Source organism: Plantibacter sp. Mn2098 (assembly GCF_049319745.1).
Lineage (GTDB): Bacteria > Actinomycetota > Actinomycetes > Actinomycetales > Microbacteriaceae > Plantibacter.
This window is the reverse complement of the sequence record NZ_JBMOUH010000001.1, coordinates 57354-172696: the sequence shown is the minus strand read 5'-3', so window position 1 is coordinate 172696 and position 115343 is coordinate 57354. Positions and strand designations below refer to the sequence as shown.

Sequence of the window (115343 nt, the reverse complement as noted above, 5' to 3'; positions counted from 1 at the left end):
CCATCGCCGATGCCGCGGCTTCGGCGTCCCGTCTCGCGATCGCTTCGTAGATCTCCCGATGGCCGTCGATCGAGATGCGGCGACCCGTGCGGGTGGCGTGGGAGAGTGACCGTGTCGCGTTCGTCCAATCACTCGTCATGGTCGAGAGCGTCACGAACAACGGATTCTGCGCCGCGTGCGCGAGCAGCAGGTGGAATTCGCGGTCGAGGCGCAACGACTCCTCGGCGTTCAGGTTCTCGTTCGACTGCGCGAGCACGTCTTCGAGCTGCAACAGATTCGATGCCGCCGCGCGTTGAGCGGCGAATGAGGCGATGCGGGGCTCAACGAGATCGCGCAGCTCGGTGGCGTTCGTCAACTCGACATCCGTCGCCGAGAGCCCCACGTTCAGGGCGCTGACACCAGCCGCCGGCGCCGCCACCGTGCTCCCGCTCCCCCGTTTGCGTTCGATCAGATTCTTGGACTCCAACTCGAACATCGCCTGACGCAGCGACGCCCGCGACACGTTCATGGAGGCGGCGAGGTCGCGCTCGGAGGGAAGCCGCTCCCCCGGCGCCAGCTGACCCGTGGTGATCAACCGCTCCAGATGCGCGGCGAGCTCGGCGCTCAGCGTCCTGGTGCGTTTCGCGAGCGGGGGGATCACGGCGGTGCCGGCGACCGATCCGGCAGAGCCGGTAGAGCCGGTGGATCCGGTGGATCCGGTGGATCCAGTCGAGCCGGTGGATCCGGTGGATCCGGCCAAATCGGCACGGCCGGCGGAGCCGGTGGATTCAGTGGAAGCGCTCATGCACGCCGCTTTCAATCAGTCGGACTTCACGAAGATGGTTCATTGGTTAGACCAATTTGTATCAGACTTCTGCACCTTCGCGCGACCTCAGTTTCGGGCCGATTGCCCGCTTTTCTGCCTGTTTCCGGCGTGTAACAGACCAATGACGTTTGCGTTTAACGCGTGAACTCGCTCGCGTTCGGCACGTACTGTGATCACCAGTCCGGTGGTCAGACCAATTCTGACACCGCATCGGAAGCACCACACCGCGACGAACGCACCACACCAGATCCTCCGACATCGTCACCCAGGGACTCATGAGCGCATCACTCACCGCCGCACCGGCCACTGCATCCGCAGCTGCATCGGCAGCCGCGCCGGCCACCGCATCGGCAACCGCATCGGCAACTGCACCGGTCGCCCCGTTGCACTCCGGCGACCGCCTGAGCTCGAAGGGCGCCTACCTGCCGTCGCAGCCGGGCACGGTCCTCTGGGGTCGGCTGCCGGCTCCGACGGACCCGGCCGTGCTCCAGATCGACGCGGGAGAGACGATCGTCGTCGACACCGTCAGCCACGAGGGGATGATGCCCGACCAGGGTTCCGATCCGCTGCGCTACTTCGGCTCCCACGGCGTCGCCGCCTCCGACGTGCTCGACGATGCGATCGCGATCGCTCACGGCGTGACCAGGGGGACGGACGACGGCCCGCACATCGTCACGGGGCCCATCCACGTCCGAGGCGCGCTGCCGGGCGATCTCCTCGCGATCCGGATCGACGCGCTCGACATGCGGGCCCCGTACGGCGTCATCAGCACGAGGCACGGACACGGTGTGCTCAACGGCCTGAACGGGACCGGCGGCACCTACAGCGCCTTCACGACGGTCGACCCTCGTGCGGGCGGATGGACGGGATCGCTCCCCCTGAACCCCGGATCGCCCGAGACCGTGACGTTTCCCCTCGCACCGTTCCTCGGCATCATCGGGGTGACCGCGGATCAGCGCACCCGACTGCACTCGGTGCCGCCCGGCCCGTTCGGCGGCAATCTCGACATCGCTCCGCTGACCGCGGGAAGCACGCTCTACCTGCCCGTCCAGGTCGCAGGAGCGGGGCTCTACCTCGGCGATCCGCACTACGCCCAGGGTGACGGAGAGGTCGCACTGACCGCACTCGAAGCCCCGTTGCGGGCGACGCTCACGATCGACCTCATTCCGGCGAGCGCCGCACGCGCCGAACTCGGCGCGGTCGTCGGCCCGTTCGCCGCAGCCCACGGCTTCGTCATCCCGACCGGTCTCAGTGAGAGCCTCGACCTGGCGATGCGACGTTGCACGGCGAACGCGGTCGAGCTGGTCGTCGCCCTGTTCGGGATGGACCGCAAGCTCGCCTACCTGTACCTGAGTGCCGCCGCGGACTTCTCCGTGTCGCAGGCGGTCGACGTGGTCAAGGGCGTGCACGGACGGGTCCGGATCTCCGACTTCCCGAACGCCGGTGTGACGGCGCTCGCGCGACAGATCGTGGAGGCGGCACGATGACGGGCGCACCGGTCTCGTCGGACGGCACGCCGGCCGGCCTCATGGAGGCCTTCTGGGAGTACGACCGAGCGTTGCTGGCCAACGACGTCACGGCCCTCGACGCACGCTTCACCGATGCCGACACGACACTTCGCGGCGACGGGACGGCCACGCTCGTCGGACACGCCGCCATCGCGCGCTTCCGGGCCAGCCGATCCACGGTCCCCACCCGAACGGTGCAGCTCGTGCACGTCCGCGTCATCGACCCGACTGCAGCACTCGTGGTCGCCGAGGTCGCGTCCCGCACGGGCGCCGCCGGCCTGCAGACGCAACTCTGGCGACGACGCGACGACGCGTGGACGATCGACGCGGCGCACGTGACCGCACCCCAGCAGCCGATCGACCGATCGGTCTGGCGCATCGTCGGCACACCGCTCGTCGCCCCGACCGGCTCAGGAGCGCTGGACGGCGAGACCGTCGCCGTCAAGGATCTGTTCGCGGTCGAGGGGCAGCGGATCGGAGCCGGTGTGCCCGAGTTCGCGGCCTCCGCTCCGCCGGAGGCCACAACGGCGCCGGCGGTCGGGGTGCTCCTGTCCCACGGGGCGGAGGTGACCGGCATCGCTCAGACCGATCAGTTCGCGTACAGCATCGCCGGCACCAACTCCCGATACGGGACTCCGGACAACGTCGCAGCTCCGGGCCGCATCCCGGGCGGATCCACAAGTGGTCCGTCCGTCGCAGTGGCGAGGGGATGGGCAAGCATCGGACTCGGCACCGACACCGCCGGTTCGATCCGCGTGCCGGCAGCGCATCAGGGCCTCTGGGGCATCAGGACCACACACGGCATCGTCGACCGCAGCGGTGTGCTCGCGCTCGCGCCGAGCTTCGACACGGTGGGTTGGATCACCCGCGACGTCGAGACGCTGGCACGCGTCGCCGACGTCCTCGTCCCGGAGACTGCGACCGGTGATTCCTCCGGCACCACGGCTCCACAGCTCGTGATCGTCGACACCCTCACCGATCTCGCGAGCACCGGCGTCCGCGATGCCTTCATCGCAACCGCCGATGCGCTCGGAGCCGTCTCCGTGCCGTTGACCTGCGGCGACGGAACGCCCGTGACGGCTGCGCTTCTGGAGGAATGGTTCCACGCGTTCCGCACGGTCCAGGCGTTCGAGGCGTGGTCGGTGCACGGCGACTGGATCGACGCGCACCCCGGCGCGCTGGACGCCGATGTCGCCGGCCGGTTCGCCGACGCATCCGCCATCAGCCGGGCCGAGCACGATGCGGCGCGCACGATCATCGACGCCGCGAGGTCGACCATCAGATCGTTCCTCTCCGGACGCATCCTGCTCCTGCCGTCGACCGCCGCACCGGCTGCGGCGCTCGACGCCTCGCCGGAGCAGATCGACCACGACCGCGGAGGGACCCTTCGGCTGACCTGCCTCGCATCGATCGCCGGTGTGCCAGCGGTCTCCGCCCCACTCGACTCCGTCGACGGACTGCCATCGGGTGTGTGCTTCATCGGCGCCCCGAACACGGACGTCGCGCTCATCGCCTCGACCAGACGACTGACGGACCGCCTCGGCCCATGACCTCACCCATCCGCTACACCCCATCAGCACCACCCGAACCACCCCTGCACCAGCTGCCCGGCCGACCACCCCGACCCCCACGGAGACCCCAATGGATCGCACCACCAGCACCAGCACTAGCCCCAGCACCGCCACCAGCACCGCACCCCGCTCCCCCCGGATGCCCGCATCCGTCCGACGCCGCGCCATCGCCGCAGCGGCCATCGCCGTCGTCGCGGCCACCGCGCTGAGCGCCTGCTCCTCCGGCGCGTCCGCGGACACCGCCGGTGGACCGGCGCCCGTGAAGCTCGTCCTCGGCTGGTACGCCAACTCGGAGAGCGGCGGCTACTACGCGGCGGACACCGAAGGCCTGTACACCGACCACAAGCTCGCCGTCTCGATCCAGCAGGGAGGCCCGAACGTGTCCGGCACGACGATCGTCGCCTCCGGTCGCGCGGACATCGGCATCGCCGACGCCCCGAGCATCGCCCTGGCGCAGCAGGAAGGCATCCCGATCGTCGCCGTCGCTGCGCTCTACCAGACGAACCCCGTCGGCGTGATGGTGCATGCCGACAGCGGCATGACCTCCTTCGACGACATGCAGAACCACACCTGGGTCGTCCAGACGGGTAACACCGCCGCCGACTACATGGCCAAGGAGAAGGGCCTGACGTTCACCACGCAGGCGTACCAGGGATCGATCGCCAACTTCCTCGCCGACGACTCGCTCGTGCAGCAGGGCTGGTCGACGAATGAGGTCTACCAGGCCAAGAAGGCCGGCGTGGACACCACGTTCTTCAGCTACGCGTCCGCCGGATACAACCCCTACAACGACGTGATCTTCACCTCGAAGAAGTTCCTGTCGGAGCACCCGGACACGGTGAAGGGCTTCCTCGCCGCGTCCATGCAGGGCTGGTCGGACTACATGGGCAAGACGGATGTCGCGACGTCGACGAACGCCGCGCTCCTGAAAGCGAACAGCGAACAGACGTCCGATTCCCTCTGGTACGCGTGGGACAAGCAGCGGACCTTCCTCACCGATGGCGACGGCGGAGCCCAGCTCGGCGCCATGAGCTCCGAACGATGGACGACCCTCGTCGATCAGCTCACGAAGCTCGGTGTGCTCACGAAGAAGATCAACCCCGCCGACCTGTTCGACGCGACGCTGCTGCCGAAGGTCGCCGCGCCGACGGATCTGCCCGCCGCGCCGGCCGGATCGTACTGATCCGATCGTGCTGACCTGAACGGTCGGCACGGCCAACCGCTCCGATGCTGCGTCGCCCGCCCCCGACGGCGCAGCATCGGTCACCACCGCAACACCACGGCAACACCACCGCGACACCACCGCGACACCTCCACCCGCAGGACAACGATCGGAGCCTCCGATGACCGCCATCACCGACCCCACGACCGATGCACCGCTCACAACAGCAGCGGTCGCCCGGATCCCCGCGGACCCCACCGCCGGGCGTGCGCCTCGCTCGAACACCCCCGTGATCGAGTTCCGTCAGGTGCAGAAGACGTACGACAACGGGTTCCAAGCCGTCGCGCCGTTCGATCTCAGCGTCGCCGCCGGTGAGATCGTCACGATCGTCGGCCCCTCCGGTTGCGGCAAGACGACCGTCATCCGCATGGCCGCCGGCCTCAGTTCCGTGAGCGGAGGCGAGCTCGTCCGGACCACCGAACAGCTCGCGTACGTCTTCCAGGACCCGACCCTCCTGGCCTGGCGATCGGTCAGAAGCAACGTGGAGCTCGTCGCCAAGCTCAAGGGCGTCGACAAGGCGACGAGATCGGCCGCGGCGACCGCCGCCATCGAAGCCGTCGGCCTCGGCGCATTCGAACGCTCCCTGCCCAGGCAACTGTCCGGCGGCATGAAGATGCGCGTCTCGCTCGCTCGCGCCATCACGAGCGCTCCCGAGCTCATGATGATGGACGAGCCGTTCGCTGCGCTCGACGAGTTCACCCGGGCCAACATGCAGATGGAACTCCTGCGACTCTGGCGGCTGAACGCGTTCGGCGCGATGTTCATCACCCACTCGATCAGCGAGGCGGTCACGCTCGGACATCGGATCGTGGTGATGGCCGCGCGCCCGGGCAGGATCGCCAGGGTCATCGACTCGCCCAGTCCACCCACCCTGGATGACGCACCTCGCGACCTCGACGCCCTCGCGGCGACGGCCGCCGTCGTATCCGAACTGCTCTCGGAGGCATGATCATGACCATCATCTCGAACCGGGCGGGAAGCGGCGCCCCGCACACGACCGGCGTTGCGGCGAGCGCATCGAACACGAGCGCATCGGACGCGAACACACCGAACGCGAGCACACCGGAAGCGGGCACACCGCGACGCCCCGATCCCCGTCAGGTCCAGAAGCGGCCGACCCGCCAGCGCACGCGCGGCGAGTTCTGGCGTCGCTACGTGCTCCCGCCCATCGCCGCCGCCGTGCTCGGCGTCATCCTCTGGCAGCTCGTCATCGTCGTCTACGGGTTGCCCTCCTACCTCCTCCCCGGGCCGGTCGACGTGCTGAACGCCGTGGTCACCGGGGCCGTCCCGATGCTGCCGTCGGCATTCGTGACCTTCCAGGAGGCGCTCCTCGGGTTTGTGCTCGCCGCCGTCAGCGGTTTCCTGGCCGCACTCGTGATGGCGAGGTGGGCCGTCGCCGAACGCGGGCTGTACCCGTACCTCGTGCTCCTCCAGACCATTCCGATCGTGGCCGTCGCGCCCCTCTTCGTCGTCTGGTTCGGCTCTGGCATGACCACGAACGTCTTCGTCGCAGCCATGATCGCCGTGTTCCCCGTCGCCGCGAACACCCTGCAGGGCTTGAAGTCGACCGATCGGAACCTCGTCCAGCTGTACCGGATGGCGGGAGCCCCGCCTCGTGTCCAGCTCTTCTCCCTGCGGGTGCCCGCCGCGCTCCCGCAGATCCTGACCGGCCTGCGCATCGCAAGCGGGTCGAGTGTCATCGGTGCGATCGTCGGCGAGTTCGTCGCGGGCATCGGCGGTGGACAGGGCGGCCTGGGCTACGTCATCACCCTGAACGCGACGCAGCTGAGGACGCCGGAACTCTTCGTCGCGGTCCTGCTCGCGAGTGTCGTCTCGCTCGTCCTCTTCGGAGCGGTTGCAACGATCGAGAGCCTGCTGCTCAAGCGGTGGCACGAGTCGGCCATGCCGGCCGAAGAGTAGCGCCAGACGGAGATCCAGCCGCAGTCCAGCTCAAGATCCAGACCCAGCCCCGCTCCCAGCCCTAGCCCTAGCCCTAGCCCCAGCCTGTTCAGCCATCCGGAAGGCCACGATGACGCACCTCCTCGCCCACCTCACCACGGCAGACGTCGCAGCGATCGACAAACGCGATGCCGTGGTCGTGCAACCTATCGGCGCGGTCGAGCAACACGGTCCGCACCTGCCGCTCATCACCGACGCGCTGGTCGCGGAACTGATGACCGAACGCGCGATCGCGCTCCTCCCGAACGACGGCAACGTGTGGCAACTGCCGACGCTGCACTACGGGAAGTCGACCGAGCACCTCGGCCGCCCTGGCACGATCACGATGTCGGCCCAGACCCTCATGTCGACCTGCCTCGATCTCGGCCGATCACTCGCCGCCTCCGGGTTCCGCAAGCTGGTCTTCGTGAACGGCCACGGCGGTCAGCCGGGATTGCTCGACGTCGTCGCTCGCGACATCCGCGTCGAGACCGGGCTCGAAGTGTTCCCGACCATGCCGGGTCGATTCGGCCTGCCGGACGGCATCGACACGGTCGACGAGCACTACGGCATCCACGGCGGTCAGATCGAGACGTCCGTCGTGTGGGCCCTCGCACCGGAACTCGTGCACATGGAACTCGCGATCGACGACGGTGCGATCCTCGGCGACCTCTACGCCTCCAGCAGGCACCTGAGTCTCGAAGGGGCGGTCCCGACCGCGTGGGTGACCGACGACGTCTCCCTCTCGGGCGTGCTCGGCAACGCACCGGCCGCAACACTCGAGGACGGCCGACGGATCGTCGCGCACCAGGCTCAATCCCTCGCGGAGGCGTTCCTCGAGATCAAGGCGTTCTCCTTCCCCACACTCGGCGCACCGACGGCATCGGCCGTGCTCCGATGAACGCACCACAACGACGCGCTTGGGCCCTGTCTCCCGACCATGTCGACCTGCGCGGTCCGGCGGGCGCCCCGGCAAGCGGTCTGGCAGGTGCCCCGGCAGGTGCGTCTCAGCGCACCGGCATCCACCTCGACGCACGCCCCCAGCGACTGACCCTGGACCCCGACCGGACGGCGATCATCGTGATCGACATGCAGAACGATTTCTGCACCAGAGGAGGCTGGCTGGATTCGATCGGCGTCGACACGACGGCAGCCGCGGCCGCGATTCCGCACCTGGTGCGACTCCTCCCCCTCCTCCGCACAGCGGGCGTCCCGGTCGTCTGGCTCAACTGGGGCAATCGCGCGGACCTCGCCAATCTGCCGCCGAACGTCACCCACGTCTACGATCCGGACGGCTCCGGTGGGGGCATCGGCGATCGCGTCGCCGCGAGCGACGCCGTCCTCCGTGCCGGCAGCTGGGGTGCGGCGATCGTCGACGGCCTCGACGTCGCGGACGACGACCTGCACGTCGACAAGTTCAGGATGAGCGGATTCTTCGACACCCCGCTCGACAGCATCCTCCGGCAGTTGCGTGTGGACACCGTGCTGTTCGCCGGTGTGAACGCCGACCAGTGCGTGCTTGCGACGCTCACCGATGCCGCGTGTCTCGGCTACGACGTCGTGCTCGTCGAGGAGGCGTCTGCGACGACGTCACCTGCGTTCTGTCTCGACGCCACGCTCTACAACGTCCGTCAATGCTTCGGGTTCACCACGACTCCCGATGCCGTCGCCGCCGCGTTCGATGCGTCTGCGCCGCTGATCGACGTACCCACTGACTGTCTGACCCTACCGACCGACCCCCACTGACCGACCCCGTACCCAGGAGCACGACCATGACTGAAGCACCCATCCTCAAGCACATCGACGACCTCACCACACACCGCATCGCTCCCGGCGACACGGTCAAGCTCGCGCACCTCACCGGACCCTCCGAGGGCTCTCCGACGAGTGTGTTCTTCGAGATCTGGGACCCGCAGGGTGTGCAGCCGGACAACAGCCACCCCGATTCCGTGGAGATCTTCATCTTCCTGAACGGCGTGGGCCGTGCGGTGAGCGACGAACACACCGTCGATGTGCGAGCCGGCGACGTCCTCGTCCTCCCGAGCGGATCGGTCCACCACATCGAGAACACCTCGACGACCGAACGGCTCTATGCCGTGACGATCATGGCGAACGATCTCGGCTCCATGGAGAAGGGTTTCGAAGACCTCGTGACGACCGGGACCCCCGAGGTGCTCGACGCGGCCGACAAGGCGGCCATCTTCACGGGACTGGCCGCAATCGCCGGGCGCTGAGTCGCGAGGCATCGAGTCGCGTAGTCGTCGAGTCGCATAGTCGTCGAGCACCGAGTCGCCGGGCACCGAGTCCTCGGGAGTCCGGCTCCCCGGTCGCGGGCACGACCCGCTCCTCGAAGTCGATGTGGTGCCCCTGCAACCACATCATCGATGCGCCGCCGTCCTTCGCAGCGGCCCGGAACTTCCCCGGCAGGATCGCATCGCGAAGGACACGCATGATCGGACCGGCGGCCTTGTCACTCGACGACCGGTGTCCGTTCTCGACGATCTTCTCCACCCGTTCACGCCGCAACGACTCGTAGGTGGTGAACGCGGAGGCCGTGGACGGGCAGTCCCGCAGACATTTCGCGAGGATCACCGCGTCCTCGAGCGACATCGATGCCCCCTGCCCGGCAGCAGGCGAGGTCGCGTGGGCGGCGTCCCCGATGATGATCATGCGTGACCCGTCGTGCCACCGCCGCACGACCGGCATGTCGTAGGTCGTGAACCCGTGGATGGGCCCTGGGGTGGCATCGATGATCCGTGCGGCCGGACCGGTGTCGCCGTCCATCAGTTCGTGCAGCCACCGTCGCCAGTCGGCATCGGTCATGCCGGACAGCACACCCTTCGCCGGCTCCTGCTTCATCGGCGGGTTCGCGAACCAAACGGCGCCGCCGTCGTCGGTGTTCATCCAGGCGAAGAAGGCGCGTGTGCCGAACTGCATCCGGAAGTCGTGCGGATCGGCCGGCACCGAGAAGTCCGGGATGTATTCGCCGGCGTTCAGCACGGGGACGTACCGCGGAGCCGGGGCCGCCGGGTCGATGATCCGACGGACCGTCGAGTGGATACCGTCCGCCCCGACCAACAGGTCGCCGGTCGCTTCCGTACCGTCCTCGAAACGGGCCACCACACCGGTGTCCGTGTTCCGGGCGCTCGCGAGACGCTTGTTGTGGTGAACGGTCACACCGTGATGCCGCGCCATCTCCGCCAGAGCGGTGAACAGCTCGGCCCGGGGAACCATCCGCGAGCTGAGGCCGTCCGGGCGGCGGAACGCCATCGGCATCCGTCCGAGCTCCTTGCCTCGCCCGTTGATGAAACTCATGGTCTCGACCGGGTAGCCGAGTTCTTCGACCCAGTGGCCGACGCCGATCGAGCGGAGCGCATCCAGTCCGTTGGCTTGGAAGTTGAGCCACGACCCGCGCTGTGGCGCATCGGCCGGCTGCGCCTCGAACAGTTCGACCTCCAGGCCGATCTTCGTCAGCGCCACGGCGAGCGTCGGTCCGGCGATGCCCCCTCCGATGATGAGTACCTTGGTCATTCTGGTCCACTCCTGTAATCTCTTGATTGTCAAACAATCATGAGCGGGAGATAGCTTGAATGTCAAGCGACTTGAGTGAGCGGGTCGATTCCGTCGGCCGCGTGGTGCAGGGATATCAGGCAGCCGTCGACGATTTCGACCGGGAATGCGCACGCCTCCTCGGCGTGAACTCCACCGATCTGCGATGCCTGGAGGCGCTGATCACCGAGCCGGACGTCGAGTTCACGCCTCGCCTCATCGCCGACCGACTCAATCTGACCACCGGGAGCGTCACCACGATGCTCGACCGTCTTGAGCGGGCCGGATACGTGACCAGGGAGCGCCACCCCCAGGATCGACGGAAGGTCATCGTCCGCGCGACGGCGGAAGCCGCGCAACGCTCCTGGGCGATGGTCGGGCCGATGATCGAGGAGAGCTACACGGACGTGACCGCCCATTTCACGGATGACGAGTTGGGCATCGTGGAACAGTTCTTGATCCGGGCGACCGCGCTCCAGGAGAAGCACGCGCAACGGCTGAAAGCGATGGACGTGCTCAGCTCAGACGCACTCAGCTGAGACGCACTCAGCTGAGACGCGCTCGGTTCAGATGCGCCCGGCTGAGCCGCTCCGCGGACGTGGCATCGCCTCAGGACGCGGGCGTCGCCTCCGGGAACGTCCACGTGCCGTCGAGGATCTCGGGGCGAGGGCGGTACAGGCGGACGACGTAGCTCCAGCCTTCGGGGGTCGGGATCGTGTTCGGGGCGTCGCCGTCACCGAAGTGCACCACGACCGAACCGTCCGCTTCCCGTGCCGCCGTCACACTGTTGACCGTGTAGGCGTCGCGGTCGTTCAGTTCGAAGAAGCCGTCGGCGTTGTACACCGACACCGACCAGAAGCCGTCGACCGGGACGTCGCGCACGACGAGTTCGTACCCGGTGGTGCTGCCCGTCGGCGCAGCGCCGATGTAGGTCGCTTCGACGCTCGGCAGTCCGCCCCAGCCGGCAGCGGTGCCGAGCAGGTGGCGGATCGGTTCGACGCCCGCTGGACGCCCGAATGCGCGATCGTAGTTGGTGAGGCCGCCGGCCAGCACGAGCACCGCGTCGCGGGTGCGGGTGAAACTCGTCTCCTCGTAGTCGGGCATCTCGAACTCGCGGGCGGAGGCGGCATCGAGCTGGAAGCCGTCCTGGATCGCCGCGACCTCGGCGAGATCGACATCATCGGTCGGGTCCACGAGGATGCGTACGGCCAGGGCCACGTACGGCGTGGTGTGCTCGTCGACCGTCAGGGTGTATTCGCCCGCGTCGTGGTAGATCGCGTTGATGTAGTGGTCCTCGTTGACGACCATCACCGACAGGTAGCGGTCGCCGTGGTCGGGGATCGTGAAGCTGGCGCCCTGGGAGATGTCGACGATCGCCATGCTGTAGAGCGTGTCGCGGTTCATCCGGATGACGGTCTGCTTGTCGATCGCGGCGGGGAGCCTGCTGTGGAAGAAGCGGTTCACGCCGCCGCTTTCGCGTTGCAGATCGGCGAACATCCGATCGGTCTCGGCGCGGACGAAGTTGTCGGTGTTGACAGGAATGCTCACGGCGCAAGTCTGGCACGTCGGCCGCGTGCGGAACAGTATTTCCGTGCTGCGGGTGGGTCGCCGACGTGCTGGCGCAGACGCTCCTGATCGCGCATCGGCAGTCCACAGATCGACAGTAGCCGCCGAGCACTCCTGCAGGGGCGACCCGGCCCCAGCCGGACTGGGTCGCCCCGGATCTCGCTGTCAGTCCAGCCAGTGGGACGGCATCTCCAGATCCTTCGGTAGCGACGTCAGAGCGGTGCCGCGCGCAGCGTTGAGCTGTGGTTGCGTGACGTACAGCGCCAAGGACAGGGCTGCACCGTCAAGACGCGCATCTCGCAGATCTGCGCCGAGAAGGTCAGCGCCAGACAGGTCGCAACCGCGCAGATCCGCGCCGATGAGGTACGCGCCACGGAGATCCGCACCACACAGTCGCAGCGAGCGGAGGTCCTTGCCCATCAGGTCTGCGTCGGGGTGGAGCGCGGTGTCGTGGTGGATGGCAGCGTCATGGCTCCCGGAACCGCGGTCGTTCCCGGCACGGTGGTCGCTCCCGGCATCGCGGCCATTTCCGGCACGATCGTCGTCCCCCGCACCGTACCCGGCGCGCACCTCCTCGCTGACGTCGATGAGCACCTCCCGCACTCGGGCACGCACCTCCTGCACGTCGACAGCGAGAAGGCCCGTCACGTCTCCTCCGACGACGAGTTCGATCATCGTGCTGAGTTCTTGCGCGCGAAGCTCTGCGTCAGGGTCGAAGGTCCGCGTCCGGGCTTCGGCCAGGTACCAGAGCATCTCGTGGAGTTGTCTGGCGGCGGCGAATGCGGCGAACATCGCGGCCTTGCTGTCCGGATCAGCTCGCCAGCTCATCCCGCTGAAGAGGTTCTGGGAGACGTTCTGACCTGCACCGAAGCAGTCGAAGACGGTGCATCCGCGGAAGCCTCTCGGACGCAGCGTTTCGTGGATCGTGCAGGAGAAGTCGGCGGCCAGGTTGTGACACGGTGAGCCGGCGGGTTTGTCGATGGGGAAGTCCGCCGATCGGCTGAATCCGAAGGCCGTGCAGCACAACGCGAAGCAATTACTGCAGTCGGCGCGCAGCGATTTCCGGTCGAAGGAGGGTGAAGCAGGGTCGAACGAATGCGTTCCAGACATGAGGATGTGATCTTCCAGGAGTGAGTTCAAAGTGCGGCCGGGATGCGAGGGAACTCCAGCAGGAGTTCCCTTCCAGGGCACGCGAAATCACCACCGCACGAAGGAGCGGCGAACGGGTGTCGCTGCTGTGACGCTGGGTCACCAGGAAGAAAGAAGTATCACTGCGTTCAGAATAGCCGCTCGCACACGGCGGACGAGAGCCGATGCGCTCACACGGGATCCTGGGAAGCAACACGATCGCATTGACTTCAGAACGTATTCGGAAATAGCGTGTGCGTATGCCTGCCGCCCCGCTCCACCAGAAGTCGTTCCACTCGTCGGATCTCAGTCGACACTCCGGAATGGTTTTTGCGGCGGCCGAGGATCACCCCGTCCAGGTCACGCGTCGTGATGGCGATGCACTCGTCCTGATGTCGCAGCGGGAGGCAGACGCTCGGGAATCGCTCCTCCAACTCGCGGCGCAACTCATTGCTGCGGCAACCAGCGAGAGCGGCACGCTCGCCGAGAGCATGGCGGAGCGGCTCACCTGGATGTTGGCGTTGAGCACCGAAGATCAGGAGCGGTGTGCAGCTGATCTCCTCCGCGCCGCGCGAGCATCGTTTGCGACGAATCAGGCCCATCTGGCCATCGCAGAGCTGACCGCCTGGCGAGAAACGGCCATCGCAAACGCAGCCGGTCTCGGTACTGGACGAGTCGACTGGATCGACACCGGCATCGTGGTCGAGCGCCCATAGCCCCATGGCCAAAGCCGAAGAGGTTCCGAGGCCGGTCAAGAAGACCGAGTACAGCGTCCGTTTCGCGTCGACCCATGCGCAACGTGGCTGGAGAGATCTCTGCGCCACGATTCGAGGACCGCTCGCGGACGCGTGGGACTTCCTCACCCGAACCCCGTGCACCATGACCCCGACGAACTATCGACTGCGAGGCACTCTCGGCACGGTGCATCGCGGCGGTTTTGCACACGATCGGTGGCAGCACAAACCCACCTTGAAGGGCGACGCCAGAATCTGGTTCTACGTCGTCGACCGGACCGTGTTCCTCGAACAGGTCCACACACGGCATCCTGACCAGACCAAGTGATTCAGGCTGCCCAGCACGAGCACAGCGAACAGGATGCTGGATGACTTAGCGTGCCGAGTATGGCAACAGGACGTCGGATCGGTGTGCTCGTGACGGCGGGGATGCTTGCCGCAGCCGTGCTCAGTGGGTGCACAACAGCTCCGAGCACAGCCGAGACCCACGCGCACGCAGGGACCAGATCGCACACCGACATGCCCCCGTCGAGCGGGAGAGGAACCTCGATGGCCGCCGTCGCTGACGAATCCGTCCCGTCGACAGGATGCGGCACCGGTGCATCTGCAGCGCCAGGTCAGACACCAAGAACTGACCCGACGCCACAACCAGGCCAAGCCGTCACAGACACCATCAGGTCCGGCGGAGAGAAGCGCAGCTACGTCCTCCACCTCCCCGACGACTACCGGAACGATGCTCCGACACCCCTGATCCTCGCCTTCCATGCACGCGGCGGAGACGGGGCGGGAATGGCGAAATACACCGGATTCTCCGCGTCCGACGCCGTCGTCGCGTATCCGAACGGGCTGTCATCGCAGGGCGGACGTTCCTGGGAGAGCGCGCCGTACGCGTCGGGCACCAACGATGTCGCCTTCGTGTCCGACCTCATCACACACCTGCAATCGACGCTGTGCATCGATCCCGATCGGATCTACGCCGCCGGCAAGTCCAACGGCGGCGGCTTCACCGCACTGCTCGCGTGCACGCTCCCCCATCGGATCGCCGCGTTCGGCATCGTGTCCGGCGCCTTCTACGAAACAGACTCTGCGCGCTGCACCAGCCGCACGCCATCACCGATCGTCGACTTCCACGGCACCGCGGACCCGGTGATCCACTACACCGGCGGCACGAGTCATGGCACCCGGTACCAGGGGATCTCCGCATGGCTGGCGGGACGAGCCGTGGTCGATGGCTGCTCGTCGGATCCGCAGGCCGGCCCACTGTCGGCTCAGCTCGGCGACGACGTCACCCGACAGGCCTGGACCGACTGTCAGGGCCGAGGTGCGCTGGTGCACTACCGCGTCGATGGCGGCGGCCACACCTGGCCAGGAGCCGCATCCGCGAGCGGGCCGGGGAAAACGACCCAGACCATCTCGGCGACGAGCATCATGCTCGACTTCTTCGCGTCACATCCGTTGCAGCTCAGCTCGAACGGGCAGCCCTCGACGCCCTGATTGGCAGGACGGCGCTGCGCTGCACTTGCACTGCACACGCGTTGTCCCGAGTCGCTGACGAGCACCCTGCGACGCGGGACGGCGGCCTACCGCGCCGCGAAATTCGCGGACAACTCGGACAGGTGCGCCCGACTCAGTGTGCGGGCGAGCTCCGCATCGTGCGCGACGATCGCCTCGATGAGGCCCGCGTGGCCCGCATCGTCACTCTCCGCCGGGGCCGGGTTGGCCCGCAGCATCGCGATCATCGCCTGACGGATCCTGGGCACGAAGGTGTCGAAAAGTTCGAGCAGCACACTGTTGTGGGCGGCGGCGAGAACCGCACGATGGAACGCCGTGTCGGTGTCGACATAGTCCTCGATCACACCACGGGCACCCTCCCGCGCAGCCAGGGTCTGCCGCAGAAGACGGATGTCCGCAGGGGTCCTGCGCTGCGCTGCCAGATACGCAGCCTCGCTCTCCACCGCCGTCCGAGCCTCGATCACGAGGGTGACCTCCGCGAGCCGCAGCACGTCATCCCAACTCTGGTCGACGTCCACGGCCGTCACATACACGCCGGCACCCTGCCTGGCCGCGAGCACACCTTTGCCGGCGAGCTCGCGAACGGCCTCGCGCACGGTTGACCTGCCGACCCCCAACTGCGCGGCAAGCGTCGTCTCACCCGGCAGGCGATGGCCGAGCGGCCAGTCCCCGGCCTGGATCCGGCGCAACAATTCTTCCGCGACCCGGGTCGCGAGTGGCATCTGCGGAACTTGCGAAATCATCTTGACCTGTCTACTTGTCTGAGGAGTTGCGTATACTCACGATATTCCATTGAACCGGAATGCCCACACAGACAACCGTGCAGACGCACACAGACATCTGCACAGACATCGATGCAGAAGTCCATACTCACGAGGAACACCATGCAAAACAGAGCTGGGCTCTGGGTGCTGACCGCCACCCACGCAGCAACCGACTTCTACACCGGCACCGTCGCGGCGCTCCTTCCGTTCCTCATCCTCGAACGCCACTACGACTACGCGGCGGTCGCCGGAATCACCCTGGCGGCAACGAGCTTCTCCAGTATCGCGCAGCCAGTGTTCGGGTACCTCACCGACCGGTTCCGCTTGCGATGGCTGGTGCTCGCCGGTCTCCTCACGGCCGGCATCGGCATCGCGGTGAGCGGACTGTTCACCGAGAGCTACGCCGCCACCTGGATCGCCATCGCGATCTCCGGCATCGGCGTCGCCGCATATCACCCGGCCGGCACCGTGCTCGCCCGCGAATACGGCGGCGGGACGAGCCGATCGATGTCCGTCTTCTCCGTCGGCGGCAACGTCGGCGTCGCGCTGGCACCGGCAGCGGTGCTGCTCACCGTCGGCGTGTGGGGGCTCTCCGCCACACCGTGGTTGATGGTCCCGGCCGCTGCGCTCGGTGTCGCGTATCTGCTTCGCCCGCGCACGGTCGTGGAGGCAGGGGCGATGACAGCGGCGATGACAGCAGCGACGACAGCAGGAGCCACGCCAGCGGCAGCAGCAACGCCAGCACCAGCAGCCACGAACCCGGCGCGGCTCCGCGACGATTGGCGCGGATTCGGCGTGATGGGACTCGCGCTCGCCTGCTGGTCGGTCGCGTACGTGGGGACGAGTTCGTTCATCGCGCTGTACCAGATCCAACGATTCGGTGTTTCGACGGCCGAGGCGTCGATCGCCCTCACCGTGTTCCCGGCCGCGGGTGCGATCGGCACGCTCGTCGGCGGGTTCATCGCCGATCGATTCGGACGCCTGCGGGTGATCCGCGGCGGCTACGCGCTCGCCGTCCTCGCAACGGCCGTGATCGTGTTCGCACCGTCCCCGATCGTCGCGATCATCGGCACCGGCATCCTGGGAGTGACCCTGTTCCTGCCGTTCTCGCCGCAGATCACGCTCTCGCACACGTACCTGCCCAACCACATCGGGCTCGCCAGCGGCGTCACGCTCGGGCTGTCGCTCTCCCTCGGCGGACTGCTCGCACCCCTGCTGGGCACCCTCGCGGACGCGACCAACCTGCAGACCGCGTTCGTCGCGATGACGGCGCTCCTCGTCGCGGCGCTCATCGTGACGCTCCTCCTCCGCGACCCGGCGGCCCGTCCCGTCCCGAAGCGACTCGCGACGGCGACGCGCAACTGAGGTTCGCACACCGCTGACTACCATTGCGACATGAGTGACGTGAACCTCGTACGGCCGGCGGTGGCAAGCGACGTCGACGGGATCGCCGCCGTCCACGTGCAGGGGTGGCGCGAGACCTACGGGAGCATCCTTCCCGCAGCCGCGCTCGCGGGGCTCGATGTGCAGGCGTATGCGGACCGGTGGTCGCAGATCATCGAGGCAGGCGCCACCGGGGTGTGGGTCGCGACCGCTGGCGACGACATCGTCGGATGGGCCTCATCGAGCACCGGTCGCGATGAGGTCCGTCCGCACGACCTCGAACTCGAAGGCATCTACGTGCTCGCATCCCACCACGGCAGCGGTGCAGGACAACAGCTCCTCGATGCCGCCGTCGGCGGGCTGGGCGCCTACCTGTGGATGGCGGCGGCGAACCGACGGGCACAGTCGTTCTACCGTCGCAACGGGTTCGTCCCCGATGGCGTCGAGCACGTGCGGACGCTGCTCGGCACCCCGGTGGACGTCATCCGTCTGACGCGCGGCGGCGACGAGCGGCACGCCTGAGCGACGGCGAGCGCCGCGGGTGCTCGCAGCCCCGCTACAGCACCTTGTGCATCACATGGATGCCGACGAGTCCGTGCACGGGGTGGTCGAAGCCCTCGGGAACGGTGGCGAGGATGCGGAACCCCATCGATGTCCACAGGGCGACGGCTGCCGTGTTCGTCTCGACGACGGAGTTGAACTGCATGCTCCGGTATCCCGCTGCCCTCGCCCACTCGACGGCGTGGGCCGCGAGAGCGCGTCCGACACCGCGTCCGCTACTGGCCGGGTTGATCATAAACGCGCCGTTCGCGACGTGCGAGCCCCGACCGGCCTGGTTCGGGATCACCTTCGCCGTGCCGAGCACATCGGTCCCGCCGGTCCCCTCGACTGCGACGAACGTCGCGCCGGGGCGCTCTCGCATCCAGATCGCGCGTGCCTCGTCGGACGTGAGGTCCTGCGGCAACGCGTACGTCTCTCCGGCGGCGACGATGGTGGAGAAGAACGGCCAGATCAACGGCCAGTCCTCCGCAACGGCTTCCCGGATGGTCACACCGACGGGCGTCGCGATGTTGGCTGTGTCGCGGTTGGTGATGTCACGGTTGGCGGTGTCACCGCTGGTGGTGTCACGGCTGGCTGCATCACGGTTGGCTGGCATCGGTTCCGATCCTGACTCCTGCTGGGGCGACACCCGCCGGCGGGATGTCGCGATGTTCTGAGCCATTCGATCGTAGACGCGTCGTTCGTGTAGTCGCCGGACGATGAACCGCGACCGGACGCGATCTCCGACTATCGGACACCTGTCTGCGATCGCTAACGTGGGTGGGGTCGGATGATACGCGGGAGGGTGCGGATGCTCGGCAGAATCGGTGCACGGGGACGGTTCACGGCGATCATCGCGGTTGCAGCAGGCGGGATCGCGGCGGCGGGGATCGGTGGTCTCGGCGCCGCTCCGGCGCTGGCTGCACCTGCACCGGCTGCACCTGTACTGGCCGCCCCTGCACCTGCCGCACCAGCACCGCGCGCACAAGCGCCGGCCTGCCCGGACCCCGGCGACATGCCCAACCCCAACAACGGGTTCCCCGCGTTCACCGACAACGCGGTCTCCGTGTTCGTCGGCGGCGACTTCTTCGCCGAGCCGAACGCCGCGGAGTCCGAAGGCCTGCATGTCGTCGTCGGGTCTGCGGAATTCTCGCGGCCGTCACTGTTCAACATCGGTTCGGTCGGTGTCGGCTCCGGCATCGTCCCGACTCCGGGCAGCGTCATGCTGGCTGTCGGTGCGGACATGACCGTCGTCCCGCCGGCGAGCGTCTCCGTCGGCGCCAACGTCACGGACGCCAGCGGAACCCTCGCCGGTGGCGCCGTCAACGTCGGCGGCACGCTCACGAGCATCGACGACGTCGTCACCAACAACGCCGGCGTCACGACCGGCATGGGTGCTGCGGCGATCGCACCGTGGGTCGACTTCCCCACCACGGCGATGCAGCCGGTGTCGACGACGTTTGCAGCGGCGACGCCGACCGGGACCACCTCGGTCAGCGGCAACTCGGTCGCCTTCGTCGGCGATGGCACGGCCGCGCTGCAACAGTTCACGATCGCCGCCGCCGACCTCCCTGCGACACCGGAGCTGTTCTTCACGGGCATCCCGGCGGACGCATCGATCGCCGTCACCGTGACGGGTGGACCCGTGTCGATCGCCCCCGACTACTTCTCCCTGAACGGCACACGGGCCGACGATCTCACTGCTCCCGCGTTCGGCCAGCTCGCCTCGCACCTGCTGTGGAACTTCACGGGCAGCACCTCGGTCACGATCGGCGGCAGCAGCCAGTTCCTGGGATCCATCCTCGGCCCGGCGATCGATCTCACGACCACGGCCAGCACCAACGGTCGGATCTACGTCGGCGGCGACTTCCATCTGCAGGGTTCCGGCGCCGAGCACCACAACTATCCGTGGACGGCGCAGTTCCCGTGCGATCCGACGACATCGGCCATCGAGGTGGGCAGTGTCACCGTCTCCAAGACGCTGACCCCGGGCTCCGGGATCGACAGGCTGCACTTCACCGGAACGTTCCTCTGCCGTGAGGCGCCGCCGCACCCCGCGCTGTACATCATGCGATGGGGCGTGACCGCTGGGGAGTCCCAGACGCTCTCCGGTCTGCCGATCGGGTCGACGTGCCAGATCCTCGAGAACACCAACAAGGTCACCGTTGACAACGGCGACGGCACGTTCTCCCCCGCCGATCTCGGGTCACTCGCCTGGGCGGACCCGGTCGTCACCGTCGACGGGACGGCGTCGAATTCGTTCACGGTCGACGACGCGACAGCCGTCGAGGTGCAGGTGACGAACACCCTGCTCGGCACGTTCACGGTCACGAAGCAGGTGTCCGGTCCGGCCGGCGGCTACCTCGGCACTGGCACGTTCGATGTGGACTGGACCTGCGACGCCGACGGGTTCGTGGACGGCGCGCCCGTCACCGGACCTGCTCCCGGATCGACCTCCGGAACGATCTCCGTCGCAGCCGGTGCGACGGGAAGCCCGACCACGGGTGATCCGACAGCGACGCTGTCCTTCCCCGTCGGCACGACGTGTGTGCTGACCGAACAGCCGGACACCCGGCCGGGTGATCTCGCCGGCGGGTTCGGCTGGACCGGTTCGGTCGTCAGCCCGTCGACCGTGACCATCGGCGCGGATTCGATCGGGACGACGGCGGTGACCGTCACCAACAGCTTCGCGAGCATCGTCGGCGGATTCACCGCGTCGAAGTCCATCACCGGCACCGGTGCCGCGGCTGTCCCGGCCGGCACCGTGTTCACGCTGCGATACACGTATCAGGGCCAGGGAGGCGGGGTCGCCGGTTCGCTCGCGCTGCCGGCCGACGGCAGTGTCGTGGCAGGTCCGCAGAACATCCCGGACGGGACCGTCGTGACGTTCACGGAGGTGTCGATCCCCCACATCGACGGCGTCGCCTGGGGCACCCCTGAGGTGACGGTCGACGGGGTCGTCGCGTCCACGGCGACGGTGCATGCCGGATCGACGATCGTGGTGAGTCTGCGGAACACCGCGACCACGGTGCCGCCGACCGTGCCACCCACCGTGCCGCCCGTGAGTCCGCCGACCGGCACGGGAACGCTCTCATCCACCGGGGTGGACGTCTGGCAGCTGACCTCGCTCGCGGGTGCCGGTGTGTTGGCGGGTCTGTTGGTGCTGCTGGTCGCGCGTCGGCGACGGATCATCGGTTGAGCGAGGCATCGTCGCCGTCGCGCCTGCTCGGCGGCATACGAGGCGTGTGGATCGGCGGGTTCCTCATCGGCACCACGACCCATGTCGCCGATCTCGTCCTCGCGGGGACGAACGTCTACGACGGATTCCCGATCGCGATCCGCCTGTTCTGGGTGTCGCTCACGCTGTTGGATCCGCTCGTCGCCGCACTCCTGTGGTTCCGGTTGCGTGCGGGCGTCGTCCTCGGCGTCGCGGTGATCCTGGCGGACATCGCGATCAACTGGAGCGTCTTCTCCACCATCGGTGGACTCTCGCTCTTCGGGGTGGTGACGCAGAGCCTGTTCGCGGCGTTCGTGGTGATGACCGCACGGCCGCTCTGGGGATCGTCGCGGGTCGCTGTCGCATCACCCGAACATCCCGCCTGAGCAGGGAATCGCAGCCGTAACATCGTCGCCATCGCCACTGGAAACTGTTCAGCGGCGGTGACCACGTTGCGACAGAACCCTGAAGGAGCACCCCGTGTCCGACGCCTGCTGTGCCGGTGCGCCCACCAGCCGCGCCCACCTCAATTCCACCATCGCCTCCGTCGGCGAGGCCATCACACCCGCGAACCATGTCGGCGATCAGTCGCAAAGTGCGACGGCGGATCTGCTGGTGGTCGGCCGGATCGCCACCGGTGACCCAGAAGCCCCCACCGCTGAGGCGATGGCCGTTTCGGGCGGCCGGATCATCGGCATCGGTTCGTTCGCAGACGTCGACGGGCTCACCGGCCCCGGGACGAGAACCGTGGCGCCGGACGGCGTTGTGATCCCCGGGCTGATCGAACCCCATGCGCACATCTGGGTGTCGCTCCTGACACTCGACTGGACCGACGTCTCGCACGTTGTCTGCCCGCGCTTCGACGACGTCGTCGCCGCGTTGAAGCTCGCCGCCGCGAAGACGCAGCCCGGACAGTACGTGCTCGCGAAGCTCTTCGACCCGAGCCTCTACCCGGGTGAACCGCCGCTGACCCGCGACATCCTCGACCGGGTCTCGACCGATCGACCGGTCGTCGTCCTGAACGCCTCCATGCACTTCGCGTACGGCAACAGTGCAGCGCTGGAGGCCGCCGGCATCAGCGATCGCACCCCGGAGCCGACCGGTGGTGTGCTGCAGAAGATCGACGGCCGCCTCACGGGTGCGGTCGGTGAAGCGCCCGCCGTCTCGCTCCTGTTGGCGAACCTGCCCCGCCCCGACGCCGCGGACATCGGCAACGGCATCCGACAGATCCTGACCGAGTTCGCCTCGCAGGGCGTCACCTCGATGCGCGAGGGCATGACCGGAACGATCGCCGGCGTCAGCGAGATCGCGATGCTGCACCAGCTCAACGGTGCACAGCGGCTGCCGGTGCGGGTGTCGACGGCGCAGTTCTCGACACTCGCCGGTCACACCACTCCCGCCGACGTCGCCGCAGCATGGAAAGCCGCAGGAGTGACGCCGTTCAGCGGTGACGAGATGGTGCGTGCCGATGCCTGGAAGCTCGTGGCGGACGGTTCCAACCAGGGCCGCTCCGGATACTTCTCCCAGCCGTACCTCGGCGAGAACACCGGCGGTCACGCGAACTGGACGCCTGAGTCCCTGCGCGAGGTGATGCGGGCCGGACTCGACGACGGCTGGCAGCTGATGATCCACACCAACGGCGATGCGGCGGTCGAATTCGCACTGCAGGCCGCCGAGGAGCTCCTGCCGGGGACGGCGACGGGCCTGCGCCACCGCTTCGAACACGCCTCGGTCACGACCGACGATCAGCTCGCCCGGATGGCGGCGGCCGGCATCTCGCCGAGCTTCCTGATGGACCACGTCTACTACTGGGGCGCGGCGTTCCGCGACACGATCCTCGGACCGGAGCGCGCTGCACGGTTGGATCGCGTCGCATCCGCGTACCGTGCAGGGCTCCGTCCCAGCCTCCACTCCGACTACAACGTGACCAAGGTCCAGCCCTTGCACAGTGCGAAAACCGCCGTGCTGCGAAGACTCGAAGCGGATGGGACGGTGCTCGGGCCGGACGAGTGCGCTACCCCTGAGCAGGCGCTCGCGGCCATCACGACCCACGCCGCCTGGCAGATCCACGCCGACGATCGGGGTGCGCTCCGGGTGGGCATGCGTGCCGATTTCGCGGTCGTCGACGCCGACCCGTGGACGAGCGATCCGGCCGGCTGGGACGGCATCACGGTCCACGAGACGTACATCGACGGGACCGCTGCGTTCTCGAGCTGAGGCGCTCGCGCCCTGCGCCCCGCGTCAAACCCAGCGCCCCACATCAACCCTGCGCTCCCCTGCCGCTACACGCGCACGCCCACGCCCTTGCACGCCCACGCCCTTGCACGCCCACGCCCTGCACGCGCACGCCCTGCACGCCCCATCCCCCACGCCCTCACGCCCCACGCAGAAAGACCTCCCATGAACACCACGACCGACGTCGCCAGAACGACATCACGTTTCGCCGTCCCGCTCCTCGGCGTGCTCGCGGCCATCCAGGGCTCAGCGCCCAACATCGCGGCGACCGCACTCGTCGGGGCGAGCCGAGGACTCGACATGGTCGGCGGCGACCAGGCGCTCGCAGCGTCCATGCAGACCCTCGCGATCGCCGCCTCCGTCATCACCACCGGGCTGCTCGCCGACCGGATCGGTCGTCGGCGGATGCTCGTCATCGCGCTCGTCCTCGGCATCGCCGGCCAGCTCATCGTGGCGGCGGCGCCCAGTGCACTCGTGTACGTGATCGGCCAGTCGGTCTCCGGCATCGGTCTGGGAGCCGTCTACGCGGCGGCGTTCGCGTACATCCAGGTGCTCGCGGCCCCAGGGAAGCTGCCGTCCGCGGTGGCGACGTTCGCCGCCGTGTCCGGGGCGGCATCGGTCGTGTTCACCTTCACCGGCGGCATGCTCGCGAGCGTCGACTGGCGTCTCGCGTTCGTGCTGGTGCCCGTGCTGTCGGCCCTCAGCATCCTCGCGGTGCTCACGCTGCTGCCCGTTGTGCCGCCGACCGTGTCGGAGAAGCGCGATGTCTGGGGCCAGGTGCTCCTCATCGCCGGCATGGTGGTGTTCCTGTTCGGGGTGTCGCAGCTCGCGTCCTCGCTGACGAGTCCCGTCACCTGGGGCATCATGGCTGCCGGTGCGATCCTGCTCGGCGGGTTCGTGTGGTCGCAGACGCGTGTGGCGCATCCGTTCTTCCCGGTGTCGCTGTTCCGCAAGCCGCTGTTCCTTGCCGCGTTGTGCGCCGGATTCGTGTTCAATTTCGGGGTGTCGGCGTCGTTCCTGCAACTCACGAACCTGTGGCAGTACGTCCTCGGGCTGGCGCCGAGCGCCGTCGCCCTGTGGCAGCTGCCGATCTCGGTGACGTCCATCATCGGGGCGATCATGTTCGGTCGGCTGATGACCAGAGGGATGAGTGCGCAGACCTCGTTGCTGCTCGGTGGCCTGTTGTCAGCTGCCGGGTTCGTGGCGGCTGCACTCGCTCGCGATGCGGACACACCACTCGCGTTCGTGCCGGCCGGCATCCTCATCTCCCTCGGTGTCACCGCCGCGGCGCTCCCCTACGGGACGCTCGTGCTGAGTGAGGCGCCGGCGGAGTTCTATGGGCCGGTAACGAGTTCGCGGACGACGTTCGGTCAGTTGTTCTATTCGCTCGGGACCGCCTTGTCGACGGTCGTCGTCACGCAGCTCACGATCGCGGGAATCACGTCGAGACTGCACGCGACCGGGATGTCCGATGCTGCAGTGACGACGGCGCTGCAGAGCGTCGGAGCCTACGCGAAGGACGGGACGCATCCGGAATCGCAGGTCATCCAAGCGGCGACCGCAGCGTACCGGGACGGGTTCGGGGTGCTGATGATCGGCATCGCGGTCGTCGCAGTCGTGATGAGTGTCGTCGGGTGGCGGTTGATCGTGCGGGCGAACCGGGGGCAGGTGCGTGACGCTGCCTGATGGCGCCCTGACGCCGGCGGCCTTCAACCAGGCCCGGAGGGTACCCTCCGGGCCGGAAACGCCTGATTTTCTGGTCCTTTTGCGCCGTATTCGGCGGTGCCGCCGCCGCTAGTCTGAGGCTGTCCGAAGCAGCAGGGGCCGTCCCGAGTGGGGTGATCCGGCTGTTCATCATGCATCGGCCGCCGAGGGTGAGCGATCTGCACTGCATTGCTCTGCACTGCTCTGCACTGCACTGCTCTTCTCTGCGCTGAGCAGCATCGCCGAAGGAATCCGATGACCGCTTCCGCAGTAGCGACCCCGACGACACCACAACGCGCCGGTGCGATCCTGAGTGTGCTGATCCTCGCGGCAGTGGTCTGCAAACTCAACATCGCCGCCGGTCCGGTTGCGCTCCCGGCGATCGGTGCAGCGTTCGAATCGCCTCAGGCGCTGCTGAACCTCGTCGCCGTCGGTGCGCCGCTCGGACTCGCGATGTCGGTGCTCTACTTCGGTGCGCTCGGCGACAGATACGGACGCAAGCAGGTGCTGACGATCGGTCTGATCGTGATCATCATCGGCAGCGTGTGCTCGGCGTTCGCTCCGACCATCGAACTCCTCATCGCCGCACGCGTGTTCACCGGGCTGGCAGCCGGCATGGTCTTCCCCACGACGCTCGCACTCATCACCGCGTTGTGGGCCGATGGTCCTGGGCGGACGAAAGCCATCGCACTGTGGGCGTCGATCGCCGGGATGGCGTCCGTCGCCGGTGCCGTCGTCGCGGGGGTTGTGCTCGCATTCCTGCCGTGGAATGCCGCGTTCCTGTTCAGCATTCCGCTTGCGCTCGTCGCCGTGTTCATCATCGTCGCCGCGGTCCCGTCGCACATCGCGGAGTCGAACGAAGCCGTCGATCACCTCGGTGGCGCTCTCTCGACCCTCGGCATCGCGGCGATCGTGCTCAGCATCAGTCTCGGATTCGCGCCCGGTGGTGCGGGGGTCGGGATCGCGTTGCTCGTCGCCGCTGTTGTGCTGCTCGGGCTGTTCGCGTGGCGACAGGTGAAGGCGACGAATCCGTTGTACGACTTCGCTGTGGCTCGGCAACGGATGTTCTGGGCGCCGGCGGTGGGCGGGCTGATCGCGTTCGGGGCGTTGTCCGGTGGGGTGTTCATCGGGACGCAGTTCATGCAGAACGTGCTCGCGTATTCGCCGTTGCAGTCAGGGCTGGCCGGTCTGCCGGCAGCGGTCGGTCTGGTGATCGCGGCGCCGTTCGCTGCACGGGTGCTCGGTGCGGCCGGAACCCGGACGGCGATGCTCGTCGGGTACGGGTTCCTGCTCGTCGCCTACCTGACGATGCTGTTGTGGCGTGAGGACACCGCGTACTGGCTGATCGCTGTCGGATTCCTGCTCATCGGTATCGCCGTCTCGTTCGTGAGTACCGCGGCGTCGCGTGCGCTCACCAGTTCCACACCGGTGAATCGGGTCGGGATGGCATCGGGGACCAACGATCTGATGAGTGATCTCGGTGGGTCGATCGTGCAGTCGTTGCTCGGTGCGGTGCTGGCGGCGGGCTTCGCGACGGCGATCAGTCAGATCGCGACGCAGAGTGCGCAGGCTGCTCAGGTGACCGGTGACATGATGTCGGCTCTGCAGTCGTCGTTCGCTTCTGCGGCGCATGTTGCGAGTCTGCATCCCGACCTCGCCGATGGGATCCTGGAGGCGTCGCGACAGAGCCTCGTCTACGGATCGTTCTCCGGGTATCTGATCGGGGCGGGTCTTATTGTGATCGGGTTCTTCGCGGTGTTGTTCGGTGTGCCGTCGAAGGCGAACGAGGAGCGGTCGGCGAAGGCTCCAGGGGCGGGCTCGCTGGGTTCTGAGTCCTCGGCGGCTGCGGCGGAACGCGCTTCCGCGGAGTAGAGCGTTGGCTGGGCGGTCCGGCCGTGGGTCCGGGGTGTGCGGTTCCGGACACTTCGACAAGCTCAGTGACCGGATTCTCGCGTCTGGCAGAGGTCGGTCCCTGAGCCTGTCGAAGGGACTGCGGTTTCGGGCACTTCGACAAGCTCAGTGACCGGGTTCTCGCGTCTGGGGAGGTCGGTCCCTGAGCCTGTCGAAGGGCAGGGGCGGACGACGCCCAGTTAGCCCGGGCGTTCCAGTCGTACCCGTCCGCCACGCTTGGGTGTGCGGGTACGGTCGAGGTGTGCGGGTGGGATGAACCACGGGGACCCGTCCCTGACCCGGATGCCCCATCCGTCGGCGTGGACGCGGTGGTGATGGTGGGTGCAGAGCATCACCCCATTGCCGAGATCTGTTCGGCCACCGGCCGACCACCAAGTGATGTGGTGGGCTTGCGTGTATGCGGGCGGGTGTGGGCATCCGGTCCAGGCGCACCCGCCGTCCCGCTCGGTCAGCGCCAACCGTTGCGCCGGGGAGAACAACCGCCGGGACCTCCCGAGGTCGAGGATCTGTGATGGGCCGTTGAGGACCGCGGGGAGGAGGTTCGCGTCTCCGGAGAGGCGCCTCACGGTGCTGGCACTGACCGGTTCCGTGATCCCGTCGATGGTGGCGTGGCCGAGCCCGGCCTGCAGCTCGTCGAGATCCATCCGCACGACGATGCTCACCGGGGCGAGAGTCGTGGACGCTTCCGCGCACCCGGCCGTGTGCCGGCACACGTCGATCAACGCGTCCAGGCGGAGCTGCTCGATCGTTCGTGGATCCGGCATGTCATCGGCGGGGGCCGGGGCGTCGTGGTCAGTTTGTTCGTCGTCCTCCGGGATCTGTTCGACGAATGCGGGGGTGCGCAGGTTCTTGCCGACGATCGCGTCCAGGGCGCCACGCACCCACATCGCGGACTCTGGATCCAACACTGCGGTGAGCTTCGTCATCCCATCCGGTTGCTCGATGATCGTCAATGATCGGCGCGACTTCAACACGTGTTCGCGGGGTTCGGTGCCGTCCTCGTCCAGGATCGTCCGACCCAGCACTGCCGCTCGACGCGCCGTTGTGACGTGCACACCCGCGCAATGCTCCACCAGTGCTTCCTCGATCGACGCGACTTTCGCCGGTTCCGACACCTTCGCGCCGAGTCGGAGCTCCCGCACGATCGCGGCCGCAGCATCGACCGTCAACGCCACCGGGGCACCCGCCCCGAACCCGATGCCGTCCCCGACGACACGGCCACTGTCACCAGCGGGATCCGAGTACTCATCCACCGGCGCAGACAGATGCGAACCTGGGCGGATCGCGACCGCGACTTTCGGGAACTCACACTCCTGCACCACCCCGAGGAATGAGCGTTTCGGGACGATCGCGGAACCGACATCAACCAGGGTGGCGGCGCGGGCGGTGGTGACCCGCCACCGGTCCGCGAACAACACCACCGTGGAAGCTGCTCCGAGCCGTTTCGCGAGCCCGTCCCCACCACGCTCCTTCCCCGACCGGGCCGCCACCGTCCCGGCCGCAGCGGCTTGCAGCGCGTCGAGGGTGTGTTGCAGTTCGCCGAGGCGATCCACCACCCGGATCAGCCCGGCATCGGTCATCGTGTCCAACTGCACCGCGGCACGACCGCTGGAGGACAACACGTCATCCGGGACGGCTGCGTTGGCGTTGGCGGCGAATGCGGGGACCGCGCCAGCCCATGCCGACTGCAGTTCGTCCAGTGCTGTGATGACGTCCTCGAACACCGGCGGCTCGGAGAAACCGGCCGGGGGTGAAGGTGGGGAGGAGATCGACATGGGATAAGCGTCGCAGGGACCACTGACACTGCAACAGGTGGGGAATATGATGCTGATCTGGGGTTTATGGGCGACAGATGTGGGGTGAAACCGGGTACCAGGGGCGACGGGTGACGGGCAGACGGGGTGGACCCTTCGACAAGCTCAGGGACCGGCGGTGGGCGGACCGGGGACGGTGGGCAGCGGGGCGGACCCTTCGACAGGCCCAGGGACCGGGCGCGGCGACACGCTAAGGGACCGGGGCCGCGCAGGCTACTGGTGCGGACGGGACGACCGCGCACGCAGGAACTCGTCCGTCTCATCGGCCTCTGGGGCCGTCGCCGGACCACTCTTGGTGACGGCCAACGCCGCTGCGGCGTTCGCACGACGCGTGGCATCGACGATCGTGTCCCCGCGCAACCACGCAGCGATGAACACCCCCGCATGCGCGTCACCTGCACCATTCGTATCGATCGCCACCACCTCGAATGACGCAACCGTCTCGATGGGCTCGGCGATCACCGACCCGACCGACCCTGCCGAATCGACCGACCCCGCCGACCCGACCGACCCCGCTGACCCGACCGACCCCGCCGAATCGGCGGACCCTGCCGCCACCGTCGCCACCCGGCATCCGCGAGCCCCGTCCCGGAGGAGCACGGTCGCCCCCGGCCGCAACAGTGCTGCGAGCGAGTGGATCGCGACATCGAGATCATCGACACCGGTGAGGATGCGCGCCTCCCTCGCGTTGCAGCTCAACACATCCGCCCGCGCGAACAACGGCTGGAGCAGCTCGCGCGGAAGCGTGTCGACGAGCGGCGACGGATCGACGAACACTTTCACACCAGGCTGCAACGTCGGCAGCCAGTCCCGGAGCGCATCGGCCGTGACCGTCGTCGCCAGGCTGTATCCGGTGACGTAGACGACGTCGCCGACAGCCGGGTCCGACTCGATGAGATCGGCGAGGGACAGCTGACCTTCAGCGCCGACGGTGCTCAGGAAGGTGCGTTCGGCCGTTGCATCGACGGCCGCGACACAGAATCCGCTATCGCTGTCGGCGACCGGCGGAAGCAGCACCTCCACCCCGGACTGCACAAGCGAGTCGCGAACGATGTCACCGAAGGGGCCCGTGCCGAATCGTCCGGCGAACACCACCTCGCCTCCGTCACGTCGGGCGGCGACCATGGTGTTGAGTCCGCCACCCGGCTGGATGTCGGAGTCGCTCGCCACGATGTCGCCACCCGGCGTCGGGATCGCTTCCACGGTCATGCTGATGTCCACGATCACACTGCCGGTGTGGATGAGTCTGTTCCTGGGCATAGTCAGGCCCCCTTCGTCTGGGATTCGGTGCCGGCTGGAGTGCCGGCTGGGGTGCCGGCTGGGGTGCCGGCTGGGGTGCTGGCTGGGGTGCCGGCTGGGCTGCTGGTTTCGGCGCGCGATGCGGTGCCGGGCTCGGTGCGCCGAGCCCCGCCGAGGACGAAGTACGCGACGGAGGACGCGACGAGCGTCGCGACCCAGGCGAGACCGTTCTGTCCGATCCAGCTGCCGGCGAGCGGCCCGGCGATGACGGCCTTGCCGTCGGCTCCGGTCACCGAGAGGAATAGCGCACCGACGACGATCCCGAACAGCCACGTCCCCGTCGCACGCCATTCAACGCCTCCGGTGTACCAGTAGCGGCTGCGAGAACTCAGGTCGAGCAGCGCATCGGGGTCGTAGCTGCGGCGCTTGATCATGTCGACGAGGAACACGCCAAGCCAGGCCGTCAACGGGATCGCGAGGAGGCTGATGAATCCGATGAACACCCCGAGGAAGTTGTCTGCGACGAACACGAAGAGCAACGATCCGATGAGGCCGATGAGCAGGTCCGATCCGACCGCGTAGATGCGCTTCACCTTGATGCCGAGGGTCAGGATCGTGAGTCCGGAGGAGTAGACGGACAGGTTGTTGGAGAGGAGGAGTCCGCCGAACGCTGCGATCAGGTACGGCACCGCCATCCAGGTGGGCAGCAACGATCTGATGGCTGCGACCGGGTCGCTCGCCGAAGCGAGGGTGTTGTCACCGGTGGCGAGCAGCGCACCCAAGGCGATGAGCGCAACGAGCGGGATCCCGGCGCCGGCCGCGCTCGTGAGGATGAGGCTGAGGTTCCGCACGGCCGTGTGCTGGTATCGGGAGATGTCCGCACCGGAGTTCGCCCACGCGAGCCCGGTCCCCGCTGCGACGACACCGATCCCGACGAGCACGGCGCTCAGCGGTGCCGGTGCGGCGCTGACGACGGCCGTCCAGTTCACGGTGACGGCGAGGAAGACCATCACCACGATGTTGAGGCCGCCGAAGATCCAGGTCGCCCACTTCTGCACGAGCAGGAGCATCGAGTGCCCGAGGCCTGACACGAGCAGCGTCAGGACGATGAACAGCACGATGGCGCCGACCGCGACGACGGGGGTGTCGGTGGCGATCCCGTTGCCGAACCCGGCGAACGCGACCAGGGAGACGAGCACGTAGCACGCGGTCGTCGCGTTCACGGTCTCCCAGCCCCAGCGGGAGATCATCGCGACGACGGTCGGTCCGATGTTCCCCCGTGCACCGAACGTCGCCCGAGACAGCGTGAGCGTCGGCGCCCCTCCCCTGCGCCCGGCGATGGAGATGACGCCGACGATCGCGAAGGACCCGCAGGCTCCGATGATCGCGACGATGAGCGACTGCCAGATGTTCAGCAGCTGGAACGCGACCAGGGAGGCGCCGAGGGGCAGTCCGAGGATGGAGATGTTGGCTGCGAACCAGACCCAGAAGAGCTCGCCGGGTTTCCCGGTCCGCTCGTGTGTCGGGACGGGCTCGATGCCCCGGGCTTCGACCTGCAGCAGGCCTCTCAGCCCGGAGCCGGCGTCCGGGGCAGGGGCATCGGTCGTTTCGTGTGAAGACGTCATCGTCGGTCTCTATCTATTGGGGTTGGGTGGAGGTGGAGGTGGAGTTTGGGATGGCCGTAGCGGCGGCGAATCGTGCACGAATAGCCAGGAGCCCTCGCGCGGTCGGTTCGAAGTCGAGGCCGTTCTGCTGTTTCACGAGTTCGATCGCCTCCGCAGGCAGTGCCTCGAGCCCGGCGACCGATCCGGTGATCGCTCCGACGATCGTCGCGATCGTGTCGGTGTCGCCTCCGACGTTCGCGGAGAGGAGCATCGCCTCCCATGGATCGGCCACGACTGCGCTGATGGCGAGTGCGGCGACGACCGACTCGTGCGATGCGAACGACGTGCCGATGACATCGCCGATCACGTCCGCGTAGTCGCTCGGATCCTGGGTTCCGAGGTAATCGATGGCCCAGCGGGAACGCCGTGCGATGCGAGGGCCGCCGACGGGGATCCCCTGTGATGCGCCGAGTTCGGCCGCACGGAGCCCGGCGTCGATCGCTGCGTGCAGGGTCGCACCGCTGATCCCGGCACTGACGGCGCCGGCGACGGCAGCGGCGGCGGCGATCCCCACGGAGGTGTTGTGCGTGATCGCACTCGCTTGGACGACTCGCTCGATCAGTGCGTCCAGATCGTCGGCGGGGAAGGCGATCCCCACGGGGGCGATGCGCATGGCGGCGCCGTTCGTGGTCCCGCCGCGGCCGGAGACCTCTGGCGACGCGCCGCCCTTGATGAGTTCGATCGCTGCTTTGGTCGACGGGCCGAGCAGATCGAGCGAGCCTTTGGCGCGCATCGCGTCCTCCCAGTCGCTGAGGGCCGATGCGAACCGCATCGGGTCCAGGTCGACGTCGTCGAGCAGCAACCGGGCGAGGAGCACGACCTGCTCGGTGTCGTCGGTGATCGAACCAGCCTGCATGCCGGCCGCGATGAGCTGGTGCGGACCGGCGTCCACAAATCCGCTGATGGTTCCGTAGTCGGCGCGGATCTGCGCCGGGGTGAGATCTTGGGTGGGCATGCCGAGGGCGTCGCCGATGGCGAGACCGTAGAGGGCGCCGAGGGCGCGGGAGTGCTGAGGTGCTGCAGACACTGGTGGGACCTTGTTTCGTTGGGGCGTGCGTTGGGGCGTGTGTTGGGGCGTGTGTTGGGGCGGGCGTTGCAGGGTGCGTTGAAGAGTGCGGCGACCGTTCGTCTGCGAGTGATCGATGGTTCGCCGAAGGGCTCGTCGGCACGATCTGACGGCTTTGCCGTGGGTGGCTCGGCTCGGCCTGACGGATCGGTTCGTCGAGGTGGTTCGCGGTTTGTGGGTGTGCGGGTGTGGCGTTTTCCGGGTGGGTCGCGGAATCAGAACTTGAGGTGGAAGCGGAATCGCACCGGGTCGAGCACACTGACGAGCTTCTCGACGAATGCACCGCGGGAGTCCCGGTTCACGTTGGTGGAGTGCAGGTAGGGTGTGCCGGCCGGCTGCCCGAACAGCGCGGCATCGGCGCTGTTGAGCGGAGCGACCTGCACCCACTGCTCGCCCGAGGCGACCCGGAGCCCTGCGCTCTGCAGGGTGCGGGTGAGCGAACCGTCGATGAGACCGTTCACCGGGATGTCCGCAAGCTCGCCGATCGCCGGGACGATGCTGCGCTCGATCGACACGACCGGTCCGTCGATGAGGCGCCGGAGACGATCGACGGCGATGAAGTGGATGCCGGACGTGCCGAGCGTGGCGGCGAGCTCCGGGTCGACGATCGCCTCGATCCGCAGGTTCTCGGTCGTCACACGCGCCCCGGCGGACAGGAGCGCCTTCGCCCACCCGTCCGCGTCGTCGAGATTCGCGCCGTCGAAGGTGACGAAGGATCCGCTGCCCGTGCGCGTGTCGATGAGATCGCGTTGCGCGAGCTCACTGAGCGCCCGTCGGATCGTGCCGCGGCTGACCGAGAAGACCTGCGCCAACTCGTTCTCGCCCGCCAGACGGGAGCCGTCCTTCAACTCGCCGGATCGGATGGCCTCGGCGATCTCGTCCGCGACGGTCTCGTGTTTGAGGCGATCGCCGACGACTCCGCCGAGCGGTTCGTTCCGTGACGCGTTCCCTGCAGTGGTTGCCATGCGTCGATCATGCCACCTGTCCACTACTTGTACAACCCCTGTTTATAAACCTGTCAATTCCCGCAGACGGCTGCCCAACCAGGCTCGGCGAGCGGGAACAGGCAGGCGGGCGGGAACCGGCAGGCTGGCGAACAGGCAGCGGCCGAGCGGGCGGAAGCAGCCGAGCAGGATTCAAGAAGCGTCCCGACCCGACGCGGCCTACAGTTTCCCTAGGCCACCAATGGCCACCACCCATCGACGAGGAGAATGACATGGCCGAGAAGACCACGGGACTGTCCGCAGACGAGCGTGCAGCCGTCAAGCAACGCGCCGCAGAGCTGCGCGCCGAGGAGAAGGCGGGCAAGACCCGCGAAGCCGGCGAGCAAGCGGTCCGCGAAGCGATCGCCGCGCTGCCGGACGACGACCGCGTGCTCGCCGAGGGAATCGACCGGATCGTCTCGGAGGTGGCACCGCACCTGGTCCGGAAGACCTGGTACGGATTCCCGTCCTACGCCGATGCCAACGGCAAGATCGTGGTGTTCTTCAAGCCCGCCTCGAAGTTCGCCTCCCGGTACGCGACGCTCGGGTTCGAGGAGTCGGCGAAGCTCGATGACGGCGAGCTGTGGGTCACCTCGTTCGCGGTGCTCGCCATCACCGAGCAGACGGAACCGATCATCGCCGACCACATCCGCAAGGCCGCCGGCTGATCGGTTCCGATGGCGTTGTCAGCCCATCGATTCCGCCATGACTGACGCGAGGTTCTGAACCGACCCGGGGCCTTCGGCCGACACTCAACGGTCGATCGACGAGAAGTCCCCGGCCGACAACACGCCGTGATCGAGCACCGCTTCGTAGATCAGAATGCTCGGCAGGCGTGACCCGTCCGGACGACGTCCGCCGGTCGCCCGCTTGATCGCGAGGATCGTTGCCTGTGCCTCCGCGGTTATCCGGGACCCGATCGTCTCAAGATGCTGCAGATCGGGTTGGCGGGCGGGGTCGTCAACGAACCAGATGTCGATCGTCCATGGCTCGTCATCGATGTCGGCGCAGTGCACATGCAGGTAGATGCCGTCCGGATACAACGGGTCGGTATTCCACCTGCCGAGGTCGTTGCGCAGTGTGACCTCACGCACATCGTCACGAATCGACAAGCAAGCGGCGAGCTCGGCGACGGCGGTCCGAACGTCCGACCCGAGCGCCGAAACGGTCACGGTCACGTCGATGTCCCGCGCAACCATGACCCCGAGTGCTGCGCTCCCGACGAGCGTCGCTGATCCGATTCGAGCGAGCGCCTCATCGATCCCGAGCCGTTCACGAAGCACTCCAGCCCGTCTCTGCAGTCGAGCCTGCTCAGCATCCCATTCAACCGTCACGCACTCGACGTTAGCGTCAAGTCCCCGCCCCTTCGACGACCTCGCGGCCATCACCCGCATGCGGCTACGCCCACACACGACCACGATCGCATTGGACCTCCGCGGGGGGTCAAATTGCATTGACACGCCGACCCGGCTGCGACCCGGCAATATGGTGAATCGAATCCCTCACGTGCCCCGGAGATCGACGCTGTGCGCGAGCGGCGGGCCCGAGAGCCCGACCGAGGAAAGTGGGACCCATGATCGATTCCGTGGACAGTCGACAGCGACGCGCGCCCGGCAGACGGTTCAGCACCCTGCTGCTCGCCACCGCCGCCATCGTCGTCGGGGCGGTCGCCGCGACCGCAGCACCTGCGACCGCAGCACCCGCGGCAGCCGCGGCCGACCCGGCGGCCGTCACCGCCGAGGACGCAGTCCACATCGGCAACAAGATCGGGTACGGCGGAACGGGCCTGTTCCAGGTCTGGTCGACGATTCCGGCGACCGGCGAGCCAGACCTCTGGGCGTACTGCATCGAGCACGACGTGTCCGCGAAGACGAACGTCGACGGACACGTCGGCGACGCGGGCAGCTACCTGGGCAGCAACTACTTCACCGACCCGGTGATCCAGGGCAAGGTGCGCTGGGTGCTCGCCCACAGCTACCCGGCACTCAACCTGACGGACTTCGGTGCCGCCGCCGGCGCTCCCGGCATCTCGCGGAACGACGCGATCGAAGCCACTCAGTACGCGATCTGGCGCTACACCGATCTGACCTGGGACGCCGCCTGGAACTTCGAGACCCCTGACTCCGCGACCGCCTACTGGCACCTCGTGAACGGCGCCAACGCGAGCAACGGCCTGCCCCAGTCGACGGTCACCGCGTCCGTCACCGCACCGAGTGCACCGCAGCGGGCCGGGACCCTGGTCGGTCCGTTCGTGGTGCACACGGACCAGAGCACGGTCGGCGTCTCGGTGACGCCGTCGGTATCCTTCACCGACGCCGACGGCGATTCGATCGATGCGGATGCGGTCGTCGACGGTCAGGCGCTCTACCTCGACCTGCGCGGCGCGAACTCCGCTGGCGATGCGACGGTCACGGTGACCGCAACGGGATCCGGAGCCACCGGCAACGTCATCTCCGTCCCCAAGACGGCCGGCACCACTCCGACGGCGGGCGACCACGCCCAGTCGCTCATCCTCGTCGCGCCGAGCACGGCGACAACGACGGCCACCGCGACGACGCAGTGGTCTGTGCAGGCGCCAGCGGGCGTGCCGTCGATCGGGACCTCCCTCGTGGATGCAGCTGACGGCGATCGGGTGCTCCCCGCATCCGGCGGCACCGTCATCGACACGGTCCGCTACCAGAACCTCACGCCCGGTGTGGGCTACACCGTCAGCGGTGAGCTCATCCGGAAGTCGAACGGCGCCGGCACGGGGATCATCGGCTCGACGGCATTCGTCCCGACCGAAGCCAACGGGTCGATCGAGGTCAGGTTCGTCGTTCCCGCCGGATACGCCGGGCAGTCGCTCGTCGCCTTCGAACGGCTGTTCGTGAACGACCAGGAGGGCGGCGGCGATCCCGTCGCCGTGCACGAGGACATCACCGACGCGGCGCAGACGGTCACCGTCCAGCAGCAGGCGGGCGCCCCGGTCGCGCCAGGTGCCAACGCACCCCAGGGCTCGGCGTCGACGCCGAAGGCGCTCGCCACGACCGGATCGGCTCCCGTCGCCACCATCGTGCCGATCGCGTTCCTCATCCTCGCCGCCGGGGCTGCGCTCACCCTCGTGAGGCGCCGCGCGTAGTCGGCGGACTCCGTCGAACGCGGTGGCGGTGATGCAGCTGATGCGTCACCGCCACCGCGTTCGTCGTTACGGAGCCGTCGGGTCGTCGATCTCCCAATACGGTTCCTCGCCGACATCCCACGGGTCGAAGACGCCCTCGACCACCGAAACGGTCCGCGGCAGGTCAGGTCCGAAGCTGTCACCGTCGCACGCGGTCAGCCGCAGGACGTACAGGCCGTAGGCGAAGAACCGGAGGCGTCGAACCGCCGTCCCGGTTTCCGCGTTCAACGGGATCACGGCCGACTGGCCGTTGTCCGAGTCGAGACACACCGTGCCACCCGGCGGTCCCGTCACCGTGAACTGCAGGCCCCCGTCCATCGCCGCCCTGAGCGTGATGGGCTCGTACTCCGAGAACCCGGCGATCCCGAGCGGACGGACGGTGAACGGGACCGCTGTCGCCGCGGATGCGACGCCGGCCGTGATCGTCCACACCGATGCCGTGTAGTTCCCGGCCGGCAGCAGCAGCGAACGCAGATCGAACGTCCACTGCCCCGCGTCTGTCGGCTGCGTCCGGTAGATGTCCGATCCGACACGGAGCGCGACATCGGTTCCCGCTGGTGCAGCTCCGGCGAGCATCGGCGCCAGATAGGAGGCCGATTGGACGGTGGTCACAACGACCGGTGCCCCCGCCTCACCACCGACCGGTGTGATGACCGTTCCCGGTGTCTCCGGCGGGCGCGGGGCTGGACGGTCCGGCATCTGACCGGTGCCGTCGTCCGCGAGGACGTCGATCGTCGGCACCGTCGATTCGTCCACGGGCCGGATGGTGGGTCCTGTCCGCGGAATCTGCGGCTCCGCGGGTGGCACCGGCAGGGGCGTCCGGGGTGCTGTCGCACCGACGGTCCTGTTGTCGTCGACCGGACCGCTGCTCGACACCGGGATCACCGGCGAAGCGCCTGACCTCGGCAGCAGCGCCGGCGTCAACACACCCACACCGACACCGAGCGCCAGGACTCCGGCCAGGACGGCGGCGGAGCCCGTGAGCCCGAGTGCGGCGACCGCGGTCGGTGGAGCCGCCGCCGTCCACAGCGCACTCGCCGTCGGGATCACCACACCGAGCGCGGCGAGCGGCCCGACCGACCTGCCGGCCTTGCGTTCATCGCGATACGCCGAGCGGAGCTCTCGGTCGACCGCCCGGCAGTGCTCGCACTGGTGCAGGTGACGTTTGAGGCCGACCGCATCGGAAGCCGTCCCGCTGACGATGTACGCCGGCAACGACGCCGCCGCATGCGCACGGTCCGCCCGCAACTCCGCAGGAACCTGTTCGAGGAGCCATCTGGTCCGCAGCCCGGTCCGAGCTCGTCGGTACAGGACGGACACCGCGTTCGGCCGGATCCCCAGCTCCGCGGCGATGGCAGGACGCTTCGCATCGTCCACGTCGACGAGCCAGAGGACCCGCTGCCACCGCTCGGGCAAGGCCCGGAACGCCGTGAGGACCACGGTGGCGTCGTACTCCTGCTCCATGCGCTGCAACCCGTCGTGCTCGACGACGCCGTCGACCTCCGGTTCGTAGGCGATGCGCGATCCCTCCCGGTACCAGCGTGCGGACGTGTTCCGCATCACCGCGAACAGGTAGGGACGGAAGCTCTCCGTCGGCCCCTTCCCGCGCGTGCGGATCTGGTCGTAGACGGCGAGGAACGATTCGGACACGAGGTCGTCGGCCTGCGACGGCACCAACCGGGCTGCGACGCGGCGGGCGACCCCGACGTGCCGCTTCCAGAGGATCTCGTACGCGTGATCGTCGCCGCCGCGCATCGCCGTGACCAGCTCGTCATCGGTGAGGGCGTCCTCGTCCACGCCGAAGCTGCTCCTGCCGACCGATGATTCGATGCTCGACACGGCCACGTCCTCCTTCAACGACGGATAACCCCCACTGGAAGGTGTCGTACCCGGCCGAAAAGTGTCGCCGGTATCTCGATTTTGCCTCGAAACGGGGTCCGACTCGATCATCGCGACACTTTTTCGCGATGGCCTGCTCTCACCAGGTGAGGACTCAACCGGAGTCCGGCCCGGTCGATCTGCCGGGTGCTGAGAGGAGGAGCACGATGCCGCACCGGATTCCGGTCCCAGGGACGAGGGCCAGGGTCGCCGTCGTCGACGAGTCGGTGCTCCAACGGCACCGGTCCGAGCAGTTGCTCACCGACGCGTTGCGCGTGGACATCGTCCACAGCGGTGCGACGCTCCCGGAACTCGCGGCAAGACTGCAGCGCACCGATCGTGCGCACTGGCCGCATGTGCTCGTGCTCGGGGCGCCGTCGGAGTTCGGTCAGGAGCACACGCTCCGAACGGTCGGCGCGTTCCGCAACCTCGGCATCCGGGTGCTCGTCCTCGCGGCGCCGCGCTCCCGTGAGCTCACCCAGGGGCTCCTCGAACACGGGCTCGACGCTCTGGTCTCCACGACGGACAGCGAGCGGACGTTCCTCGACGCGGTCGAAACCGTCCTGACCGGCGGCATCGCGATCACACCACGTGCGCAGGAGATGAGCGAGGCGCCGGATCGACGGCCGAAGCTGAGCGATCAGGAGCATCGCGTGTTCCTCCTGTACACCTCCGGGCTCGCGATCGCGGAGGTGGCGTCCGAGATCGGGGTGCGTCCGGACACCGCGCGGAAGTACCTCAGCCGTGTGCGGGCGAAGTACACGAGTGCCGGGTATCGGGCGCGCACCAAACTCGAACTCGCACGCATCGCCTGGGACCAGGGTCTCAGGCGCCGTCCGTCCGATGCCGGAGGTGTCGGTGCAGGCGCAGCGCACCTGCCGCAACTGCTCCATCACTGAATGCCGCTCAGCACAAGAGAGCGATCTCGCTATCGGTTCCGGATCTTGCAGAGTTGCTGAGCGATCTTCAAGTCACGATCGTGTTCTTCGATGGTGGTTTCCTCCGTAACGGAGACGGGCTCGTCCAGCCCGCCGTCGGTAGCACGCATCCAGTACGCCCAGCAGGTTCCGGTTCCGCCTACCGGGCGCCCGTGCTTCGACGTGAAGCGGACGCCGAGGGGCTGAGTGCCGTCAAACAGCGTTGCCGTTTCTCTCAACCAGGCTGCCAGGAGTGTCGTGACCGCCCGGTCGTCACCGGTGACGTGGGCGATGGTGAGCCCGCCGGCAATGCCGAGTCCGGCAAGCTCGTCTTCAAGCTGGTGGGACAGTGCCGCGAGAGTGTGAGTCGACATGATGTCCACCCACCAACCGTCCGGGTAATCGACGCGATAGACCGTTCGACCGTCGCGCCATGCTCTTGGCAGCCAACGTGCCCGCATCGTCCCGGCTTGGTCCCAATCGTCCACAATCATCGCCCAGTAGCGATCAAGCGGAATCCCCATCGAATCCGCGTCCTTTTGCAACGCACGGCGAGTCCCGTTGATCTCTGTGCGGTACGGAGCAAGAAGTTCCAAGAATGAGGTGAGCCGGTCATCAGTCGAATACAGCGTCCGCCCTATGGTGTCGAAGCGGCTCCATCCGGATGTGTCGAGTGTTCCGTCCAACTCGGCTTCTCTGCATTTGGGAGCGATGGGCCCGTACGAGCTACGCGCGACGCGATAGTTCCCCGGTCCTGGGCCAGCGACGAGTTCGCAACCGGTACTCGCGCAGAGCACCATCAGCCCGAGAAGGAGTCATCGAGGATCGCTTGCGCAGCCTTCCCGGCTTCTTTGAACCGGTCCTCTCGGATCGCTGTGACAGGAGTGTCGTATTCCAACCAGGGGTTGGCTCCGATGAACCATGCCCTGGCGACATGCTCGCCTTCAGCCTCAGCGAGCCTCGTCCACTGCTCGTAGGCGAACAACAGGCGTCTCATCGCCTCGTTCTTGGGCGCGGGGCCGTCCACTTTCGCCCAACGGTACGGGAGCTTCGGGTCCTTGCTACCGGCAAGAGAAGCGACGAGTGTGCCGCCGAGGGATCCGTTGAGGCGGCGCGTGATCTCGCGAATATCGAGCTTGAGTGTCTGCGTATGAGCTGCAGCGACACGGGTCGTGTTCGTCATGGTGGCCTCCGATCGCCGTTGGTGGTCCGTCAAGACTACTCTGAATCCACCAGAAAGCCACCACCATTACACCGATTGCGGTGAAGAGCCAGCCTCGTCCTCTACGCCAGCGTGAAGTCCGCGAAGTCGAACCCAGGCGAGACCAGACAGCTCGCGAGGGCGTCCTCCTCCGCCGGCAACGTCCGCTGCCATACGGTCGGCTCCACCGTCGCCTGAGCGACCTCACCGCCCGCGATATCCGGCCCGAGGACGACGGACTCCCCCGGAACAGGCGCCTCCCCCGAACCGCCGTGCTGGAGGGTGATCCGGCCGGGCCCGTGCCAGAGCCAGATCTCGGTCGAACGCACACGATGCCACGCCGACGACTCCCCCGGCGGCAGGAAGAAGTGGATGAGCGTCGCCGCCGGCCGCACGACCGAGCCGCCGTCGCCGTCGTCCGGGCCGCTGTCGTCCGAGCCGCTGTCGACGGTCACCGCATCGGGCGACGTCCACGTGCGGCGATACCAGCCGCCCTCAGGATGCGGTTCGAGTGACAGCGCTGCAGCCGTCGGCGACCGACGAACCCGCTCGATGAGTTCGCCGTCGACGGTCCGTCGGTCGAACACCTCCGCATCGCCGAGTTCTGCATCGCCCGGCTCCGCACCGTCCAATTCCACACCGTCACTCATCGTCCCGCCTCCCAGCGCACGTCACCGGCGATGATCGTGGTCGTCACGTGCCCGTCGCCACCCTCGACGAGACTCGCGAGCACATCGCGCGCCGTCGTCGCCTCGTGATCGAACACCGCGAAATCGGCCAACGCGCCCGGCTGCAGCGCACCGAGCCGATGACTGCCGGTGTCGAGCCCCATCGCCACCGCCCCGCCGAGCGTCGCCGCTGCGAACAGCCGGCGGTGGAGATCGTCCCCGTTGTAGCCCTGACGGCGGGCGATGGCGGCGAGCGCCGCAACGTCGCCGGAGAGGTCCAAGGAGGGCGTGGACGAGAGCGAATCGGTGCCGACGGCGATCGCGTTCCCCTCTCGCAGGTAGTCGGCCACGGGCGCCTCATCGAGTCCGATGACGGCGTTCGATCGCGGACACAGGGCGACGACCGTCCCCGTCCGTCGCAGGATCTCCCGGTCCGCCGCATCCGTGTAGATGCCGTGCGCAACATGGCTCGTGGGTCCCAGCGCACCGATCGATTCCGCGTACGGGACGGGCCGCAGCTTGCTGCCACCGCGTCGCAGCAGCTGGAAGTCGGCGAAGCCCCAGTCCCGCCACTGGTCGGCGAGCGCCCCGGTCCCGTTCTGGGTGTACTCGGCCTCCCAGGCGGACTCGGCGAGGTGCATGTGACGGCGCACTCCGCGTTCGTGGGCGAGCTTGCCGAGGTCCCGGATCACATCGGTGTCGAGGGAGTACGGGGCGTGCGGCGACAGGCCGAGCCAACGTGACTGCGCCTGCTCCAGGAGCGCTTCGGTCTCGCTGCGTCCTCGGGCGCTCCATTCATCGGTGAGCCAGCTCATCAACTCCCAGTACGCGATGCCGTGCACACGCCCGTCCTCGAGCACGCGCAACGCTTCGGCATCGGTCACGATGTCGCTGATCGCGGTGGTGCCCGTCGAGATCGCGATGCGCAGGCCGTCGGCCGCCGATGCCGCCCAGTCGTGCGGCTGCTCGTACAGGTCCTGGAACGCGTGCGACCAGTCCTCGAAGCCCTCGTAGACGCCCTGCCCGACCTCGGCCATGCAGGTGTATTGCAGGTGCGAGTGCGCGTTGACGAGCCCGGGCGTGAGGATGCCCTGGCGCTCGGTTTCGAGCACCTCGCCGCCGGCGCCTTGGGCTTCGCGCGCGTCGTGGAGGACCTCGGCGGCGTCTCCGATGGCGACGATGCGGTCCCCTACGACGGCGACCGCTCCGTGGCGGACCGGTTCGCCGACGACGGGGACCACCCAGTCGGCGACGATCACCTGGGTCGTGGTGTGCTGACGGGTCACGGTGTCCACAGTGGCGGCATCCATCCGGTGATACTGGCCGCCGAGGCGGCGATGGCGAGCAGGGCGAAGAAGACGATGACGGCGATGTCCGCAGGGCCGAACGCCAGCTGCCGCAACCAGGTGCGCTTCTGGGTTCCGAACCCGCGCAGGTCGAGCGCGTCCACGACGTCCTCGGCTTCGATGAACGAGTTCATCGCGACCGGGATGATGAGCGGACGCAGCTGCACGATGCGGCGGATGGGATTGCGGGTGGGCGGCGGTTCGTAACCGCGCAGCCGCTGGGCGGCGATGGTCTCGCGCAGGCTGGCCGCGGTGGTCGGCAGGAACTTGAAGGTGAGGTCGATGCCGTAGGCGAACCGCGCGGGCACCCCGAGCCGCGCGAACGCGACGGCGAGGTCGCCCGGCCGGATGGAGAACGCGAGCGGGAAGCCCGTCGCCGCGATCGCCAGGAACCGCAGGAACAGGTTGAACGCGAACGAGAGCGAGCCGCCCGTGACGTCCACGTTGATGAGCGGGATCGTGAAGAGCGTCGCGGAGGTGTCGATCTCCCCCGCCGACTTCGCCCCGGCGATGATGCCGTTCACACCGGCCATGATGGACACGAACACGAGCACGAACGTCCAGTTGCCTCGGACGGCGCGCCACGGGATCCTGGCCGCCGCGTAGTACCAGAACGCGATGGCGACGAGCACGAGCATCACGCGCCAATCGCGCACCTGGGCCGCGGCCACGACGAACGCGATCGGCACGAGGATGAGCACCCTCGGGTCGCGTCTCGCCAGGAAGGAGCCGTCGCCCAGGTACCGCGGTGACGCTTCCATCTAACGCCCGGAGAGGTTCTGCAGAGGCTTCCACGCTTGATCGAGCGCCGGTGCGATGATGACGGAGGCGACCACGGTCGTGAGCAGCGCCGGCAGGTACTCGGCGAAGAACCAGTACTCGGCCGTGTTGCCGAGCAGGATGTCCGACGCGGTGAAGAGCATGCCGATGACCACGGCGACGAGCGAGATGCCGGCGACGCGCGTGAGCTGCGCACCGGTCTTCTTCGGCTCCTTCAGGTAGTGGGCGATGAGGCCGGCGACGAGACCGGTGAGGCCGTTCGCGAGGCTCCAGTTCCAGTAGGTGAGGAAGCCCGCGCCCTGGATCTGGTCGACGATCGCATTGCCGATGGCGCCCGTGAAGAAACCGGCGATGGGCCCGAAGCGCACCCCGACGAACGGGATGAGGGCGATCGCCGGTCGGATCGCGACGTTGCCGGTTCCGGGGATGATGAAGCTGAAGATGCCGAGTGCGCCGTAGAGCGCCGCGCCGATGGCACCGAACACGATCGTGCGGGAGGTGACGGCCCAGGGGCTGCGCCTGACACCGGCTGCGGTGGTGACTGCTGCTGACATGAGCGGTCCTTTCGGGTGTTGTCGGGTGGATCTGCGGGGCGTTGCGGGGGGGGTGTTGCGGGTGGAGTTACGAGTGGAGTTGCGGTGGCTCGGATCAGGGCGCTGGTGTGCCGGCGGTCGAGCCGATGACGCGGGCCAGGTCGAACACGGACGGCACCTCATCACCGACCCCGACCGTCGAGCGGAGCGCTCGCACGTACTCCGTCTCCCGCAGGAGATCCGTCCAGAGCCCCGTGGTGTGCACGATCTCGGCCGGGGTGCCGTCGGCGGCGATCCGCCCGTCGTCGACGACGACGATGCGGTCCGCGCGTTCCAGCGCCAGATCGGTGTCGTGGGTGATGAAGTAGACGCTGTCGATACCGTCGATGCCCCAGATCGCATCCAGGAAGTGGCTCGACGAGCGCAGGTCCTGGCCGGCGGTCGGCTCGTCGAGGATGAGCGTCGTTGGTCCGAGCGTCAGCGCGAGCGCGACGGCGAGGCGTCGCTGCTGTCCGAAGGAGAGGGTGCGCGGTGAGCGTTCCAGGATCCCGGGCAGCTCGTCGAGCGCCACCGCGGCGAGCGCATCGAGCGCGATCGCGGCGGACTCCTCGGCCGACTTGCCGAGGTTCCTGGGTCCGAATTCGAGCTCGGCGCGGACCGTGTTGCTGAACAGCGCCTGGCCCGGGTTCTGGAACAGGTAGCCGCAGATGGCGACGAGTTCCTTCGCGCTGAGGTCGCCGACCGTCCGACCGTCGAGTGTGACGGACCCTGCGGTCGCCTCGACCAGGCCGACGGCTGCGCGCAGCAACGTCGACTTGCCGGCTCCGTTGCGGCCGAGCACGGCGACTCGTTCGCCCCTCGCGAGGTCCAGATCGACGCCCCGCAGGATCGTGGTGTCGTCGTAGCCGAGGTCGGCGCCGCGGAAGGAGAGCCTGGGCTCGTCATCACGCGATGCGGCGGCATCCGTTTGCCTGCGCCGACCCCGGTCGGCGTGCTCCGGCAGTGTCTGGTGCTTGTCGACGAGCGTCTGGAACGGCAGCTTGATCGTGGCCGGTGATGCGGCATCGAGGAACCCGGTGAGGCCGCCCTCGAACGCGACGGCGCCCTCCTCGAGGTAGAGCACCCGGTCCGGTTCGAACGCGACGATCTCATCCACCCGGTGCTCGACCACGATGGCCGCGCCACCGCCGCGCACGTACTCGTGCACGGCGCTCAGCAGGCGGTGGGCGGCATCCGGATCGAGATTGGCGAGCGGCTCGTCCACCACAACGACCCGCGGTTCGAGGATGAGGATGCCGGCGAACGCGACGAGTTGCAGTTGGCCGCCGGAGAGTTCGTGCGTCGAGCTCGACAGCAGGTGGTCGATACCGAGCCGCACCGCGATCTCCTCGGCACGCCGACGGATCTCGTCCGGTGCGACGCCCCGGTTCTCCAGACCGAACGCGAGCTCGGCGAGCACGGTCGTGCCGACGACCTGCTTCATCGGATCCTGGAGGAGGGTGCCGACGGTCTCCGAGATCTCCCGGATGCTGAGCCCGGTCGAATCCGCGCCGTCGATCAGCACCGTGCCGCTGAGGTCCGCGCGGTAGGCCCGCGGGACGAGGCCGTTGATCACGCGCAGGAGGGTGCTCTTGCCGCAGCCGGACGGGCCGGCGACGAGCACGATCTCCCCCGGCGCGATGCTGAGGGACGCCCCGCTCAGGGAGGGCGCCTCGGCGTTGCGGTAGGTGACGCCGACGTCGATCAGCTCGATGATCGCGTTCACGGCTGTGCCTCTGCAGCCGGTTGTCCCGCTGCCGCTGGATGTCCCGCTGCGGCCGGTTGTCCTGCTGCGGCTGGTTGTCCCTCGGACAGGAACCGGAGCTGCGCCTCGCTGGCGTCATCGACGCGCGAGCCGAAGTGGTCCAGCTTCACGCGCGCCACCCGGTCGTCGACGCTCGCGGGCAGCAGGTGCACCGCGTGTGCGAGGGTCGAACCCTCGCGAGCGAGGAAGTCGATCGCGGCCGTCTGCACCCCGAAGGACAGGTCCATGATCTCGATCGGGTTGCCCTCGCCGACGGTGCAGTTGATGCAGCCGCCGTCGTCGAGGACGAGGATGCTGCGGCCGTTCGGCAGCTCGAACTGCTCCAGGTCCGGCGCGACCGTGCGTCGCCGCGCCCCGGCGGCGATGACGGCGTCGATCGCGATCTCCTGGTCGACGCCTCCTGAGACGGCGACCGCGGCCCCGTCGGGTAGCGCGAGCAGGTGTTCGACGTCGATGGTGTGCGCGATCCCGGTCGCCGAGATCAGCAGATCCGCGTGCCGTGCTGCCCGCGCCAACGGTTCGACCGAGTAGCTGGCGAACCTCGCCTCAAGTGCCTTCACCGGGTCGACCTCGGCGATCGTCACACGTGCGCCGAGTGCGAGGGCGTGCCGTGCGACACCGCGGCCGACGTAACCGAAGCCGGCGACGACGACGCTGCGACCGCCGAGCGGAGCCCCCAGGACGTCGAGCATCGTGAACAGGGTGGACTGACCCGTCCCGTAGCCGTTGTCGAAGAGGGTCTTGCAGCGGGCGTCGTTCGCGGCGAGCACGGGGATCCGGAGGTCGCCTGTGCGCTCCATCACCCGAAGCGGGCGCAGACCGCTTGTGGTCTCCTCGGTAGCGCCGATCATCGTCTCCAGCACCCCGGGTCGCTCGCTGTGCGCGAGGCGGGTGACCGAGGAGCCGTCGTCCACGAGGATGTCCGGTCGGAGGTCCAGCAGGTCGAGGGCGAATCGATGGTCCGTCTCGGCCGATGCGTCCTCACGGGCGAACACGGCGATCCCGGCGTGGTCGAGTGCAGCGGCCGTATCGTCCCTGGCGCTCGACGCGTCGCACATCACGGCGACGTCTGCCCCGGCGCGGGCCAGAGCGAGGGCGAGGTTCGCGGTCTTCGGCTCCAACACCAGGACGAGGCCGATGCGTTTGCCACGGACGCTGCCGCTTGCTCGCAGCTCTTCGCCGAGGGTGCGCGTGATCGGCATAAAGCGCGAGGCCCACTCGATCTTCTCCTGGCCTTCGCGCCACAGCTCGGGGCGGGCGATGTCGCTCATCGGGCCAGCTCCTCGGCGAGGACGCGTTCCGCTTCGGCGAATGCGCTCGTGGTGTCCGACGCCGCCGGGTCGGGTGACGGCGAAGACGGCTGCGAGGCCCACGCGACGAGCGCTGCGAGGGCGAACGCCGTCGTCAGATCCGTAGTGGTGTTCACGAGGGTCCGGTCCGCCCGATCCGGCTGGTCGAGGAGGAACACCTCGCGTCCGTGCCGGAACCCGTCGATCCCCTCCCGTGCCGGAACCGGCTCACCGGTGGCGAAGGCGGTCCGGTCGACGGCAGAGCCGGTCCGTGCAGCATCGACGAGGATCAGAGGATGCGGGGCATCCGGGATCACGGATGCCGGAGCGACTGCCTCGTGCCCTTCACCCGTGGCGAAGACGACCGCCGTGCCGTGGCCGATCCCGTCCGCCGGGAAGCCGTCGATCCTGGTGGATCTGGCTCCGATCAGGACGAGCGCGGATTGCAGGCGGGCGGCGACGGATCCAGCCCCGACGACGAGCGTTTCGGTGCTCGCGAGCAGCAGGTTCGTGCGGCGTGCGAAGTGTCGCAGCATCACCTCGGTCCACGCCGATGCTTCTGCCGCCGCAATCGATGCCGAGCCGGCGATGGCGGAACGCACCTCGTCGAGGTCGGCCAACGGCCCACCGATCGCCTCGCCGTCGATGTGGGCGTCGAGCCGCTCCAACGCATCGGCGAGCGCGGCGGCCAGGACCGGATCGGCCACGGCCACGGTCGTCCCGTGCAGGGCGCCGGTCGATGCTGCTCTGCGGACGACGCGCTGCGTCACCGGGAAGAAGCGCGTACCGACGGCGGACACCGGTCCACCACTCATCACGCCCACTTTCCGCGTCCACCCACGCCAGACCACCTGGATCGATTCCAGTGGACTGATTATCACAATTCAGTGCAGCCCCCGCCGCAGTATTACTGGCCGTTACGCAGGGCGTGTGCGTCTCACTAAACTGACGGGTTGTCAGCACGCTTGAGGAGTTCCGGACATGCCAGAGACAACCATCCGCCAGTCGTTCGGGACCGCCGAGTACCCCGCACTCGCGACGATCTGGCGGAACGCGGTCGATGCGACACACGACTTCCTCGCGGAACACGACCGCGACGAGATCGAAGCGCACCTGCAATCGGATTACTTCCCCGCCGTCACCCTGTCCGTCGCCGAACGCGGGGGTCGGCCGGTCGGATTCTCGGGGGTCCTCGACGGCAACCTGGAGATGCTCTTCGTCGACGCCTCTGAACGCGGCGGCGGGATCGGCACCGCACTCCTGACCCAGGCGACACGAGAACACGGCGTGACCACGGTCGACGTCAACGAACAGAACGAGTCGGCTGCCGGCTTCTACCTCCACCACGGGTTCGAGATCGTCGGCCGGAGTGAGACCGATGAAGCCGGGCGCCCGTACCCACTGCTCCACCTGCGCCTCAACTGATCCTGACGCAACCGGCAGCACCGAAATCTCCGCTTCAAGTCTCCTCTAAAGACAAACAAAAACGTCCCTATGTCCGATAATGGCGACTAAACTCGTCCATATACCGGACGAAAGGATGGCCATGACGCTCGATCTGAACCCCAAAGTACGCGTTGCCGCAGCGACCATCGGCGAGGACTTCGCCGGTTGGCGAAAGATCCTCGGGTTGACCGCAGCGCAGGTCGCCGAGCGCGCAGACATCACTCGGGATACCCTCCGCAAACTCGAACACGGCGACCCGTCGGTGAGCTTCTCGGCCGTGTTGCGCGTCGCGCGCGCCCTCGGAATACTCGACACCCTGACTGACGCACTGGAGCCGCTCAACACCGACCTCGGACGTGCTCGCGCAGGCCTCCTGAACCGCAAGCGCGTGCGATGAACCACCACGAAAGCTTGGAAGTCCACGTCGACCTCGATGGCGAGACGCTTTTCGTCGGCAACGCACAGTTCCATCGCAGCCGGGGTGCGCTCACCTCGACGACGTTCCAGTACGACATGACCTTCATGGCGCACCCGCTCGCGTATCCCGTGGACCCTGCACTCCAACTGGTATCGGGCACCCAGTACACCTCCGGCCTACCGGGAGCGTTCGCTGATTCTGCTCCAGACCGGTGGGGCCGCAATCTGATCAAGAAGCGTGAGCGCGCTGTCGCCCGGACGGAATCACGCCGCCCCCAAGATCTCGATGATGTTGATTTTCTCGCGAGCGTCAGCGACATCACTCGCCAGGGAGCGCTGAGGTTCCGCCCAGACCCCTCATCTCCGTTCGTCGATGCAGGGCACGTCGTACCGATACTCGTGCAGCTTCCCGAGCTCCTCCACGCAGCCGATGTCGCCGCTCGCGATGACAACGACTACGAAGCGGTGAAGACACTGCTCGATGCCGGAACCGGTTCACTGGGCGGGGCACGTCCGAAAGCTGCCGTGCTCGGCGATGACGGCCGACAGCTCATCGCGAAATTTCCGCATCCCGAGGACAGGTGGGACGTCATGGCGTGGGAGGCGACCGCGCTCGACCTCGCCACCGCAGCGGGCGCGACAACAGCCACCCACCGTCTGATCAAGATCGCAGGCCGACATCTCCTGCTCCTCGACCGTTTTGACCGAGGAAGCACCCCCGTAGGTTCACCGGACACTCGCCGCGTTGGATACATGAGCACGATGACACTCCTCGAACAACACGACGGCGACACGGGCGACTATGTCGACATCGCAGAACGTCTCGAAGAAGTCAGCACCCGGCCCCGCGCCGATCTCCTCCAGCTGTTCCAACGCGTCGCCGTCAACGTCGGACTCAACAACACCGACGACCACCTGCGAAACCACGGGCTCTTGCGCGGTCGAACCGGGTGGACGCTCAGCCCGGCATTCGACGTCAACCCGAACCCGGATCAGGGGGTGCGCCAAACACTGATCGCCGGCGCCGATACGGCAGAGGACGAAGGAGACGGGCTCCTCGCGCTCGCGCGCGTCTGCCGACTCGACGCGGCTCAGGCGAGGGCCACCCTCACGCACATCGCGGATGCCCTCGCCGACTGGAGAGCTGTCGCCAGCAAGAACGGTGTCCCTGCGTCAGAGCTCACGCAGTTCGAGCAGTCGTTCGACACGGGAATCAACATCCTGCGCTCCACCGCCGCGAGGTGAGCGGTCCCGACCGGACAATGACCGCGGGATCAGTCCGCGACGAGCTGGATCGGCGTCCAGGCACTCGCCGGACACCCGCAGGAACCGCCGATGAACAGCTCGGTTTCGAAGGTCGTGAGACCGGGAGCCAGGTCACCGCTCGCGAGCTGACGGATCGCCTCGTCCGCCATGGCCGTGACCGGCTGGGCGATCGTGGTCAGCGGAGGCCACGCGTACGCCCCCTCCGTGGTGCCGTCGAACGAGACGATCGCCAGATCATCGGGCACACGCAATCCGAGCCGATGCACCGCCGCCAGGATTCCGATCGCGATCTGATCCGACGCAGCGAAGATCGCCCGCGGACGTGAGGCCTCCTCCGAGAACCCCTCACCCACCGCGAACCCACCGCCATAGGAGAAGGGGGTGAGGAAGCGGGCGCCGAGCGGCAGGCCGGCCGCACTCAGCGCATCCGCCCAACCCTGCTCACGCTGGTCAGCACCGAACTCTCCGCCGGCGAACGCGATATCGGCGTACCCGTGGGAGATGAGGTGCTCGACAGCTCGACGCGCACCGCTGCGCAGATCCACCCCGATCCCAGGCGTCGTCGCCGAACCGCCGTACTGGTTCATGAGCACCACTGGGATGTCCAGGAGGTCGACGGCCGCCTGCTCCGCCGGAGCCAGCAGGTCCGCGATGATCAACCCGCTGATCTGTCGGGCGGCGAGATCGGCGATCTGATTCGCCAGCGGCACCCGCTGGCGATCCGAGTTGACGATGAGGAGCGAACGCTCCCAGCGCAGCGTCGCCCGATCCAGCGAGTGGCACAACTGTGCGAAGAACGGACTCCGACTGTCGACGACGATCATCCCGAAGGTGTCGGTCGACCCCTTCGACAGTGCACGCGCAGCAGCATTGGGCCGATACCCGAGCACCCGAACCGCCTCGAGGACGCGCTCACGAGTCTTCTCGGACACGGCCTTCGGGCCGTTGTTGAGCACGTAGCTCACGACCGCGGTGCTCACGGAGCTGTAGCGGGCGACGTCGGCGCGAGTCACCTTTCGGGGTTTCGCAGTCTCGCTCATCGTGTTCCGATGGTAGCGCGAGAGCCGTCGCCCGCTCAGCAGGTCGTCGACGCCGGGCTAAACGGTCGGCTCGCCCATGTCCGGGATGGACAGCCGCTCGCCGCCGCGACGCGCGGATTCGTGGGCGATGACTCCCGGCAGGGTGAAGCGCGCAGCGGTCCATGCGTTGACCGGCGGCAGCGAGCCGGTGGTGACGGCGCGCACGAAGTCGTCGACGAGGAAGTGGTGGCTCCCCTCGTGTCCGTTGTGCAGGCCCTGCAGTTCGGCCGGGATGCGCGTCCGGTCGTGGATCGGCGCGTATCCGGACACGAACGCGTCACGCAGCGCCGGTGACACGTGCGCGAGCGACGGGTCGTCAGCATCCAACGACGGGTGGGTGTCGATCTGCTCGGAGACATCGTCGACGCCGTCTCGCGTCTGCCAGAACGACGCCGTCGTCATCTGCTCGAAGGTGCCGTCGGTGCCGAACCAGCGGAACCGCGACTCACGGCGGTGCGAGGGGAAGCCGACGCGCCGGAATTCGTTGATGCGCATCGACCCGCCCGCCGCGAGCTCGAACAGCGCGGTCGAGTTCGAGAAGTCGTTGTCGAACTGGCTCACCGAACGGTCGAAGACCCCATCGCCGCGGTCGTCGACGACACCGATGGCGGACACGGCGGTCGCGTGCGTCGGCCAGGCTCCGAGAACGCCGCCGATGGAGTGCGTCGGGTACAGCAGCGGCGGGTAGCTCGCCGTGGACTTCCAGTTCTCGCCACCGCTGTAGCGGTAGGCGTCGTAGAAGCCGAGGTCCATGTCGTGGACGTAGTCGCCCTCCGCGTAGAACAGCCGACCGAAGGCGCCAGCCGCGAGCTTCTCCCTGGCGAACACGGTCGCAGGGTTGTAGTAGCTCGTCTCCCCCATCATGTACGTGAGCCCGGTCTCCCGAACGGCGTCGATGATCGCCGCGATCTCCTCGACGGAGATGGCCATCGGCACGGCCGAGTAGACGTGCTTGCCCGCGCGCAGCGCCTTGACGACGAGCGGTCCGTGCGTCCACCGCTGGGTGAAGATGGCGACCGCGTCGACGGGCGACGCGAGCATCTCCTCGAAGCTGTCCATCGTCCCGGCCAGCCCGGCCGAGGTGGCGAGCTCCGTCGCGCGCTCGGCGATCGTGTCCGTGACATACACCGCGGAGACGTCCGGGTGATGGTTGAACAGCGTCGCGAACTGGCCTGCGAATTGACCAGCGCCAACCATGCCCACTGAGAACGTCATACCGAATTTCCTTCCTCTCCACGCCGCCGAAGTGCTCACGTGCCACGGGTAGCCTGACAGAGAGAATCTACGCGTGTCAACTCATTGCAGATGCTTGTTCTTGAGGCGCATTGTGGAACAATGTGGCGCGCAATCTACGCGAGTAACTTGCGTGCTGAAAGGCCAGCCGGCCGCACGGATGAGCCATGTGACCTCGTCGACTCTCGGCGCGCGATCGGGCGACTGCTGCGGCTCCGACGTGAAGCTGTTGCGTCGACGATCATCGCCCCGGCGCTTCACGTGGAGGTTTTGTTCACGCCGATCGATAGGGTTGACCCATGGCAGTGACGGCTCGTGATGTGGCAGCACGTGCGAACACGTCCACGGCGGTCGTCAGCTACGTGTTGAACAACGGGCCACGCCCGGTCGCCGCCGCCACACGACTCCGGGTGCTGGAGGCGGCCAAGGACCTCGGCTACCTGCCGAATCGCATCGCGAAGGCGCTCCGGACCTCCCGCACCGGCCTCGTCGGAGTGGTCTTCCCGGACGCCACGTCTCCGTATTTCTCCGCCCTCGCAAAGGATGTCGAATCCGAGTTGCAGCGCGTCGGGAAGCTCACGCTCTTCTCCAACTCCGAGACCGAAAGCGCTCACGAGGAGGACGTCATTGCAGCGTTCCGGGCGGTACAGGTCGACGGCATCATCTCCGTCTCGTCCGAATTCATCGCCACCGGGGACGCCAGCAGCGATGTCGTCTACGTCTTCAATGCGCCGCCGGGCCTGGCGCCGACGGTATCGGCGGATGACGACAAAGCCGTCCGCATCGCATACGAGCATCTCCTCTCACACGGACATTCCGACATCGGCTTCGTCGGCGGCCCACAGGACGCGGGGCCCGTCGGGCTGCGCGCCGCAGCCTGGCGAGCCCTTCGCGGCGACGGCGCCGAGCCGTTCCGCAGCGCCTACTCGTTCGAGTCGGCTTGGGCGCTCGGCAACGGGTTGGCAGCGGGTTCGTCGTTGCCGAGCGCACTGCTCGTCGCGACCGACGAACAGGCCATCGGCATCCTCGCCGCGGCCCACGAGCGCGGCATCCGCATCCCCGACGACCTCGCGCTCATCAGCCTGGACGGCTCGCCCATCACCCGGTTCACCGCCCCTGCTCTGACGGTGATGGAACAGCCGACGCGACCGATGGCCCAGGCGGCAGTGCAGGCGCTCCTCGGGAACGCCCACCCAGAAATGATCCCGGCGCGCCTCGTCATCCGGCGCAGCTGCGGCTGCGCCTGACGTCACTGCAACGGCAGGCAACCTCGCGCAGCGCTGAGTGACGGCAGGCGACGGCGCGCGTCGGATCGCCCTCCGAATCGAAACATCCGAGGCTTGCCTTTGTGCGATCTAATCGAGTAGAGTCCAAAATCTATTCGTTTAGACAACCGATCGATGGAGATGCACGACATGGCCGCAGGCGCACCGCTCTTGGTTCTGGGATCCGTGAATCAGGATGAAACCGCCTACGTTCGCAGGCTTCCTGCGCCCGGAGAAACGGTGCTCGGCGAAGGACACCGCGCCACCCTCGGGGGCAAAGGGGCGAACCAGGCGATCGCGGCCGCCAAGCTGAGCGCGACGGTCCGCTTCGTCGGGACGGTCGGCGATGACGTCGCCGGTCGTCGCGCGGTCGACTCCTTCCACGAGTTCGACGTCGACGTCCGCGCCCTGGCGACCAGGGCTGACGTCCAGACCGGTCGCGCATTCATCACGGTGGACGCCGTCGGCGAGAACTCCATCGTCGTCATCCCCGGCGCCAACGCGATCATCGCGCGTGACGACGTCACCGACCAGGTGCGGTCCGCTCTGGGCGACGGCTCCGCTCGCGCGATGATCGGGTTGACCCAAGGCGAGCTCCCAGCCGCCGCGATCGAGGAGTTCTCGCGAGTCTGCGAAACCTCCGGACTCAGATTCGTCCTGAACCTCGCTCCGCTCATCCATGTGAGCCGTGACGCACTCGCCGCCGCTGATCCGCTGATCCTCAACCGCACGGAAGCCTCGGAGCTCGCAGACAGGCTCGGCACCGACGACCTCTCGCGCATCGAGAACATCCACGGTGCGGGACAGATCGCCGCACTGCTCGGCACAGCCGTCGCACGGTCCGTGGTCATCACCCTCGGCGCAGAAGGCGCAGTCGCATCGGATGGCGAGACCCACTGGTATCAGCCGTCACCACACACGGACAGCGTGATCGATACGACGGGCGCCGGCGATGCGTTCGTCGGAGCGCTGTGCGCGGAACTCGCCGGCGGAGCGACGCTCACCGCAGCGGTCACCCACGGCATCGCCGCGGGAACGTTCGCCGTCTCGGGCAAAGGCACAACCGATTCCTACGCGACCCGCGAACAGCTCCGCCCCATCTTGGACAGGATGCCCGACCGCATCCTGCTCCAGCCATCGTCGGCAGTCGTCTGACGCCGTCGCACCACCCAACCGTTCCACCACGACCCTTACGAAGGAGTAAGCACATGACCCAACCGACCAGATTCGCGACGTTCCTGAAGGGCTATGGGCGCCTGACGATCTTCATGATCCCCATCGGCATCGCCTTGAACTTCGTCGGCGGACAGATCGCGTCATTGACGAAACTCCCCGTCTATCTGGACTCCATCGGCACCATCCTCGTCGGAGCCCTCTGCGGCAGCATCCCCGGCGCCATCGTCGGTCTGATCTCCAACCTGATCAACGCCATCACCATCCCGACCCTCGTGCCCTACGCGACACTCTCGATCATCTTCGGCCTGCTCGCCGGCCAGTTCTCGCGGTGGGGCTGGTTCAGGTCCTTCTGGAAGACCGTGCTCGCCGCCGTCCCGCTGTCGATCGTCGGCGGGTGGCTGGGTGCACTGATCACGATCTGGGTCTACGGCGGCCTCGGCGGTTCAGGGGGCGCGGACCTCATCGTCGCCGCCCTCGCCGCGACCGGCTTGTCCGTCCCCGTCGCCAACTTCATCGCTTACGTCCCGATCGACTTCCTCGACAAGATCGTCACGGTCATCATCGTCTACCTGCTCCTCAAACGACTCCCAACCAGGCTGCTCACCAAACTCCCGCTGGGTTCGATCTACCTGCGCACCGGCCGCCGACCGAAGCGGACAACTGCCACCGCCACCGAGACGACAGCGCCATGACTCTGCTGAACTCGCACGGAAGCGCCTCAGGGCAGACCGCGAACTTCGACGAATTGGCCGCCCGCTTCCGCGCCACGGTCGATCGTGGAAATCCGGTCAAGAACACCGATCCGATCGCCTTCCTCGCTGTACTCACGGCAGCAGCAGTCGTCGCCGGCGTGCTCGGCACCTGGGAGTCGGCCCTCGTCGTCAGCACCGTGCTCTTCGTCATCGCCGCCCTCGCGGGGGTCGCCCGCGGCTACCTGTCCACCTGGCTGAAGATCGTCGCCTTCGTCGGGGTGCTGTTGTTCCTCACCCGAGCGGCGTTCGCTCCTGGGACGCACGTGCTGTTCCAATTCGTTGCGATCAAGGTCACCGCGGAGAGCATCGCAGCCGGGCTCGACTTCTCACTGACGGTCATGGCCGTCTGTGGAGCGGTCGTGCTGATGTTCACGGCGATGCCGATGACCGATCTGCTGCTCGCGCTCGAGCAGGCCGGGATGACCCCTCGCGCCACCTACGTCGTCCTCGCCTCGTTCCAGGCCATCACCGACCTCGCCCAGAGCTCCAGGGTCGTGATGGATGCCCAGCGCGCACGCGGAGTGGAGACGCAGGGCGGTCCGATCACCAGGATGCGCGCATTCCTTCCGGTGCTCGCACCCGTGTTCCTGACCGCGATCGCCTCCACCGAGGAGCGCGCGGTGGCTCTGGACGCGCGGGCGTTCAACGCGACGGCGAAGCACACACATCTCAGACGGCTCCGGCCGATGCGTTTCGGCGACATCGCCCTCATCTCGATCGCCGCACTCGCGATCGTCGTCGTCCTCGTCGGAAAGGTCTCCTCATGGTGGTAGCCGCACTCGAACACGTCACGTTCACCTACGACAGCGCAGACGAACCCTCACTCGTGGACGTCGACCTCACCATCCGCCCCGGAATCCTCTACGGAGTCGTCGGAGCGAACGCGAGCGGCAAGAGCACCCTGTGCGCCCTGATCCGCGGATTGATCCCCACCTTCCACGGAGGAGATCTGGATGGCGAGGTGACGGTGTTGGGACAGCGTCTCGACGAGTGGAGCGCCGGCGATCTGTCGGTGCGGATCGGCTACGTGTTCCAGAACCCATTCACCCAGATCTCCGGGGTGAAGGACACGGTCTTCGAAGAGATCGGCATGGGGATGGAAAACCTCGGCCGGCCCGTGGAGGAGATCATCGCCGCCGTCGCCGACGTGGTCCGCACCGTCGGCATCGAGCAGTTGATCGGGAAGGACCCGAATCAACTGTCCGGCGGGCAACGGCAGAAGGTTGCCTTCGCCTCGGTGCTGGTGATGGATCCCGACGTCATCGTCATCGACGAGCCGACATCCCAGCTGGACCCGGAGTCCTCCGACGCCATCTTCTCCATCATCGACGGATTGAAAGCGCGTGGGAAGACGGTGCTGCTCGCCGAGCACAAGATCGATCTCCTCGCCCGCTACGCCGACGAGATCATCGTCCTGCAGGACGGGCGCCTCAGAGCGGTCGGTCCGGCACGAGAGATCCTCACCTCCCCGGAGCTGCCCGGCTGGGGCGTCCCCCGACCAGAGGTGACCGAACTCGCCCTCCTCCTCGAGCAGACGGGGCGACGCCTTCCTGGGCTGCCGCTCACCCGAGAGGAAGCCGCCCGGTCGCTGACAGAACGAAAGGCCCAACGATGAGCATCGATGTCCAGAACGTCGTTTTCAGGTATCCGGACGGCACCACCGCACTCGAAGACGTCAGCCTGAGCTTCGGGGCCGGAGAACGCGTCGCCGTCGTCGGTCAGAACGGAGCGGGCAAGACCACGCTCGCCAAGCTCATGAACGGCCTGCTCACTCCGACCGAAGGCCGGGTCGTGGTGAATGGAGTATCGACGGCGGACCAGACCACGGCGATGACCGCCCGAACCGTCGGGTACGTGTTCCAGAATCCCGACGATCAGATCTTCGCGTCGACCGTCGAGGACGAGCTCGAGTACATGCCCCGCTACTTCAAGTGGAACGAGGAGAAGACGAGCGCCAAGCTCGGCCGCGCCGTCGAGTTGACCGGGATCGAGGAGTACCTCGACGTGAACCCGAGCGATCTGCCGTTCGCGATCAAGAAGTTCGTCGCCATCGCCACGGTCATCGTCAACGATTGCGACTACGTCATTCTCGACGAACCGACGGCGGGCCTCGATGCGATCGGCACCGAGCGTCTTGTGGACCTCGTCCGCGAACTCTCGGATTCGGGCGTCGGCGTCATCACCATCACGCATGACATGCGCTTCGTCGCCGATGCCTTCCCCCGGGTCGTCGTGATGGCCAACCGCCGGCTGGTGATGGACGGCTCCGCCCAGACGTCTTCTCCTCCGACGCGACGCTCACGACCGCACGGCTTCGCCGCCCGGAGGCTGCGCAACTGCTCCGCGACCTCGGCGGCGTCTCCGGCGCACTCTCGCTCACCGAGATCGCCCGGGAGCTGGCATGAATCGCATCCCTGTCCTAATGGACGTCGACACCGGCGTCGACGACGCACTGGCATTGACCCACCTCCTGTCCACCGACGACGTCGACATCCTCGGTGTCAGCTGCGTGGCCGGCAACGTGTCCCTCGCACGTGTTGTGGAGAACACCATGGCATGGCTCGATCTGTGCAGCGCAACCGGCATTGAGGTGTGCGCGGGAGCGGACCGGCCGCTGCAGGAACCGCTGCGAGAGGAGACCGTGTCCCACGGTGCGAGCGGTCTCGGATACGCCGTGCTTCCGACGAGCACCCGCCTGCTTTCGGAGCGGTCAGCGGTGGAACTGTGGGTCGAGACCGTCCGAGCCCGCCCAGGCGAGGTCATCGGCATCGCGACGGGACCGCTCACCAACATCGCGTACGCGTTGCAGGTCGAACCGCGTCTGCTGCACCTGCTGAAACGCCTCGTCATCATGGGGGGCTCGTTCCATCACCAGGGGAACACGACCCCCACAGCCGAATGGAACATCGCTGTGGATCCCGAGGCTGCGAAGATCGTGGCCGACGCCTCGGCCGGGCTTCCGGGCGACTGGCCGATCTGGGTGGGGCTCAACGTCACCGAGCGCATCTCGCTGACACCGCTGGATGTGGAATCGTTGCAGCGCCTGGCGGGAAGCGAGCCCGTCGACACGCTCAGCCCCTCGGACGAACACGGCATCACGTCCACCATCAACGATCCGCTCATCCGCGCGATCGTGGATGCGGCACGGTACTACTTCGAAGGCCACCTCGCCGAGGGCGACGGGTACAGGGCGTTCCTGCACGATCCAGCCGCGGCAGCCCTCGCGGTCGACTTGGATCTCGCGACCCTGACAGCCACACGAATCGACATCGAACTGGACGGCACGCTCACCCGCGGTCAGACCGTCGCCGATTTCAAGCACCTGTGGGGCGGCTCGCCCAATGCCCGGGTCGTCACCGACTTCGACGCATCCCGATTCACCACCACCTTCATCCGCACCACCGCCGACCTAGCACGACGACTCCGGAAAGAGCACTGACATGACCAACCACTCCACGATCTATCTCGATTGCGACACCGGGATCGACGATGCCCTCGCGATCGGCTACCTCACGAGCCGCCCCGACGTGCATCTCGCCGGCGTGGGCATCGTCTCCGGCAACATCGACGCCGCGCAAGGGGCGCAGAACACGCTCGACCTCTTGTCCGTGCTGGGCGACGACCACACCCCCGTCGCCGTCGGGCAGCGCGACTTCCTCACCCGTCCGTACCACGGCGGAGCTCCAGAGGTCCACGGGACGAACGGCATCGGCGGGGTCCAGCTGCCGCACAGTGCCCGCGCCGTGGCAGATCTCAGCGCTGCGGAACTCCTGGTGGAGCTGGCACACCGTCACGCACACGAGCTCCGTGTCCTGGCGATCGGCCCGCTGACGAACCTCGCGCTCGCATTGCAGTTGGATCCCGACATCGCAACGCTGGTGAAGGACGTCGTCATCATGGGCGGAGCGTTCCTCGCTCCGGGGAACGTCACGGCTCACGCCGAGGCCAACATCCACAACGATCCCGAAGCTGCCGACGCCGTGTTCGCCGCGGCGTGGGACATCACCGTCGTGCCACTGGACGTCACGACCGGGCATCGGTTCGAAGAGCACCACCTTCGCCAGTTGCTGGACTCGCCCTCCTTCCCGGCACGCGTGATCGGGCAGATGATGGACACGTACTTCGATTTCTACGCGACCGTGTACGGCAGGCGCGTCGCGATCCTCCACGACCCGCTCGCCGCAGCGATCCTCGATGGCGAGAGCGCCGTGACCAAGAGCTTTGCCGTGCCGGTGCTCGTACGCACCGACGAGGGTGAACGCGGTCGGACCGTCGCGGACCTGCGGACAGGTGCCGGGGAAGCGTCCGGTCGTCGCGCCGCAACGATCGTCCTCGCCGTCGACGCACCGTTCGCGCCGGTGCTCGTGGAACGCCTCACAACGCTCCAGCTCGCACCGGCGGATTCGGTACCGACGATCGACCCGTCCTAGCCCGGGAGCTGCACCGCACCGATCTGCAGCAGCATGCCGAGGATGTCCTCACCGAACCAGCCCTCGCTGATCTTCCCGTCGGTGACGGTGTAGATCGCGATGCCGAGCCATTCCGCGTGGACGCCGCTGGGCGCCGCCCCCATAAACGGCCCGGTCTGCGTCCCGCTGTTGGTGAAGCGGACGACGACCTTGTTCCCGACGGTGAGGAGTTCCTTGATGTCCAGATGCATGCCGGTGAACGCATCCGACGCATTGGCCGCCGCGAACGCCCGGTAGCCGTCGAGCCCTTCGATGTCGCCGAGGCTTCCGCCGTGCCACCGCAGATCTTCGGCCCAGGTCTCCCCGATGGCGTCGCCGTTCCCACCGTTGATGACCTCGTCGATGAATCGGCGGACGACGGCCTCTGGAGCGGCGTTCATCGATCCAAGCGGGTCGCGGTCGGCGTCGGTCGCGTCGTCACGGTCGGTGGAGCGGGTGAGTTCCCGCCAGCGCGCATCGCTGGCCGCGAGCCGCTCCGAGTAGCCGTGTGCGTTGACGATCGCGTCGGATCCGAGCAGCAGCCGAATGGGCGGATCGACCAGATCGGCGACCGTCAGCACCGCCTCCGCGACCCTCCCCAGGTCGGCCAACGGGGTGATCGCGCCGCTGGCGAGGACGTCGCGGATGACACCGACAGTCGCCGCGTACGGCGCGGAGACCTCTGGAACGTTCATCGAGCTCCCGGCCCAGTCGGTCGGCATCCCGCCAGGTTCGATGGCCGTGACGGCGATGCCGAGCGGAGCGACCTCGGCCGCCAGTGCCTCCGTAAAGCCGCTGACCGCCCATTTCGCCGTCTGGTACGCGCCAAGGCCAGGGGTGGCCAGACGCGATCCGACCGACGAGACGTTGATGATCCGGCCGGAACCCTGCGCGCGCAGTGCCGGTAGGACGGCCCGCGAGACCGAGACCGTGCCCATCAGATTGGTGTCGATCTGGGCGCGGAAGGCATCGGGTGTTGTGTCCTCGATCGCAGCGAGGTCTGCGTAACCGGCGTTGTTCACCACAACGTCCACCTGCCCGAAGCGCGCCAGGGTCGCCTCGACCGCGGCCTCGACCTGGGCGTCATCCGTCACATCCAGCCGGAGGGCGAGCACCCGATCCGGGTAGGCCGCGACGAGATCGGCGAGGCTCGCCGTGTCACGGGCGGTCGCCGCGACGGCGTCGCCTCGGGTCAGTGCTGCCTGCGCGATCCGACGGCCGAGACCGCGCGAGGTGCCGGTGATGAACCAAACCTTGTCATTCATAAGAGCAATTCCTTCTGTGCGTTGATGGGTGGTGCTGCTCACGCGATCGCCTCAGAGGGCGCTCGCGAAAGCCTTCCTGAGGTGATCGCCGATCATCGTGATCGCCTCTCGGGCGACCTCCACCGGCTTGGCGTGAGTGAATGCGTGGTCGACGCCTGCGAACTCGCGGTGGGTCACGTCGACGCCACGACGGACCGGCTCCGCGGCGAGCGCATTGGACTCGTGCTTGAGCGTGTCGAGCTCCGCGGTCTCGATGAGCGTCGGCGGCAGTTCCGCGAGCCGGGGATGGAGCGCCGGCGAGGCGAGCGGGTCGGTGAGATCGGCGCCGAGGAAGTACGTCTTGCGGATGAGCGTCATCAGGCCCCGTCCGACGATCGGGTTCTTCTTCGTCGAGGTGCGCTGCTCGTCGGGGATGCTCATGTCCGACGCGCCGTACTCGCTGGAGACGGCGAGCGGGACGTAGTGACCGTCATCGATGGCCATCAGCGCGACGTTGAGAGCGAGCTTCCCGCCGGCACTCGCACCCCCCACGGTGATCCGGTCCTGGTCCCAGCCGAACTCGCCGCCATGCGCGTGGATCCACCGGAAGGCGTCGTAACTCTCCTCTTCCTCGACCGGGAATCGGACCTGCGGCGCGGCGTCGTAATCGGGGATCACGACGAAGCAGCCCACCTCCGATGCGAGATACTGCGCGACGTTGTCCTCCTGCTTCGGGGTGCGCAGGATGAAACCGCCACCGTGGGTGATGAGATGCACGGGCGGACGATGGCCGGCAGCCAACTGCGCTTCGATGTCGCGGGCCGTCGGCGAGTACACCAGTGCCCCGATGTCGCCGTGCCGGGTCGGGATGGTGATCCGCGTCGGTTTCGCGATCTTCTTGGTCGCGAATCGCAGCTGCGGAGAGTTGACGAACAGCACCCGCATCAGCGGGAAGAGCGCCTGCATCCGGTGCGCCTGCCTGGCCGCCGCCGGGTCGATCATCGGGTCATACGTGGCCACGGATCCAACCTTCCTAACCGTTTAGTTGATTACGGAGATGACACTAGACCCGAATCTTCCAACTGTCAACCGAATGGTTAGTTGATATGCTCGCATCATGCAGAGAAACGCTGAAGCCACCAAAGCGCGATTGCTCGCGGCCGCTCGGGCCGAGTTCGCCGCGTATGGGATCGCCGGCGCCAGGATCGACCGCATCGCGACCGAGGCGGAGAGCAACAAAGCGCAGATCTACCACTACTTCGGCAGCAAGGACGGACTCTTCGAAGCGGTGTTCGCGGGCATCGGCAAGGAGGTGGTCGAGGGCATCCCGATCAACGTCGACGACCTGCCCGGGTACGCCGCCCAACTCGCCATCGGCAATGAGGCGGCGCCCGAGATCATGCGCCTGGCGACCTGGCAGCGACTTGAGCGCGGCGGCCAGTCACTCCTGCAGGTCGCGGTCGAGAGCAATCAGGCGAAGATCGCCGCGATCGCCGCCGCCCAGGCCGAAGGCCGGATCAGCGCGCGCTACTCCCCCGGGGTAACGTTGGCGCTCGTGCTGCACATGTCGGCGCTTTGGGCGACGATGCAACCGGAACTGCGGTCGACCGTTGGGCTCGAGGATCGGACGGCACAGGCCGAGGTCGTCCGGCAGTCGGTCACCGACATGCTGAGGCCCTGAGACCCGGCCGACGAAGCTGTTCTCCACCGGACGGAACCCGCCGCCGAGAGACAGGCCGGCGATGAGGATCCGTCAGCCCCGACCCGCCGGTGAGGCGACGACGGCCGCAGCCGTGAACTCGCTGGCCTCCTCCCGCGCCGACTCGATCTCGTCAGTCGACAGACCGAGCACGCGCAGACACGAGATGGCGATGGTCGAATCGTCCTCCGCACCATCGGTGGCAGCGGCGCCGCGACGGAGTTGGATCACCACTTCCACAATCTGGATGAGGATCGCTCCGAGGCGCTCCACGGTGATGACCGAGGCGACGTCCGGGTGTGCGGCTGCGACTCCCAATCGGCCGTAGATGGTTTGCAGCTGCACGCGCTGATTGCGGAAGGAATCGTATCGGGGGTCCTGGATCTCGGGCAGCAGATACAGCGTTCCGATGTTGTGAGGGGTGCGGCGCAGCGTCAAGACGTCCATGCTGGCGAGGGCGAAGAGTGCGCCGGCCGGGCTGAGCCGCTCAGGGACCATCGCTTCGATGCTCTCGACGAAATCGATGCTGGGGCGGACCGAGCTGGACAGCAGTTCTGCGAGGATCTCGTCCTTGCCCGCGAAATGGTAATACAGCGACTGCTGCCTGATTCCGACGCGATCCGCGATCGCCCGCGTCGAAGCGCCGGAGAACCCGGCCTCGGAGAACAGTGCGGCCGCGGCGTCCAGGATCTGATCCCGCGAGGACGCCGTCGCCACGGGCTTCTCCGCGTTGGCGCGAGGACGCCCGGGCTTGGTCCGGGATTCGGAGGTCATGGTCTCCATGCTCTCACCATCGCTCCCCACTGTTCATCACGCCGCACAGTTCATCACAGCGCACAGTTCATCACAGCGCACAGTTCTTCATTCACCCGCACCGCGGCCGTATCCCCCACCAGAGCTGCGCTGCCAGGCGACCCACCCGCCGTACCCGCTGATGTCCTCGGCGCCGATCGTTGCGACCGATTCGCACAGGAACCCGGAAACGGACACTCCGTCGCCGAGCGTGACGCGCCCGATCGTCATCGGTGCGGGAAGCGAGGCGACGAAGACCCCGAACCCTGCGGCGGGCAACGCCCACACCTCGCCCGCGATGGCGGTTCCGCCTTCGGCGACGCGAACGAGGCCGGGTTTCGCGGGTGCGGTGTCGAGCACATGGAGGGCGTAGTCGGCGCTCGTCGTGACGGAACGCACGAACGAGGCGCCGTTGGCGATGAGCTGGTGATTGAGCGGCTGGTCGGTCAGGTGCGCGCCGACGACGAGCACGTCGATGGTCGGGGCGAGGAGACGCTCCGCGAGTTGCTGCACGGCGAGGTCGTGGAACGCGGGGGCGGTGATCATCACCCCGAACGGGAGCCCTCCCACGGTTCCGGCGGGGACGGCGACGGAGGTCATGTCGAGCAAATTGGCGAAGTTCGTGTAGCGCCCCATCCGACTGTTCCCGCCGATGGGGTCGGCCGCGAGTTCTTCGAGCGTTGGATGCCAGGTGGTGGTCGGCGTCAGCAACGCGTCGCAACCGGCGAGCGCACCCCGGGCGACGGAGCCGAGCCGGTCGAGCTCTTCCTGGTCCCGGAACAACTCGACGGCGGTCCGGTCCGCGCCGCCGAGCACGATCGCGGCGACGGAGGGGTCGAGGTCGGACCCGATGAGGTCCCGGTGGTCGTCGATGTGGGTGCCGACGGCCGCATACCGTTCGGCGACGAACGCCCCGTCGTACAACAGCGTCGCAGCAGTGAGCAGGGCCGAGATGTCCACCTCGACGATTTCGACACCGGCATCGCGGAGTTTCGTCGCCGCCTGCCGGAAGGCATCGGCCCAGCCGGGCGCGAGCCCTTCGAGCTGGTCGGCGGTGGGGATGCCGACGCGTGGCCGGGCCGGCAGTGCAGAACCGGCCGCATGGCTCGCCGCTTCTTCCGTGCTGCGGGCGAGCGGGTCGATGCCGTCGGGACCGCAGAGTAGTTCCGCAGCGCGCCGCGCCGCGGCGAGGTCGCGGGCGAAGACGGTGACGCAGTCGAGGGTTCGGCAAGCGGGGACGACACCCGTCGTCGGGATGCGCCCGCGAGTGAGTTTGACACCGACGATCCCGTTCAGCGCGGCCGGAACCCGACCGGATCCGGCGGTGTCGGTGCCGAGCGCGAGGTCGACGATGCCGAGTGCGACGGCGACGGCCGACCCGGAGCTGGAACCGCCGGAGATGCGACTCGGGTCCCACGCGTTCCTGACGGCGCCGTACGGGCTGCGAGCTCCGACGAGCCCCGTGGCGAATTGATCGAGGTTCGTCTTCCCGATCACGATGCTGCCGGCCGCACGCAACCGGCGGACGGCAGTCGCGTCGGTTGCCGGGCTGTATCGGAAGCTGGCGGCCCCGGCCGTGGTGTCCAAGCCGGCGACGTCGATGTTGTCCTTGATCCCGGCGACCGTGCCGGCGAGCGGCAACGGTTCGCCGGCGGCGACCCGGGAATCGATCTCGGCGGCTTCGGCGAGGGCGTCTTCCTCGGCTCGGAGGCTGATCCAGATCTCCGGCCGGTCGACGGCGCGCAGTCGGCGGTAGGCGGCGCGCACGCGGTCGACTGAGGTGTGGGGTGTCATGATGCGGCTCCGATGATCGAGAGGAGGGTTTGACCTGGAGCGACCTGCTCGCCCGGTCGGACGTGGATCTCGCCGACGACGCCGGCAGCGGTTGCGGTGACGGCGGATTCCATCTTCATGGCCTCGAGCGACATGAGCTTCTCGCCGGCTGCGACGACCTGGCCGGGGATGACGGACACCTGCCAGACGGTCGACGTGAACGGTGCAGAAACCCCGGTCGCCCCAGGCGGCAGGACGACGGCGTCGGCTGGTTGGGACTCTTTCGCGTCTGGCCGCACGTCGAACTCGCCCGATGCGCGCCACCGGTCCTTCTCCTCGCTGAACGCGCGGGCCTGCACGGTGCGGAAGTCGGCGATCGAATCGGCGTTCTCGGCGAGGAAGCGTTGGTAGTCGGCGATCGCGAAGGTCCCCTCTTCGGTGTCGAAGCGGCCACGCCCGGCATCGGTCTCGGCACGGAGCTCGAGGAGCTCCTCAGCACCGACCGGGTACCACTCGATGCGATCGAAGAACCGAAGCGCCCACGGGTTCTCGGCGAACAGGCCACCCCGTCGGAACCGGTTCCACACCTGCACGGTGCGTCCGACGAACTGGTACCCGCCCGGGCCCTCCATGCCGTAGATGCAGAGGTACGCCCCGCCGATGCCGACCGAGTTCTCGGCGGTCCAGGTGCGCGCCGGGTTGTACTTGGTGGTGACGAGGCGGTGTCGCGGGTCCAGCGGTGTCGCGACGGGCGCACCCAGGTACACGTCGCCGAGCCCGAGGACGATGTAGCTGGCGTCGAAGACCGTCTTGAGGACGTCTTCGACGGAGTCGAGACCGTTGATGCGGCGGATGAAGTCGATGTTCGACGGAGTCCATGGCGCGTCGGCCCGCACACCGTTCATGTAGCGCTCGATCGCAAGGTGCGTTGCCGGGTCGTCCCAGGACAACGGCAACCTGACCGTGCGCGAGGGCACAACGAGTTCGTGGGTGGCCGGGATGTCCTGCTCGATGTCACGCAGCAGTCCCGCAAGCGTTGACGCCTTCAGCCGCGACGAGTCGGTGTGGATCTGCAGCGACCGGATGCCGGGGGTCAGTTCGAGGACTCCTGCCGGCGCGTCCTCCTGCAGGGTCGTCATCAATGAGTGCACCCGCATGCGCAGGCCCAGGTCGAGGGTGAGGTCGCCGTACTCGACGAGCAGGTTGTCGTCGCCGTCACGACGGTACGTCACCGACGGGCGGTCGGCGCCTGCGTCGAGCCGACCGATGACGCCGTCGTCTCCGTCACCGCCGCTGCTGCGCACGACGAGGGAGGCGACGTCGCGGATCAGCTCCGACGCGTCGGCTTCACGCACGCGCACGAAGCGGACGGTGTCCCCCGGCCGGAGCTGGCCGAGCTTCCACAGCTCGCCGCTGCCGACGACGGCCGGGCAGACGAAACCGCCGAGGCTCGGTCCGTCGGGGCCGAGGATGATCGGGGTGTCGCCGGTGAAGTCGATGGCGCCGATGGCATAGGGGTTGTCGTGGATGTTCGAGGGATGCAGCCCGGCTTCCCCGCCGTCTTCACGGGCCCATCCCGGCCGCGGTCCGTCCAGACGGACCCCGGTGCGGGCGGAGTTGTAGTGCACCACGTAATCAGTGGCGTAGAACTCGTCCATGTCGGCGCGGGTGAAGAAGTCCGGGGCGCCGTGTGGCCCCTCCGTGACGCCGATCTGCCACGTGGAGGTGATCGCAGGGCGACGATGTGCCGGGGTCGGTCCGCCGATGAGGCCCAGACGCGCCCCGCTCGGGAACGCCGGATGCGTCGCGTCGGAATCCGGGGAGCCGGGGCGCAATACGTCGCCAGGCAGCAGGGCTCGTCCGGCATGACCGCCGAACCCGCCGAGGGTGAACGTCGATGCGCTGCCGAGATACAACGGGACATCGATGCCGCCCCTCACGGCGAGATACGCCCGCTGCCCTGGACCCGCCAGCGTGCCGACGGTCAGGAGGCTCCCCGCCGCAGCTTCGACGGGTTCCCACATCGGCAACGGTTCGCCGTCGAGCGTCGCGTTCGCCGGCGCGCCGGTGAGCGCGATCAGGGTGGGTGCGCTGAATCGCAGCGTCGGACCGGTCGCGGTGATCTCCAACCCAGGAGCGCCTGCGGGGTTTCCGACGGCGAGGTTCGCCTCGCTGAGGGACACGGCATCCATGGGGCCGCTCGGCGGCACCCCGATCTGCCAGTAGCCGGTGCGGCCCGGGATGTCCTGCACCGTCGTCATCGCGCCGGACTCGATGACATCGATTCGAGGATCAGGATCGTCCGTCGTGTCCAAGGTCGACGTGGAATGCGCGGCGACACGCAGTGACGTCTCATCGGTGAGTGAGCGCAGCAGACCGAGGTTCGTGACGACGCCGTCGATTCGGCTGGCGTCGAGTCCCTCGCGCAACAGGTCCAACGCGGAGTCGCGGGACGGCGCCGATGCGATGACTTTTGCGAGCATCGGGTCGTAGTACGGCGATACCTCGAGACCGGTCTCGATCCAGCCGTCGATGCGGACACCGCTGAGGGCGGGGGCGCCCTGACCGGGGAACACGGCCTGGGTGACCAGACCGGAACTCGGCAGCCCGCTCTTCGCGGGATCCTCCGCGTAGACGCGGGCTTCGAAGGCGTGCCCGCTGGGACGGAACGTTGACGTGAAGACCGCTGGATCGATGCCGTCGGCTCCGTCGCGGGCCAGAGACAGCATCATCGCGACCAGATCGACGCCGTAGACCTCTTCCGTGACCGGGTGCTCCACCTGCAGCCGGGTGTTCACTTCGAGGAATGACGCCTCTTCCCGCACCGGGTCGTAGACGAACTCGACCGTGCCGGCAGAGCGGTAGGAGACCGAGGCGGCCAGAGCACGAGCCGACTCGTGCAGCTGCTGCCTCACCGAGTCAGGCAGAGCGGGTGCCGGAGCTTCTTCGATGACTTTCTGATTCCGTCGCTGCAATGAGCAATCGCGATCGCCGATGACGGCGACACGGCCGTCCCCTGCACCGAAGAGCTGCACCTCGACGTGACGGGCCGGGCGCACGAGTCGTTCCAGGAACACTCCGGCAGAGCCGAAGTTCTTCTCTCCCAGCCTGGCGACCCGTTCGTACGCGTCGCGGACGTCGTCGATGGTCGCGCACGCCTGCATCCCGATTCCGCCGCCGCCTCCGGTGGCTTTGAGCATCACCGGCAGGCCGATCCGTTCCGCCTCGACGACGGCCTCGTCTGCGGACGACAGCAGTCCGGTGCCGGCGAGCATGGGCACGCCGGCGAGCGCCGCGAGCTCACGTGCGGTGTGCTTCTCACCGAATGAGGCGATCTGGTCCACTGTGGGACCGACGAAGCTGATTCCGGCGGTTTCGATCCGGCGCGCGAAGTCGAGATTCTCCGACAGGAAGCCGTACCCGGGGTGGATGGCCCCGACGCCCAGACGCTGCGCCGCCTCGAGGATCGCGTCGACGTCGAGGTATGACTCTCGCGCGGGTGCCCCGCCGAGTCTCACCGCTTCGTCGGCTTCGCGGACGTGCGGAGCGGCACGATCCGCGTCCGAGTAGACGGCGACGGTGCGCAGCCCGAGCGACTTCGCAGAGCGGATGATGCGGCGGGCGATCTCGCCGCGGTTGGCGATCAGAAGCGTGTCGAAGGCGGCGGTCATTCGAGGTCCGTTCCAGTTGTGGTGGTGTCCGGGGCGGCGGTGACGATCATCCGGAGCGGGGTGCAGTTGAAGTCGTTGCAAGGGTTGTTCATCTGGGGGCAGTTGGAGACGATCACGAGGACGTCCATCTCCGCGCGCAGTGCGACGCGCTTGCCTGGCGCGGAGATGCCGTCGACGATGCCCAAGGCGCCGTCGTGTTCGACGGGGACGTTCATGAACCAGTTGATGTTCGAGACCAGGTCGCGTGCGCCCAACCCGTGTCGGGCGGCCTCGGCGAGGAAGTTCTCACGGCAGCCGTGCTGGAACTCCGTGTGGTAGCCGTAGCGGAGGGTGTTGGACTCTTTCGAGCAGGCCCCGCCGATGGTGTCCTGTCGGTCGATCTCGTTGCCGACGACGGTCATCAGTGGACGGCTTTCGTTCGACCGGAGCACGGAACCGGTGCGAAGGTACGCGTTGCGCTGGGCGGCGAGCGTGTCGGGGACGGAGTAACGCTCGTGCGTGTCCGCCGCGTTGTAGACGAGGAAGTCGGCGGATTGGTTGCCGCCGACGTCCACGATGGTCAGTGTTTCGCCCGCTCGGATCGTCGCTGACCAGGGCGCCGATGGTTCGACGGCGTCATCGCTGACGATCGGGTCACAGGTGAAGGGGCCCGAGACGTCGAGGACCGTGTCAGAGGTGAACACGGCCCCGACCGGAACCGTGGATTCCAGGACTCCGAGGGCGGTGGGATAAGCGGTCATGGTCACAGTCCTCGCGCTCGGGAGTAGTCGATGGAGTTCAGGTATGCGCGATGCGCTTCCGGAGTCGCCGTGAAACGTTCGTCATCCGGACCGGTCGGATCGCCGGACCAGGCATGGATGCGCAGCGGTCCGACCGCGTAGTCGGGCGAGGGGTCCAGGGGGTGCGGGACGTTCACCACCAGCACCAGCAGGGGCAGTTCGGCGACGAGCTCGACGAAGGTTCCGGCTCCTGCACTCCCCGTGAATCGCAGCTCGCCGTCGTCCTCGACGTGCACACCCTGGAAGAACGAGATGGACGGCGCGAGGTCCCGGGCGGTGAGGTCGTGTTTGGCGGCTGCGAGCAGGAACCGCGATCGGCCGGAGGGGGCCGGGCCCTCCGGCGCCGCAGATCCGTATTTGGCCAGGCTCGTCGCATCCGTGGTCGTCCCGCAGAACGCATCGTGCGCGCCGGAGGTGTCGACGGTGACGGTCGCCAGCACTCGGCCTTCACCGGAGAGCAGCGGATGCCCCGCGCCGAGGTACGCCTGCCAGGGGATCTTCACGGTGTCGGCGACATTGAGCCGTTCGCCGGTCTCGAGCGCGTTGTAGAGCAGCACGCTTGCGCATGCTCGACCGGTCGGGTCGTCGAATCGGATGCGGGTCCCGCGGGCGAGGACCTTGTGGGTGTAGCCGCCGGGAGCCACCGTCTCGGCCCAGGTCAGGGCATCGGGATCCACGCCGATCGGGATGAACGGTGACGTCGCGGGCGGGCGGTACGGCATGTAGTCGGAGGTCAGCTGCGATTGGGCTCTGGCATCGGCTCTGGCAGCGAGCACGCTGTCGGTGGCGTGTTCGTTCGCGATCGAGGGCATACGGACTCACTTTCTGTGACACGGGATCAGGATCGGTCTGTCTGGACCACCGGACGGATGCGGCGTGATGACGGTCAGGCCGGGCCGCTGTAGGACGGTTCGGCGTGCGCTTCAGGGAGCGCTTGATGGACCAGCGGGATCGCGGCGGTCACCGGCAGGTGTCCGAGCTGGATGGCGCCGTCTCTGGCCTGGTTGCGACGATGCACGACGTAGCCGACGAGCAGGGTCGCACCGATGAACAGCAGCGCGCTCCACTGCAACCACCACGTCTCACCGGTGAGGTCGTAGATCTCGGGTCGCGGCCAAGCCAGGTTGACCACCATCGCGATCTGGTAGAGCACGGCGAGTGCGTTCAACGGGATGCCCCAGCGCCCGAGCGTGAAGAGCGGTTTGCCGTCTTCGTCGACGCCTGGCGGGAAACCACGTCCCCGCAGCGAGATCCGACGGACCAACAGCGGGACGGTCACCCCCAGGTAGGCGAGGTACAGCATCGCGATGCACAAACTCGAGAGTGCCGTGAAGATCGCGCTCTGCCCGAAATTCACCGCGAGCGCGAGCGCAGCTCCCACCCCGACGACGACGCTCGTCGCGATCGGCGTCCCCGTTCTCGGCGACACCCGCGACAGCGTCCGCCAGAACGGCAACGCACGCTCCCGCGCCATCGAATAGACCATCCGAGAGCCGGAGGTCTGGATCGCGAGGGTGCACGCGAACACCGCGATCGCGACAGTGACGAGCAGGAGGCGTCCGAACACCGGCCCGAGGCGTTCTGTGACCACCCAGGCGATGCCGCCGGTGGCGAGGTTCCCGTCGCTCAGACTGGGCGCCGCGACCAGGGTTGCGATGATCAACAGTCCGCCGCCCAGCCCGGACACGATGACGGCGCGCACGATCGTCTTCGAAATCGTCTTACGGGGAGCGTGGGTCTCTTCTGCGAGCTCACCGGCCGAGTCGAAGCCGACGAGCACGTACGCCGCCATCAATGACGAGGCGAGGAATGCCCAGATGTAGGGGTCGTGCGTCGGCGCCGCTCCCTCGGTCGTGAAGACCACCGCCGGGCTTCTGGCGGGAAGCAGGAACAGTGCAGCAACCAGGACGACGACTCCGACGATCTCGATCAGGACGCCGACGCTCGTGCACAGGGCCATGATCCGAACGCCGAGGATGTTCACAATCGTGGTGATCGCCAGCAGGATCACCCCGAGTACCACCGCGTTCTGCGCTCCGGTGGTCGAGGTGAGCGACGGATCCGCTCCTGGACCGCCGACGAGCTGGAAGCCGTCCCAGATGGACGGCAGGACCGCTTGCACGGCGATCGCCGCCACCGCGACGGTCAGGGTCTGCGCGATGATCATGACCCAACCGGTGAACCACCCGAACGTGGTGCCGGCGAGTCGACTCGCCCACTGGAAGATCGCTCCGGAGATCGGCCAGCTCGCTGCGAGTTGCGCGAAGTTCAGAGCCACAAGCAGCTGACCGGCGAAGACGATCGGCCAGGTCCAGAAGAATGCCGCGCCGCCGAAGCCGAAGCCCAGACCGAACAGCTGGAAGACCGTGGTGAGGATCGAGACGAATGAGAATCCGGCCGCGAACGACGAGAACGAACCGACGCCGCGGTGGAGTTCTTGGCGATACACGGTGGGGCCGGCCGCCGTTGTGGCGGACGATGGAGCTGGGCTGAGTCGAGGCGGTTCTGTGGCACTCATCGGTAGGGCCTTCCATGAACGAGCATCCAATACCTGTCAGTTGACAGGCGCTGTTCTCATCGTGGGCAGCGGCCGTTGCACAGCCGTTTCTCTCGAGTGAATTCCGGGTTTCGAAACGACCGGTTATGTTTCGAACGAGGACATCCATCGAGCCTTCGGAACCCCTGACCGCTGCCCTGACCGCTGTGACCGCCGCCCTGTCCGATGCCCCGAAGCCGAGCGCGATGACGGTGGTCACGCTCTGGATTCGGGAGGAGTCGGTTGCCCCGACAGCTTGCGCAGCGTCGCAAGGGCGCGTTCCGCGGCCGCCACCCCCACGAGGATGTGGTCGTGGTGGAAGCCGGCGAGGACGTTGCAGCTGATCTGCTCCTCTGCCAGCGCTGACGCGAACGCTGCCGTGAGCCCTACGGCGTGGAGCGACGAGTGCACCGTCAGGGTGATCCACCGGCACGGATAGTCGTAGTCCAACCCCTCGGCCACCGCATCCTGACGCGACAGCACGACGGTGACGCCCTCGTGCTCCGCGATCATCGCGAGGGCGGGGAGCCCACTCGCCCTGTCGTGATCCGTGCTGACGAAGACGTACTCGCCGTCGCGCATCTCGGGTCGCAGCGATCCGAGCAGCTCCGCGAGGTCGGTCCCTTGATCGACCGGAGGTTCACTTGACGGCACCGGCGGCCATCCCTCCGACGACGTAACGCTGGAAGATGATCGCGATCACGATCGGCGGGACGGCGGCGAGGAGCCCTCCAGCGGCAGTCAGCCCGAAGTCGCTCGTGTACCGTCCGGAGAACTCCGCGATCGCGACGGTCAAGGTCTTCGAGTGGTCCGAGGTGAAGATCAATGCGAACATGAACTCGTCCCAGGCCAGCAGGAACGAGAACATCGTCGTCGCGACGATGCCGGGCGTGGCGATGGGCAGGATCACGCGGAAGAACGCACCGAGGCGCGAACACCCGTCGACTCGAGCTGATTCTTCGAGTTCCTCCGGGAGGGTCAGGAAGTAGTTGCTCAGGATCCACAGTGCGAAGGGGATCACGAGTGCACTGTCCACGATGATGAGTCCCAGGGTCGTGTCGAGCAGCCCGAGGCTGTACAGGATGAAGTACAGCGGCACGAGGAGCGCCACCTGGGGCAGCATGTAGGACAGCAGCATGCCGCGAACCAGGGGTTTCCGCAGTCGGAACCGGAGCCGCGCGATGGCGTACGCGCCGAGCACGCTCACGATGAGCGAGACGATCACCGTTCCGCTCGCCACGATCAGTGAGTTGAGCGCCGCACCGCGGAACGTCTGTCCGACGGCGCCGTCTCCGAGGATGGTGGCGTAGCGACTGAAGTCGAGGGTCTGGGGCACCCAGCGGAACGGGATCGCCAACAGCTCCCGCTGCGGAATGACACTGGCGATGAGCATCCACAACACCGGTGCGACCGTGACGAGCGCGACCACGATCGCCGCGGCGTGGATGAGGATGCTGTTTCTCGTGGCGCGCATCAGAGCAGACTCGTTTCAGATCGACGCAACAGGCGGAGGTAGAAGGTGGTGATCGCGAAGATGATCAGCACGATGATGTAGGACAGGGCGGAGCCGAGACCGAACTGCTGATTCGAGAACGCGGTGTTGAACGCGTAGTACGCGATGGTCTGTGTGCTGTTCACCGGCCCGCCGCGGGTCATGACGTAGATGACGTCGAAGACCTTGAATGCGTCGACGGTTCGGAGCACGAGCACGATCGAGATCGCGGGGACGAGCATCGGCAGCACGATCGATCGCCCGATCCGGAGCCAGCCGGCGCGGTCGATGCGGGCGGCTTCGTACACTTCTCCCGGGATCGAGGTGAGTCCTGTCAGGAGGAAGAAGGCCACGATCGGCGTCGTCTTCCAGACGTCGGCGATGATGACGGCGTTGAGCGCGAATCCGGGGTCCGCCAACCACGCCCGGTACTGGTCGAGCAGACCGGTCTGCGTCAGCAACGCGTTGAGGGGTCCGTACTGCGCGTCGAACACGCCCCGCCACATGGCCGCGTTCACCACGGTCGGGATCGCCCACGGCAGGACGATGACCGCGCGGAACAACCAGCGCGCCTTGAGCTTCGCGTTCAGCAACAGGGCGAGCACAAATCCGAAGATCAGTTCGGTGCCGGTGGAGACCACCGTGAAGTACAGCGTTCTGCCGATGGATCCCCAGAACGTCGGATCGGCGAACACCTGGATGTAGTTGCCGAGACCGACGAACGGGGTGTTCGTCGCGACCGCGGAGTCGACGTCGAAGAACGAGATCAACAGCGTCCGAAGCATCGGGTACAGCACGACGGCCAGCACACAGACGCACGCGGGGAGGACCAACCAGAACGCGGTCCATCCCTGGCCCCGCCAGCGGCCGGACGACCGAGGCGCAGCCGTTCGCGGAGGCCGCGCGGACCTCGGCGGTGGTTCGAGCCGCGTCGCGTGCGTCACTTCAGACCCGCGATGTCTCGGGCGGCGTCATCGAGGGCCGTCTGAGGCGTCTTCTGTCCCAGGAGAGCGGACTGGAGCGCCACCTGAAGCGCCTGCGAAACGGAGTTGTAGTTCGCGACCTGCGGCCGCAGGATCATCGAGTTGTATGCGTCGCCGGATGCAGAGATGAGCGCAGGGTTCGTCTTGACGACGGCGGGGTCGGTGTAGCTCGACTTCCAGTTCGACGGCGAGCTCCCGATGAACGCGTCCTGCACCTGCTGGCTCGTGGCGTACTCGATGAATTTCCACGCGGCGGTCTTGACCTTGGAGCTCTCAGTGATCGCGAGTGCCATCGACCCGTTGACGCTCTTGCGACTCCCGGTCGGCCCGACCGGTGTCGGCAGCACACCGATCGAACCCGCTGATACGGACTGGGAGGCGTCTTGGAGTGCGCTGAACGTGGAGTTCCAGTTCAGGCCGATCGCCGAGCGCCCGGCCGCCAGCGACTTGTTGACGTCGTCCTCGACGAAGCTCAGCGACGCGGGATCGGTGAGGCCGTCATCGATGGTCGACTTCATCCATTCCACGGTCTGCACCGCCTGTGGGCTGTTGATGTCCAGCTTGCCGCTGGAGTCGAAGAACGAACCGCCGAACGATCCGAGCAGTTGCGCGAAGTCGCAGACGAGCGCCTCGGACTGGGACCAGCTCCACGAGATCGGGTACTTCACCGTGCCTGCTTCCTTGATCCGCTTCGCGACCGCGAGGACGTCCTGCCACGAGTCGAGGTCGGCTGGGGACGCGCCGACGCTCGCCAGGAGCGCGGTGTTGAAGAAGAGCAGCTTGCTCGACGGCTCCCACGGCACTCCGTACCATTTCCCGTCGTACTTCGCGGAATCGAGTGCCCCGCCGAGCATGTCCTCGGACCAGCTCTTCGGCACTCTGTCCGTGACGTCGGCGATGATCCCGGCTTTGGCGAACTCCGCCGGCCAGACGACATCCATGTGGACGATGTCGTAGGACCCGGTGGGTGCCGCAGTCACCTCTTTGTCGTGGAGCGCGTTGTAGGTGACGAACGTCGGCTTGACCGTGATCTTCGGGTTGGCCTTCTCGAACGACGCGATCATCGAGTTGATGTTGTCTTCGGTGTAGCCCGCATCGGTTGCGAAGATGGCGTTGACTGTGCCGGTTGCTGCGTCGCCTCCCGATGAGGACGTGACGCCGGTGATGCTGCAACCGGCGAGCGCGAGCGCAGCGGTGGAAGCGACAACGCCGACGGCCACTGCGCGATTGCGATTGCTCATGGAACTCTCCTTCGGTGGTCTGACTCTCTCTGGCGGTTGGGTGCAGGATGCGACGTCGGCTTCTCGCCATCGTCGCGACCTCTCACCAGCCGAGGAGAGACTCAATGGATTCTGTTGGTGCGGTGAACACGACGGCTTCCCAGGGGGCGACGTGATCCGTCAGCCCACCGGCGGCGCCGGTGCTGCTCCTGAGGAGCGGGTCGATGGGACGGGAGAGCGTGACGGGCTCGTCGCTGAAGTTCGCCATGACCGCGAGCCGACCGCTGGCGAAGGACCACAGCGTCGAGGAGACGGGACCTTCGACGTAGGCGGGCACCGTGCCGGCGAAGACGTCGCGTCGCAGGTGGATCAGTCCCCGCACGAGATGGAGTACGGAATCGTTTTCACGCAGCTGCGATGCCACGCTCGGCGAGGTCTCGTCCGGCACCGGCAACCAGGCGGTCCCGCTGGAGAACTCGCCGGACGCTGAATCGTCCCAGCGCATCGGTGCACGGGCGTTGTCACGCGGCCATTGCCCGTTGAGTCCGCCTTGTGTGAGCGGGTCCTGCTGGAGCTCGGCCGGGATGTCGCTGTCGACCATCCCGAGCTCATCGCCGTAGTAGATCGTGAACGTGCCGGGGAGCGTTGCGAGGAGCGTGTGCGCAAGGCGAATCTTGCGTACGTCCCCATCGGCCCACCGCGTCCCCATCCTCGGAAGATCGTGGTTCGAGCCGGCCCAGATCGGGCAGGACCCGGGTGGGAAGGACGCGAGGGACTCGCGGACGATTCTGGCGAGGAACTCGGGCTCGAACGGAGCGAAGATGAACGGGAAATTGAATCCGAGCTGCAACTCTTCGCCGGCTTCTCCGTAGTACGGCGCCAACTCGTCGACACGAGCGACCCACGTTTCTCCGAGCAGGAGTTTGGGCTCCGGGTGCTCCTCTGCGATGGCGCGCCAGTGCCGGTAGACGTCATGGACTTCAGGTTGATTGAAGTTGTGGACGTGCTGGAGTCCGTAGCGTCCTTGGATCTCCGTGTCGTAGATGTACGCGCGCGGGTGATGGGGGTTGTCTCGAAGCTGGGCGTCCTTGTAGAGCCCGTTCGCGACGTCGATCCGGAATCCGGCGACGCCCCGGTCGAACCAGAACCGGACGATCCGATCGAACTCCTCGTGAACCCGCGGATTCCACCAGTTGAGGTCTGGTTGCGCATCGAGGAAGTTGTGGAAGTAGTACTGCTCGGTCGCCTCGTCCCACGTCCACCCGGGCTCTCCGGTGTCGTCGATCCAGTTGTTCGGGCGGGATCCGTCGGGCTTGGCGTCCGCCCAGACGTAGTAGTCCCGGTACTCCGAGTCCTTGGATGCACGGGACTCCACGAACCACGGGTGCTGGTCGCTCGTGTGATTGGCGACGAGGTCCAACATGATGCGAATGTTTCGTTCTCGGCCGAGCGAGATCAGCTCGTCGAGGTCGTTGAGCGTGCCGAGGTCGCTCTGCACGTCGCAGTAGTCCGAGACGTCGTAGCCCCAGTCCCGGTTCGGCGACGGCATGGTGGGTGACAGCCAGAGACCGTCGATGCCCAACCATTCGAGATAGTCGAGCTTGTCGATCAGTCCCCGAATGTCTCCGAACCCGTCTCCGTTCGTATCGCGGAACGATCGAACGTACGCGTGATAGAGCGTTCCACCACGCCACCAGGCTGTCGTCACCATTGAACTTCCTTGTCTTTCATCATCGAATCAGGAAACGAATTTGGATTCGTTTCCTGGTATAGTCATCGCCACCCCCGAATCTGTCAACGCGCAAAACGAATCACTATAGTTTTTTGATGTGGAGAACGTCATGGCGAGGCCACGAACCCCTCTTCTCTCCATCGATCGCATCGTCGACGAGGCGATCTCGATGGCCGGTACAACGGGCGCATTCACGATGACCGAGCTGGCGACAAAGCTCGGAGTCCGCCAGTCCTCGCTGTACAACCACGTCGACGGCCGCGACGAAGTCCTCGAGCTGGTTCGGCAGCGTCTCCATGAGGACATGGGTGTCAAGGTGGATATCTCCGGGCGATGGCAGGACGTCGTCCGCGCCATGGCTCGTGCACAACGAGCCGCGCTCGCACGACATCCGTGGCTCGTGCCACTTCTGGCGACATCACCGGCCGAACCAGGAGGCGCAGCCTCGAGTGTTGAGAACGTTGCGACCTTGCTGTCGAAGGCGGGGTTCGCGGACGCGGATGTGCTCCAGATCATCGCCATGGTCGACATCATCATCATCGGCGGCAGCCTGGACCTGGTGTCACCGGAACATCTCTATCCCGACGAGGTCCTCGAAGGGTCTGACGACCTCGCGCGAGTCGTTCGCGCGGCGCCGACGGGTGTGTCTCGCGCGGACGCCGGGTTCGAGTTCACCCTCGATCTCGTCATCACCGCCCTGGAACAGCGGCTCGAGCACTCCTCGAAGCGAGGTCACTCCGGCACTCCCCACACCCCGGAGGCGAACGCATGACCAGCCGGAAGCCGCTGCGCGCCGACGCCCAGCGCAACCGCGAGACGCTCATCGCGCGCGCGCGGGAGCTCTTCAGCGAGGGCGACGAGAGCCTGCGATTCGACGACTTCGCACAGCTCGCCGGAGTGGGAACAGGCACCCTCTATCGGCACTTCCCCACAAGGGAAGCTCTCGCTGCGGCAGTCCTCCAGGAGGAGACCTCGACGCTGAGCGATCTCGCCCGCACACTCGGGGAGACGCTCACCGCCGGGAAGGCGCTGGAAACGTTCCTGCGCCGCTTCGTCGACCACATCGACACCAATCAGCGACTCGCCCGCAGGCTCGCGGCACTCGTCGCCACGGCTGATGCTGCCACCACGACTGCCATTGCTCATGACGGTGACGGCGAGAGCGGGAGCGATGCTGCGCACAGCGGCCGAGAACTGGAGCAGGCGGTTGCCGAGCTGGTCGCGGCCGCTGCCCAGGAAGGCGCCATCCGCGACGACGTCCCGGCCGGCGCAATCATGATGGCCCTCCACGGCATCAGCGCGGCGCACGACCGGCGGGATTGGCGGAGTGAAGCGGACGACGTCATCACCCTCCTGCTCGACGGCCTGCGCATTCAGTCGCCGAAGCAGCGGTCCGAGCAGGTACCCGCGCACGCACCTGAGTAGCGGCGACCCTCAGCTGCTGATCCCATCGCGGCGCCGCCTTCAGCGGTCGAGGCGCGGTGTCGGGATCCCGAGTCTGCGCGCTTCACGTAACGTGTCCTCGAGGACCGCGCGTGGTTCCGCAGCGTGCGGATCCGTGTGCGCCGCAAGGCTCCGCTGCGCAATCTGGATGTGCGCAGTCGCCCATCCCGATGCCGTCGAGACGAGCCGGGGCAGCCGATACGGCAGCATGCCGTTGCGGTGCCGGCCGAGATCGACACCGCGCGCTTCGAGGAGGGGCAACAGCTCGCGAGTGGTCAGAAACGCCTCGCGGAACGCCCGGCGGTCGCCGATCATCATCGCCAACGACCCGCTGCGCACCGCCTGGTCGAACATGCCGGCGTCGGCGATGAAGTGCAGCCACAGCCACCCGCGCATGTCCTGCTCCTCGCGCGCTGCGACCCCGGCCTGCCGGAATGCCGCGACCACCTCCCGCTCCCGCCGCGACGGCGCGGGATCCGAGATGCCAATGATGACGGATGGCAGCATCGCACCCGACAGCACACCGTCCTCACCGAATCCGCCGCCCGCCTGCGGGAAGCCGAACACCAGTTGCTCGGCGGGGATCGGCGCGACCGCATCGAGCGGCTCCTCCCAGAGGTTGCCGAAGACGAGCACCGTCGCCCCACCCAGGCGAGGAGCAAGGAAGGCCGCCGCCTCCGCGAGTCGATGGTGACCGACACTGAGGACGATCAGATCGAAGCCGTCCTCTGGGTCGAGAGACTCGCGCAACGACGTCTGGAACGTCTCGCGAACCCGCCGACCGACGGGCTTCCGCCGTCCGTCGATCCAGTCCAATCGCACCTCGTCGCCGTACCTGGCACGACGCCCCGGCCGCACGTAGAACTCGACGTCGTGCCCGGCGGCCTGCAGGACCCGGCCGTAGATGGTCGCGATCACGCCGCGACCGAACATCAGAATGCGCATGACCGACTCCCGTCAAAATATGGAGTTGATCTCCATTTCCGATGATATGGAGATGATCTCCAGTTGTCAATCACGAGCCTGGACGCTCAACCAGCACCTGTGGTTATAGTGGTGGCACCGGAAGTAAAAACGGGACTCCACGCCCCGCGCATACGCCGCTCACCGAGCCGCCACTTCTCCCTTGCACGGAGGAAGTGTCATGAGCCGGAACACTGAGCACACAACAACCACCGCCGAGGCGCAGGCCTCGCCGCAGCGGCGCCGTCCGCAATCACTCCGAGCCGCCTGGGTAGCACTCGCCGGGCTGTCGGCCGTGTTCCTGTTCGAGATGCTCGACAATTCGATCCTCAATGTCGCGCTCCCCACCATCGGACGAGAACTCGATGCCACGACCACGTCCCTGCAGTGGGTCACCGGCGCCTACGCGGTCGTCTTCGGCGGGCTGATGCTGCTGTGCAGCGCCATCGCAGACCGGTTCGGCCGCCGCAGGGTGATGCTGATCGGCCTCGCACTCCTGGCTCTCGCCAGCGCGGCGACCGCGCTCGTCACCACTCCGGAGCAGCTCATCGCGGTCCGGGCGGCCATGGGCGTCGCCGCCGCCATGACCACCCCCGGATCCATGGCGCTCGCCTTCCGCCTCTTCGACACGGAGTCCCTCCGCGTCCGTGCCCTCACCCTCATCTCCACGGTGGGTCTCGTGGGGCTGGCGATCGGCCCGACCGCCGGCGGCTTCGTCCTCGCGTTCGCCCCCTGGCAGGTGCTGCTCCTGATCAACGTGCCCATCGCGATCCTCGCGTTCATCGGCATCCGCCTGGGCGTTGCGAAGGACCTCGCCGATGAACTGCACCGCGACCCGCTCGACATTCCGGGCGCGCTCTTCGGCACGGCGACGATCGTGCTGGCACTCGTGGCTCCGACGATGTTCGTCGACGAGGGCGCCGGCTCCTGGATGCCGTGGGCCGCGACCGCCGGAGCCGTGGCAGCGGCGGTCCTCTTCGTCGTCCGTGAACGCACCGCCCGGTTCCCGCTCCTCGACCTGGAACTCGTTGCCCTCCCCCTCGTCTCCAGCGGCCTCGCGTACAAGGCCGCGTCCGGGCTCGCGATCGCCGGCCTCGGCTACATGGTGACCCTGCAACTGCAGTTCGCGTGGGGATGGTCGCCGGCGATGGCGTCGATCGGGATGCTCCCGCAGGTCGTAGTGCTGCTGTTCGGCGGCCGCCTCGTCAGCCCGTTCCTCCGGAAGGTCGGGATGGGCCGCGCCGCATGGATGAGCGCTGCCGCCGTTGTGCTCGGCCTCGCCGTCTTCGCAGCCGGGAGCCGCTTCGGGTACGGCTGGATCGCTCTCGCACTCGTCCTCGTCGCCGCGGGGATGCGCATCGTCGGCGTCGTCGCGGGCACCAACGTGATGACCGGCCTGCCGGAGAATCGGACCACCATCGGCGCCGCGATGATCGACACGTCCAGTCAGGTCGCGACCGGCATCGGGATCGCCGTCACCGGCACCATTCTGGCGGCCCTCTTCACGGGCGACATCTCCTCCCCCGCGTGGACAGCCGACCAGGCCGCCGCATTCCAGACCGGAGTCACGGTTGCAGGGTTCGCCGTCACAGCCCTCGCTGCTGCACTCGTCGCCGTCGGGATGGTCAGGGCGCGGTCGAGTCATGCAGCCCGCTGATCATCGCCCATCCGTGTGCCCTCAGTTCACGACAAGACCGAACAGGTCCAAAGCCTCCCGCACTTCCGGTGATCCTGCGTCCAGACGACCGACCACGACGCTTGCCAGCTGGGCACTTCGATCCACGTCCGTCGAGCGTTCATACACCGCCCAGAGCTCGGCATCATTCCCATGTCGAGAGAGGAACCGAATGCCGTCGTATGGACCTCCCGAGCGTGCATCCATCAGATAAACCGCTCTCGCCACCCGCTGCGTCAACACACGCGGGCGACTGTCCTGCAAAGCGGCAGCATCGAAGTCGGCCAACCCGAACTCCCCGACAGCCTGCCCCAGAAACATGGGCCGGAGCGCCGCAATCGATGCGCTCGACGCCACATCGCAGTACCGGCCGGCAAGCATCGCAGAGCCCACCCGGCGGCGATCAAACCACGACCGGTCGACGACGCCTGCTGGCACGGTTTCGTAAAGGTCCCGGTCAGTCGCTTCGACCACAATCTCAGTCATCTCGCCGACAAGAGCAGCATCTGGGCGGAATCGGGCAAGCACCTCCATCAGACACCCCGTGAGCGTCGACCCCGCGTAAATTGTGCGATACGAGCCATCAATCGCATCCCAGCGACCACCGAACCGCCCATCGCTCGCGTGTGCCCAGTCCGTCCATTTCCACGGATCCGGCCCATATCCGACTCGCCACACTCGCCCAGGATCAACGGCGCTGCGAAGACCCGGGAATCCGGTAGCAGGCGGCGCCACTATCCGACGGCAGCAAACGAACGAGCGGCAGCCAACACGCGGGGACCGATCTCATCGAGGTCCCCCTCCCGCAACAACCGCGCCGGTGCCACGTCATCAAGCTGAGGATTCATACCCTGGAACCATGCCTGGACGACTCGGGCGTGATCGCGCTCTTCCAGCAGTCCCGCGGCATGCAACGAGAGCCGAAGTCGTCGTACGGCATCCTGAGACGGCTTCCGCTCTCCTTCTGCCCACTGCCGCACTGCACGTGTTTCGTTCACCGACCCGATGTACGCCACGAGCTGCGCACCCAACAGGGCACGCAATGCCTCAACGAGTTGCGGTACTTCGACTTGGATGGAACGCTCAAAAGCCCCAAGACCCGGAGTCGGCACGGTGATAGTCATAGCCATCACACTACTCGAAACAACTCAAATCACATCCCAAATCACAGGGTACTCGGATGCTTCGACTCGCCACTATCGATTGCTCAGAGCGGCCCGGTTGCCTTCGCTGTCACGGAACTCGGCTACGACCAGGCCGTCATCGGCGACCGTCACGGGATACAACTCCGCACCACCGTGCGCAACCGCACGGCTCAGTGTTCGCTCCACACTGGTGACCGTGATGTAGACGCGGGTCCCGTCGACCGATGGAACGTATGACTCCCCCAGCATCAGGGCGATGACCGCGCCGTCTGACGCGCCAGCGTCGTCGTCGTCGATCACACAAGCGTTGTGCCCGTCGATGACGGTTCGGCGCACATCGACCTCGAACACGTCTCGGTAGAACGCCTGCGCCCTCTCCATGTCCAGCACCGGAACCTCGACGTATGTCGCTCGTACTCGCATCCGTGTCACACACCGGACTTTACCGTGAGCGTGCGCAGCTCTGACGCCTCTCGATCTGGCCGGGTTGGCGCAACGGTCATCCGTCGACCGAGCGGACTCGAACGGCACCGCGTGGAGTCATCTGGTGAGCGCGAGCTGGTAGATCTCCACACGCGCCCCGTTCGTGCTGCTCGCTGAGGAGGACTGATTGTACGAACCGGCTTTGAAATACACGTCGTAGGCGTCGAACGATGCCGGGATGCGGAAGTCCGACGCCGATCCGTTGATCGTGACGCGAATGTGGTGATCGTCGATCGTGATCGCGTAGGTCCAGCGCTGGCCGAGGGGCACACGCCCGAGCTGGTGCATGGCCTGCGGGCCGTCCGGCGAGGTGCCCAGACCGAGTGTGATCTGACCGCTGGCGTCGTAGTAGATCTCCGCCAACGCCTTCGTCGACGACCCTCCTGTACCCAGATGGACTTGGCCGACGCACACACGCTTGGTGACATCGGGAACGGCGACCGTCGCGGTGAGGGTGTGATTCTCGGTGACGGGCCATTCGGCGAGCGTGCCGCTGGGATTCATCTCCCTGAGTTCACTGCGCGCGTAGTCCGAGTGCGCCGTCGTCACCCCGTTCTCCGGCGCCCAGAACGTCATCGCGCCGCTGCTGTCGACGGAGAAGTACTTTGCATTCGCGTAGCCGCGCGGACCCGTGAGCGCAGTCGGCGGGATCGTCGTCGGAGCGCCTTGGGCACCGGTGGGCAGTTGCAACTCCCAGTCGGACAGGTCGAAGCGACTTCCCGGCGGGACCGCTGACGGTTGGGAATCCGGGCCGGAGCCCATCTGCGCATGCCCGTCCGTACCTGAGCGCACGAGGTTCGGGACCGCGAGGAGCACTCCGGCGGCAATCAGGCCCGCCGTCACCACTGCAACCAGCACCGTTCGACGTTTCAATCTGCCTCCCTTGCCGTCAGACCCGACCCGCGGTCCGTCCAGGTGAGCACACGAGCTCCCATGTGCAAACGTATTGAGCGCGCCATCGGAATCGCTGATCGTTCGATGCGCATGTGCTCCACGCCGACATTCCCAGATCGACGACATCGGGTAGCTCGTCGGTGGCGCACTGTTCCACCCGGGCGACGCGTATCTCGTACTCGGCATGCCGGTCGACACACTGCTGCTCCCGTCGCGGCCGACAATTCGATCAGGAGCCGGTCGCCGCGGCGCTCTCCGCAAAAGCGCAGCAACGCTCACCAGAATGAATCCATGGACCCTCGCACGATCCGGGCGTATGACCGCGATGCTTCCGCGTATGCAGACGAATGGGAGCGGGAACAGGACACCCCGACGGACGTCTACGCACTTCTGAACGAGCATTTTCTCCCGGGCAGCGTCGCCGACATCGGATGCGGCAGTGGTCGCGACGCCGCCTGGTTGTCCGCCCGCGGATTCCAGGTCACCGGTTACGACGCTTCGGAGGAGCTCCTCGCCGAAGCGCGCAAGCGGCATCCCGGCATCCCCTTCGAACCGGGCACACTTCCCGCATTGGACGAGCTCGGCACGGCGACGTTCACGAACGTGCTGTGCGAAACGGTGATCATGCACCTTCCCGACGAGGAGGTCGCACCCGCGGTTTCGAGGCTCATCTCGCTGCTCTCACCGCACGGCGTGCTCTACCTGAGCTGGCGCGTGACCGACGGGAGCGATCGGCGCGACGGATCGGATCGACTGTACGCCGCATTCGATGCGTCCCGAGTGTTCTCCAACACCGCGGATTGCGACATCCTGGCGGACGACGAGGTGATCAGCGAATCGTCGGGCAAACGCGTCCGGCGCGTTATCCTCCGGGCGCCGGCACCGCAGCCACATTCAGGCCGGAAGCGCCCCGGCGACCACTCGCCCACGTGACACGACGGCCACGATGTTCGACGGCTCGAGGTCGGCGATGTCCTCCCACGGCCGCCCGCGCACGATGACGAAGTCCGCGACCGCGCCCGGTGCGATGCGACCGAGCGAGTCCGCACGTCCGACCGCTGCCGCAGCACGGGACGTCGCCGCCTGCAGGGTGCGCTCCGCACTCCACCCGAACAGCTCCGCCATCTTGCGGACCTCGGAGAGCTGATCGCCGAAGCCGACGTGGAAACCGTTGGCGTCGGTGCCGAGCACGAAGTCAACACCCGCAGCCGCTGCCGCGGCGAACCGCTCATCGCGCGAACGGACCAGGTCGGCCGCCGACGCGGCCTGCTCGTCGGACACGGGCACCCGGCGCTCGGCGATGGCGTCGTTGATGAGCAGGGTCGGTGCGATGGGGACACCGGCAGCAGCGATCGCGGAAGCCAGCTCATCGGTCATGTCCGTCGCGTGCTCGATGGAGTCGGCGCCGGAATCGAGTGCGATCCTGATGCCCTCGCGGGTGTGCGCGTGCGCCGCGACCAGCATCCCGAGGGCGTGCGCCTCATCGACGATGGCGTCGATCTCGGCTCGCGTGTGATTGCGCCACGACGGCTTGTCACCATCCGACAGCAAACCGCCGCTCGTTGCGATCTTGATGCCGCTCGCGCCGGCCCTGGCCCACGTCCGCACGAGCGCCCGGCAGGCGTCGGGGCCGTCGGCAGTCGGTTTGCGGAGCGAGGGATCGACTCCCGGCGGAACGAACATGTCGCCGTGTCCACCCGTCATGCTGACCATGCCGTGCGAGAGGATCCGCGGCCCCTCGACCAGCCCCTTGTCGATGCCGCGACCGAGCGAGAACTGGACGTCGTCCGCCGACAGGTCGCGCAGGGTCGTGATGCCGACGGCCAACGCCTGCTGCGCGTGCGCGAGCCCGTGAAGCACCTGCTCCTCCGGCCTCGTGACGAGCGGCCAGGTCAGGAAGTCGGACCGCGTCGACGAGGCGTTGCCGATCAGGTGCACGTGGGTGTCGATGAGCCCAGGGATCAGTGTGAGGCCGTCGCCCGACGGCGCGTCGCTCGGCGACACCTGCGCGATGACGGCGTCCGACGCGGACACCTCCCACCGCAGGTCGGTCGGTCCGAGGTGGCTGATGCCGTCCCAGACGTCGATGCCGGCGATGGCGGTGATGGGCGTGGAGGTGGAGCTGGCGAGCACGAGGTTCCTTGGATCGAGGTGGGTGTTCAGCCGCGTCGGGTGCGGCGTGGGACGAGTCGGCCGAGCGCTGCCGGCGGACGCATCCTGCTGCCGGCGACCACGAGGACCGCGAGCGTCACGAGATACGGTGCGGCGCTCGAGAGCTCCGACGGCAGCGGTACGAAGGCGAACACGAACAGCAGGATCACGCCAAGGATCAACGACGGCAGTCCAGCGCGCAGACGACGAGCGTCGCCCGGCTTCGCCAGTCGCAGCACGCCGAGAAGTGTGAATACGACCGCCAGCAGGAACACGAGCGCCCGCAGCGTCTCCGGACGGCCGAGTCCGACGGCATCGCTGAACCCGAACAACGCCGATCCGTAGAACACGCCGGACGGCATCCAGTTGCCGAAGATGAGGGTCGCGAGACCGATGAAGCCCGTACCGGCGGTCTGGTTCTCGATGTAGCCCTGCGAGATGAGGGTCAGGTAGCCACCCGCGAATCCGGCCAACGCACTGCCGATGAGCACACTCGCCCAGCGGATGCCGTGCACACTGCCGCCGAGCGCCTGCAGCGCGAGCGGCTCTTCACCGGCCGACCGCCAGCGCAGGCCGAACGGCGTCTTCCAGAGGATCCACGCCGTGATGGGGATGAGCACCAGGCCGATGATCGCCGCGACCGACACGTCGCGGGTGAGGCCGCCGAGCACACCGCCGAGTTGGGCGATGACGGGGGTCCCGGTGGACTCCATCGACTGCGCGATGTCGGGTGTGCCGAAGCCGCCGGAGAGGAACGGCAACGACACGTGCGGCACGTCGGCGCCGATGCGCGGCGAGCGTGCGACGCTTCCGCCGTCCATCTGGGTGAACACGATGTCGCTCGCGAAGCGGGCGACGGCGGCAGCGATGACGTTGATCGAGACACCGACGATGAGCTGGTTGATGCCCATCTCGATGCAGAGCACGGCCATCAGCACACCGAAGATGAGCCCGCCGATGATGCCACCGGCGAGAGCGGCCCACGGTCCGGCGAACGCGCCGAAGAGCCCGGCCATCCAGGTGCCGCCGATCATCATGCCCTCAAGGCCGACGTTGATGACACCGGAGCGTTCGGAGAAGAGGCCGCCCATCGCGACGACGGCGATCGGCACGGTCAGCCGGAGCGCTGAGCCCCAGGTCGACGATGCGGTGATGCCGGGCGCGTCGGCGAGGTACCGTGCGAGGATCAGGAGTCCGAGGCCGAAGAGCACCCAGCCGATCGCCTGACGGACCTTCTGCGTCGACGGACGCAGCCTGGGGGCCTCTTTGGGGTCGAGATCCGGAGCGTCGACCTGTGCGATGTCGATGCTCATCGTGCGACTCCTTCGCGTGCTGCAGAGGGGATCCTGCGTGTGACGGCCTGCCACAGCGCGATGCGACGATCGGCGCGCTCCGTCAGCCAGTAGCCGACGGCCGAACTCAACAGGACGACGGCGAGGAAGACCTGGCCGACCTCCGTCGGCAGCTGCACGAGGCCGAGCACCTGCGCACTACGTTCCACGAACGCGAGCACAAAGGCGCCTGCCGCCATCCCGATGGGGTGCTGGCGACCGAGCAGGGTGGCCGCGAGTCCGGTGAACATGAGGTCGCCAGGCAGTGTGCCGTCGAAGCGGCCAGCGACCGACAGCACGTGCGGGAGACCGACGAGGCCGGCGACCGCACCACTGATCAGCATCGCCTGCACGATCTTCCGGTTGACGCTGATGCCCGCGGACTCCGCGGCCTCCGGAGAGCGCGCCGCAACCCGCAGCGAGTAGCCGAAGACGCTGCGATCGATCACGAGGTAGTACACGATGCCCACCACGACCGCGACGATCACGAACGCCGAGATCGACGTCTGATTGCCGAGCCCGAGATCGACCAGCTCAGGCATCAGACCGTTCTCGTCGATGATCTTGGTACCGGTGTTCTGGCCGCCGCCCGAGCGGAAGACGTGGCTGAGCAGCACGGCGATGATGGTCGTCGCGATCGCGTTGAGCAGGATCGAGGTGATGACCTCGTTCACGCCCCGGTAGATCTTGAGCAGCGCCGGGATGAGTGCCCAGACAGCTCCGACCGCGCAGGAGACGAGCAACGTCAACGGGATGCGGATCGCCAGCGGGAACGGGAGGGACGCGGCGGCGACGGCGCCGGCGAGCGCAGCCATCCGGTACTGGCCGTCGACGCCGATGTTGAACAGGCCCATCCGGACGGCGAACGCGCCGGCGACGGCTGCGAGGTAGAGGGGAACCGCGTTGTTGAGGCTCGAGACGAGGGAGGCGGGCTCGATGCCGTAGTTCCACATCACGGAGAAGGCCGACCCGGCGCTGTAGCCGCCGACCGTCAGGAAGAGTGCGGTGACGCCGAGGGCGAGGAGGATCGAGACGATCGGGCCGGCCGCGGTGACGAGGATCCTGCGGGTCATCGGCTGTGGGTTCCCGTCATGTGTTCTCCGATTTCGGTGGCGGTGACGTGTCGCGGGTCGAGCTCTGCGACCACTCGCCCGCCGTACATCACGAGCAGGCGGTCGCTCAGCGCGAGCAGCTCGTCGAGGTCGGCTGAGACGAGGAGTGTGCCGAGACCGGCGTCGCGAGCCGAGACGAGCTCTGCCCACACGGCGCTCTGCGCGCCGACATCGACGCCGCGGGTGGGGTGCGCCGCGACGAGCACGGTCGGCTTGGAGCCGAGCTCGCGGCCGATGATGAACTTCTGCTGGTTCCCGCCCGAGAGCGATGCCGCGGTTGCGGACGGGCCTCCCCCGCGGACGTCGAATCGTTCGATGATGGCCTGCGCGGTCGCCGTGGCAGCAGACCTGCTGAACCACCAGCCGCGCTTGATGGGCTTGCGCTGCTGGTAGCCGAGGGCCGAGTTCTCGGCGAGCGAGAAGTCGAGCACGAGGCCGTCGCGATGACGGTCCTCCGGGATGTAGGCGACGCCGAGCGCGCGGCGATCCTTGGTGCGGAGGTCGTCGATCGCCCGGCCGTCGACGACGACGCTGCCCGAGTAGTCCGTGCGACCGAGCAGTGCCGAGAGCAGTTCGGACTGGCCGTTGCCCTCGACACCGGCGATGCCGACGATCTCGCCTGAGCGGACCTGCAAGGACACCTCGTCGAGCAACGGTCGCTCGCCAGGCGTCCCGACCGTCACGGCGACGGTCTCGAGGACGACCACGTCGCCGACGGGGATCTCACGCGGCTCGACCGTCGGCATCTCCACCTCGACCATGAGCGCCGCGAGTTGACGCGGCGTCGTCTCCGCCGGTGTGGTGTGGCCGACGACACGGCCGGCCCGGATGACGGTGATCTCGTCCGCGAAGGCGAGCACCTCATCGAGCTTGTGGGAGATGAAGATGACCGCTGCGCCGCGTGCGGTGAGCGTCCGGATGGACCGGAAGAGGGCAGCGGCCTCGCTGGGGACGAGCACCGCGGTCGGCTCGTCGAGGATGATGACGCGCGCCTCGCGGTAGAGCACCTTGAGGATCTCGACGCGCTGACGGTCGCCGACGCCGAGGTCACGGACCAGCGCATCCACGTCGATCTGGAAGTCGTTCGCCTCAGCCAACCGGGCGACATGGTCGCGCGCCGCCGCAGAGTCGAGGTGCCACGGGGTACCGGGTTCGTCGGCGAGGACGACGTTCTCCCAGACGCGGAGCGCGTCGGCGAGCAGGAAGTGCTGGTGGACGATGCCGATGCCGACCCGCTGGGCATCGCGGGGCGACCGGAAGTCGTGGGGCTTCCCATCGACCTCGATCGTCCCCTCATCGGCACGGACGTCACCGGCGAGCACCTTCATGAGCGTGGACTTGCCGGCCCCGTTCTCGCCCACGATCGCGTGGACGGTCCCGGGGCGGACGGCCACGTCGATGCGGTCGTTCGCGGTGAAGGTCCCGTACCGCTTGACGATGCCGGTCAGCCGGACCAGCGCTTCCTGCTCGGTCACGGTTACTTCAGGGCAGTCGGGACGGTGATGCCACCGTCGACGATCTGCTTCTTGACGGCTTCGAGCTTCGACTCGATGGAGTCGAGGTTGCCGCCGCTGGTCGAGTAGCCGACGCCGCCGGACTTGACGTCGTAGCGCTTCTCACCGGGCTTCAGGTCGCCCTTCTCGTACTCCTTGATGACGTCCTCGACGGCGACGTCGACGTTCTTGGTCGCCGAGGTGAGGATGTAGGGCTGGATGTCCTTGTCGACCTGCTTGTAGACGTCGCCGTCGACACCGATCGCCCAGACCTTGCTCGCCTGGGTGCTCGAGGACTTGGCCTGCTCGTAGACGCCCTGGCCGGAACCACCGGCAGCGGCGTAGATGACGTCGGCGCCGCCGGCGTACATCGATGCAGCCGCTTCCTTGCCCTTGGTCGGGTTGGAGAAGCCGGTGAAGTCGCCGAGCGGCGACAGGTAGGTGGAGTCGACCTGGATAGACTTGTCGACGGACTTGGCGCCGGCTTCGAAGCCGACGAAGAAGTCCTGGATCGAGGGCTGGTCGACGCCGCCGACGAAGCCGATGTGCTTCGTCTTCGAGGTCAGTGCCGCTGCGACGCCGACGAGGTAGGAGGATTCGTTGGCGGCGAACGAGATCGTGGTGCCGTCCGTGATCGTGGTGCCCTTGTCGGTGTCGATGTCGACGAACTTGGTGTTGCCGCGCTTGGTGGTCGACGTCATGGGCTGGGCGAACTGGAACCCGACGCCGATGGCGAGGTCCGCGTTCTGCGAGATGGCCAGGTTGATGCGGTCCTGGTAGTCGTCGGTGTTCGGGCTGGAGAGCTTCAGCTCCTTGAAGCCGAGGTCCTTCTGGGCCTTGGTGTAGCCGTTGTAGGCGCCATCCATGATGGAGAAGTCGCCGGTGGTGCCGTAGAGGAGCGCGATGGTGGGGGCGTCACTCTTGGCTGTGGTGCCGGTGGTGGCCGTCTTGCCGGAGCAGGCTGCGAGGAGGAGCGTCGCCGAAAGGGCGACGCCTCCGATGACGAGAAGACGACGGACAGAAGGTCGGGACACGGGATCTCCAGTATGTAATCGTTTGCCTGATGTTACACAAACATCAGGAGCGCTGAGGGAGGTGGCACGGGTAGGGGTGTCAGACTAGCTAACCATCAGTTCGTTTCGGTCGTGTTACCGTTTCCTGATCGCCAGGCAATCGATGTCATGAAATGCGTCATCTGTGCCAGTCTGTTGTGATGACGACGACCGATCAGACACCCGACGCCGGAGCCGCTGCCGACGCCCACACCGTCGACACCGTCATCCGCGGCGTGACCGTGCTGGCCCCCACCTCGCGTCCCGCCGTGGGCTACCCCGAGCATCCCGCCGACCGAGCGGCTCCCGCCGAGTTCCTGCCGGAGCACTCGATCGCGATCTCCGGCGGCACGATCGCCTGGATCCGTCCGGATGCGGAGGTCGACGTCGAAGCGCTCACCGCTGCGGGCGCCGTGATCCACGACGCCCCGGGTCGTGTGGCGATCCCCGGCATGATCAACACGCACACGCACTCGGCGATGACCCTGTTCCGGGGTGCGGCGGAGGACGTCCCGACCGCATCGTGGTTCAACGAGTACATCTGGCCGATGGAGGTCAACCTGACCGACCGCGACGTGCGGATCGGCACGCAGCTGGCCGTGGCGGAGATGCTGCTCGGCGGGGTGACCACGTTCGCAGACCACTACTTCTCGATGAACGAGATCGCCCGGGTCGTCGACGAGATGGGTGCGCGTGCCCTCCTCGCCGAGACGTACTTCTCCTCACAGGGCGCCGAAGGGCTCGACCGCAGCGCCGCCTTCGCCGCCGAGTGGAACGGCAAGGCCAACGGCCGGATCACCACGGCGCTCGGCCCGCACGCCGTGTACACGGTCGATGACGCCGACTTGCAGCGCACCGCAGACGTCGCCAGGCAGATCGGCGTGCGGAGCCACATCCACGCCTCGGAGACGATGTTCCAGACCGAGTCGCTGCTCGCGAAGCGCGGGGTGACGCCGATCCAGGTGCTCCACGACACGGGCATGCTCGACGCCGGCGTGGTCATCGGGCACGGCACGGGCATCATCGAGGACGATCTCCGATGGCTGACGCCGTTCGCAGACCGGGTCGGGATCGCCTGCTGCTCGAAGGTCTACCAGAAGCACACGCACTCTTCGACGCCGATCCGGATGCTGCACGACGCCGGGATCACGGTCGGCATCGGCACCGACGGCTGCGCATCGCACAACACGATGGACATGTTCGAGAGCGTCCGCACGATGTCGCTCGTGCAGAAGGACTGGCTGCGCGACGCCACCTGGATGACCTCGGCGCACGCCCTCGACCTGCTCACGAGGCAGAGCGCAGCCACGATCGGTCGGGAGCACGACCTCGGCTCCCTCGCGCCCGGCTATCAGGCGGACATCGTCCTGATCGACGTCCGGAAGCCGCACCTGCACCCCATGAACGACCTCGCAGCGGCGCTCGTATTGAGCGTCCGCGCGAGCGATGTGGAGACGGTGTTCGTCGCCGGCCGGAAGCTCGTCGACGACGGGCGGCTGACTTCGTTCGACCTCGCTCCGGTGATGTCGGAGATCACCGAGGCGATGCCGCGGCTGGTCGATCGTTCGCACGGAACCACGATTCAGACGTACGCTCCATAGTGATGGACGCTTTCCTCTCATCCTGGCCCGACGTCGCGGCGGCGTTCCGTCGATCGCACGGTCTCGCGATCCTGCCGTTCGGCGCGCTCGAACAGCACGGACCCCATCTACCCCTCGGGACGGACACGATCACGGCGCAGGCGGTGGCCGCGTCGCTCGCGGAACGTCTCGACGCCGTGCTGCTGCCGCCGGTGAACTACGGCGACACCTGGAACAACGCCGGCTACCCAGGCACGCTGTCGCTGTCCTCGGCGACGGTCACCGCCATCGCCACCGACCTCGGGCGCGCATTGGAGGCGTCCGGCGCGGGCGGGCTCGTGATCGTCAACGGCGACTGGGGCAACCGCAACCCGCTGTATGCCGCGACGCGGTCGTTGATCGCGTCCGGGTTCCCGACGGTCACGCTCGACTATCCGGGCATGGACAATGCGATCGCCGCCGTCCGCACGAGCCGCGCCGCAGCGCCCGGGCTGGCCCACGCGGAGGAGGTCGAGACGTCGTTGATGCTCGAACTCGCACCCGATGCGGTGTCCCTGTCGCGGGCGGTGTCCTGCTACCCGGACTTCCCGTCGGACTTCGGGACCACGCCGATGCAGTTGCACCGGTTCTCGCCATCGGGCGTGTTCGGCGACCCGTCCGCCGGAACCGCGGAGAAGGGCCGGGCGATCCTCGACGCCACGGTGACCGCATCGCTCGACGTGCTCACGGACTTCGTGAGCGGCATCCTGCACGCGCGTTCCTCACCGCAGGACCCTCAGGGGTCCGTATGACGCAGCCGACGCTCGCCGACGTCGCGACGGCCGCCGGGGTCTCCGTCGCGACCGCCTCTCGGGTGCTGTCCGGCGCACGATTCGTGTCCGACGACAAGGCGAAGGCGGTCCGCAAGGCGATTACCTCGCTCGGGTACCGGCACAACGCCGTCGCGAGTGCGCTGCGGAGCCAGCGGACCGAGACCGTGGGCCTCATCCTCCCCCGGTACAGCACCGGGTTCCTGTCGGCGTTGATCGAGTCGGTCAGCGACGCGCTCGACGATGCCGGGCTGTCGCTCGTGCTCCGCTATTCGTCCGATGGGGAGGCGCACGATGCCGACACCGTCGAGGCACTGCTCGCGCGCCGGGTGGACGGCATGATCATCTGCCCGCCCTCTGAGGAGGTCAGCCGCGACGCGATCGCCGCTGCCGGCCGGGTGCCCGTGGTGCAGGTCGGTCGGTTCATCTTCGGGAACTCGACGGACTCCGTGGGGCTCGACGATCACCGGGCGACGGATCTGCTCGTCGGCAGCCTTGCGGCCTCCGGTGCGCGGTCGCTGCTGTCGGTCGGTCTGTCGGCCGATGTGCCGGCAGACGCCCGCAGGATCGGCGCGCTCCGCGCATCGTGTGCCGTGAACGGTCTGACGTTCGTGGACGCGATCGAGGCGGACGCGGTGCTCGCCGGCGGCGTCGCGGCGGCGAACCGGCTTGTGGACACCGGGCTGGAGGTCGACGCCGTCGTGTGCGCGAACGACGACGTCGCCCACGGACTCACGACCGTTCTGCGGTTGAACTCGGTCGACGTCCCTGGGCAGGTGCAGGTCGCGAGCCTGCTCGACGTGTCGTTCGACGACGGCGATTCGCGGGCGATCACAACGCTGCGTCACCCATGGGAGGCCATGGGTCAGGAAGCCGTGCGGCTCTTGCTGGACGCGTTCGGCGGTGGCGGCACCGCCGGTGCGCGACGGGTGACGTTCGCCCCGCAGCTCCTGCTCGGTGCGTCGACGCGCGGTGTGACCGACTAGGACGAAACCGTCAGCAGCCAGGCGAAGCCAGCGAAGGACACCAGGCCGAGTGCCGCTCCGACGATCGAGCCGATGAGGCTGAACGTCGGCCAGGGGGCGCCGGGTTGGCGGCTCATCCTGATGCCCTGCGCGGCGAAGAGCAGCGGTACGAAGCAGGCGAGGACGGAGAACGACCAGCCACCGCCGTTCTGTGCCGTCGAGACGACGATGTAGATGGAGAACGCGGCGATCGCGATGCTGAGCATCGCGCACGCTCGCGCCGAGATGGCCTCATTCTTTGCGCTCACCGGCACAGACTATCGCTGTGGTCTCAGGTCACGCACGCACGGGTTGCTCCGCGACCCAGGCCAGACCCCACGCGTCCATCGCCTGCACCAGGCTGCGCAGCGATTCCCCCATCGGCGTGAGGGAGTACTCCACCCGCGGCGGCACTTCTGCGTAGACCTCGCGGTGGACCAGGCCGTCCTCCTCCAGTTCGCGCAGCTGGCGGGTGAGCACGCGGTCGGTGACCTCGCCGACGGCTCGACGGAGTTCCCCGTAGCGCAGTGTGTGATCCAGCAACTCCTGGATGATCGTGAGCTTCCAGCAGCCGCCGATGATGCTCACGGTCGTCTCCACGGAGCACACCGCGATCGCTGCGGCCGTCTTGTCGCGCATGTCACTATCCAATCTGTGAGTACAGGACAGAAAAGTGCATACTTACGCAATTCGAAGTGGCCTGCTTGACTAACGGTACGACGCGGATCCCCGATGAGCAACCGCTCCCGATCCGCCGGCTCGCGCCCTCCGCAAGCGCCGCTCCGCCGCGGTCACCACGGTGACACGGCGGTCCTCGGCGTGCCCGGGCGCAGTCGAATGCACACAGAACGAAGGACGAACAGCATGACGAAGCGCGCAACGGTGATCTGGGCGCACCCCCGGACCGACTCGCTCACCGCGACCATCACCTCGGATGTGATCGAGGAGCTCACCGCGCAGGGGTTCGAGGTCGATGAGATCGATCTGCACCGCGAGGGGTTCGATCCGCTCGTGCGGGAGGCGGATGAACCGGACTTCATCACCGTGGACAAGCAGTACACGCCGGAGGTCATGGAGCTGGCCGCGCGCACGAAGGCGGCCGATGCGCTGGTGTTCGTGTTCCCAGTGTGGTGGTACTCGGTCCCGGCGATCATGAAGGGCTACATCGACCGGGTGTGGAACTTCGGCCTGTTCTACGGCGAGGGGCGCCGGTCCGGCATCGCCGCAGCACGATGGATCGGGCTCGCCGGGGAGAGCGCGGAAGCGTTCCGCAAGCGCGAGTACGACGACATGATCGCGCGCAACCTCAACGTCGGCATCGCCGGTCTGTGCGGGGTCGGGGACAGCCGGGTCGTGCTGCTCCACGACACGCTCGGTGATGGCATCGACGATCTCGACGCCCACTACGCGGCGCTGCGCGCGCAGGCGCGTTCCGTGGCCGAGGAACTGGCCGGCACACTCGCGGTCGCGGAGGTCGGGGCGTAGCTCGGGTTGGGCTGCGGCCCGCGGGCTCGGTCTGCGGCCCGCGGGCTCAGTCCGCGGTCCGCGGGCTCGGTCCGCGGGTGTCCGCTGAGCTTCTGAGCCGATGCGCTGCTACCGTCGCCAGAGAGCCGGTGCCTTCGGGCCGACCCCTGCGCCAGGCAGTTGGGACGCGCAGGAGGGCAGATCGTTCCGCAGCCGATCTGCCCCACCCGGCCACGAAGGATGGAGTCACGCCGTGAACGATGAGCAACCAGACCTCGACTACTCGTTCCGCGGGATCCAGATGGTGTGGGGCGGCGTCGTGTTCGGCGCAGTGATCGCTTGGGTCGGGATCGTGGTCGCGATGTCGATCGGCGCCTACGGACCCGAGTACTCGATCACCTCCGGAATCGGGCAGTTCGCGCAGGGTTTCGCGATCATCGGTGGAGCACTCACCGGCGCTGCGGTTGGCGGGATCGCCGCAGGGGTGAGGTCCAACACCTCCGAGCGACGTGTGCCGATCGTGCGTCTCGCAACCGGGTGCGGCGTGGCGCTCCTGTCGGCGCTGCTGTTCGCCTGGACGACGGGTTCCTTGGAGAACCCGCGCACCGACATGCTGCTCCTGGCGTTGACGCTCGGCATCGCCGCGGGTGTGACGTGCGCCTACGTCCTCTTCCGTCGGAGGAGCGCGGAACCCTCCCGGCGAGCCATTTCCCACATCTGAGGGCGACCGTCACTCATCATCCAATCCTGACTATCGCCGAGGACGCGGACACAATCAGCGAGGTCTCTGTGAACGGTCGAACCAAATGCGACCACTCACAGAGACGATCTCATGCGGTTGCTTCGTCCGTGGCCACGATCGGAGGCACCGTCCACGTGCCGTCGAAGTACGCCGCCCGAGGGCGGTACAGGCGCACCAGGAGGTTCCAGCCCTGAGGCGTCGGAATGGCGTTCGGGAGGTTCGTGGTCGGATCGTCGACGAAGTGAACCGTGATGGAACCGTCTGCCGCCTGCTTCGCGGTGATGCTGTTGATCGTGTATCGGCCGGCGGGGTTGGGCTCGAAGTAGCCTTCGGCGTTGTAGACGGAGATCGACCAGAACGCGTCGGCCGGGGCGTCCCGCATCGTCATCGTGTAGCTGCCCGGTGCAAGGCCCGGGTCCACCCCCACATAGACGGCCTCCGACTCGGGCAGCCCGCCCCAGCCGGAAGCGGTCCCGATCAGGTGGCGCACCGGGCTGATCTCGTCTGCGGTGCCGAACATGCCGCGATAGCCGCCGACACCCTTCGCGAGCGTCAACAGGGCGCTCCGCGTCTCATCGAGCGATGCCGCGTCGTACTCGGTAAGAGCGTAGGGCTTCGACGATCGCGATTGGAGGCCGATGTGCTGCTGCAACGCACCGACGACGGCGAGATCGGCTTCATCGTCCGGATCGGCGAGGATGCGCACAGCGACGAGCACGTGGGGCGAGCCGAACTCCTCAGTCGTGAGCTCGAAGGATCCGGCCGTGTGGAAGATCCGGTTGATCAGGTGATCCTCGTTGACGATCATCGCGGAGATGTAGCGATCACCCGCGTCGGGGAGCGTCAAAGTTGCGCCGGCGCTGATGTCGGCGATGGCGAAGCTGTAGAGCGTGTCACGGTTCAGGCGCACCACCGTCTGCTCGTCGATCGACGCCGGCTGGGCGTTGTGACGGAAGGTGTTCACCCCACCCGCCGCGACCTGCAGCGCGGCGAACATGCGCCCCGTCTCTGCCTCCACGAAGTTGTCAACGTTCACGCGCTCGACCATCAGAGTCCCTCCACTCGGTAGTGGGCCCAACGCTATCGGGCGGGATGTCGGATGCTCAAGAGTCTTGGACCGCGCGGTGCGGACCGCGGGTAGCATGCATCACATGTCCATCACTCTTGAGAATGTCGGCATCGCGGTTCGCGACATCGAAGCGGCGGTCTCCTTCTTCACCGACCTCGGACTCACGGTCGTCGGTCGCGACACGGTGAGTGGCGAGTGGGCCGACACCGCCGTCGGTCTCGACGGCAACCACGCCAAGATCGCAATGCTGCAGACGCCGGATGGACGCGGACGGATCGAACTGTTCGAGTACATCCACCCTGATGCGATCGAAACCGAGCCGACCCTGCCCCACGAGATCGGCATGCACCGGGTGGCCTTCTCGGTCGACGACATCGACGAGGCGATCGCGATCGCGGCGAAGCACGGCTGCCATCCGCTCCGAGGAGTCGCGAACTACCAGGACGTCTACAAGCTCTCGTATCTGCGTGGTCCAAGCGGCATCATCGTGATGCTCGCGCAGGACCTGACGAAGGGGTCGACTGCCGACGCGGGTGCATGATCCGTTCCACTGACGACTGCGTTGGTACTCTGGCAATCGTGGCGGACGCGAATCAGGACCATTCGGCGAGGACTCCGACGAGTGTGCCTGCGGGACAGGCTCCACACACATCTCCCGTACTGCACGGGCACTGGGTGCTCGACGTTGATCGGGAGCGTCGCGCTGTCTACGACTTCGTGTGGGATCTGCGTCCATCGACCCTGCGTTGGCCATTCCTCGCCATCCTCTGCGCCCTCGTGACCATCGCCGCCGCGCTCATCCTGACAACCGGCATCGTGGTGGCGTGGTTCCTCACCGGGGTCCTTGCAGTCCTGCTGCTGCTCGTTGTGGTCATGCGTCTCGTGCTCAAGCACTCATTGCTGAAGAGCCTCACGCCGGCCGTTCCCGATGGCAGCGCCATCGACGTGACGCTCGATGCTTCCGGCTGGCACTCGCAGTCATCGAATCAGAGCCAGACCTACGCGTGGCAGGACTACGACCGCGCAGCAGTCGCGCATGGATATCTCATCGTGACGGCGTCGTGGAAAGGCAAGTGGATCCCCCGATCGCTCGTCTATGCACCACTCGTAGCCTTCGGTGACGACGCTGCAGCCGTGCCCGAGGTCATCGCGAGCTTCCTCCCGGAACTTCGTGGCGGAACACGCCTGAGATGACCGACCGCTGATGACGTGGTCCCGCGCGAACGGTGCGGGCAGCGGGATCACTGCACGAGCGCGAGCACCGCATCACTGAAACCCGCCGGGTCCTCCTGCGGCGGGTTGTGGCCGGCCCCGGGCAGCACAACGCGCTCGAAGGGGCCAGAGAAGTGGGACGCGTCCTCCGACGAGTCGAACCAGCCGAACCCGTCCGCTCCGCTGTCGATTGAGACGGTGGGCACGGAGATCGTCGGGCGCTCGGCGAGACGACGCTCGAGGTCGTCGTAGCGCGGGTCTCCGTCGACCAGTCCGAAGCGATGCCGATAGGAGTGGATGGCGACGTCGACGAAGTCCGGGTTGTGCAGGCTGGGTGCCGACGCCGCGAACGCGGTCTCCGCATCGGTCCACTCCGGCGACCAATCGCGCCACAGCGAACGACACAGATCCTCGCGGTAGCGTTCAAGACCGCGCCGGCCCCGCTCAGAGTGGAAGTAGTACTGATACCAGTCCAGTCGTTCATCGAGCGGGTCGGCCGGTTCGACAGACGCGGCGATGTCCTGGATGGGATAGCCGGAGACGGTGACCAACCCGTTGATCCGTTCGGGGAAGAGCGCTGCGGCGACACAGGCGGCGCGCCCGCCCCAGTCGTACCCGGCAACGATCGCACGCTCGATGCCGAGCGCGTCCAGGAGGTCGATCACGTCCCGACCGAGCGCTGCTTGCTGTCCGGAGCGCGGCGTCTCGTCGGACAGGAATCGCGTGGGGCCGTAGCCACGGAGATAGGGCGCGATGACCCGCATCCCCGCCTGCGCCAGTCGAGGGGCCACCTCGTCGTAGGAACGAACATCGTAGGGAAACCCGTGCAGGAGCACGATGGGCTGGCCATCCGCGTCGCCGAGCGACTCGTACCCGATGCGGAGCAAGGGTGTGTCGACGAACTCGACGTCACTGATTGGCATTCCGGCGTCCTTCGTTCTACTGGCTCGGTCGGTGTCGTTGACCGCTATATGTAGGTTATGGCCAGGACGTTGGGCTGGCGGGTGTGCGCTTGAGGCGACGAGCTACGGAATCCGACAAGCTCGGGGTTCCTCACGCGACGACCTGACTCGCGCGAGTGTCGAGAAATGAGTTCGCAGCACCCGGACGAAGACCGGACCTACGCGTTGCTGCCTGTAGTCGGAGGCCCTGTGATTCACTGGGTCCATGCGCATCGAGGAACCGAGCAGTTTCCCGCCAGAATCTGACACGATCATCGCCCCGATCTACCGTGTTGACTTCTGGAGCCTCGATCCTGGTCTCGTCGTCAACACCGTCAGAGTCCACGACGCGAGAGATGTCCACGAGGTGGAGAACTGGGCCAAGAGACAACGACGAAGCCAATACATCATCTATAGCGAGGTCCAGGCGACACAGAACGCTGTCATCTACGTCCGCGTCGCCGGCTTTGAGCCATTCATCACCGACGCCCCGGTTGAACACTTCATTTCCGACCCGGCGGAGGTCGAACTGGTACGCAAGCTCATCGAGACCTGACCATCAGCACCGGGCCAAAGTGCCTCGCCGATCCGACGCACGCCAAGACAACCTCATTGCCTCGCTAACCCGAGAGCCGCCGACGACACCGTCGGGTGAGCACTGGACTGCTCCACGCTTGGTGCGCGTCCGTTGCCGCGTGGCGCTTGCACAACTCCTTGTCGTCAAGCTTGCTGACTCTCCCACTGCGAAACGGTGAAGTGAGATATATTGCGCCGGATCAGGATGTCACCCTCACAATCTCATGATGCCGGGTCCCATGCCGTTTCGTCGGGCCACGGACGTCGGGCAGCCTGTGACCGGGATGCGAGCGCAAAGTTCGCTTGCGCGTCGAAGAACTCTAGCCATCGACTTAGGACGTCAGGGTCCGCGATTCGACCGCCGATTTGTACGTCGCCTTCGCCCGAACTAACCTCGATGCACTCCCAACCACCTTCGCTCTGCGCGAATCGATATGTGAGCTGTTCCCATGCGGGATCTACGTAAATCACCTGCGCGTCCGCCTCGTCGAGCACTTCACCGCTTAGAACACACGTCACGTCAGAACCGCTGACAAATTGGCTCTCCCTGTAGCGATCGCGGCGATCGCTCACAGCATGGCGCAAAGCGTCTTTCACATCTACTTTCGGCGATGGGCCGGCTATGGCTGCGTTATAACCGAAGTCGGCGGTGGTGCCGTCTACCCGGCGAATCCAGATACCTCGCCCGCTCCAGTAGCGAACACTACCTTCCAGTTGCTCTGTTCGCCCAATGTAGAAACTATCGACTCCGACACCGGTCTTTTCCTGCGCGCGCTGATGTTGCTCAAGAAGCTCGCGAAGCATCGCCTCATGCAAAGGGTCGCTAACACGCTCATCCAGATCGTAGGCATGCAAAATTGCCTTGAAAGCGGCCTTCGCCGCCGAAATGGTATCCCAACGAAACGTTCGCAAGACTACCGGTTTGGCCACCATCGTTTGCCCTTCAAATGACGTATGTCCGACTCGTGTGTGGACTACCCGAGGTTTGCTCGCCTGCGCGACACATCCAGGATTTCAGCGACAACGAGAGCCGGCAAATCTAGGGCTCTGACGTCATGCGATGCGATCCACGCGAGCGATTCCGCGGGGGTGAGGTCATCGCCGACAATGTGTTCGGAGAGCGCCACCACGCTTGTCCGCGAAAGGCCGAGACTCATCATCGACACCTCTGTGCCGCGCGAAACATCAAGTTCCATCATCATCGCGATATCTCGCGTGTCATCGTGCTCCGCACCGGATGGAATCGCCTCATTAAGGACGTCGGCGTAGCATGCAAGGAACAGCGGCCCTTCGAAGCGCGCGTACTGCTCGACGTCTCGAAGTACGTTCCGGATCTCGACCGCAAGGGTAAAGTCTTTCCCGGCTTTGCGCAAGTATCGCAATCGGCTCCCGATTAGGACGGCGAGAGGTTTCCCTTTCATCCATTCCACGAAGAGCAGCGCGAGAGAGAAATGACGGGCTTCGTTCTGGGTGAAGTCAGCGCCCAATAGTCTGAAGCAGATCGCGATGGCACGCATATATGAACTGACCGCGTCTAAGCTCTCAGGCGCAACCAATTCAAAGGAATCTCGATGGTCCGCCGTTCGGAAGTCTTCGTACAAGCGCTGTATCGAGATCGGGCTGATACCTGCATGAAGCTGAAGCGTGTCCTCGGACACTGTCAAGCCAGCCAACTTCTCGTCAACGAGTTCGGATAGCACGGTCGACTCGTCCACGGTGAGTCGCATCCATGGCAGATCCGCGAGTTCGCGGCCCTGCCGTCGTGCCGACGTGAGGATACCGAAGAGTGCCTGAAGGATGGGATCTGAACGCGTCGCATCGACGGGCGTGTCGTCTGCGATGTATTGACGTAGGTCGTCGAAATCTCGCGAAATAACATCGGTCGCTCTTGCCATCGGCAGGCGTGTGCGGCGAATCGGAACTTCAAGCCAGGTACTTTCCGCCGCGGTGTCGATGCACACAATGTTGCCCTGGAACTCAACCCCCCATCGGCCCGCCCGACCGGCAAGATTCCAGAAGTCCGACGCTGACATCAGCACCTTGTTCCCCTTGCGAGGCGCCCTGACGAAGAGGTTCTGGCATGGCAGGTTCACTCCTTCGAGGAGAGTCGAGGTGCAGACGAGGTAGCGAACGTCCCCGCTGCGAAAAAAGTCTCTCCACTGCCTCACGAACAAGCAGCGGCATGTTGCCGTAATGGAATGCGACGCCTTGCTTTAGATAATCAGCAAGGAGGTATTGAGGGTGGATCGTCTTCTCAATGAGTTCAATTACCTCCAGCGTCGCTTCTGACACCTCCCAGTTCGATGCCGAAAGCGCATCGCAAATCTGTCCAGCGGTCTTCTCTGCATCACTTGGACCGTTGGCATATACAACGTTGCCGGAGTGTTTGCCTCCAAGCGCAACTGCAACGAGCGAGAGCCGCTTACTCTCAGGAACGGGCCTTGCAGGTAGGTCGAACTCCCCGATAGGCACTCGTTCGCCGCTCACAAGAGCGATCATGTTCCACAACCTAGTATTGCCTGGTTGCTGGTTTACGTGAATGAGAGTCTGATTCACGGTGACCGTTTCGCTGACCAGAGCCGTCGATGGACCGGGCACTCCTTCGACCAGTAGCCCTGGGTTCGAAGTGAGCGGACTTGCGAAGATAATCTTGGGTTCACCCCGGCGCGCAGCTTCGTCAATGGTTCTCTGAAGAAGCACTCCACGTGCTCCGTCGTTCAGTTTCTGCGCCTCGTCCACGAAGATGAGGTCGAATGTCATCTCTGGCCGCTTGCGCAACAGAATGTGCAGTCGCTCTTGGGTGAGAACAAAGAGTTCGTGCGGCTTTTGATCAACCCTCATGTCCCACGGCATTGTGGTGACAGTTGCTCGATCGCCGAGAGCGCTCTCCAACTCCCTGCTGACTTCTTCAATCAATGCACGAGTAGGAACCAGATACACGGCACGGTATTGGGGTTGAGAAGCGATCTGCTTCTCCAGCCACAGCCTGACGATGTGGGATTTACCGGCCGAAGTCGGAGCAGAGACGCTGGTCCACCTCGATTTCTCGGCGGAACTCCAGAACTGACGCTGGAAGTAGTTAACCGGTACCCGATGGTCACCTCCATCGACGCTGAGTTCCAGAGTCCTCCGAATAAGATCGAGCGACAACGGACTCGCGCTGACTCCATCCTCGCTGTCAGCTGCAAGCCCTTTCTTGTGCGCGAGCTCTGCCGCGCGCTCGTTGCCGAGGCGCCGGAGCAGGTATTCAGCGGCTTCCTTCTGTCCCGCTGACGCGGCAATGTCCTGCACGCACCCTTGCACGATCCTGAGAGCACCGGACTGCACCGCTTCCGGCGCTTCAAGGGTGACAAGGCTCGCTACAAGCAGATAGCGGTCCCAATCAACGCTTGTTATGACCGCCTCCGGTCGCACATCGGCGAAAAAGCTAAGCGCAGATTTCAGCGTCGACAGCCGAACACCGTCCGTGAACGCTGGGAGGGCGGCTACTTTGCCCCAGTATTCGTCGTCGTTCATTTGTGCCTCAGTAGATCGTTAAACGCGGTCCGCAACCTATCGGCTGACGGCAAGGGCATACAGAAGAACTCGATTTCGAAGTCGCAAATGTCGCGGTTCAGCACTCTTGTCCCTACGCTCTTCGCCCATGCGTTCACGCGCTCTTCGACTGCCGCGAGCATTGTGATCTCATCTTCTTCGAAGGGGTGACCATACGCATCGTGGGTGAATCCGACGAGGCATGCGCCCCGAACCTCGAGGTTCAGCCGCTCTGGTGCATCATCAGTGAAGTATTGGACGAGCTCTAGCGAGAGCTCTCGATCTCCGGCGTCCACACCTTCCCTGACAAGGACGAGATCGCGATGCGCAGCTCCCGTCCCGTCGTCCAGAAGAAACGGTGCGATGCTCGAAAAGCACTCTGTCATCGCCGCCTGCACATCTGTATAGAGCTTTGACTCACCCCAGTACACAGCGAGGCCGCCATTCTCGCGCCTCCCGGCGTGTATGCCGTCAACCCCATGAATCGGCATTTTTGAGTTTGTCTTCAAGGGCATCTTGCATAGCACCTGCGGTAGATTTAGCTCCGCCTCAAGCAGGAAGTAGAGGAGGAGCTCTCCTCCCTCGCCGGAAGTGTCCGAGTCGATGAACAAGCGACGAGCTTCTTCCTGCAACATCATCATTTGTGCGTTGCCGCCCTCGCGGTCATCGCGCGTACGCGCCTCAAGAAGGCGCGTACGCGGAATGCAATAATCTGCAATTCGGTAGTAAAGATGGTGGGCCAAGGCCGCGGTGCGGTCACGCCCGTTCCCGTCTAGCGCCAGCCAATGCACACGATAGTTCACACGTGTGTCAGGGATTGCCCGTTCTCCAATTACGTGGAAGAACGCCCCAATCTGCTCACGTGTCCCGGCAGCGATGTCGTCGAGAGCTGCGAGTTGCGTCATCAAGTCCAGCTCAGCGCTTTGAGGACTCGGTGGAACAGGCGACGCGGCTTACGTACTCGCAGCGGATGCTTGAACGGTCGTTGGCAGAGTCGCTCTTACCCAAACGGCGAGACTCATCTCGCGGGAGCGCAATTGTCATAGCCAACATCATAGTGGGGCCACCAACCTATTTGCGGGCTGCAGGACGACCAAGTCTTGTCGGCGTCGATCTCCGGAAACGGGTTCCATCAGACAAGTGCAAGCTGAGCTCCTAGCAGCGCGGAGGCTTGATCACTCGGCGCATGCGCGCCCTGGACAGGCAGTCCACACCGGAATCATCGACAAGCGCCCGCAAGTGCCGTGCGATACGCAGCCAAGCTCGTCCAGACTGCAACACAAGCGCGCGTCTCGAAACCCATGCGCCGTGAGAGACTGGCTATGACGCTCTCCGATGGTTCTCTGCAATAACAGCGATCACGTCAAGAAGCCCGGTCGCACGATGCGCTGCTCGGTGTCCGCGGCTCCGACGACCCACCGCCACAGAAGCGATTTCACGTTAGCGGGTATTTCATCCCACTCGAGCCACTGCGCTAACTCGGCACGAACGTATGGAGCTTTCGCTCCAGCTTTGTCCGAAGCAGCAAGGGCGGTCCCCTTTGAACCCATCCTTGCCATCAACTCGTGGCAATTCACCGCGTTAATGTCACGTTCATTCGCGAACTGAACTGCGCGCGCATCAGACACGTTCTCGAGCATCGAATACTCGAGGTCAATCGCACTGAAATGCACGGGCACGTCCGCGGCGAGCGCGGCTCTGTTTACAGCAACCGTTCTAGCGGAGAGTTCCACGGAATTCTGCGAACCAGCCTTAACGTCCAGGCCAGACGTCATGTTTGCGATAGCTGTTGCTAGAGCGGCGGGCACCACAACACCAGACTCCCTAAGCGCTCTCGTCACGTCGGCCCCTGCATCAATCGAGTCCGCGCAGATGATGACGTTATAGGCGAATTCCCCCGACCCCTGATTAACGAAGCGACGCAAGAGGCGAAGCCACGGCCCAAAAGATGTCTTACTGCCAGTTGCGCACACCCGCATTCTATTTAGAACGGATGGCGGAAGGTGTTCATAAAGCTGCCGACGCAGGCCCTCGAAAAACGCCACATCGCCTGGCCCCTCCACGAGAAGAAGGCTTCGATCAAACATCCCGAGCGAAACCAGAGACGATAGAAAATACCGGTCTTTTGCGTCTTGAATCCCCGAGACGGCGGCGGCGGGGTACGCAGCATGGGATCTTAGGACAACGACGTCCGACGGGGACACTTCTGCAAGAATGGCACTGCTGTGAGTTGTCGCGATCGTTTGCGTCCGTGCCCTTCCAAAAATCTGCTGCGCGATCGTCCGCTGCGCACTCGGATGCAGGAAAGCCTCGGGTTCCTCAAGAAGAAGGAGCTGACGAGAGTCGCTCGCGAGCGACAACTGCGCAACTGCCATAGTCAATACGCTCTGAAGCCCTGCCCCTAAGCTCTCAACAGCCACGGTTTCGGAATCATGTTCGCCCGTGCTGAATCGAGCCTCCATCTGACGAACTACCAAATCGACCAGGTCAGCGGGCAGAATGCTCGCGCTGAAAGTCCCGCTCGGCTCAAATCCTCCTTGGATGAGGCACTTCGCATCGTTCCAAACACTATTGGCGATATTGCTCGCATCTCGACTTAGTCGATCCGCTGCGTCTCCTGTCGCCTTTGGAACGCCGGCTGGTCTCCCTAGCCCGTCGTAGATCATTCGTTCCTCGAGTCGCTTACGGAGCGCAGCCCTCAGAAGCTCCGCGAAAAGTGCCGAGCTTCCATCTCGCGTCGCAGGAATATAAAGGCATGTGTACTCGTCCTGTAGACGATCGATCAGCTCGGTAGCTCTCGCTTCCGTCTGCGGGGCTTCTCCTCGTTCCGGCGGCCCCAGGCGTGCGAAATTATTCCCCTGGCGGAACTGGATCCGAACTTCTGCGATCCCGTCCTGGTCGGCGGCGTATTTACGCGCCGAGCGCCCGTCGCTGATATGGATTCGAAGAAAGATTCGGCGAGCCCGATTTCGAGTCGCCCTCGCAGGGAGCAGCAGTTGCTGTTCGACTCGCGTCAAACTTCGGAGACCTGCCAGCAGCCGCTCGTCGAGGGTGTTGAGCACCCAATTGATAGTGCGGAGCAGCGACGTCTTGCCCGAATTGTTCTCGCCTATGAGGAGGGCATCCTTCTCGAGATTGAACTCCGTGGTAGTGAAACCGCCGATGTTTTCCAGTCTCATGCTCACTAGGCGCATTTTCATTGTTGCTTCCCCCTCTTTGCCTCGGCGCTCGCGCGAAGGCCCCCTAGCTTTGAGCGTAGCGAACTGAACGGGTTGCTCGCGACGATCTACCGGCGTCAGACTTAACGGACGTCGAGCAACGATCGTGCTTCCCCGAGAGTCGCGAATCGAACCACCATGCACCGTGCAAGGCTGCAGCGACACACCAAGACGCAAGTGTTATAGCTATGCGTCAAGACCGTCCTACGTCCAGTCAGAAACGTGCGACGGTCTTGACTCGTTGCGGTTAAACGGCGAGCGCGCGCTCCTCGCCTGCGCACAAGGTGACCGCCACAACCCGCTCCCCGTACCGCACCACGACCTCGACGTCGTGACGCGCACGCAGGACCGCACTGCTCAGAACCCCATCAGCCCACACCAGATCGACACCGACACCGTTCCGCGCCCGCAACCCACGCACGGAACCGGCCGGCCACTCCGACGGGAGCGCCGGCAGCAGCTCGACGGTCGTGCCGTCGGACTGCATCAGCATCTCTGCGATGCCGGCCGTCCCACCGGCGTTGCCGTCGAACGAGTAGATGTTCTGCGCAGCACCGGCGACACCACCGGCGGAGAAGCTCATGAGGTTCGCCTCGCTCGCATCCGCGATCAACTGCCGGACATGCTGCACCGCCCGATCACCGTCGAGCAACCGTGCGAAGTACGCGATCAGATTCGCCTCGACCCACTCGGTCTGCTCCCAACCGGGCGCAGCCTCACGACGCTCGATCGTCACCACAGCCGCCGCCGCCAGCTCCGGCTGCTCACGCACCGTGATCTGCCGCTCCGGGAACAACGCCATCAGATGCGAGGTGTGCCGATGACTCGGCACGGCCTCCTCCACATCACGCAACCACTCCTGCAACTGCCCGTGCGACCCGATCTGGAACGGCGACAACCGCTCCCGCGCAGCCTGGACCTCCGCCACGAACTCCGCATCGACATCGAGCACCCCCGCCGCCTCGACGACCATCCGGAACACCGCCTCGATGAACACCCGATCCGCAGTGGTCCCCATCGACACCGCGACCTGCTGCCCGCCATCGCCCACGTACCAGTTCTCCGGTGAATCCGACGGGCCAGACACGAGCCACCCGGTCGCTGGATCCTCCGACAGATAGTCGAGGAAGAACCGCGCCGACTCCCGCAACACCGGATACGCCCGCTCACGCAGGAAATCGACATCGCGATCGTGATCCCAACGCTCCCAGTGCTGCAACGCGATCCACGCGCCACCGGTCACATTCAAGCCCCAACCCATGCCCCACCCGGGCGCCGAGTACCCCCACGCGTTCGACACCGTGTGCGCCACCCAACCACGCGCCCCGTACATCTCCGCAGCCGTCGACCGCCCCGTGACAGCCAGCCGCTCCACCCAGCGCAGCAACGGCTCCTGGCACTCACCGATCGCCGTCACCTCCGCCGCCCAATAGTTCTGCTGCGTGTTCATGTCCAGGTGGAAATCGTTCGTCCACGGCGCACTGCTCGCGAGCCCGTCATTCCACTGCCCCTGCAACGCGAGCGGCAACGGCGAATCATGACGCGACCCCGCGATGGTGAGGTACCGACCGAACTGGAAGTACAACGCCACGAGCTGCGGATCCTCGGCCCCCGCCGCGAACCGATCGCGTCGCACATCCGTCGGCAGCTCGACCAGCGCAGGGTCACCGGCACCGAGATCGATCGCGACCCGATCGAACAACTCGCGATAGTCCGCGACATGCGACGCCCGCAACGCCTCGAAGGGCTGCTCCCCCGCGCCCGCAACGAGCTCTGCCGCCTGCTTCGCAGCATCGGCGCCGTCCCAACTCGTCCCGACGGCGATGATGACCGTCACCGACCGCGCACCGCCGACCGACAGCGCACCAGCGGCAGCATCGGCCGAAACGACCGAGCCGTCGCCATCGGCGATCACCCGCACCCGGATGACGAGGTCCACCCCGTCGACACCGTTACTGTGCAGCGTCTCGACCGCACGACCGGACAGGACGAGATCACCGTCCTCGATGGTCGTCACCAGCGGATAGACCGCCTCGCCGACCGAGACAGCGAGGTTCAGCGGGCCCGCAGCGCCGGTGGACGCCTCAGCGCCACGAGCAGCGGCGCCCACACCGGCACCACCCGCACCCGCCTCGATGCGGTGCACGATCACGTGATCCGGTCGCGAGGCAAACGTTTCGGTTCGGAACGGAACTGTTCCTCGAACGTATTCGGACCGCGCAACCGCCTCCGCGATGTCGAGCGACCGACGGTAGCCCGTCGCGACCTCCGCATCACCGAAGTCGATCAGCACCTCCGGCAACGGCAGGTTCGTCCCGAACGCCGTCGGCCGACCGAGCAGATGCTCCTCCGTGAGCCGATGCGCCTCCTCGGTGCGCCCCTCGAAGAGCAGCGACCTGATGGGTGCGAGGAACTCCTTCGCCGTCGGACTCACATCGGTGTCCGACGCCGATCCGGACCACGCGGTCGCCTCCGACAGACGGATGCGGTCGACGGTCGTTCCGCCGAACACCATGCCGCTCAACCGGCCGTTGCCGATCGGCAGCGCCTCGAACCATCTGGTCGCAGGCGTCCGGTACCAGAGTTCGTGCACGGGGAGCTCCGACGAGCGGGAGGTCGACGCGGAGGGTGCTTCGGTTGCCATGGTGATCAGTTCTCTCGTGTTCAGGTCGAGCGGGCTGGAAGAAGGACTGGAGGAAAGGCCGGGGAAACGGCTGGAGGAGAGCTGGAAGAGCCGGAGGATTGGCGGACAAGCGGGAGGACCAACGGATCAACGCAGAACAGCCGCGGCCGGGCAACCGCCCGACCACGGCCGATCCAACGCGCTATCCCGCGATGATCTGCTTCGTCTGCTCCTGCAGCTTCGGCCAGGTCTCATCGCCGGTCTGTCCGAGGAAGTACGCCTCGAACTGCGGACGGATCTCCGCCTCCATCTTCGCGCCGTTGCTGTACGCGGGGGCGGGGAATAGCGAACCGCTCGACTGGTACTGACCGAACACGGACAGGTCCACACCGGCCTTCGACGAGCTGTCGATGAGCGCCGTCATCGACTTCGCGATCGACGGGAAGAACGACCCGTTCGACGTCGCAGCCGCCGTCTGGCACGCCTCGGAACCCATGTACGAGACCCACTTCCAGGTCTGCTCCTGGTGCTTCGTGCCCGCCCAGATGTTGTTGCCGTTCATGTTGGTGATGACGGAACGCTTGCCGTCCTCGGACGACACCACCGGCGCGATGCCGACCTTCACACCCGGCAGCTTCGTCAGGGACGTCGCCTCCCACGATCCACCCGGGACGATGGCGACCTTGCCGGAACCGATCTGGTCGGACCCACCCGTCGTGAACTGTCCGAGCTTCGGCGCGAAGCCGTCATCGCTCAACGAACGGATGAAGTCCATCGTGCTGATGAACGTCTTGTCCGCGTAGTTGAACTGCGTCGGCCAGTTGGGCTTGTCCGTCAGCTTGAACCCGGCGCTACCGGCGAACGGACCCCACGTCGTCTGACCGAGGTTGTCGTTCGACGCGAGCGCACCGATGCCATACACGGCGACGTGGTCCTTGTCGTACCCGGCCTCGTCACCGCGGACACCGTTGACGTCCACCGACAGGTGCTTCACGACCGACAGGAACGTGCCGCCGTCCTTCGGGTTCCACGTCAGGTTCTCGAGCTGGTCGTCCGTCAGACCCGCCTGCTGCACCAGGTCCTTGTTGAAGTAGAGCGCAGCGGCGGCCCAGTCCAGCGGCAGACCGTACTGCTTGCCGTCGGTGTACTTCCAGAGGTCGACGCCGTCAGCGAAGACGCCCGTGTCGTAGTTGGACTTCTTGATGAGGTCGTCCATCGCGAGGATCTGGCCCTGGCTGGCGTAGGACTCGAAGAACGTGACGCTGTTCTGGAACGCATCGGGCGCCGTCTTGGCGACGAAGCCCGTGGTGAGCTTGGTGAAGTAGTCGCTCACGTTGAACTGGCTGACTTCGACCTTGATGTCAGGGTTCGCCTTCTCGAACGCCGGGATGCATTCGCTGTAGGCGGCGGCCTGGTTCGGGTCCCAGGTCCACCAGTTCACGGTCGCCTTGCCGCCGGCGTCTGCGGCTCCTGCGCCGGCAGAGCATCCGCTGAGGGCGGCTACCACGGCGATGCCGACGACTGCGGCGGCGATCTTTCCGGTTCTCATGTTGTGCCTCTCTTGTCGGGTTCGCACCCGGTGTTCAGTCATGTCCGAGGATTGAGCGCTCCCCTGGGCGCGCCCGAAGCTGCAGGCTTCGGAGATCTGTATTGATGTGGGGTGGAGCGGGTGGGGTGAGCGGTGTCGGGTGGAACTGACGGCGGCACAGGGCGTCGGCGCCGCCGCCAGGGTCTACTTGATGCCGCTGAAGCCGATCGAGTTGACGATCTTCTTGCCGAAGATCACGAACAGCAGCAGCATCGGCACGGCGGCGACGAGGGTCGCGGCCATAAGCCCGGCGAAGTCGGGCTGGCTCTGCGGCGACGCCTGCTGGAACACACCCAGCGCGAGCGTCAACGGGCGGACCGACGGGTCGTTGCCGACGAGCAACGGCCAGAAGTAGTCGTTCCAGGTGCCGATGAAGGTGAGGATCGACAGCGTCACCACGGGACCCGAGGTCATCGGGAGCGTGATCCGGAACATGATCGTGAGCGGTCCGGCCCCATCGATCAGCGCCGCCTCCTCCACCTCACTGCTCAACCCGAGCATGAACTGCCGCAGGAAGAAGATGTTGAACGCGGAGAACAACGCACCGGGGAGGATGAGCGCAGCGAAGGTGTTGATGAGGCCGAGGTCGTTCACGAGGATGAAGTTCGGCAGGAGCGTCAGGATGCCGGGCACCATGAGCGCGGTGAGGAGGATCGAGAACACGAGGTTCCGGCCCTTCCACCGCAGCCGGGCGAACGCATACGCGGCCAGCACCGAGCTGAGCACCACGATCGCCGTCAACGACCCCGCGTAGATCACCGAGTTCCGCAGATACAGCGGGATGTCGAGCGACGCTCCGGAACCGCCGGCCGCGAGCGCCTCGGCCCGCGAGGCGAACCCGAGGACCCGGGCGAACGCATCGAACGAGAATCCGACGGGCAGGAGCGATGACGGATCGGTGCTCAGCGCGTAGTTGTTGGAGAACGCCGTGCGGACGATCCAGTAGAAGGGGAACACCGTCACCAGGAGGAAGCCGACGATGTAGGTCCACGCGGCGGCGCGGCCGATCGAGAACTTCTTCTTCCGGGCGATGCGCGTCCCGGGCGGACGCTTGGTCGGTTCGGCGACCTGGTCGGTCGGCGACAGCAGCGGTGCAGGCGCAGCAGTGGTCATGGTGATCAGTCCGTATCTGATTCGTTGGCGCGCAGCAGGCGCATCTGGGCGAAGGTGATGGCGATCAGCATCACGAACAGGGCGAGGGACATCGTCGCGGCGTACCCGAAGTCGAACTGGTTGAACGCTTTGTCGTAGATGTACAGTTGCAGGACGTTCGAGGCGCTGGCCGGCCCGCCCTTGGTGGTGACCTGGACGATGTCGAAGACTTGGAACGAGCCGATCACGGTCAGGACGATGACCATCGCGAGGATCGGTCGCAGCAGCGGCAGCGTGAGCCGACGGAACATCTGGAACTCGTTCGCACCATCGATCTGGCCGGCTTCGTACACCTCGTTGGGGATCGTGGACAGACCCGCGACGATGAGGATCGCGTTGTACCCCATCGACTTCCACGCGCTGATGAGCGCGATGGAGGGGATCGCCCATTCCTGCGAACCCAGGAACATGATGGGACTGCCGGTGAGCTTCGTGATCAGGATGTTGATGATGCCGAGCTGCGGGTCGAGCATCCACTGCCAGACGAGCGCCGCGACGACACCGGAGATGAGGAACGGCAGGATCACGAGGCCGCGGATGACGGTGGATCCGGTGAGCCGGTGCAGGATCACGGCGGTGACGAGGGAGATCGTGATGCCGAAGGCGACCGCGAGGATCACGAAGTAGACGGTGATGCCGAGCGACTGCCAGAACATCTTGTCGCCGAGGAGCGTCTGGAAGTTCTGCAATCCCGTCCAGACGGGCGGCGACAGGACCTTGAAGTCGGTGAAGCTCAGGTAGAGCCCGCGCAGTGTCGGGTACACGGCGAAGATGATGAAGCCGATGGACGCCGGTGCGATGAGGAAGATGGCGAGTCGCCAGTCCTTGCGGTGCGATGGGTTGCGTTGCCTCGCTTGGAGGTTCGCGCGCTCTGCGGCGTGCTTATTGGGGTTCGCGAGCGTTGTCACGGAGTCTCCTTTGACCATTTGGCCTCGTTGCCGTCAGCGTGGAGCCGACTGGTGTGACGATAGATCGGATTACATTTCTTTGTCAAGTAATGGATTTCAGAGAATCGCGAAATCACCGCCGCCGTTATCAAAACTATGCTTAACTTAGGAAAGTATTTGCTGTCGGCGTTGCCTGCAAAGTCCCGGGCTACGCTGTTGAACGCAGGGAAGCAGGGGGACGGGATGACCGGATTGTCACAGACGACGACCGACGAACTGTCGGTGAACCGACCGGGGAGCACCGCAGCGGAAGAGCACATGGAGGAGGCCCCGGCCTTCTCACGCGTGTTCGCCGAAGTGCTCAAACACGGCCCCATCGCGCGCATCGACGTCTCGAACCGCACCGGGCTGTCCCAGGCCGGTGTGACCAAAGCCGTCAACCGGCTCATCCAGCACGGCCTCATCACGACCCACGACACCATGCCGTCCGCATCGCCCGGCCGCCCCGTGCAACCCATCAGCGTCAACGAGGAAGCACTCCTCGCCATCGGCGTCACCGTGCGCGTCAACGAG

Annotated in this window: 107 protein-coding genes (2 of these 107 cut by a window edge); 47 read left to right on the top strand and 60 right to left on the bottom strand. The window is 66.6% G+C overall.

What is annotated here, in order from left to right; genetic code table 11:
• A protein-coding gene (locus ACL9RL_RS00770) for a FadR/GntR family transcriptional regulator (RefSeq protein WP_422778300.1) crosses the window boundary here: on the bottom strand, positions 1-784 show its 5' portion. Its footprint begins 77 nt before the window's first position; the window shows 784 of its 861 coding nt (coding positions 1-784); it begins with the start codon at positions 782-784; the stop codon falls past the left edge of the window.
• 296 nt (positions 785-1080) lie between these two features.
• Between ACL9RL_RS00770 and ACL9RL_RS00765 the strand changes: the two genes are divergently transcribed.
• The 8 genes from ACL9RL_RS00765 (at position 1081) to ACL9RL_RS00730 (ending at position 9278) form a co-directional block, all read left to right on the top strand.
• Positions 1081-2292 (top strand): acetamidase/formamidase family protein, encoded by a 1212-nt coding sequence (locus ACL9RL_RS00765; protein ID WP_422778299.1) that lies wholly within the window; start codon positions 1081-1083, stop codon positions 2290-2292.
• Positions 2289-3863, top strand: coding sequence for an AtzH-like domain-containing protein (locus tag ACL9RL_RS00760; protein ID WP_422778298.1), 1575 nt, complete (start codon positions 2289-2291; stop codon positions 3861-3863). The genes ACL9RL_RS00765 and ACL9RL_RS00760 overlap by 4 nt, the downstream gene beginning before the upstream one ends.
• A 91-nt stretch (positions 3864-3954) precedes the next feature.
• Positions 3955-5067, top strand: coding sequence for an ABC transporter substrate-binding protein (locus ACL9RL_RS00755; protein WP_422778297.1), 1113 nt, complete (start codon positions 3955-3957; stop codon positions 5065-5067).
• Positions 5068-5227: 160 nt separating this feature from the next.
• Entirely contained in the window at positions 5228-6055 is an 828-nt protein-coding gene (locus ACL9RL_RS00750) for an ABC transporter ATP-binding protein (RefSeq protein WP_422778296.1), read from the top strand.
• A gap of 2 nt (positions 6056-6057) precedes the next feature.
• A complete protein-coding gene (locus tag ACL9RL_RS00745) occupies positions 6058-7026 on the top strand; it encodes an ABC transporter permease (protein WP_422778295.1) in 969 nt (322 codons plus the stop codon).
• A 109-nt stretch (positions 7027-7135) separates the two neighbouring features.
• A complete protein-coding gene (locus ACL9RL_RS00740) occupies positions 7136-7945 on the top strand; it encodes a creatininase family protein (protein WP_422778294.1) in 810 nt (269 codons plus the stop codon).
• Entirely contained in the window at positions 7942-8790 is an 849-nt protein-coding gene (locus tag ACL9RL_RS00735) for a cysteine hydrolase family protein (protein ID WP_422778293.1), read from the top strand. Before ACL9RL_RS00740 ends, ACL9RL_RS00735 begins: the two co-directional genes overlap by 4 nt.
• Positions 8791-8816: 26 nt before the next feature.
• Positions 8817-9278 carry a cupin domain-containing protein gene (locus ACL9RL_RS00730; protein WP_422778292.1) on the top strand — a complete coding sequence of 154 codons (462 nt, stop codon included), beginning with the start codon at positions 8817-8819 and terminating at the stop codon, positions 9276-9278.
• Here ACL9RL_RS00730 and ACL9RL_RS00725 read toward each other — a convergent pair.
• On the bottom strand, positions 9247-10575 hold the full coding sequence (locus ACL9RL_RS00725) for an FAD-dependent oxidoreductase (protein WP_422778291.1): 1329 nt from the start codon (positions 10573-10575) through the stop codon (positions 9247-9249). The two genes, ACL9RL_RS00730 and ACL9RL_RS00725, sit on opposite strands and share 32 nt — an antisense overlap.
• A gap of 59 nt (positions 10576-10634) precedes the next feature.
• On the opposite strand from ACL9RL_RS00725, the gene ACL9RL_RS00720 reads away from it, so the two are divergent.
• Complete coding sequence (locus tag ACL9RL_RS00720) at positions 10635-11132, top strand: MarR family winged helix-turn-helix transcriptional regulator (protein ID WP_422778290.1); 498 nt, start codon at positions 10635-10637, stop codon at positions 11130-11132.
• A 70-nt stretch (positions 11133-11202) separates the two neighbouring features.
• Here ACL9RL_RS00720 and ACL9RL_RS00715 read toward each other — a convergent pair whose 3' ends face one another.
• Positions 11203-12141 (bottom strand): DUF1214 domain-containing protein, encoded by a 939-nt coding sequence (locus ACL9RL_RS00715; protein WP_422778289.1) that lies wholly within the window; start codon positions 12139-12141, stop codon positions 11203-11205.
• A 183-nt stretch (positions 12142-12324) separates the two neighbouring features.
• Positions 12325-13269: a pentapeptide repeat-containing protein gene (locus tag ACL9RL_RS00710; RefSeq protein ID WP_422778288.1), complete on the bottom strand. Its 945-nt coding sequence runs from the start codon at positions 13267-13269 to the stop codon at positions 12325-12327.
• A 278-nt stretch (positions 13270-13547) separates the two neighbouring features.
• Between ACL9RL_RS00710 and ACL9RL_RS00705 the strand changes: the two genes are divergently transcribed.
• From ACL9RL_RS00705 to ACL9RL_RS00695, 3 genes are read left to right on the top strand one after another with little or no spacing between them, the layout of a single operon-like run.
• Positions 13548-14003 carry a prevent-host-death protein gene (locus ACL9RL_RS00705; RefSeq protein ID WP_422778287.1) on the top strand — a complete coding sequence of 152 codons (456 nt, stop codon included), beginning with the start codon at positions 13548-13550 and terminating at the stop codon, positions 14001-14003.
• Between the two features lie 4 nt (positions 14004-14007).
• Complete coding sequence (locus ACL9RL_RS00700) at positions 14008-14349, top strand: hypothetical protein (protein ID WP_422778286.1); 342 nt, start codon at positions 14008-14010, stop codon at positions 14347-14349.
• A gap of 59 nt (positions 14350-14408) precedes the next feature.
• Positions 14409-15515 carry an alpha/beta hydrolase family esterase gene (locus ACL9RL_RS00695; RefSeq protein ID WP_422778285.1) on the top strand — a complete coding sequence of 369 codons (1107 nt, stop codon included), beginning with the start codon at positions 14409-14411 and terminating at the stop codon, positions 15513-15515.
• A gap of 86 nt (positions 15516-15601) precedes the next feature.
• On the opposite strand, the gene ACL9RL_RS00690 is transcribed toward ACL9RL_RS00695, so the two are convergent.
• Positions 15602-16255, bottom strand: a complete 654-nt coding sequence (locus ACL9RL_RS00690; protein WP_422778284.1) for a FadR/GntR family transcriptional regulator — start codon at positions 16253-16255, stop codon at positions 15602-15604.
• Positions 16256-16417: 162 nt separating this feature from the next.
• Here ACL9RL_RS00690 and ACL9RL_RS00685 point away from each other — a divergent pair, with 162 nt between their 5' ends.
• A complete protein-coding gene (locus ACL9RL_RS00685; protein ID WP_422778283.1) occupies positions 16418-17662 on the top strand; it encodes an MFS transporter in 1245 nt (414 codons plus the stop codon).
• A 30-nt stretch (positions 17663-17692) separates the two neighbouring features.
• A complete protein-coding gene (locus tag ACL9RL_RS00680) occupies positions 17693-18202 on the top strand; it encodes a GNAT family N-acetyltransferase (protein ID WP_422778282.1) in 510 nt (169 codons plus the stop codon).
• A gap of 34 nt (positions 18203-18236) precedes the next feature.
• Here the strand turns inward: ACL9RL_RS00680 and ACL9RL_RS00675 are convergent, their stop codons facing one another.
• Entirely contained in the window at positions 18237-18836 is a 600-nt protein-coding gene (locus ACL9RL_RS00675) for a GNAT family N-acetyltransferase (protein WP_422778281.1), read from the bottom strand.
• 195 nt (positions 18837-19031) lie between these two features.
• Here ACL9RL_RS00675 and ACL9RL_RS00670 point away from each other — a divergent pair, with 195 nt between their 5' ends.
• The 5 genes from ACL9RL_RS00670 (at position 19032) to ACL9RL_RS00650 (ending at position 27248) form a co-directional block, all read left to right on the top strand.
• Entirely contained in the window at positions 19032-21419 is a 2388-nt protein-coding gene (locus ACL9RL_RS00670; protein ID WP_422778280.1) for a choice-of-anchor A family protein, read from the top strand.
• Positions 21416-21823, top strand: coding sequence for a hypothetical protein (locus ACL9RL_RS00665; protein ID WP_422778279.1), 408 nt, complete (start codon positions 21416-21418; stop codon positions 21821-21823). The genes ACL9RL_RS00670 and ACL9RL_RS00665 overlap by 4 nt, the downstream gene beginning before the upstream one ends.
• Before the next feature lie 94 nt (positions 21824-21917).
• On the top strand, positions 21918-23654 hold the full coding sequence (locus ACL9RL_RS00660; RefSeq protein WP_422778278.1) for an amidohydrolase: 1737 nt from the start codon (positions 21918-21920) through the stop codon (positions 23652-23654).
• Between the two features lie 183 nt (positions 23655-23837).
• Positions 23838-25358, top strand: coding sequence for an MFS transporter (locus ACL9RL_RS00655; RefSeq protein WP_422778277.1), 1521 nt, complete (start codon positions 23838-23840; stop codon positions 25356-25358).
• Positions 25359-25631: 273 nt separating this feature from the next.
• Positions 25632-27248 carry an MFS transporter gene (locus ACL9RL_RS00650; RefSeq protein ID WP_422778276.1) on the top strand — a complete coding sequence of 539 codons (1617 nt, stop codon included), beginning with the start codon at positions 25632-25634 and terminating at the stop codon, positions 27246-27248.
• Between the two features lie 218 nt (positions 27249-27466).
• Here the strand turns inward: ACL9RL_RS00650 and ACL9RL_RS00645 are convergent, their stop codons facing one another.
• The 5 genes from ACL9RL_RS00645 to ACL9RL_RS00625 form a co-directional block, all read right to left on the bottom strand.
• Positions 27467-29062: a DUF222 domain-containing protein gene (locus ACL9RL_RS00645; RefSeq protein WP_422778275.1), complete on the bottom strand. Its 1596-nt coding sequence runs from the start codon at positions 29060-29062 to the stop codon at positions 27467-27469.
• Between the two features lie 252 nt (positions 29063-29314).
• Complete coding sequence (locus ACL9RL_RS00640; protein ID WP_422778274.1) at positions 29315-30361, bottom strand: PfkB family carbohydrate kinase; 1047 nt, start codon at positions 30359-30361, stop codon at positions 29315-29317.
• A gap of 2 nt (positions 30362-30363) precedes the next feature.
• Complete coding sequence (locus ACL9RL_RS00635; RefSeq protein WP_422778273.1) at positions 30364-31965, bottom strand: purine-cytosine permease family protein; 1602 nt, start codon at positions 31963-31965, stop codon at positions 30364-30366.
• Positions 31966-31978: 13 nt separating this feature from the next.
• Positions 31979-33031, bottom strand: a complete 1053-nt coding sequence (locus ACL9RL_RS00630; protein ID WP_422778272.1) for an ADP-ribosylglycohydrolase family protein — start codon at positions 33029-33031, stop codon at positions 31979-31981.
• A gap of 254 nt (positions 33032-33285) precedes the next feature.
• Positions 33286-34035 carry a GntR family transcriptional regulator gene (locus ACL9RL_RS00625; RefSeq protein WP_422778271.1) on the bottom strand — a complete coding sequence of 250 codons (750 nt, stop codon included), beginning with the start codon at positions 34033-34035 and terminating at the stop codon, positions 33286-33288.
• Positions 34036-34286: 251 nt separating this feature from the next.
• On the opposite strand from ACL9RL_RS00625, the gene ACL9RL_RS00620 reads away from it, so the two are divergent.
• Complete coding sequence (locus tag ACL9RL_RS00620) at positions 34287-34721, top strand: hypothetical protein (RefSeq protein ID WP_422778270.1); 435 nt, start codon at positions 34287-34289, stop codon at positions 34719-34721.
• Between the two features lie 84 nt (positions 34722-34805).
• Here ACL9RL_RS00620 and ACL9RL_RS00615 read toward each other — a convergent pair whose 3' ends face one another.
• Entirely contained in the window at positions 34806-35387 is a 582-nt protein-coding gene (locus tag ACL9RL_RS00615) for a hypothetical protein (RefSeq protein ID WP_422778269.1), read from the bottom strand.
• 239 nt (positions 35388-35626) lie between these two features.
• Here ACL9RL_RS00615 and ACL9RL_RS00610 point away from each other — a divergent pair, with 239 nt between their 5' ends.
• Entirely contained in the window at positions 35627-37171 is a 1545-nt protein-coding gene (locus ACL9RL_RS00610; RefSeq protein ID WP_422778268.1) for a VaFE repeat-containing surface-anchored protein, read from the top strand.
• Between the two features lie 66 nt (positions 37172-37237).
• Here the strand turns inward: ACL9RL_RS00610 and ACL9RL_RS00605 are convergent, their stop codons facing one another.
• Positions 37238-39049 (bottom strand): sigma-70 family RNA polymerase sigma factor, encoded by a 1812-nt coding sequence (locus tag ACL9RL_RS00605; protein WP_422778267.1) that lies wholly within the window; start codon positions 39047-39049, stop codon positions 37238-37240.
• 206 nt (positions 39050-39255) lie between these two features.
• On the opposite strand from ACL9RL_RS00605, the gene ACL9RL_RS00600 reads away from it, so the two are divergent.
• On the top strand, positions 39256-39987 hold the full coding sequence (locus ACL9RL_RS00600) for a sigma factor-like helix-turn-helix DNA-binding protein (protein WP_422778266.1): 732 nt from the start codon (positions 39256-39258) through the stop codon (positions 39985-39987).
• Positions 39988-40016: 29 nt separating this feature from the next.
• Here the strand turns inward: ACL9RL_RS00600 and ACL9RL_RS00595 are convergent, their stop codons facing one another.
• From ACL9RL_RS00595 to ACL9RL_RS00555, 9 genes are all read right to left on the bottom strand, one after another.
• Positions 40017-40691: a hypothetical protein gene (locus tag ACL9RL_RS00595; protein ID WP_422778265.1), complete on the bottom strand. Its 675-nt coding sequence runs from the start codon at positions 40689-40691 to the stop codon at positions 40017-40019.
• A 113-nt stretch (positions 40692-40804) separates the two neighbouring features.
• A complete protein-coding gene (locus ACL9RL_RS00590; protein WP_422778264.1) occupies positions 40805-41188 on the bottom strand; it encodes a hypothetical protein in 384 nt (127 codons plus the stop codon).
• A gap of 101 nt (positions 41189-41289) precedes the next feature.
• Positions 41290-41856, bottom strand: a complete 567-nt coding sequence (locus ACL9RL_RS00585) for a cupin domain-containing protein (RefSeq protein WP_422778263.1) — start codon at positions 41854-41856, stop codon at positions 41290-41292.
• Entirely contained in the window at positions 41853-43184 is a 1332-nt protein-coding gene (locus ACL9RL_RS00580; RefSeq protein ID WP_422778262.1) for an amidohydrolase family protein, read from the bottom strand. The genes ACL9RL_RS00585 and ACL9RL_RS00580 overlap by 4 nt, the downstream gene beginning before the upstream one ends.
• A complete protein-coding gene (locus ACL9RL_RS00575; RefSeq protein WP_422778261.1) occupies positions 43157-43981 on the bottom strand; it encodes an energy-coupling factor transporter transmembrane component T family protein in 825 nt (274 codons plus the stop codon). The genes ACL9RL_RS00580 and ACL9RL_RS00575 overlap by 28 nt, the downstream gene beginning before the upstream one ends.
• Positions 43982-44554 (bottom strand): ECF transporter S component, encoded by a 573-nt coding sequence (locus tag ACL9RL_RS00570; RefSeq protein ID WP_422778260.1) that lies wholly within the window; start codon positions 44552-44554, stop codon positions 43982-43984.
• A gap of 94 nt (positions 44555-44648) precedes the next feature.
• Positions 44649-46298, bottom strand: a complete 1650-nt coding sequence (locus ACL9RL_RS00565) for an ABC transporter ATP-binding protein (RefSeq protein WP_422778259.1) — start codon at positions 46296-46298, stop codon at positions 44649-44651.
• On the bottom strand, positions 46295-47608 hold the full coding sequence (locus tag ACL9RL_RS00560) for an adenosylhomocysteinase (protein WP_422778258.1): 1314 nt from the start codon (positions 47606-47608) through the stop codon (positions 46295-46297). Before ACL9RL_RS00560 ends, ACL9RL_RS00565 begins: the two co-directional genes overlap by 4 nt.
• Positions 47605-48441 carry a hypothetical protein gene (locus tag ACL9RL_RS00555; protein ID WP_422778257.1) on the bottom strand — a complete coding sequence of 279 codons (837 nt, stop codon included), beginning with the start codon at positions 48439-48441 and terminating at the stop codon, positions 47605-47607. Before ACL9RL_RS00555 ends, ACL9RL_RS00560 begins: the two co-directional genes overlap by 4 nt.
• A gap of 166 nt (positions 48442-48607) precedes the next feature.
• On the opposite strand from ACL9RL_RS00555, the gene ACL9RL_RS00550 reads away from it, so the two are divergent.
• The 3 genes from ACL9RL_RS00550 (at position 48608) to ACL9RL_RS00540 (ending at position 50734) form a co-directional block, all read left to right on the top strand.
• Positions 48608-49051, top strand: a complete 444-nt coding sequence (locus tag ACL9RL_RS00550; protein ID WP_422778256.1) for an acetyltransferase — start codon at positions 48608-48610, stop codon at positions 49049-49051.
• A gap of 121 nt (positions 49052-49172) precedes the next feature.
• Positions 49173-49469, top strand: a complete 297-nt coding sequence (locus ACL9RL_RS00545; protein ID WP_422778255.1) for a helix-turn-helix domain-containing protein — start codon at positions 49173-49175, stop codon at positions 49467-49469.
• Complete coding sequence (locus ACL9RL_RS00540) at positions 49466-50734, top strand: type II toxin-antitoxin system HipA family toxin (RefSeq protein ID WP_422778254.1); 1269 nt, start codon at positions 49466-49468, stop codon at positions 50732-50734. Before ACL9RL_RS00545 ends, ACL9RL_RS00540 begins: the two co-directional genes overlap by 4 nt.
• A 29-nt stretch (positions 50735-50763) precedes the next feature.
• Here ACL9RL_RS00540 and ACL9RL_RS00535 read toward each other — a convergent pair whose 3' ends face one another.
• Together ACL9RL_RS00535 and ACL9RL_RS00530 are read right to left on the bottom strand one after the other, a co-directional pair.
• Positions 50764-51795: a LacI family DNA-binding transcriptional regulator gene (locus tag ACL9RL_RS00535; protein ID WP_422778253.1), complete on the bottom strand. Its 1032-nt coding sequence runs from the start codon at positions 51793-51795 to the stop codon at positions 50764-50766.
• A gap of 57 nt (positions 51796-51852) precedes the next feature.
• A complete protein-coding gene (locus tag ACL9RL_RS00530; RefSeq protein WP_422778252.1) occupies positions 51853-53049 on the bottom strand; it encodes a Gfo/Idh/MocA family protein in 1197 nt (398 codons plus the stop codon).
• A gap of 317 nt (positions 53050-53366) precedes the next feature.
• On the opposite strand from ACL9RL_RS00530, the gene ACL9RL_RS00525 reads away from it, so the two are divergent.
• The 8 genes from ACL9RL_RS00525 to ACL9RL_RS00490 all read left to right on the top strand — a co-directional run bounded on the left by ACL9RL_RS00525 (position 53367) and on the right by ACL9RL_RS00490 (position 60690).
• A complete protein-coding gene (locus ACL9RL_RS00525) occupies positions 53367-54314 on the top strand; it encodes a LacI family DNA-binding transcriptional regulator (protein WP_422778251.1) in 948 nt (315 codons plus the stop codon).
• A gap of 153 nt (positions 54315-54467) precedes the next feature.
• The gene (locus tag ACL9RL_RS00520) at positions 54468-55487 is read left to right on the top strand and encodes a ribokinase (protein ID WP_422778250.1); all 1020 of its coding nucleotides are present in this window, start codon (positions 54468-54470) and stop codon (positions 55485-55487) included.
• Between the two features lie 53 nt (positions 55488-55540).
• Positions 55541-56200 (top strand): hypothetical protein, encoded by a 660-nt coding sequence (locus ACL9RL_RS00515; RefSeq protein WP_422778249.1) that lies wholly within the window; start codon positions 55541-55543, stop codon positions 56198-56200.
• Positions 56197-57033, top strand: a complete 837-nt coding sequence (locus tag ACL9RL_RS00510) for an energy-coupling factor transporter transmembrane component T (protein WP_422778248.1) — start codon at positions 56197-56199, stop codon at positions 57031-57033. The genes ACL9RL_RS00515 and ACL9RL_RS00510 overlap by 4 nt, the downstream gene beginning before the upstream one ends.
• On the top strand, positions 57024-57875 hold the full coding sequence (locus ACL9RL_RS00505; RefSeq protein WP_422778247.1) for an energy-coupling factor ABC transporter ATP-binding protein: 852 nt from the start codon (positions 57024-57026) through the stop codon (positions 57873-57875). Before ACL9RL_RS00510 ends, ACL9RL_RS00505 begins: the two co-directional genes overlap by 10 nt.
• Entirely contained in the window at positions 57872-58849 is a 978-nt protein-coding gene (locus tag ACL9RL_RS00500; RefSeq protein ID WP_422778246.1) for an energy-coupling factor ABC transporter ATP-binding protein, read from the top strand. Before ACL9RL_RS00505 ends, ACL9RL_RS00500 begins: the two co-directional genes overlap by 4 nt.
• The gene (locus ACL9RL_RS00495; protein WP_422778687.1) at positions 58731-59699 is read left to right on the top strand and encodes a nucleoside hydrolase; all 969 of its coding nucleotides are present in this window, start codon (positions 58731-58733) and stop codon (positions 59697-59699) included. The genes ACL9RL_RS00500 and ACL9RL_RS00495 overlap by 119 nt, the downstream gene beginning before the upstream one ends.
• 1 nt (position 59700) lies before the next feature.
• Entirely contained in the window at positions 59701-60690 is a 990-nt protein-coding gene (locus ACL9RL_RS00490; protein WP_422778245.1) for a nucleoside hydrolase, read from the top strand.
• On the opposite strand, the gene ACL9RL_RS00485 is transcribed toward ACL9RL_RS00490, so the two are convergent.
• On the bottom strand, positions 60687-61973 hold the full coding sequence (locus ACL9RL_RS00485; protein WP_422778244.1) for an SDR family NAD(P)-dependent oxidoreductase: 1287 nt from the start codon (positions 61971-61973) through the stop codon (positions 60687-60689). The genes ACL9RL_RS00490 and ACL9RL_RS00485 overlap by 4 nt on opposite strands.
• 51 nt (positions 61974-62024) lie before the next feature.
• Complete coding sequence (locus tag ACL9RL_RS00480) at positions 62025-62972, bottom strand: alpha/beta hydrolase (RefSeq protein ID WP_422778243.1); 948 nt, start codon at positions 62970-62972, stop codon at positions 62025-62027.
• A 97-nt stretch (positions 62973-63069) separates the two neighbouring features.
• Between ACL9RL_RS00480 and ACL9RL_RS00475 the strand changes: the two genes are divergently transcribed.
• The gene (locus tag ACL9RL_RS00475) at positions 63070-63633 is read left to right on the top strand and encodes a TetR family transcriptional regulator (RefSeq protein ID WP_422778242.1); all 564 of its coding nucleotides are present in this window, start codon (positions 63070-63072) and stop codon (positions 63631-63633) included.
• Between the two features lie 72 nt (positions 63634-63705).
• Here ACL9RL_RS00475 and ACL9RL_RS00470 read toward each other — a convergent pair whose 3' ends face one another.
• The 11 genes from ACL9RL_RS00470 to ACL9RL_RS00420 form a co-directional block, all read right to left on the bottom strand.
• Positions 63706-64425, bottom strand: a complete 720-nt coding sequence (locus ACL9RL_RS00470) for a TetR/AcrR family transcriptional regulator (protein ID WP_422778241.1) — start codon at positions 64423-64425, stop codon at positions 63706-63708.
• Positions 64426-64512: 87 nt separating this feature from the next.
• Positions 64513-66237, bottom strand: a complete 1725-nt coding sequence (locus ACL9RL_RS00465) for an allophanate hydrolase (protein ID WP_422778240.1) — start codon at positions 66235-66237, stop codon at positions 64513-64515.
• Positions 66234-69887: an urea carboxylase gene (gene uca / locus ACL9RL_RS00460; RefSeq protein ID WP_422778239.1), complete on the bottom strand. Its 3654-nt coding sequence runs from the start codon at positions 69885-69887 to the stop codon at positions 66234-66236. The genes ACL9RL_RS00465 and uca overlap by 4 nt, the downstream gene beginning before the upstream one ends.
• A complete protein-coding gene (locus tag ACL9RL_RS00455) occupies positions 69884-70627 on the bottom strand; it encodes an urea amidolyase associated protein UAAP2 (RefSeq protein ID WP_422778238.1) in 744 nt (247 codons plus the stop codon). The genes uca and ACL9RL_RS00455 overlap by 4 nt, the downstream gene beginning before the upstream one ends.
• A 2-nt stretch (positions 70628-70629) precedes the next feature.
• Complete coding sequence (locus tag ACL9RL_RS00450) at positions 70630-71478, bottom strand: urea amidolyase associated protein UAAP1 (RefSeq protein ID WP_422778237.1); 849 nt, start codon at positions 71476-71478, stop codon at positions 70630-70632.
• A gap of 74 nt (positions 71479-71552) precedes the next feature.
• Positions 71553-73184 (bottom strand): APC family permease, encoded by a 1632-nt coding sequence (locus tag ACL9RL_RS00445; protein ID WP_422778236.1) that lies wholly within the window; start codon positions 73182-73184, stop codon positions 71553-71555.
• 234 nt (positions 73185-73418) lie between these two features.
• Complete coding sequence (locus ACL9RL_RS00440; protein ID WP_422778235.1) at positions 73419-73856, bottom strand: ACT domain-containing protein; 438 nt, start codon at positions 73854-73856, stop codon at positions 73419-73421.
• Positions 73843-74676: a carbohydrate ABC transporter permease gene (locus ACL9RL_RS00435; protein ID WP_422778234.1), complete on the bottom strand. Its 834-nt coding sequence runs from the start codon at positions 74674-74676 to the stop codon at positions 73843-73845. The genes ACL9RL_RS00440 and ACL9RL_RS00435 overlap by 14 nt, the downstream gene beginning before the upstream one ends.
• Positions 74676-75491, bottom strand: coding sequence for a carbohydrate ABC transporter permease (locus ACL9RL_RS00430; RefSeq protein ID WP_422778233.1), 816 nt, complete (start codon positions 75489-75491; stop codon positions 74676-74678). The genes ACL9RL_RS00435 and ACL9RL_RS00430 overlap by 1 nt, the downstream gene beginning before the upstream one ends.
• A gap of 143 nt (positions 75492-75634) precedes the next feature.
• Positions 75635-76918 (bottom strand): extracellular solute-binding protein, encoded by a 1284-nt coding sequence (locus ACL9RL_RS00425; RefSeq protein WP_422778232.1) that lies wholly within the window; start codon positions 76916-76918, stop codon positions 75635-75637.
• 82 nt (positions 76919-77000) lie between these two features.
• On the bottom strand, positions 77001-78608 hold the full coding sequence (locus ACL9RL_RS00420) for an alpha-amylase family glycosyl hydrolase (RefSeq protein WP_422778231.1): 1608 nt from the start codon (positions 78606-78608) through the stop codon (positions 77001-77003).
• 130 nt (positions 78609-78738) lie between these two features.
• Between ACL9RL_RS00420 and ACL9RL_RS00415 the strand changes: the two genes are divergently transcribed.
• Together ACL9RL_RS00415 and ACL9RL_RS00410 are read left to right on the top strand one after the other, a co-directional pair.
• Entirely contained in the window at positions 78739-79401 is a 663-nt protein-coding gene (locus ACL9RL_RS00415) for a TetR/AcrR family transcriptional regulator (protein ID WP_422778230.1), read from the top strand.
• Entirely contained in the window at positions 79398-80054 is a 657-nt protein-coding gene (locus tag ACL9RL_RS00410; protein ID WP_422778229.1) for a TetR/AcrR family transcriptional regulator, read from the top strand. The genes ACL9RL_RS00415 and ACL9RL_RS00410 overlap by 4 nt, the downstream gene beginning before the upstream one ends.
• A 39-nt stretch (positions 80055-80093) precedes the next feature.
• On the opposite strand, the gene ACL9RL_RS00405 is transcribed toward ACL9RL_RS00410, so the two are convergent.
• Positions 80094-81017: a ketopantoate reductase family protein gene (locus ACL9RL_RS00405; RefSeq protein ID WP_422778228.1), complete on the bottom strand. Its 924-nt coding sequence runs from the start codon at positions 81015-81017 to the stop codon at positions 80094-80096.
• 199 nt (positions 81018-81216) lie between these two features.
• Between ACL9RL_RS00405 and ACL9RL_RS00400 the strand changes: the two genes are divergently transcribed.
• Positions 81217-82692 carry an MFS transporter gene (locus ACL9RL_RS00400; RefSeq protein WP_422778227.1) on the top strand — a complete coding sequence of 492 codons (1476 nt, stop codon included), beginning with the start codon at positions 81217-81219 and terminating at the stop codon, positions 82690-82692.
• 21 nt (positions 82693-82713) lie between these two features.
• On the opposite strand, the gene ACL9RL_RS00395 is transcribed toward ACL9RL_RS00400, so the two are convergent.
• From ACL9RL_RS00395 to ACL9RL_RS00380, 4 genes are all read right to left on the bottom strand, one after another.
• A complete protein-coding gene (locus ACL9RL_RS00395; protein ID WP_422778226.1) occupies positions 82714-83388 on the bottom strand; it encodes an RES family NAD+ phosphorylase in 675 nt (224 codons plus the stop codon).
• 56 nt (positions 83389-83444) lie between these two features.
• Positions 83445-83834, bottom strand: coding sequence for a hypothetical protein (locus tag ACL9RL_RS00390; protein ID WP_422778225.1), 390 nt, complete (start codon positions 83832-83834; stop codon positions 83445-83447).
• A 72-nt stretch (positions 83835-83906) separates the two neighbouring features.
• On the bottom strand, positions 83907-84278 hold the full coding sequence (locus ACL9RL_RS00385; RefSeq protein WP_422778686.1) for a VOC family protein: 372 nt from the start codon (positions 84276-84278) through the stop codon (positions 83907-83909).
• 117 nt (positions 84279-84395) lie between these two features.
• Positions 84396-85211: a polysaccharide lyase family 7 protein gene (locus ACL9RL_RS00380; protein WP_422778224.1), complete on the bottom strand. Its 816-nt coding sequence runs from the start codon at positions 85209-85211 to the stop codon at positions 84396-84398.
• Between the two features lie 312 nt (positions 85212-85523).
• On the opposite strand from ACL9RL_RS00380, the gene ACL9RL_RS00375 reads away from it, so the two are divergent.
• Positions 85524-86165 (top strand): class I SAM-dependent methyltransferase, encoded by a 642-nt coding sequence (locus ACL9RL_RS00375; RefSeq protein WP_422778223.1) that lies wholly within the window; start codon positions 85524-85526, stop codon positions 86163-86165.
• Here ACL9RL_RS00375 and ACL9RL_RS00370 read toward each other — a convergent pair.
• From ACL9RL_RS00370 to ACL9RL_RS00350, 5 genes are read right to left on the bottom strand one after another with little or no spacing between them, the layout of a single operon-like run.
• A complete protein-coding gene (locus tag ACL9RL_RS00370; RefSeq protein ID WP_422778222.1) occupies positions 86127-87365 on the bottom strand; it encodes an amidohydrolase family protein in 1239 nt (412 codons plus the stop codon). The two genes, ACL9RL_RS00375 and ACL9RL_RS00370, sit on opposite strands and share 39 nt — an antisense overlap.
• A gap of 26 nt (positions 87366-87391) precedes the next feature.
• Positions 87392-88696: an ABC transporter permease gene (locus tag ACL9RL_RS00365; protein ID WP_422778221.1), complete on the bottom strand. Its 1305-nt coding sequence runs from the start codon at positions 88694-88696 to the stop codon at positions 87392-87394.
• Positions 88693-89787, bottom strand: coding sequence for an ABC transporter permease (locus tag ACL9RL_RS00360; RefSeq protein WP_422778220.1), 1095 nt, complete (start codon positions 89785-89787; stop codon positions 88693-88695). The genes ACL9RL_RS00365 and ACL9RL_RS00360 overlap by 4 nt, the downstream gene beginning before the upstream one ends.
• On the bottom strand, positions 89784-91301 hold the full coding sequence (locus ACL9RL_RS00355) for an ABC transporter ATP-binding protein (protein ID WP_422778219.1): 1518 nt from the start codon (positions 91299-91301) through the stop codon (positions 89784-89786). The genes ACL9RL_RS00360 and ACL9RL_RS00355 overlap by 4 nt, the downstream gene beginning before the upstream one ends.
• A 2-nt stretch (positions 91302-91303) precedes the next feature.
• Complete coding sequence (locus ACL9RL_RS00350) at positions 91304-92353, bottom strand: BMP family lipoprotein (protein ID WP_422778218.1); 1050 nt, start codon at positions 92351-92353, stop codon at positions 91304-91306.
• A gap of 179 nt (positions 92354-92532) precedes the next feature.
• On the opposite strand from ACL9RL_RS00350, the gene ACL9RL_RS00345 reads away from it, so the two are divergent.
• From ACL9RL_RS00345 to ACL9RL_RS00335, 3 genes are read left to right on the top strand one after another with little or no spacing between them, the layout of a single operon-like run.
• Positions 92533-93972, top strand: a complete 1440-nt coding sequence (locus ACL9RL_RS00345; RefSeq protein ID WP_422778217.1) for an amidohydrolase — start codon at positions 92533-92535, stop codon at positions 93970-93972.
• 2 nt (positions 93973-93974) lie between these two features.
• Positions 93975-94742, top strand: a complete 768-nt coding sequence (locus ACL9RL_RS00340; protein ID WP_422778216.1) for a creatininase family protein — start codon at positions 93975-93977, stop codon at positions 94740-94742.
• Positions 94739-95746 (top strand): LacI family DNA-binding transcriptional regulator, encoded by a 1008-nt coding sequence (locus ACL9RL_RS00335; protein WP_422778215.1) that lies wholly within the window; start codon positions 94739-94741, stop codon positions 95744-95746. Before ACL9RL_RS00340 ends, ACL9RL_RS00335 begins: the two co-directional genes overlap by 4 nt.
• On the opposite strand, the gene ACL9RL_RS00330 is transcribed toward ACL9RL_RS00335, so the two are convergent.
• Together ACL9RL_RS00330 and ACL9RL_RS00325 are read right to left on the bottom strand one after the other, a co-directional pair.
• Positions 95743-96033 (bottom strand): hypothetical protein, encoded by a 291-nt coding sequence (locus ACL9RL_RS00330; RefSeq protein WP_422778214.1) that lies wholly within the window; start codon positions 96031-96033, stop codon positions 95743-95745. The two genes, ACL9RL_RS00335 and ACL9RL_RS00330, sit on opposite strands and share 4 nt — an antisense overlap.
• 28 nt (positions 96034-96061) lie before the next feature.
• Positions 96062-96403: a winged helix-turn-helix transcriptional regulator gene (locus ACL9RL_RS00325; RefSeq protein WP_422778213.1), complete on the bottom strand. Its 342-nt coding sequence runs from the start codon at positions 96401-96403 to the stop codon at positions 96062-96064.
• 225 nt (positions 96404-96628) lie between these two features.
• On the opposite strand from ACL9RL_RS00325, the gene ACL9RL_RS00320 reads away from it, so the two are divergent.
• Together ACL9RL_RS00320 and ACL9RL_RS00315 are read left to right on the top strand one after the other, a co-directional pair.
• Complete coding sequence (locus ACL9RL_RS00320) at positions 96629-97249, top strand: NAD(P)H oxidoreductase (RefSeq protein ID WP_422778212.1); 621 nt, start codon at positions 96629-96631, stop codon at positions 97247-97249.
• 232 nt (positions 97250-97481) lie between these two features.
• Positions 97482-97949 (top strand): hypothetical protein, encoded by a 468-nt coding sequence (locus ACL9RL_RS00315; RefSeq protein ID WP_422778211.1) that lies wholly within the window; start codon positions 97482-97484, stop codon positions 97947-97949.
• A gap of 109 nt (positions 97950-98058) precedes the next feature.
• Here ACL9RL_RS00315 and ACL9RL_RS00310 read toward each other — a convergent pair whose 3' ends face one another.
• Positions 98059-99006, bottom strand: a complete 948-nt coding sequence (locus ACL9RL_RS00310) for a DUF1214 domain-containing protein (RefSeq protein WP_422778210.1) — start codon at positions 99004-99006, stop codon at positions 98059-98061.
• A gap of 115 nt (positions 99007-99121) precedes the next feature.
• Between ACL9RL_RS00310 and ACL9RL_RS00305 the strand changes: the two genes are divergently transcribed.
• Both ACL9RL_RS00305 and ACL9RL_RS00300 read left to right on the top strand, forming a co-directional pair.
• Complete coding sequence (locus tag ACL9RL_RS00305) at positions 99122-99580, top strand: VOC family protein (RefSeq protein WP_422778209.1); 459 nt, start codon at positions 99122-99124, stop codon at positions 99578-99580.
• Between the two features lie 134 nt (positions 99581-99714).
• Positions 99715-100233 (top strand): hypothetical protein, encoded by a 519-nt coding sequence (locus ACL9RL_RS00300; protein WP_422778208.1) that lies wholly within the window; start codon positions 99715-99717, stop codon positions 100231-100233.
• A gap of 47 nt (positions 100234-100280) precedes the next feature.
• Here the strand turns inward: ACL9RL_RS00300 and ACL9RL_RS00295 are convergent, their stop codons facing one another.
• Entirely contained in the window at positions 100281-101174 is an 894-nt protein-coding gene (locus ACL9RL_RS00295; RefSeq protein ID WP_422778207.1) for an alpha/beta fold hydrolase, read from the bottom strand.
• A gap of 244 nt (positions 101175-101418) precedes the next feature.
• On the opposite strand from ACL9RL_RS00295, the gene ACL9RL_RS00290 reads away from it, so the two are divergent.
• Positions 101419-101748, top strand: coding sequence for a hypothetical protein (locus ACL9RL_RS00290; RefSeq protein WP_422778206.1), 330 nt, complete (start codon positions 101419-101421; stop codon positions 101746-101748).
• A gap of 242 nt (positions 101749-101990) precedes the next feature.
• Here the strand turns inward: ACL9RL_RS00290 and ACL9RL_RS00285 are convergent, their stop codons facing one another.
• The 9 genes from ACL9RL_RS00285 to ACL9RL_RS00245 form a co-directional block, all read right to left on the bottom strand.
• Positions 101991-102701, bottom strand: a complete 711-nt coding sequence (locus ACL9RL_RS00285; RefSeq protein WP_422778205.1) for a DCL family protein — start codon at positions 102699-102701, stop codon at positions 101991-101993.
• A gap of 41 nt (positions 102702-102742) precedes the next feature.
• Positions 102743-103801 carry a hypothetical protein gene (locus ACL9RL_RS00280; protein ID WP_422778204.1) on the bottom strand — a complete coding sequence of 353 codons (1059 nt, stop codon included), beginning with the start codon at positions 103799-103801 and terminating at the stop codon, positions 102743-102745.
• Positions 103746-105284 (bottom strand): DEAD/DEAH box helicase, encoded by a 1539-nt coding sequence (locus ACL9RL_RS00275; protein ID WP_422778203.1) that lies wholly within the window; start codon positions 105282-105284, stop codon positions 103746-103748. The genes ACL9RL_RS00280 and ACL9RL_RS00275 overlap by 56 nt, the downstream gene beginning before the upstream one ends.
• Positions 105281-106207, bottom strand: coding sequence for a HamA C-terminal domain-containing protein (locus ACL9RL_RS00270; RefSeq protein ID WP_422778202.1), 927 nt, complete (start codon positions 106205-106207; stop codon positions 105281-105283). Before ACL9RL_RS00270 ends, ACL9RL_RS00275 begins: the two co-directional genes overlap by 4 nt.
• Before the next feature lie 453 nt (positions 106208-106660).
• Positions 106661-108487 (bottom strand): ATP-dependent nuclease, encoded by a 1827-nt coding sequence (locus tag ACL9RL_RS00265; protein ID WP_422778201.1) that lies wholly within the window; start codon positions 108485-108487, stop codon positions 106661-106663.
• A 280-nt stretch (positions 108488-108767) separates the two neighbouring features.
• Positions 108768-111164 carry a glycoside hydrolase family 95 protein gene (locus ACL9RL_RS00260; protein WP_422778200.1) on the bottom strand — a complete coding sequence of 799 codons (2397 nt, stop codon included), beginning with the start codon at positions 111162-111164 and terminating at the stop codon, positions 108768-108770.
• A 181-nt stretch (positions 111165-111345) separates the two neighbouring features.
• Complete coding sequence (locus tag ACL9RL_RS00255) at positions 111346-112692, bottom strand: ABC transporter substrate-binding protein (protein ID WP_422778199.1); 1347 nt, start codon at positions 112690-112692, stop codon at positions 111346-111348.
• 183 nt (positions 112693-112875) lie between these two features.
• Complete coding sequence (locus ACL9RL_RS00250; RefSeq protein ID WP_422778198.1) at positions 112876-113844, bottom strand: carbohydrate ABC transporter permease; 969 nt, start codon at positions 113842-113844, stop codon at positions 112876-112878.
• Between the two features lie 5 nt (positions 113845-113849).
• Positions 113850-114791 (bottom strand): carbohydrate ABC transporter permease, encoded by a 942-nt coding sequence (locus ACL9RL_RS00245; protein WP_422778197.1) that lies wholly within the window; start codon positions 114789-114791, stop codon positions 113850-113852.
• A 222-nt stretch (positions 114792-115013) separates the two neighbouring features.
• Here ACL9RL_RS00245 and ACL9RL_RS00240 point away from each other — a divergent pair, with 222 nt between their 5' ends.
• A protein-coding gene (locus ACL9RL_RS00240; protein WP_422778196.1) for an ROK family protein crosses the window boundary here: on the top strand, positions 115014-115343 show its 5' portion. 894 nt of this gene lie beyond the right edge of the window; the window shows 330 of its 1224 coding nt (coding positions 1-330); its start codon is at positions 115014-115016; its stop codon lies beyond the right edge, outside the window.

Excerpts from the sequence above, each read along its gene's own strand:
- ACL9RL_RS00260 (WP_422778200.1), bottom strand. The coding sequence starts at position 111,164 with ATGGCAACCGAAGCACCCTCCGCGTCGACCTCCCGCTCGTCGGAGCTC.
- ACL9RL_RS00575 (WP_422778261.1), bottom strand. The coding sequence starts at position 43,981 with ATGGAAGCGTCACCGCGGTACCTGGGCGACGGCTCCTTCCTGGCGAGA.
- ACL9RL_RS00255 (WP_422778199.1), bottom strand. The coding sequence starts at position 112,692 with ATGAGAACCGGAAAGATCGCCGCCGCAGTCGTCGGCATCGCCGTGGTA.
- ACL9RL_RS00765 (WP_422778299.1), top strand. The coding sequence starts at position 1,081 with ATGAGCGCATCACTCACCGCCGCACCGGCCACTGCATCCGCAGCTGCA.
- ACL9RL_RS00680 (WP_422778282.1), top strand. The coding sequence starts at position 17,693 with ATGAGTGACGTGAACCTCGTACGGCCGGCGGTGGCAAGCGACGTCGAC.
- ACL9RL_RS00285 (WP_422778205.1), bottom strand. The coding sequence starts at position 102,701 with ATGGTGGCCAAACCGGTAGTCTTGCGAACGTTTCGTTGGGATACCATT.
- ACL9RL_RS00705 (WP_422778287.1), top strand. The coding sequence starts at position 13,548 with ATGCCTGCCGCCCCGCTCCACCAGAAGTCGTTCCACTCGTCGGATCTC.
- ACL9RL_RS00295 (WP_422778207.1), bottom strand. The coding sequence starts at position 101,174 with ATGCCAATCAGTGACGTCGAGTTCGTCGACACACCCTTGCTCCGCATC.
- ACL9RL_RS00485 (WP_422778244.1), bottom strand. The coding sequence starts at position 61,973 with ATGAATGACAAGGTTTGGTTCATCACCGGCACCTCGCGCGGTCTCGGC.
- ACL9RL_RS00475 (WP_422778242.1), top strand. The coding sequence starts at position 63,070 with ATGCAGAGAAACGCTGAAGCCACCAAAGCGCGATTGCTCGCGGCCGCT.
- ACL9RL_RS00670 (WP_422778280.1), top strand. The coding sequence starts at position 19,032 with ATGCTCGGCAGAATCGGTGCACGGGGACGGTTCACGGCGATCATCGCG.
- ACL9RL_RS00545 (WP_422778255.1), top strand. The coding sequence starts at position 49,173 with ATGACGCTCGATCTGAACCCCAAAGTACGCGTTGCCGCAGCGACCATC.
- ACL9RL_RS00520 (WP_422778250.1), top strand. The coding sequence starts at position 54,468 with ATGGAGATGCACGACATGGCCGCAGGCGCACCGCTCTTGGTTCTGGGA.
- ACL9RL_RS00275 (WP_422778203.1), bottom strand. The coding sequence starts at position 105,284 with ATGAACGACGACGAATACTGGGGCAAAGTAGCCGCCCTCCCAGCGTTC.
- ACL9RL_RS00505 (WP_422778247.1), top strand. The coding sequence starts at position 57,024 with ATGGTGGTAGCCGCACTCGAACACGTCACGTTCACCTACGACAGCGCA.
- ACL9RL_RS00445 (WP_422778236.1), bottom strand. The coding sequence starts at position 73,184 with ATGAGTGCCACAGAACCGCCTCGACTCAGCCCAGCTCCATCGTCCGCC.
- ACL9RL_RS00555 (WP_422778257.1), bottom strand. The coding sequence starts at position 48,441 with ATGAGTGGTGGACCGGTGTCCGCCGTCGGTACGCGCTTCTTCCCGGTG.
- ACL9RL_RS00695 (WP_422778285.1), top strand. The coding sequence starts at position 14,409 with ATGGCAACAGGACGTCGGATCGGTGTGCTCGTGACGGCGGGGATGCTT.
- ACL9RL_RS00635 (WP_422778273.1), bottom strand. The coding sequence starts at position 31,965 with ATGACGTCTTCACACGAAACGACCGATGCCCCTGCCCCGGACGCCGGC.
- ACL9RL_RS00305 (WP_422778209.1), top strand. The coding sequence starts at position 99,122 with ATGTCCATCACTCTTGAGAATGTCGGCATCGCGGTTCGCGACATCGAA.
- ACL9RL_RS00515 (WP_422778249.1), top strand. The coding sequence starts at position 55,541 with ATGACCCAACCGACCAGATTCGCGACGTTCCTGAAGGGCTATGGGCGC.
- ACL9RL_RS00250 (WP_422778198.1), bottom strand. The coding sequence starts at position 113,844 with ATGACCACTGCTGCGCCTGCACCGCTGCTGTCGCCGACCGACCAGGTC.
- ACL9RL_RS00405 (WP_422778228.1), bottom strand. The coding sequence starts at position 81,017 with ATGCGCATTCTGATGTTCGGTCGCGGCGTGATCGCGACCATCTACGGC.
- ACL9RL_RS00685 (WP_422778283.1), top strand. The coding sequence starts at position 16,418 with ATGCAAAACAGAGCTGGGCTCTGGGTGCTGACCGCCACCCACGCAGCA.
- ACL9RL_RS00760 (WP_422778298.1), top strand. The coding sequence starts at position 2,289 with ATGACGGGCGCACCGGTCTCGTCGGACGGCACGCCGGCCGGCCTCATG.
- ACL9RL_RS00410 (WP_422778229.1), top strand. The coding sequence starts at position 79,398 with ATGACCAGCCGGAAGCCGCTGCGCGCCGACGCCCAGCGCAACCGCGAG.
- ACL9RL_RS00510 (WP_422778248.1), top strand. The coding sequence starts at position 56,197 with ATGACTCTGCTGAACTCGCACGGAAGCGCCTCAGGGCAGACCGCGAAC.
- ACL9RL_RS00320 (WP_422778212.1), top strand. The coding sequence starts at position 96,629 with ATGACGAAGCGCGCAACGGTGATCTGGGCGCACCCCCGGACCGACTCG.
- ACL9RL_RS00420 (WP_422778231.1), bottom strand. The coding sequence starts at position 78,608 with ATGGTGACGACAGCCTGGTGGCGTGGTGGAACGCTCTATCACGCGTAC.
- ACL9RL_RS00550 (WP_422778256.1), top strand. The coding sequence starts at position 48,608 with ATGCCAGAGACAACCATCCGCCAGTCGTTCGGGACCGCCGAGTACCCC.
- ACL9RL_RS00365 (WP_422778221.1), bottom strand. The coding sequence starts at position 88,696 with ATGAGCATCGACATCGCACAGGTCGACGCTCCGGATCTCGACCCCAAA.
- ACL9RL_RS00560 (WP_422778258.1), bottom strand. The coding sequence starts at position 47,608 with ATGAGCGACATCGCCCGCCCCGAGCTGTGGCGCGAAGGCCAGGAGAAG.
- ACL9RL_RS00325 (WP_422778213.1), bottom strand. The coding sequence starts at position 96,403 with ATGCGCGACAAGACGGCCGCAGCGATCGCGGTGTGCTCCGTGGAGACG.
- ACL9RL_RS00540 (WP_422778254.1), top strand. The coding sequence starts at position 49,466 with ATGAACCACCACGAAAGCTTGGAAGTCCACGTCGACCTCGATGGCGAG.
- ACL9RL_RS00645 (WP_422778275.1), bottom strand. The coding sequence starts at position 29,062 with ATGTCGATCTCCTCCCCACCTTCACCCCCGGCCGGTTTCTCCGAGCCG.
- ACL9RL_RS00400 (WP_422778227.1), top strand. The coding sequence starts at position 81,217 with ATGAGCCGGAACACTGAGCACACAACAACCACCGCCGAGGCGCAGGCC.
- ACL9RL_RS00340 (WP_422778216.1), top strand. The coding sequence starts at position 93,975 with ATGGACGCTTTCCTCTCATCCTGGCCCGACGTCGCGGCGGCGTTCCGT.
- ACL9RL_RS00735 (WP_422778293.1), top strand. The coding sequence starts at position 7,942 with ATGAACGCACCACAACGACGCGCTTGGGCCCTGTCTCCCGACCATGTC.
- uca (WP_422778239.1), bottom strand. The coding sequence starts at position 69,887 with ATGACCGCCGCCTTCGACACGCTTCTGATCGCCAACCGCGGCGAGATC.
- ACL9RL_RS00640 (WP_422778274.1), bottom strand. The coding sequence starts at position 30,361 with ATGCCCAGGAACAGACTCATCCACACCGGCAGTGTGATCGTGGACATC.
- ACL9RL_RS00655 (WP_422778277.1), top strand. The coding sequence starts at position 23,838 with ATGAACACCACGACCGACGTCGCCAGAACGACATCACGTTTCGCCGTC.
- ACL9RL_RS00500 (WP_422778246.1), top strand. The coding sequence starts at position 57,872 with ATGAGCATCGATGTCCAGAACGTCGTTTTCAGGTATCCGGACGGCACC.
- ACL9RL_RS00465 (WP_422778240.1), bottom strand. The coding sequence starts at position 66,237 with ATGACACCCCACACCTCAGTCGACCGCGTGCGCGCCGCCTACCGCCGA.
- ACL9RL_RS00535 (WP_422778253.1), bottom strand. The coding sequence starts at position 51,795 with ATGAGCGAGACTGCGAAACCCCGAAAGGTGACTCGCGCCGACGTCGCC.
- ACL9RL_RS00270 (WP_422778202.1), bottom strand. The coding sequence starts at position 106,207 with ATGACGCAACTCGCAGCTCTCGACGACATCGCTGCCGGGACACGTGAG.
- ACL9RL_RS00610 (WP_422778268.1), top strand. The coding sequence starts at position 35,627 with ATGATCGATTCCGTGGACAGTCGACAGCGACGCGCGCCCGGCAGACGG.
- ACL9RL_RS00720 (WP_422778290.1), top strand. The coding sequence starts at position 10,635 with ATGTCAAGCGACTTGAGTGAGCGGGTCGATTCCGTCGGCCGCGTGGTG.
- ACL9RL_RS00675 (WP_422778281.1), bottom strand. The coding sequence starts at position 18,836 with ATGCCAGCCAACCGTGATGCAGCCAGCCGTGACACCACCAGCGGTGAC.
- ACL9RL_RS00745 (WP_422778295.1), top strand. The coding sequence starts at position 6,058 with ATGACCATCATCTCGAACCGGGCGGGAAGCGGCGCCCCGCACACGACC.
- ACL9RL_RS00725 (WP_422778291.1), bottom strand. The coding sequence starts at position 10,575 with ATGACCAAGGTACTCATCATCGGAGGGGGCATCGCCGGACCGACGCTC.
- ACL9RL_RS00290 (WP_422778206.1), top strand. The coding sequence starts at position 101,419 with ATGCGCATCGAGGAACCGAGCAGTTTCCCGCCAGAATCTGACACGATC.
- ACL9RL_RS00455 (WP_422778238.1), bottom strand. The coding sequence starts at position 70,627 with ATGACCGCTTATCCCACCGCCCTCGGAGTCCTGGAATCCACGGTTCCG.
- ACL9RL_RS00450 (WP_422778237.1), bottom strand. The coding sequence starts at position 71,478 with ATGCCCTCGATCGCGAACGAACACGCCACCGACAGCGTGCTCGCTGCC.
- ACL9RL_RS00415 (WP_422778230.1), top strand. The coding sequence starts at position 78,739 with ATGGCGAGGCCACGAACCCCTCTTCTCTCCATCGATCGCATCGTCGAC.
- ACL9RL_RS00650 (WP_422778276.1), top strand. The coding sequence starts at position 25,632 with ATGACCGCTTCCGCAGTAGCGACCCCGACGACACCACAACGCGCCGGT.
- ACL9RL_RS00710 (WP_422778288.1), bottom strand. The coding sequence starts at position 13,269 with ATGTCTGGAACGCATTCGTTCGACCCTGCTTCACCCTCCTTCGACCGG.
- ACL9RL_RS00600 (WP_422778266.1), top strand. The coding sequence starts at position 39,256 with ATGCCGCACCGGATTCCGGTCCCAGGGACGAGGGCCAGGGTCGCCGTC.
- ACL9RL_RS00375 (WP_422778223.1), top strand. The coding sequence starts at position 85,524 with ATGGACCCTCGCACGATCCGGGCGTATGACCGCGATGCTTCCGCGTAT.
- ACL9RL_RS00345 (WP_422778217.1), top strand. The coding sequence starts at position 92,533 with ATGACGACGACCGATCAGACACCCGACGCCGGAGCCGCTGCCGACGCC.
- ACL9RL_RS00740 (WP_422778294.1), top strand. The coding sequence starts at position 7,136 with ATGACGCACCTCCTCGCCCACCTCACCACGGCAGACGTCGCAGCGATC.
- ACL9RL_RS00580 (WP_422778262.1), bottom strand. The coding sequence starts at position 43,184 with ATGGATGCCGCCACTGTGGACACCGTGACCCGTCAGCACACCACGACC.
- ACL9RL_RS00530 (WP_422778252.1), bottom strand. The coding sequence starts at position 53,049 with ATGACGTTCTCAGTGGGCATGGTTGGCGCTGGTCAATTCGCAGGCCAG.
- ACL9RL_RS00390 (WP_422778225.1), bottom strand. The coding sequence starts at position 83,834 with ATGACTATCACCGTGCCGACTCCGGGTCTTGGGGCTTTTGAGCGTTCC.
- ACL9RL_RS00335 (WP_422778215.1), top strand. The coding sequence starts at position 94,739 with ATGACGCAGCCGACGCTCGCCGACGTCGCGACGGCCGCCGGGGTCTCC.
- ACL9RL_RS00700 (WP_422778286.1), top strand. The coding sequence starts at position 14,008 with ATGGCCAAAGCCGAAGAGGTTCCGAGGCCGGTCAAGAAGACCGAGTAC.
- ACL9RL_RS00690 (WP_422778284.1), bottom strand. The coding sequence starts at position 16,255 with ATGCCACTCGCGACCCGGGTCGCGGAAGAATTGTTGCGCCGGATCCAG.
- ACL9RL_RS00385 (WP_422778686.1), bottom strand. The coding sequence starts at position 84,278 with ATGCGAGTACGAGCGACATACGTCGAGGTTCCGGTGCTGGACATGGAG.
- ACL9RL_RS00730 (WP_422778292.1), top strand. The coding sequence starts at position 8,817 with ATGACTGAAGCACCCATCCTCAAGCACATCGACGACCTCACCACACAC.
- ACL9RL_RS00360 (WP_422778220.1), bottom strand. The coding sequence starts at position 89,787 with ATGACCCGCAGGATCCTCGTCACCGCGGCCGGCCCGATCGTCTCGATC.
- ACL9RL_RS00425 (WP_422778232.1), bottom strand. The coding sequence starts at position 76,918 with ATGAGCAATCGCAATCGCGCAGTGGCCGTCGGCGTTGTCGCTTCCACC.
- ACL9RL_RS00585 (WP_422778263.1), bottom strand. The coding sequence starts at position 41,856 with ATGAGTGACGGTGTGGAATTGGACGGTGCGGAGCCGGGCGATGCAGAA.
- ACL9RL_RS00470 (WP_422778241.1), bottom strand. The coding sequence starts at position 64,425 with ATGACCTCCGAATCCCGGACCAAGCCCGGGCGTCCTCGCGCCAACGCG.
- ACL9RL_RS00490 (WP_422778245.1), top strand. The coding sequence starts at position 59,701 with ATGACCAACCACTCCACGATCTATCTCGATTGCGACACCGGGATCGAC.
- ACL9RL_RS00590 (WP_422778264.1), bottom strand. The coding sequence starts at position 41,188 with ATGACGAACACGACCCGTGTCGCTGCAGCTCATACGCAGACACTCAAG.
- ACL9RL_RS00750 (WP_422778296.1), top strand. The coding sequence starts at position 5,228 with ATGACCGCCATCACCGACCCCACGACCGATGCACCGCTCACAACAGCA.
- ACL9RL_RS00435 (WP_422778234.1), bottom strand. The coding sequence starts at position 74,676 with ATGCGCGCCACGAGAAACAGCATCCTCATCCACGCCGCGGCGATCGTG.
- ACL9RL_RS00625 (WP_422778271.1), bottom strand. The coding sequence starts at position 34,035 with ATGGCAACCACTGCAGGGAACGCGTCACGGAACGAACCGCTCGGCGGA.
- ACL9RL_RS00280 (WP_422778204.1), bottom strand. The coding sequence starts at position 103,801 with ATGTCAGCGTCGGACTTCTGGAATCTTGCCGGTCGGGCGGGCCGATGG.
- ACL9RL_RS00570 (WP_422778260.1), bottom strand. The coding sequence starts at position 44,554 with ATGTCAGCAGCAGTCACCACCGCAGCCGGTGTCAGGCGCAGCCCCTGG.
- ACL9RL_RS00755 (WP_422778297.1), top strand. The coding sequence starts at position 3,955 with ATGGATCGCACCACCAGCACCAGCACTAGCCCCAGCACCGCCACCAGC.
- ACL9RL_RS00620 (WP_422778270.1), top strand. The coding sequence starts at position 34,287 with ATGGCCGAGAAGACCACGGGACTGTCCGCAGACGAGCGTGCAGCCGTC.
- ACL9RL_RS00525 (WP_422778251.1), top strand. The coding sequence starts at position 53,367 with ATGGCAGTGACGGCTCGTGATGTGGCAGCACGTGCGAACACGTCCACG.